79 protein-coding genes and 1 rRNA gene are annotated in these 90,646 nt (G+C 75.1%); 34 read left to right on the plus strand and 46 right to left on the minus strand.

The annotated features are described in order from the left end of the window. Positions 1–185 precede the first annotated feature (185 nt). Positions 186–302 (plus strand): 5S ribosomal RNA (gene rrf, locus G1H19_RS18510). Positions 303–628: 326 nt separating this feature from the next. Here the strand turns inward: rrf and G1H19_RS18515 are convergent. Then, on the minus strand, positions 629–940 hold the full coding sequence (locus G1H19_RS18515; RefSeq protein WP_193616503.1) for a DUF805 domain-containing protein: 312 nt from the start codon (positions 938–940) through the stop codon (positions 629–631). A gap of 238 nt (positions 941–1,178) precedes the next feature. On the opposite strand from G1H19_RS18515, the gene G1H19_RS18520 reads away from it, so the two are divergent. From G1H19_RS18520 to alc, 15 genes are all read left to right on the plus strand, one after another. Further along, positions 1,179–2,606 carry a glycosyltransferase family 2 protein gene (locus G1H19_RS18520; protein ID WP_202925885.1) on the plus strand — a complete coding sequence of 476 codons (1,428 nt, stop codon included), beginning with the start codon at positions 1,179–1,181 and terminating at the stop codon, positions 2,604–2,606. Positions 2,607–2,611: 5 nt separating this feature from the next. Beyond that, a complete protein-coding gene (locus G1H19_RS18525) occupies positions 2,612–3,766 on the plus strand; it encodes an archaeosortase/exosortase family protein (RefSeq protein ID WP_162392849.1) in 1,155 nt (384 codons plus the stop codon). Then, entirely contained in the window at positions 3,763–4,851 is a 1,089-nt protein-coding gene (locus tag G1H19_RS23555) for an ATP-grasp domain-containing protein (RefSeq protein WP_152729155.1), read from the plus strand. The genes G1H19_RS18525 and G1H19_RS23555 overlap by 4 nt, the downstream gene beginning before the upstream one ends. Further along, on the plus strand, positions 4,848–5,999 hold the full coding sequence (gene wecB / locus G1H19_RS18535; RefSeq protein WP_152729157.1) for a non-hydrolyzing UDP-N-acetylglucosamine 2-epimerase: 1,152 nt from the start codon (positions 4,848–4,850) through the stop codon (positions 5,997–5,999). Before G1H19_RS23555 ends, wecB begins: the two co-directional genes overlap by 4 nt. Beyond that, positions 5,996–6,718 carry an HAD family hydrolase gene (locus tag G1H19_RS18540; RefSeq protein WP_162392850.1) on the plus strand — a complete coding sequence of 241 codons (723 nt, stop codon included), beginning with the start codon at positions 5,996–5,998 and terminating at the stop codon, positions 6,716–6,718. The genes wecB and G1H19_RS18540 overlap by 4 nt, the downstream gene beginning before the upstream one ends. 123 nt (positions 6,719–6,841) lie before the next feature. Beyond that, entirely contained in the window at positions 6,842–7,405 is a 564-nt protein-coding gene (locus G1H19_RS18545; protein ID WP_152729159.1) for a hypothetical protein, read from the plus strand. Position 7,406: 1 nt separating this feature from the next. After that, positions 7,407–8,204, plus strand: coding sequence for a PIG-L deacetylase family protein (locus G1H19_RS18550; protein WP_235928079.1), 798 nt, complete (start codon positions 7,407–7,409; stop codon positions 8,202–8,204). An 87-nt stretch (positions 8,205–8,291) separates the two neighbouring features. Beyond that, a complete protein-coding gene (locus tag G1H19_RS18555; protein WP_152729161.1) occupies positions 8,292–8,594 on the plus strand; it encodes an urease subunit gamma in 303 nt (100 codons plus the stop codon). A 23-nt stretch (positions 8,595–8,617) separates the two neighbouring features. Then, the gene (locus G1H19_RS18560; RefSeq protein ID WP_456071370.1) at positions 8,618–8,929 is read left to right on the plus strand and encodes an urease subunit beta; all 312 of its coding nucleotides are present in this window, start codon (positions 8,618–8,620) and stop codon (positions 8,927–8,929) included. Next, positions 8,929–10,650: an urease subunit alpha gene (locus tag G1H19_RS18565; RefSeq protein ID WP_152729163.1), complete on the plus strand. Its 1,722-nt coding sequence runs from the start codon at positions 8,929–8,931 to the stop codon at positions 10,648–10,650. The genes G1H19_RS18560 and G1H19_RS18565 overlap by 1 nt, the downstream gene beginning before the upstream one ends. A 7-nt stretch (positions 10,651–10,657) precedes the next feature. Beyond that, positions 10,658–11,380, plus strand: coding sequence for an urease accessory protein UreF (locus G1H19_RS18570; RefSeq protein WP_162392851.1), 723 nt, complete (start codon positions 10,658–10,660; stop codon positions 11,378–11,380). Next, positions 11,370–12,062, plus strand: a complete 693-nt coding sequence (ureG, locus tag G1H19_RS18575) for an urease accessory protein UreG (RefSeq protein WP_152729165.1) — start codon at positions 11,370–11,372, stop codon at positions 12,060–12,062. Before G1H19_RS18570 ends, ureG begins: the two co-directional genes overlap by 11 nt. A gap of 19 nt (positions 12,063–12,081) precedes the next feature. Then, positions 12,082–12,819, plus strand: coding sequence for an urease accessory protein UreD (locus G1H19_RS18580; RefSeq protein WP_162392852.1), 738 nt, complete (start codon positions 12,082–12,084; stop codon positions 12,817–12,819). After that, entirely contained in the window at positions 12,816–14,123 is a 1,308-nt protein-coding gene (gene allB / locus G1H19_RS18585) for an allantoinase AllB (RefSeq protein ID WP_162392853.1), read from the plus strand. The genes G1H19_RS18580 and allB overlap by 4 nt, the downstream gene beginning before the upstream one ends. Before the next feature lie 41 nt (positions 14,124–14,164). Beyond that, positions 14,165–15,154: an allantoicase gene (gene alc / locus G1H19_RS18590; RefSeq protein WP_162392854.1), complete on the plus strand. Its 990-nt coding sequence runs from the start codon at positions 14,165–14,167 to the stop codon at positions 15,152–15,154. A gap of 16 nt (positions 15,155–15,170) precedes the next feature. Here alc and pucD read toward each other — a convergent pair whose 3' ends face one another. From pucD to G1H19_RS18605, 3 genes are all read right to left on the minus strand, one after another. Next, on the minus strand, positions 15,171–17,513 hold the full coding sequence (pucD, locus tag G1H19_RS18595) for a xanthine dehydrogenase subunit D (RefSeq protein WP_162393007.1): 2,343 nt from the start codon (positions 17,511–17,513) through the stop codon (positions 15,171–15,173). Positions 17,514–17,629: 116 nt separating this feature from the next. Next, the gene (locus G1H19_RS24710; protein ID WP_162392855.1) at positions 17,630–18,157 is read right to left on the minus strand and encodes a (2Fe-2S)-binding protein; all 528 of its coding nucleotides are present in this window, start codon (positions 18,155–18,157) and stop codon (positions 17,630–17,632) included. After that, positions 18,154–18,990, minus strand: a complete 837-nt coding sequence (locus G1H19_RS18605) for an FAD binding domain-containing protein (RefSeq protein WP_152729167.1) — start codon at positions 18,988–18,990, stop codon at positions 18,154–18,156. Before G1H19_RS18605 ends, G1H19_RS24710 begins: the two co-directional genes overlap by 4 nt. 118 nt (positions 18,991–19,108) lie before the next feature. Here G1H19_RS18605 and G1H19_RS18610 point away from each other — a divergent pair, with 118 nt between their 5' ends. Continuing rightward, entirely contained in the window at positions 19,109–20,482 is a 1,374-nt protein-coding gene (locus G1H19_RS18610) for an 8-oxoguanine deaminase (protein ID WP_152729169.1), read from the plus strand. A 15-nt stretch (positions 20,483–20,497) separates the two neighbouring features. On the opposite strand, the gene G1H19_RS18615 is transcribed toward G1H19_RS18610, so the two are convergent. The 12 genes from G1H19_RS18615 to G1H19_RS18670 all read right to left on the minus strand — a co-directional run bounded on the left by G1H19_RS18615 (position 20,498) and on the right by G1H19_RS18670 (position 34,560). After that, positions 20,498–22,126, minus strand: coding sequence for an AMP-binding protein (locus G1H19_RS18615; protein WP_152729171.1), 1,629 nt, complete (start codon positions 22,124–22,126; stop codon positions 20,498–20,500). A 58-nt stretch (positions 22,127–22,184) separates the two neighbouring features. Next, positions 22,185–23,978, minus strand: a complete 1,794-nt coding sequence (locus G1H19_RS18620) for a hypothetical protein (RefSeq protein WP_152729173.1) — start codon at positions 23,976–23,978, stop codon at positions 22,185–22,187. Positions 23,979–24,108: 130 nt separating this feature from the next. Next, positions 24,109–25,236: an ergothioneine biosynthesis PLP-dependent enzyme EgtE gene (gene egtE, locus G1H19_RS18625; RefSeq protein ID WP_152729175.1), complete on the minus strand. Its 1,128-nt coding sequence runs from the start codon at positions 25,234–25,236 to the stop codon at positions 24,109–24,111. Next, positions 25,236–26,204 (minus strand): L-histidine N(alpha)-methyltransferase, encoded by a 969-nt coding sequence (gene egtD / locus G1H19_RS18630; protein ID WP_152729176.1) that lies wholly within the window; start codon positions 26,202–26,204, stop codon positions 25,236–25,238. Before egtD ends, egtE begins: the two co-directional genes overlap by 1 nt. A gap of 53 nt (positions 26,205–26,257) precedes the next feature. Then, positions 26,258–26,944: an ergothioneine biosynthesis protein EgtC gene (egtC, locus tag G1H19_RS18635; RefSeq protein WP_152729178.1), complete on the minus strand. Its 687-nt coding sequence runs from the start codon at positions 26,942–26,944 to the stop codon at positions 26,258–26,260. Continuing rightward, positions 26,944–28,248 (minus strand): ergothioneine biosynthesis protein EgtB, encoded by a 1,305-nt coding sequence (egtB, locus tag G1H19_RS18640; RefSeq protein WP_152729180.1) that lies wholly within the window; start codon positions 28,246–28,248, stop codon positions 26,944–26,946. Before egtB ends, egtC begins: the two co-directional genes overlap by 1 nt. Further along, positions 28,245–29,495, minus strand: coding sequence for an ergothioneine biosynthesis glutamate--cysteine ligase EgtA (gene egtA, locus G1H19_RS18645; RefSeq protein WP_152729182.1), 1,251 nt, complete (start codon positions 29,493–29,495; stop codon positions 28,245–28,247). Before egtA ends, egtB begins: the two co-directional genes overlap by 4 nt. A gap of 130 nt (positions 29,496–29,625) precedes the next feature. Continuing rightward, positions 29,626–30,387, minus strand: a complete 762-nt coding sequence (locus tag G1H19_RS18650) for an anti-sigma factor (protein ID WP_235909570.1) — start codon at positions 30,385–30,387, stop codon at positions 29,626–29,628. Between the two features lie 10 nt (positions 30,388–30,397). Then, complete coding sequence (locus G1H19_RS18655; protein ID WP_235928082.1) at positions 30,398–31,000, minus strand: RNA polymerase sigma factor; 603 nt, start codon at positions 30,998–31,000, stop codon at positions 30,398–30,400. A gap of 52 nt (positions 31,001–31,052) precedes the next feature. Next, on the minus strand, positions 31,053–31,724 hold the full coding sequence (locus tag G1H19_RS18660) for a class F sortase (RefSeq protein ID WP_162392858.1): 672 nt from the start codon (positions 31,722–31,724) through the stop codon (positions 31,053–31,055). A gap of 22 nt (positions 31,725–31,746) precedes the next feature. Then, a complete protein-coding gene (locus G1H19_RS18665; RefSeq protein WP_152729186.1) occupies positions 31,747–32,565 on the minus strand; it encodes a DUF4397 domain-containing protein in 819 nt (272 codons plus the stop codon). Between the two features lie 96 nt (positions 32,566–32,661). Next, positions 32,662–34,560 (minus strand): GAF domain-containing SpoIIE family protein phosphatase, encoded by a 1,899-nt coding sequence (locus tag G1H19_RS18670; RefSeq protein ID WP_152729188.1) that lies wholly within the window; start codon positions 34,558–34,560, stop codon positions 32,662–32,664. 64 nt (positions 34,561–34,624) lie between these two features. Here G1H19_RS18670 and G1H19_RS18675 point away from each other — a divergent pair, with 64 nt between their 5' ends. Next, the gene (locus G1H19_RS18675) at positions 34,625–35,119 is read left to right on the plus strand and encodes a DUF309 domain-containing protein (protein ID WP_235928083.1); all 495 of its coding nucleotides are present in this window, start codon (positions 34,625–34,627) and stop codon (positions 35,117–35,119) included. A gap of 18 nt (positions 35,120–35,137) precedes the next feature. Here the strand turns inward: G1H19_RS18675 and G1H19_RS18680 are convergent, their stop codons facing one another. Next, a complete protein-coding gene (locus G1H19_RS18680) occupies positions 35,138–35,368 on the minus strand; it encodes a hypothetical protein (protein WP_152729192.1) in 231 nt (76 codons plus the stop codon). Between the two features lie 135 nt (positions 35,369–35,503). Between G1H19_RS18680 and G1H19_RS18685 the strand changes: the two genes are divergently transcribed. Continuing rightward, the gene (locus G1H19_RS18685; protein ID WP_152729194.1) at positions 35,504–37,003 is read left to right on the plus strand and encodes an NAD-dependent malic enzyme; all 1,500 of its coding nucleotides are present in this window, start codon (positions 35,504–35,506) and stop codon (positions 37,001–37,003) included. A 59-nt stretch (positions 37,004–37,062) separates the two neighbouring features. Here G1H19_RS18685 and G1H19_RS18690 read toward each other — a convergent pair whose 3' ends face one another. Beyond that, the gene (locus G1H19_RS18690) at positions 37,063–38,871 is read right to left on the minus strand and encodes a DNA glycosylase AlkZ-like family protein (protein WP_152729196.1); all 1,809 of its coding nucleotides are present in this window, start codon (positions 38,869–38,871) and stop codon (positions 37,063–37,065) included. Between the two features lie 74 nt (positions 38,872–38,945). Here G1H19_RS18690 and G1H19_RS18695 point away from each other — a divergent pair, with 74 nt between their 5' ends. Further along, positions 38,946–39,818, plus strand: a complete 873-nt coding sequence (locus G1H19_RS18695) for an Fpg/Nei family DNA glycosylase (protein ID WP_162392860.1) — start codon at positions 38,946–38,948, stop codon at positions 39,816–39,818. Positions 39,819–39,837: 19 nt separating this feature from the next. On the opposite strand, the gene G1H19_RS23560 is transcribed toward G1H19_RS18695, so the two are convergent. The 9 genes from G1H19_RS23560 to G1H19_RS18740 form a co-directional block, all read right to left on the minus strand. Continuing rightward, positions 39,838–41,418 carry a methyl-accepting chemotaxis protein gene (locus G1H19_RS23560; protein ID WP_152729199.1) on the minus strand — a complete coding sequence of 527 codons (1,581 nt, stop codon included), beginning with the start codon at positions 41,416–41,418 and terminating at the stop codon, positions 39,838–39,840. A 182-nt stretch (positions 41,419–41,600) separates the two neighbouring features. Then, a complete protein-coding gene (locus G1H19_RS18705; protein ID WP_152729201.1) occupies positions 41,601–42,236 on the minus strand; it encodes a hypothetical protein in 636 nt (211 codons plus the stop codon). A gap of 114 nt (positions 42,237–42,350) precedes the next feature. Next, complete coding sequence (locus tag G1H19_RS18710) at positions 42,351–43,523, minus strand: MBL fold metallo-hydrolase (RefSeq protein ID WP_162392861.1); 1,173 nt, start codon at positions 43,521–43,523, stop codon at positions 42,351–42,353. 49 nt (positions 43,524–43,572) lie between these two features. After that, on the minus strand, positions 43,573–44,442 hold the full coding sequence (locus G1H19_RS18715; RefSeq protein ID WP_152729204.1) for a hypothetical protein: 870 nt from the start codon (positions 44,440–44,442) through the stop codon (positions 43,573–43,575). A 173-nt stretch (positions 44,443–44,615) separates the two neighbouring features. Next, a complete protein-coding gene (locus tag G1H19_RS18720) occupies positions 44,616–47,078 on the minus strand; it encodes an ABC transporter permease (RefSeq protein WP_152729206.1) in 2,463 nt (820 codons plus the stop codon). A 6-nt stretch (positions 47,079–47,084) separates the two neighbouring features. Continuing rightward, positions 47,085–47,858 carry an ABC transporter ATP-binding protein gene (locus G1H19_RS18725; protein WP_235928084.1) on the minus strand — a complete coding sequence of 258 codons (774 nt, stop codon included), beginning with the start codon at positions 47,856–47,858 and terminating at the stop codon, positions 47,085–47,087. Between the two features lie 288 nt (positions 47,859–48,146). Further along, positions 48,147–48,857: a response regulator gene (locus tag G1H19_RS18730; protein ID WP_152729208.1), complete on the minus strand. Its 711-nt coding sequence runs from the start codon at positions 48,855–48,857 to the stop codon at positions 48,147–48,149. Further along, complete coding sequence (locus G1H19_RS18735) at positions 48,854–50,134, minus strand: sensor histidine kinase (protein WP_162392862.1); 1,281 nt, start codon at positions 50,132–50,134, stop codon at positions 48,854–48,856. Before G1H19_RS18735 ends, G1H19_RS18730 begins: the two co-directional genes overlap by 4 nt. A gap of 80 nt (positions 50,135–50,214) precedes the next feature. Further along, positions 50,215–50,907: an HAD family hydrolase gene (locus tag G1H19_RS18740; protein WP_235928085.1), complete on the minus strand. Its 693-nt coding sequence runs from the start codon at positions 50,905–50,907 to the stop codon at positions 50,215–50,217. 187 nt (positions 50,908–51,094) lie between these two features. On the opposite strand from G1H19_RS18740, the gene G1H19_RS18745 reads away from it, so the two are divergent. Continuing rightward, positions 51,095–52,726 carry a methyl-accepting chemotaxis protein gene (locus G1H19_RS18745; protein WP_152729210.1) on the plus strand — a complete coding sequence of 544 codons (1,632 nt, stop codon included), beginning with the start codon at positions 51,095–51,097 and terminating at the stop codon, positions 52,724–52,726. A gap of 48 nt (positions 52,727–52,774) precedes the next feature. Here G1H19_RS18745 and G1H19_RS18750 read toward each other — a convergent pair whose 3' ends face one another. From G1H19_RS18750 to G1H19_RS18785, 8 genes are all read right to left on the minus strand, one after another. Then, the gene (locus G1H19_RS18750) at positions 52,775–54,622 is read right to left on the minus strand and encodes a hypothetical protein (protein ID WP_174278132.1); all 1,848 of its coding nucleotides are present in this window, start codon (positions 54,620–54,622) and stop codon (positions 52,775–52,777) included. Further along, positions 54,619–55,935, minus strand: a complete 1,317-nt coding sequence (locus G1H19_RS18755; protein WP_193616489.1) for a tetratricopeptide repeat protein — start codon at positions 55,933–55,935, stop codon at positions 54,619–54,621. The genes G1H19_RS18750 and G1H19_RS18755 overlap by 4 nt, the downstream gene beginning before the upstream one ends. Positions 55,936–56,112: 177 nt before the next feature. Beyond that, positions 56,113–57,876, minus strand: coding sequence for a DUF4331 domain-containing protein (locus G1H19_RS18760; protein ID WP_152729214.1), 1,764 nt, complete (start codon positions 57,874–57,876; stop codon positions 56,113–56,115). Between the two features lie 431 nt (positions 57,877–58,307). Beyond that, entirely contained in the window at positions 58,308–59,090 is a 783-nt protein-coding gene (locus tag G1H19_RS18765) for an NUDIX hydrolase (RefSeq protein ID WP_162392863.1), read from the minus strand. Further along, positions 59,087–59,683 carry an isochorismatase family protein gene (locus tag G1H19_RS18770; protein ID WP_152729216.1) on the minus strand — a complete coding sequence of 199 codons (597 nt, stop codon included), beginning with the start codon at positions 59,681–59,683 and terminating at the stop codon, positions 59,087–59,089. Before G1H19_RS18770 ends, G1H19_RS18765 begins: the two co-directional genes overlap by 4 nt. After that, positions 59,680–60,996 (minus strand): nicotinate phosphoribosyltransferase, encoded by a 1,317-nt coding sequence (locus G1H19_RS18775; protein ID WP_152729218.1) that lies wholly within the window; start codon positions 60,994–60,996, stop codon positions 59,680–59,682. Before G1H19_RS18775 ends, G1H19_RS18770 begins: the two co-directional genes overlap by 4 nt. A gap of 82 nt (positions 60,997–61,078) precedes the next feature. Then, positions 61,079–62,419 (minus strand): Rieske 2Fe-2S domain-containing protein, encoded by a 1,341-nt coding sequence (locus G1H19_RS18780; protein WP_152729220.1) that lies wholly within the window; start codon positions 62,417–62,419, stop codon positions 61,079–61,081. A gap of 183 nt (positions 62,420–62,602) precedes the next feature. Further along, positions 62,603–63,022, minus strand: coding sequence for a MarR family winged helix-turn-helix transcriptional regulator (locus tag G1H19_RS18785; protein ID WP_235928086.1), 420 nt, complete (start codon positions 63,020–63,022; stop codon positions 62,603–62,605). Between the two features lie 70 nt (positions 63,023–63,092). Between G1H19_RS18785 and G1H19_RS18790 the strand changes: the two genes are divergently transcribed. From G1H19_RS18790 to G1H19_RS18800, 3 genes are all read left to right on the plus strand, one after another. Continuing rightward, a complete protein-coding gene (locus G1H19_RS18790; protein WP_235928087.1) occupies positions 63,093–64,982 on the plus strand; it encodes an ABC transporter ATP-binding protein in 1,890 nt (629 codons plus the stop codon). Between the two features lie 94 nt (positions 64,983–65,076). Next, a complete protein-coding gene (locus tag G1H19_RS18795; RefSeq protein WP_162392864.1) occupies positions 65,077–65,460 on the plus strand; it encodes a DUF485 domain-containing protein in 384 nt (127 codons plus the stop codon). Next, positions 65,453–67,093 carry a solute symporter family protein gene (locus G1H19_RS18800; RefSeq protein ID WP_162392865.1) on the plus strand — a complete coding sequence of 547 codons (1,641 nt, stop codon included), beginning with the start codon at positions 65,453–65,455 and terminating at the stop codon, positions 67,091–67,093. Before G1H19_RS18795 ends, G1H19_RS18800 begins: the two co-directional genes overlap by 8 nt. On the opposite strand, the gene G1H19_RS18805 is transcribed toward G1H19_RS18800, so the two are convergent. Both G1H19_RS18805 and G1H19_RS18810 read right to left on the minus strand, forming a co-directional pair. Further along, positions 67,090–67,851 carry a metalloregulator ArsR/SmtB family transcription factor gene (locus G1H19_RS18805; RefSeq protein WP_152729222.1) on the minus strand — a complete coding sequence of 254 codons (762 nt, stop codon included), beginning with the start codon at positions 67,849–67,851 and terminating at the stop codon, positions 67,090–67,092. The two genes, G1H19_RS18800 and G1H19_RS18805, sit on opposite strands and share 4 nt — an antisense overlap. A gap of 608 nt (positions 67,852–68,459) precedes the next feature. Then, on the minus strand, positions 68,460–69,713 hold the full coding sequence (locus G1H19_RS18810; RefSeq protein ID WP_162392866.1) for an MFS transporter: 1,254 nt from the start codon (positions 69,711–69,713) through the stop codon (positions 68,460–68,462). Positions 69,714–69,832: 119 nt separating this feature from the next. On the opposite strand from G1H19_RS18810, the gene G1H19_RS18815 reads away from it, so the two are divergent. The 3 genes from G1H19_RS18815 (at position 69,833) to G1H19_RS18825 (ending at position 72,240) form a co-directional block, all read left to right on the plus strand. Then, complete coding sequence (locus G1H19_RS18815) at positions 69,833–70,387, plus strand: winged helix-turn-helix domain-containing protein (RefSeq protein ID WP_202925886.1); 555 nt, start codon at positions 69,833–69,835, stop codon at positions 70,385–70,387. Positions 70,388–70,642: 255 nt separating this feature from the next. After that, entirely contained in the window at positions 70,643–70,897 is a 255-nt protein-coding gene (locus G1H19_RS18820) for a hypothetical protein (RefSeq protein ID WP_152729226.1), read from the plus strand. 80 nt (positions 70,898–70,977) lie between these two features. Next, on the plus strand, positions 70,978–72,240 hold the full coding sequence (locus tag G1H19_RS18825) for a glutamate mutase L (RefSeq protein WP_202925887.1): 1,263 nt from the start codon (positions 70,978–70,980) through the stop codon (positions 72,238–72,240). A gap of 8 nt (positions 72,241–72,248) precedes the next feature. Here G1H19_RS18825 and G1H19_RS18830 read toward each other — a convergent pair whose 3' ends face one another. From G1H19_RS18830 to G1H19_RS18840, 3 genes are read right to left on the minus strand one after another with little or no spacing between them, the layout of a single operon-like run. Next, positions 72,249–72,890 (minus strand): pentapeptide repeat-containing protein, encoded by a 642-nt coding sequence (locus tag G1H19_RS18830; RefSeq protein WP_152729229.1) that lies wholly within the window; start codon positions 72,888–72,890, stop codon positions 72,249–72,251. 33 nt (positions 72,891–72,923) lie between these two features. Beyond that, complete coding sequence (locus G1H19_RS18835) at positions 72,924–74,456, minus strand: PH domain-containing protein (protein ID WP_235928088.1); 1,533 nt, start codon at positions 74,454–74,456, stop codon at positions 72,924–72,926. Continuing rightward, positions 74,453–75,010 carry a PH domain-containing protein gene (locus G1H19_RS18840; protein ID WP_152729231.1) on the minus strand — a complete coding sequence of 186 codons (558 nt, stop codon included), beginning with the start codon at positions 75,008–75,010 and terminating at the stop codon, positions 74,453–74,455. Before G1H19_RS18840 ends, G1H19_RS18835 begins: the two co-directional genes overlap by 4 nt. Positions 75,011–75,064: 54 nt before the next feature. Between G1H19_RS18840 and G1H19_RS18845 the strand changes: the two genes are divergently transcribed. After that, positions 75,065–75,400 (plus strand): rhodanese-like domain-containing protein, encoded by a 336-nt coding sequence (locus tag G1H19_RS18845; protein WP_407647119.1) that lies wholly within the window; start codon positions 75,065–75,067, stop codon positions 75,398–75,400. 13 nt (positions 75,401–75,413) lie between these two features. Here G1H19_RS18845 and G1H19_RS18850 read toward each other — a convergent pair whose 3' ends face one another. The 5 genes from G1H19_RS18850 to G1H19_RS24715 all read right to left on the minus strand — a co-directional run bounded on the left by G1H19_RS18850 (position 75,414) and on the right by G1H19_RS24715 (position 81,129). Further along, positions 75,414–76,226 (minus strand): polyprenol monophosphomannose synthase, encoded by an 813-nt coding sequence (locus G1H19_RS18850; RefSeq protein ID WP_152729235.1) that lies wholly within the window; start codon positions 76,224–76,226, stop codon positions 75,414–75,416. A 132-nt stretch (positions 76,227–76,358) separates the two neighbouring features. Then, positions 76,359–77,186: an Fpg/Nei family DNA glycosylase gene (locus G1H19_RS18855; RefSeq protein ID WP_162392867.1), complete on the minus strand. Its 828-nt coding sequence runs from the start codon at positions 77,184–77,186 to the stop codon at positions 76,359–76,361. A gap of 50 nt (positions 77,187–77,236) precedes the next feature. Then, positions 77,237–78,091: a GAF domain-containing protein gene (locus G1H19_RS18860; RefSeq protein WP_152729237.1), complete on the minus strand. Its 855-nt coding sequence runs from the start codon at positions 78,089–78,091 to the stop codon at positions 77,237–77,239. Positions 78,092–78,242: 151 nt separating this feature from the next. Further along, on the minus strand, positions 78,243–79,859 hold the full coding sequence (locus G1H19_RS18865) for a long-chain fatty acid--CoA ligase (protein WP_152729239.1): 1,617 nt from the start codon (positions 79,857–79,859) through the stop codon (positions 78,243–78,245). Positions 79,860–79,920: 61 nt separating this feature from the next. Then, positions 79,921–81,129, minus strand: coding sequence for a cytochrome P450 (locus G1H19_RS24715; RefSeq protein ID WP_162392868.1), 1,209 nt, complete (start codon positions 81,127–81,129; stop codon positions 79,921–79,923). Between the two features lie 164 nt (positions 81,130–81,293). Between G1H19_RS24715 and G1H19_RS18875 the strand changes: the two genes are divergently transcribed. Continuing rightward, positions 81,294–82,226: a DUF5926 family protein gene (locus tag G1H19_RS18875; RefSeq protein ID WP_152729241.1), complete on the plus strand. Its 933-nt coding sequence runs from the start codon at positions 81,294–81,296 to the stop codon at positions 82,224–82,226. A gap of 272 nt (positions 82,227–82,498) precedes the next feature. Here the strand turns inward: G1H19_RS18875 and G1H19_RS18880 are convergent, their stop codons facing one another. Next, the gene (locus tag G1H19_RS18880; protein ID WP_217269557.1) at positions 82,499–84,658 is read right to left on the minus strand and encodes an MMPL family transporter; all 2,160 of its coding nucleotides are present in this window, start codon (positions 84,656–84,658) and stop codon (positions 82,499–82,501) included. A 35-nt stretch (positions 84,659–84,693) separates the two neighbouring features. Here G1H19_RS18880 and G1H19_RS18885 point away from each other — a divergent pair, with 35 nt between their 5' ends. From G1H19_RS18885 to G1H19_RS18905, 5 genes are all read left to right on the plus strand, one after another. Then, complete coding sequence (locus tag G1H19_RS18885; protein WP_235928089.1) at positions 84,694–85,170, plus strand: MarR family winged helix-turn-helix transcriptional regulator; 477 nt, start codon at positions 84,694–84,696, stop codon at positions 85,168–85,170. Positions 85,171–85,265: 95 nt separating this feature from the next. Then, the gene (locus G1H19_RS18890) at positions 85,266–86,234 is read left to right on the plus strand and encodes a serine/threonine-protein kinase (RefSeq protein WP_202925888.1); all 969 of its coding nucleotides are present in this window, start codon (positions 85,266–85,268) and stop codon (positions 86,232–86,234) included. 60 nt (positions 86,235–86,294) lie between these two features. Then, the gene (locus G1H19_RS18895) at positions 86,295–87,839 is read left to right on the plus strand and encodes an amino acid permease (protein ID WP_152729243.1); all 1,545 of its coding nucleotides are present in this window, start codon (positions 86,295–86,297) and stop codon (positions 87,837–87,839) included. Positions 87,840–88,025: 186 nt separating this feature from the next. Continuing rightward, positions 88,026–89,171 (plus strand): multiple monosaccharide ABC transporter substrate-binding protein, encoded by a 1,146-nt coding sequence (chvE, locus tag G1H19_RS18900; RefSeq protein WP_235928090.1) that lies wholly within the window; start codon positions 88,026–88,028, stop codon positions 89,169–89,171. Positions 89,172–89,335: 164 nt separating this feature from the next. Further along, positions 89,336–90,646: ATP-binding cassette domain-containing protein (locus G1H19_RS18905; RefSeq protein WP_163638853.1), on the plus strand; the 1,311-nt coding region annotated here is incomplete at its 3' end.

Raw genomic sequence — 90,646 nt, forward strand, 5'->3', positions numbered from 1 at the left:
ACACCACCGACTGTCTTGCAGGTTGTTTCGCGTCCACTGTGCGGTTCTGAAGGTGCGGACACTTTGTGTCCCACCCCTGGTGCCACACCCATGCACCACCCCACCCGTGTTCGGCCCCCTGAGGGCGCGGACCGTGGTGGGGGTGGGGGGTTGGGGTGTGGTGTGGGGGGACATCTTCACAGCGTTACGGCGGTCATGGCGAAAGGGAAACGCCCGGTCTCATTCCGAACCCGGAAGCTAAGCCTTTCAGCGCCGATGGTACTGCCCGGGGGACTGGGTGGGAGAGTAGGACGCCGCCGGACATCTATTCGACAAGGGCCGACACCCACAGGGTGTCGGCCCTTGTCGCATTCCCGCGCACGGCCAGCGACAGCCTGCCCTTCACAACCCGCCGGCGCCTGCCGGGTGCCGGCCCGCTCGGCCGTCCCGACCATGCCGATGGCTCGAGCAGCCGTCAGCCAGCTGGCCTCGGCGCGGATGCTCTCCTGACTCCTGTCGAAGGTCGATCCGCAGGGTGTCGATCTCCATGTCCGTCGGCGATCGAGCTCCGTGCCGCTCAGGAGTCCGCCGGACGACGACGCAGCGTTCTCCCGGCGTGAGCGACGGGGAGGCGTCGTGCCGCACCGCATCAGTGGCCGGGCAGTCCCGGGTTGTACGGCGGCGGCTGCTGGCCGTAGCCCGGCAGGCCTGTGGCGGCCGCATGGCCGCGCAGGTACTCCAGTTCCCGGAGCACGGGCCACTGCTTGAAGGCGAAGAAGCCCAGCATGATCAGGTTGCCGATCGGGACGAAGCCCATGAGCACCCACCAGCCCGAGTAGCCGGCCCTGCGGATGATCCGGACGGAGGCGTAGATGGAGAAGCCGATGACTGCGATGTAGACGAGGACCAGCGCGACGAGCGCGACTGCGTTCGAGGACGACGACGTGTCGACGGAGTTCACGACTCGATCATCCAACCGAGCACCTGTCCTGGCGACACCCGGTGTGATGACCGCCGGGGCGGGAGGCAACCGGCGTCGCCGGTGAGCGCGGAACCGTGCACGCAGTGCCGGGCCTCGAGGTGTCGGGGCCGGACGGAGGCCGCGAACAGGGGTTTCGGCTTCAGGGCGGGAGCCGATGTGCCGATGGAGTCCCGAGGGGACCTCCTCGTGTTCGTGTCGGCTCGAGAGGACCCAGCTCGTGGCTCACGTCGGCAACCGACCCGAGGGGAAGCCGTTCGTCCTGATCGGCTATGGCGTCGCGCTCGCCGGGTCCGTCGCCCTCTGGGGCGCCGACGCCACGTTCGGCGTGGTGGCCGGTGCGCTGAACGTGGTCTTCGCCGTCTACTTCTGCCGACACCTCGCGTTCGCGATCGCGGCCTCGCGCTGGGCGGACGGGGACCTGCACGCCGCCGACGTCGGGTTCGACACCTACACGCCGGCGGTCGCGGTCCTGGTCGGGTGCAAGAACGAGGCGCTCGTCGTCGACGGGATGGTCGCTGCGCTGCTCGAGCTGGACTACCCGGCCGAGCAGTTGACCCTCGTGGTCGTCGACGACGGCTCGGACGACGGGACCGGGGAGCGGCTCGACGTCTGGGCGGCCCGGGAGCCCCGTCTGCGCGTCCTGCACCGGCCGCCGGGCTCGGCGGGTGGCAAGTCCGGTGCGCTCAACGACGCACTGGCGCTCGTCGACGGCGAGATCGTGGTGGTCTTCGACGCCGACCACGAGCCGGAGGCGACGACCATCCGACGCCTGGTCCGGCACTTCCGTGACCCGGCCACCGGTGCGGTCATGGGTCGCTGCGTCATCCGCAACAGCAAGGACTCGCGGATGGCGAACACCGTCTTCCTCGACTACCTGTCCGGCTACCTGGTCAACGAGTACGGCCGCCAGGCGGTCTTCGAGCTGCCGGCGTACGGCGGGGCCAACTGTGCCGTGCGGATGTCGACCCTGCGGGGGCTCGGCGGCTGGAACCCCGAGACGGTCACCGAGGACACCGACCTCACCCTCCGCGTGCTGCTGAGCGGTCAGCGCGTGCGGTACGACGTCACCGCGATCGACTTCGAGGAAGCGGTGATCAGTACCCAGCGGTTCTGGAAGCAGCGCTACCGCTGGGCGCGCGGCCACCAGAAGTGCATGCGGGACTACCTGCTCCCGCTCATGCGCTGCCGGCACCTGACCCTCGTGGAGCGGGCCGAGACAGCGCTGTTCCTCTTCGTCTACCACGTCCCGCTGCTGAGTGGGCTGGGCCTGCTGCTGACCGTGCTCCGGGCATTCGGGATCGGCGACCTGCCGGCGGTGGCGGTGCTGCCGCTGTCCATGCTGCTGTTCATCGGGCCACTCGCCGAGCTGTGCGTCGGACTGCTCATCGGCCGGGTCGAGCGGCGTGCGGCCTGGCAGCTGCTGGGGTTCCTGCCGGCCTTCGCACTGTCGATCTGGATCACCAGCCGCGCCTACGTCGACGGCATGCTGGGTCGCCCGTACAGCTGGGTCAAGACCTCGCGGTCGGGGTCGGTCTCCACGGCCCGCCCGACGCCGCCGGCATCCCAGGACCGGCGAGGAGACGGGACGGGCCGCCCGCGCAGCTTCGCCCACCCCGGTCCGCTGGTCACCCGGGGGGACCGGTGAGGCGGGTGCTGCGCCCCGGTACCGGCTCGCGTCTCGCCTCGGTGGTCGTGGACCTGCTGATCGCCGCCGCGGTCTGCGTGATCGGCTTCCGGTTCCTCGCCCTGCCGCTGCAGACCCTGGAGGCGGCGGCCGTGGCCTGGGTCCTGGGGCTGCTGGCGCCCGGGAAGGCGTCCGGCGTCCTGCCGACGCACGTGCTGCTGTTCCGCGGCGACGGCGAGATCATCGACGCGTTCGTCACCCCGTCCTGCTCGTCGATCCTGTCCGTCCTGGGCCTGTCCGCGCTGACCGCGGTGATCCTCCGCCGGCGGCGCCTGCACGCGGTCGCCGGTCTGCTGACCGCGATCGCGGCGCTGCTGGTGCTCAACCACCTGCGCCTGCTGATGTCAGCGCTGGCCGGCCTGTGGTGGGGCGACGGCGCACTGATCCTCTTCCACGACTGGGTCGGCACGCTGTGGAGTCTCCTGTCCACGCTGCTGGGCTTCCTGCTCCTGGTGTGGGTGACGCTGCCGTCGCTGGAGCGAGCCGAGCAGGACGTCGACGGCCGTCACACCGCACGCCGTCCGGAGAGCTGGGCCCTGCCCGGGATGGGGTACCGGCAGGCCGAGGACGGTGCCCGGGCGCGCGCCGGACGCCGCCGTCAGACCCTCGCCGGGTTCCTGCACCGACGCGTGTACCCGCGCCGCCTGTCGGCGTGGTTGTCCGCGCGCCGCGAGGCAGCCCGCATCGACTACCGCCTGGGGCACCTGTCCGCCGGCGAACGGGCCGAGCGCATCGCGGGCCTGGTCGCCGACGGGATCGGGGCGCACGCCGCCACGCTGGTCGCCGTCGCGTCCCTCGACCGCGACCCGGTGGTGCTCGACCGGCTCGCCGACGCCATCGCCGCGCGCCAGTGGGAACCGGTGACCAACCACCGGGTGGTTGCGCTCCGGCTGTGGGCTCGTGGCTGGCTGATGGCCCGGCCGGCGGTCGAGCAGGAGCGGCGGCCGACCCGCACGAGCCTCGCCGAGACGACGATCCGGGTGCCGCGCATCGCCGTCCCACCGCGGACGCCCCCGCCCCGCAGCCCCCCGCCCCCGCAGCCGGAACGCGGATCCGGCCCCCACCCGATCAGCTTCGCGCGCCCGCCCGCCCCGTCCCCCCACCACGAGGTCCTGCAGTGAACTCCTCCCCGCCCCCGCCCCCGGCCACCGGCCACCGGACACCCTCGCACGGCCTGCACCACCGGCCCGCCGTGCTCGTCACCGGCGCCGGCGGCCCGGCCGGCATCGCCGTCATCCGCCGGCTGATGGCCCTCGGGCACCGGGTCGTCGCCGTGGACGCCGACTCCGCCGCCACCGGTGCGGCACTGGCCACCGCCGGGTTCACCGTGCCCCGGGCCGACCACGTGCGGTTCGTCGACGCGCTGATCGGCGTCGCCGTCGAGCACGACGTCGACGCGCTCATCGGCACCGTCGCCGAGGAGCTCCCCGCCCTGGCGGCCGGTGCCGACCGGCTCCGCGCCGCCGGCGTCGCCACGTGGCTCCCGGAGACGGCGAGCGTCGAGGTGTGCTGCGACAAGGCGGCCTTCGCGAGGGCGATGCGGGGGGCCGACGTGGCCCACCCGGCCACCACCGACACAGCGACCGGCCTGGTCTCGGTGCCCGGGCCGTGGGTGGTCAAGCCGAGAGCGGGCCGGGGCAGCCGCGGGGTGCAGCTGCTGGACAGCCGCGCCGCGGTGGTCGACGCACTGCACCGGGACCCGTCCCTGATCGCCCAGACCCGGCTGACCGGCCGGGAGTTCACCGCCGACACGCTGGTCGCCCGGGACGGCGAGCTGCTGACGGTGGTGCCCCGCTGGCGGGAGGAGACCAAGGCCGGCATCTCGGTCAAGGGCAGCACGTTCGACTCCGTGGCGGTCACCGACGTCGTCGCCGGTGCGCTGGCGGCCGTGCGGCTGACCGGGCCGGCCAACGTGCAGGGCTTCGTCGGCGACGACGGTCGGGCCACCGTGGTGGAGATCAACCCCCGCTTCTCCGGCGGGCTGCCGCTGACGCTCGCAGCCGGTGCGGACGTGGTCAGCGCCCACCTGGCCGGCATCCGGCACCCGGACGCGCCCCTGCCCCACCTGTGGTTCACCCCCGGCGTGCGCATGCGCCGGTACTTCGCCGAGGTCTTCACCGACGCGGACGGTGTTCCGGTGCCGGACCCGAGCGCGGTCCTCGCCGTCGGGTCGACCGACCGCGCCGGCGACGAGGTGCCGGCATGAGCCACAGCCGCCACGTCCTCGTGCCCTTCGGCACGCGACCGGAAGTGGTCAAGCTGGCCCCGGTGGTGGCCGCACTGGTGGCGGCGGGGCACCGCGTCGACGTCGTCGACACCGGTCAGCACACCGACCCCGCGCTGTCCACCCAGCTGCAGCAGTCGCTGGGCCTCGCCCCCACCTGGCGGTTCGTCATGCCCACCGGTGACCCGGCGGCCCGCACCGGCGCCCTGCACGCCGACGCGTCAGCGGCCGTTGCCCGCTTCCGGCCGGACGTCGTCCTGGCGCTGGGCGACACGAACACCGTGCCGGCCTACGCCCTGGCCGCGCGCGGCGCAGGCATCCCCTTCGCCCACCTGGAGGCCGGCCTGCGCAGCCTGAACCCGCGCAGCGTAGAGGAGGTCAACCGTCGGGTCGCGGCCGCCGTGGCCGCCCTGCACCTGGCCCCGACCCACCGTGCCGCCGCGTTCCTGGCCGCCGAGGGCGTCCCGGCCGAGCGGGTGTTCGTGGTGGGCAACCCGGTCATCGACACCCTGGTCGCGCGCGGCGTGCGCCCGGTCCCGCTCGACCGGCGCCGTGGAGTGCTCGTCACGGCGCACCGGCCGACGAACGTCGACGACCCGGTGCGGCTCGAGCGGCTGGTCGAGGTCGTGTGCACGCTCGCCGAGCAGGTCGGCCCGGTGACGTTCCCGGTGCACCCGCGCACCGCGGCGCAGCTGACCCGGACCGGGCTCGGTGCCCGGCTGGAGCACCCGTCCATCGTGCTGACCGGCCCGATCTCGTACGACGCGCTGCTCGCCGCGCTCGCCGGTTCCCGGCTGGCCGTCACCGACTCCGGCGGGATCCAGGAGGAGGCGGCCCACCTCGGCGTCCCCGTCGTCGTGCTGCGCGGCTCCACGCCCCGCTGGGAGGGCGTCGAGGCGGGGACCACCACCCTGGCCGGCCTGGCCGACGCCGGCTCGCCCGGCGCGGTGGTCGCCGCCGCCCTGGCGCACCTCACCCCCCAGGCGCAGGCACACGCAGCGGACGCGCCCTGCCCCTACGGCGACGGGACGACCGCCGCCCAGGTGGCAGCGCTGTTCTCGGCCGAGGCCACCGACGGGCTGCTGGCCATGGAGGAGCCGGACTTCACCGACGGCCGGTTGCCCTGGTGAACGCCACGGCAGCCGACTGGGACGGGCCGCCGCCCCTCGCCGTCGTCGTCGACCTGGACGACACCCTCTACCCGCACGCCGACCACCTGGCCGGCGCCGCCGCCGCCGTCGCGGCTGCCGCGGCGGCGGCCGGGCTCGACGGGGACCGGGTGCACGCCGCCCTGCGCCGCGAGCTCGCCGCGGGCTCCGACACGGGGGGGACGATCGACCGTGCGCTCCTGGCCTCCGGAGTGCCGGCGGGTCGGCTGCCGCAGCTCGTGCCGGGGCTGGTCGCCGCCTTCACGCGCCACGAGCCGGCCGTCCTGGAACCCCATGCCGGGGTGGTCGACGCGCTGGTGGCGCTCGGGCGGGTGGTCCCGGTCGGCTGCCTGACCGACGGGAACCCGGTGATCCAGGCGGCGAAGCTGGCCGCCACCGGGCTGGGTCCCCTCCTGCCGGAGGTGCTGGTCACGGACTCCCTCGGTGGACGTCCGACCCGCAAGCCCGCACCCGACGGGCTGGTCGAGCTCGCCCGACGTCTCGAGGTGCCGGCGCACCGGGTGCTGGTGATCGGGGACCGTCCGGGCAAGGACGTCGCCGTCGCCGCGGCGGTGGGGGCCCGGGCGATCCGGGTCCGGCAGGGTGAGTACGCCGCGGCCCCGGACGTCCCGCGGGCCTGGGCGACGACGGACTCGTTCCCGGCCGCGACCGTGCTGGCCCTGACCGTGATCGACGCCTGACCGTCGTCGACGCCGGACCCCCGATGGGGTGAGGTTCCCACCGCCGACTCCAGGTCGGGACCTGGCGGGCCGATGCACCCCGTGAGGGGCGGGTGGACCGCCCGACGAAGGTGGGGTCTGTCGATGGTGACCAACGTGTTCCCGGACGGTCGGCGGCGCACGCGTGCGCGCCTGGCCAGGCTGGTGGCTGTGCCCGCGGTCGCCGCGGTGGCCGTGCTGGTCACCCCCGGGACGGCCTCGGCCTACGCACCCGACCCGGTCCAGCCGCAGGTGACCTGCATCGTCCCGGTGGCGGACGGCTACTGGACGGCGGTGTTCGGGTACACGAACCGGACCCTCACCGTCCAGCAGGAGCCCATCGGTCCGGACAACGACTTCGATCCCGACAAGTACAACGGCGCACAGCCCACCACCTTCCAGCCGGGCGTCCACCAGGGCGCGATCTCGATCCGCGTGCCGGCCAACGAGCGTCTGGTCAAGTGGGAGATCTACGCCTCGTCGGCGACCGCCTCCCGGGAGACCAGCCCGGCCTGCCCCGCACCGACGCAGATGCCGGCCGAGGGCAACGGCACCGGCGCCGCGATCGGCGTGGTCGCCGCCGGGGCGGTGGGCGGGGTGGTGCTGCTGCGCACCCGGCGCCGGCTGGAGCGCGCGGCCGTGTCCGGCCCGACCCCTGCGGGAGCCTGAGGTGACCTCCCGCTGGCAGCGGACTCGCCCGGGCGACCAGGACAACCTGGCCGACCGGCGGCGTGAGCCCGGCACGGACGGCGCGGGTCGGCCGGGGATCAGCGTGCTGGCGATCGGGTCGCACCCCGACGACATCGAGCTCGGCTGTGGCGGCGCCCTGCTGGCGCACGCCGCCGCCGGTGACCGGGTGACGATGCTGGTGCTGACCGGTGGCGAGAACGGCCCGGACGGCGGTCGTGGTCACGTGCGGCGGGTGGAGCAGGAGCGCGCGGCCGCACTGATGGGTGCCGAGCTGGTGTGGGGCGGGCTGCAGGACTGCCAGGTGGTGCCCGACTCGGCCACCGTCCGCGTGGTCGAGCAGACCCTGCAGGCCGTGCAGGCCGACCTTGTCTACGTACACGCACCCGACGACAGCCACCAGGACCACCGTGCCGTGGCCTCGGCCACGCTGGGTGCCGCGCGCCGGCTGCCGCGGGTCCTGCACTACCAGAGCCCGTCGACCCTGTCGTTCAACCCGACCGTGTTCGTCGACGTGACCGCGCACGTCGGCGGCAAGGTCGCCGCGCTCGCCTGCCATGCCTCGCAGGTGGAGATGTCGGCGATGGTGGAGCCCGACGCGGTCGTGGCTTCGGCCCGGCACTGGGGTGCCCAGGCCCGCATCGGCTACGCCGAGGCGTTCCAGCCGACCCGGATGGTGCTGGACCTCTCGCCGGTGCGCCGCACCCCCGCCGAGACGCCAGCACTGGCCGACCTGCCTGCTGCCTGGGCGCTGGTGCCCGCCTCCCTCGGCGCCCGCTGACCGACGGGGCTGGCCGGGGGCGGCAACAGGACCGTCACACGGGCCGGTTACGGTCCGGGCTCCGCTGACGGTCGGAGGTCGAGGGCGTTGCACCTGTCACCACACGAGCAGGAACGCCTGCTCCTCAGCTACGCCGCCGAGCTCGCCCGGCGGCGGCAGTCGCGCGGTCTGAAGCTGAACCTGCCCGAGGCGACGGCGATCGTGACCGACCACGTGCTGGAGGGCGCGCGGGACGGCGTGCGGGTCACCGAGCTCATGCAGTCCGGGCGCACCGTGCTGAGCCGGGACGACGTGATGGACGGCGTCCCGGAGCTGCTGGAGGAGGTGCAGGTGGAGGCGACCTTCCCGGACGGGACGAAGCTGGTGACCGTCCACCACCCCATCCCGTGAGCGGCGGGCTGGACGGTCGGGACGTGCCCGTGGTGCCGGGCGAGGTGCTGCCCGCGCAGGCCGAGGGCATCGAGACGCTGCCCGGGGTGCCCCGGGTCCGGCTCGAGGTGCACAACGCCGGCGACCGGCCGGTGCAGGTCGGCTCGCACTTCCACTTCGCGCAGGTCAACGCGGCGCTGCGGTTCGACCGTTCGGCCGCGCACGGGCACCGGCTGGACATCGCGGCCGGCACCGCCGTCCGCTTCGAACCGGGCATCGGGCGTTCGGTCGACCTGGTGCCGCTGGGTGGCGCGCGCGTCGTCCCCGGGCTGACCGCCGAGGGAGGGCTGGGCTGATGGTCCGGTTGAGTCGTGAGCGCTACGCCCAGCTGTACGGGCCGACGGTGGGCGACCGGGTGCGCCTGGCCGACACCGACCTGCTGATCGAGGTCACCGAGGACCGCTGCGGCGGCCCGGGGCGGGCCGGCGAGGAGGCCGTGTTCGGCGGCGGCAAGGTGATCCGCGAGTCGATGGGGCAGGGGCGGGCCACCCGCGCCGAGGGTGCTCCCGACCTGGTGATCACCGGTGCCGTGGTGCTCGACCACTGGGGGGTGGTCAAGGCCGACGTCGGCATCCGGGACGGGCGCATCGTGGCCCTGGGCAAGGCCGGCAACCCGGACACGATGGACGGCGTGCACCCCGACCTGGTGATCGGGCCCGGCACCGAGGTGCTGGCCGGCAACGGCAAGGTCCTCACCGCCGGCGGCATCGACTGCCACGTGCACTTCATCTGCCCGCAGATCGTGCCCACCGCGCTCGGCGCCGGGATGACCACGCTGATCGGTGGCGGTACCGGGCCGGCCGAGGGGTCGAAGGCCACCACGATCACCCCGGGCGACTGGTACCTGGCCCGGATGCTCGAGGCGATGGACGGCATGCCGGTCAACGTCGCGCTGCTCGGCAAGGGCAACACCGTGTCGCAGGAGTCGATGGAGGAGCAGCTGCGGGCCGGGGCCAGCGGCTTCAAGCTGCACGAGGACTGGGGGTCCACGCCCGCGGCGATCGACGCGTGCCTCACCGTCGCCGGCCGGCACGGCGTCCCGGTGGCGCTGCACTCGGACACGCTGAACGAGGCCGGGTTCGTCGAGGACACCCTCGCCGCGATCGGTGGCCGGAGCATCCACGCGTACCACACCGAGGGAGCCGGGGGCGGGCACGCGCCCGACATCATCACCGTCGCCGGGCACCCGAACGTACTGCCCAGCAGCACGAACCCGACCCGACCGCACACCGTGAACACCCTCGACGAGCACCTCGACATGCTGATGGTCTGCCACCACCTCGACAGCTCGGTGCCCGAGGACCTCGCCTTCGCCGAGAGCCGGATCCGCCCCACCACGATCGCGGCCGAGGACCTGCTGCACGACCTGGGCGCCATCTCGATGATCGGCTCCGACGCCCAGGCCATGGGCCGGGTCGGTGAGGTGGTGATGCGCACCTGGCAGACGGCGCACGTGATGAAGCGCCGCCGCGGGTCGCTGACCGGCGACGGCGCGGCGGACAACCTGCGGGCCCGCCGGTACGTCGCCAAGTACACGATCTGCCCGGCCGTCGCGCACGGCATCGACGCCGAGGTCGGCTCGGTGGAACCGGGCAAGCTGGCCGACCTGGTGCTCTGGGACCCGGCGCTGTTCGGCGTCCGGCCGCACGTGGTGCTCAAGGGCGGGATGATCGCCTGGGGCCAGATGGGCGACGCGAACGCCTCCATCCCCACCCCGCAGCCGGTGTTCCCGCGGCCGATGTTCGGCGCGTTCGGGCGGGTGCCCGCGCAGACGTCGCTGTACTTCGTGGCGCCGGCCGCGATCGACGCGGGGCTGGCCGACCGGCTGGCGGTGGACCGGCGGCTGGTCGCGGTCACCGACACCACCCGGCTGGGCAAGGCGGACATGCCAGAGAACACGGCGCTGCCGGAGATCCGGGTCGACCCGGACACCTTCACGGTGTCCGTCGACGGCGACGTCTGGGAACCCGAGCCGGTCAGCGAGCTGCCCATGGCCCAGCGCTACTTCCTGTTCTGAGCCGGCCGTGTCGCTCACCGCGCTGCTCGCCCTCGCCGACTCCCGGCTGCCCGCGGGTGGCCACGCGCACTCCGGCGGGGTGGAGCAGGCGATCAGCGCCGGGCTGGTGACCGACCCCGTCTCGCTGGCCGGCTTCCTGCGCCGGCGGGTGGGCACGGCCGGATCGGTCGCGGCCGGGCTCGCGGCGGCTGCCTGCGCCGTGGTGGGCCGTGCCGTGGGGGGCGGGGCCGTTGCGGCGGGTGCTGCCGTGCCGCCGTCGGTGGCGGCCGCCCTGGCCGACCTGGACGCGGAGGCCGACGCCCGGACCCCGTCCCCGGCGCAGCGCGCGGCGTCCCGGCAGCAGGGGCGGGGGCTGCTGCGGGTGGGCCGGCGGGCCTGGCCGCACCCGGCCTGGGACGCGCTGCCCACGCAACCGCACCACGCCGTGGCGCTCGGGGTGGCCGCCGCGGCTGCCGGCGCCCGTCCGGCCGACGCGGCGGCCGCAGCCGCCTACCTGTCGATGAGCGGTCCGGCCACCGCCGCCCAGCGGCTGCTGGCCCTGGACCCGATCACCGTGGCCGCGGTGACCGCCCGGCTGTCGCCGCTGGTCGACGAGGTCGCCGGCGCCGCCGCCCGGGCCGCCGCGGGCCCGTTCGGCGGCCTGGACCTGCTGCCCGCGTCCGCCGACCCGCTGCTCGACCTGCTCGCCGAACTGCACGTCTCCCGGAAGGACCGGTTCTTTGCCTCCTGACCACGACCTGGACGACTACGTCGACCCCTACGACCCCGGGCAGCGCCGCGCCCCGGACGGCGGCCCGGGCGCACTCCGGGTGGGCATCGGCGGGCCGGTCGGCTCCGGCAAGACCGCGCTGGTGGCCGCGCTGTGCCGCACGCTCGGCGAGGAGCTCGACCTCGTCGTGGTCACCAACGACATCTACACCACCGAGGACGCCGACTTCCTGCGGCGCAACGCCGTGCTGCCCGACGACCGGATCGAGGCGGTGCAGACCGGCTGCTGCCCGCACACCGCGATCCGGGACGACATCACCGCCAACCTGGACGCCGTCGAGCTGCTGGAGGCCCGGCACCCCGGCGTCCAGCTGGTGCTGGTGGAGTCCGGCGGGGACAACCTGACCGCGTCGTTCAGCTACGGGCTGGTCGACGTGCAGGTGTTCGTCGTCGACGTCGCCGGTGGGGACAAGGTGCCGCGCAAGGGCGGGCCAGGGGTGACCAGCGCCGATCTGCTGGTGGTCAACAAGACCGACCTGGCGCCGTTCGTCGGCGCCGACCTCGACGTCATGCGCCGGGACTCCGACGCCGTGCGCGGAGAGAAGCCGACGCTGCTGATCTCGCTGCGCGAGGACCCGGCGGCGACCGACGTCGCGGCGTGGGTGCGGGCGCAGGTGCGCTCCCGGGCCCTGCAGTCGGCATGAGCGTGCCCGGTCGGTCACGGTGAGGAGCCTGGTCGAGGTGGTGGCGCGGGCCGGCCCGGGTGGGCGCACCGTGCTGCCGGTGGTGCGCGCCAGCGGCCAGCTGGCCGTGCGGCGCACCGGGCCGGTGACCGTGCACCTGGTGGCCACCGCCTTCGGCCCGCTGGGCGGGGACGACGCCGAGGTGCGGCTGGTGGTCGAGCCGGGCGCGGTGCTGCGGGTGCGCTCGGTGGCGGCGGCGGTCGTGCTGCCCGCGCGGGGCGACTCGCCGCCGTCGGCGCAGCGCGTGCTGGCCGACGTGGACGGCGACCTGGACCTGCAGCTGGAGCCGACCGTCGTGGCGGCGCGCGCCCACCACGTCGCCACGGTGACCGTACGGCTCGGTGCCGGCGGCGAGCTGACGCTGTCCGAGCAGGTGCTGCTGGGCCGCACCGGCGAGCAGCCCGGCCGGTGGACCGGGACCACCCGGGTGCTGCGCGACGGGCGGCCGCTGCTGCACACCACGCTGGACCTCGGCCCGGGTGCGCCCACCTGGGCGCCGCCGATGGCACCCCGGGCGTACGCCTCCACCACGCGGGTCCGGCCGGGACCCGGGGTCGGGACGGCCACCGGCGTGGACGCCGTGCGGCTGCCACTGCCCGGTGGCTGGGTGAGCACGGCCTGGGGTGACGCCCTGGACCGGGTCGCGCGCGCGGACGCCGACCTGCACCCGGGGTCGCGCCCCGCTGCGCAGCCGGTGCTCGCCGGGGTCCCGTCGTGATCGTCCGTGCCCGGCGGGTGGTGCTGCCCGGCGGCGAGCGGGCCGCGGCGGTGCACGTCGCCGACGGCCGGGTCACCGCGGTGACCGGCTTCGACGACGTCACCGGCCCGGTGCACACCCTGGCCGACGACGAGGTGCTGCTGCCCGGGCTGGTCGACAGCCACGTGCACGTCAACGAGCCGGGGCGCACCGAGTGGGAGGGGTTCGTCTCGGCCACCCGCGCCGCGGCGGCCGGCGGCGTCACCACGATCGTGGACATGCCGCTCAACTCCATCCCGCCGACCACCTCGGTCGCCGCGCTGCGGGAGAAGCAGGCCGCGGCGCGGGGCCGGGTGGCGGTCGACGTCGCGTTCTGGGGCGGCGCCGTCCCGGGGAACGTGGACCAGCTGCGCCCGCTGCACGAGGCCGGCGTCGTCGGGTTCAAGTGCTTCCTGCTCGACTCCGGGGTGCCGGAGTTCCCCCCGCTGGACGACCCGGGGCTGCGCGCGGCGCTCGGTGAGCTGGCCGGCTTCGACGGGCTGCTCATCGCGCACGCCGAGGACCCGGACGTGATCGCCGCGGCCCCGGAGCCGGTCGGGGGCAGCTACGCGAGCTTCCTGGCCTCCCGGCCGGGCGCCGCGGAGGAGACGGCGATCGGCGGCCTGGTCGCGGCGGCGCGGGACACCGGCGCCCGGGTGCACGTGGTGCACCTGGCCGACGCCGACGCCCTGCCGCTGCTGCGCGCGGCCCGCGCCGAGGGCGTGCGGGTGACCGTCGAGACCTGCCCGCACTACCTGACCTTCGACGCCGCCGAGGTGCCCGACGGGGACACCGCGTTCAAGTGCTGCCCGCCGATCCGGGAGGCCTCGCACCGGGAGGCGCTGTGGGCGGCGCTCGCCGCGGGCGACGTCGACCTGGTGGTCAGCGACCACTCGCCGTGCACGCCGGACCTCAAGCGCCTCGACGTCGGCGACTTCGGGCTGGCGTGGGGCGGCATCGCCTCGCTGCAGGTGTCGCTGCCGGCGGTGTGGTCCGGGGCGCGGGCGCGGGGACTCGGGCTGGCCCAGGTGGTCGACTGGATGTCCGCCGCGCCGGCGCGGCTGGCCGGGCTGCCGGGCAAGGGCGCCATCGCGGTGGGCCGGGACGCCGACCTCGTGGCGTTCGCGCCGGAGGAGACCTGGACGGTCGGGGAGCTGCACCACCGCAACCCGGTGACGCCCTACGCGGGCCGGCGGCTCACCGGCGTGGTGCGGCGGACCTGGCTCGCCGGCCGGGAGATCGGCGACGTCCCGCTCGGCCGGCTGCTCGGCCGGGGGTCGGTCTGAGTGGCCCGGCCCGGAACAGGGGCTCGTGCCAGAGTGACCCGGTGACCGATGCCCAGCGCCTGCCCGACCTCGCCAGCCGTGCCCTGGGGGGCGCCGTGGTGGCGGCCAACGACGAGCTGTTCGCGGCCCGGGAGAACCTGGTGCTGCCGCACCCGGCCGTGGCGCGGGCCGACTTCGGCCACAAGGGCAAGGAGTACGACGGCTGGGAGACCCGACGGCGGCGCAGCCCGGGGCACGACTGGGCGATCGTGCGGCTGGGCGCGCCCGGGACCGTGGCCGCCGTGGTCATCGACACCGCCTTCTTCACCGGCAACTACCCGCCGCGGGCGTCGGTGGACGGGGTCGCCGTCGAGGGCCACCCGTCGGTCGAGGAGCTGGTCGCGGCCGACTGGCAGCCGCTGCTGCCGCTGGTCGACCTGGCCGGGGACACCGCCAACGCCTTCGCCGTCGCCTCCGACCGCCGGGTGACGCACGTGCGGCTGTCCATCCACCCCGACGGCGGGGTGGCCCGGTTCCGGGTGCACGGCACCGTCGTGCCCGACCCGCGCCTCCTCGACGTCGGCCCGTTCGACCTGGCCGCGCTGGAGAACGGCGGGCAGGTGACCGCCGTCAGCAACGCGTTCTACGGCAGCCCCCACCAGCTGATCGGGCGGGGCGACGCCCGCTCGATGGGCGAGGGCTGGGAGAACGCCCGCCGCCGGGACGACGGCAACGACTGGGTGGAGGTCTCGCTGGCCTGCCAGGGCACCGTCGCGATGGCCGAGCTGGACACGTCGTACTTCCTGGGCAACGCACCGGGCGCCGCGTCGCTGACCGGCCGCACCGCCGACGGCACGGACGTGCAGCTCCTGCCCCGCACCCGGCTGCAGCCGGACACCCGGCACCGCTTCCTGCTCGACGAGCACCCGGGCGTCGTCGCCGTCCGGCTGGACGTCTTCCCCGACGGGGGCATGGCCCGGCTGCGGCTGTGGGGCCGGCCCACAGCGGCGGGCCGGGAGTCGCTGCAGCGCCGGTGGTCCGGCTCGGCCTGACCCGCCCGCCTGCGGCTCAGTGCCCGGCGGCGCCCTCGGACTCCCAGGTGCCGGGCCGGTCGGCCGGCTCCTCGCTGAGAGCGGTGCCACCGGTGGTGGCCGGTGGGCGCGGTGTCGTGCGGGTGACCGTCGGCGGCGTGCCGATGCCCAGCGCGATGTGCTCCGGGCGGATCGGCACCGACGGCAGCGGCAGGCCGGTCGCGTCGCGCACGGCCGCGGCCACCGCGGGCACCGCGGTGCACAGCGGGGGCTCGCCGACGCCCTTCCAGCCGTGCGGCATGCCGGGCTGCGGGTCGGTGACGTACACCGAGACGACCTCGGGGGCGTCCACGATCGTCGGGATCAGGTAGTCCTGGAACTCCGGGTTGGTGATGTGCCCGTCCACCACGACCACCTCCTCCATGACCGCCAGGCCCATGCCCTGCACGATGCCGCCCTCGATCTGGCCGAGCAGCTGGGTCGGGTTCACCACCGTGCCGACGTCCTGGCAGGAGGCGATCTGGACGACGCTGACCAGCCCCAGCTCCACGTCGACGTCGACCACCGCCCGCTGCGCGGAGAACGCGAAGCCGACGTAGACGTCGCCCTGGCCGAGGGCCGTCGTCGGGGGGTGCGCGAAGTGCTCGGTGGCCCGGACGGTGTGCCCGGGCGTGGCTGCGGCCACGTCGACCAGCGGGGTGCCGTCGCAGGTCACCGCGCCGTCCTGGATGGAGAGCAGGCCGGCGTCCAGCCCGCGCTCGCGGGCGACCCGGGCCAGCAGCCGGTCCCGGACGGCGACGCACGCCCGGTGCACCGCCGTCCCGGAGGCCATGGTCTGCCGGGAGGCCGACGTCGATCCGGCCGAGGCGATCAGCGTGTCCGGCTGGGTCACGGTGACGGTGTCGGCGCCCAGCACCGTGCGGGCCACCTGCTCGGCGACGGTGACGAAACCCTGCCCGACCTCGGCGCACGCGCAGTGCACGGTGGCGTGCCCGTCCCGCAGGGACACCGTGGCGGTGGACTCGTCCACGTGGCCCTCGCTGAAGGCCAGGTTCTTCATGGTCACCGCGTAGCCGACGCCGCGGCGCACCGAGCCCGGGCTGCTGGCCCGCCCCACGCCGCCGGGCAGCTTGCCGCCGGCCGGGGGCAGCGGCACCGCGCGCAGACCCTCGATCACCTCGCGGACCGGCGTGGGCTGGGTGAAGCGCTGGCCGAAGGTGGCCGTGTCGCCCCGGCGCAGCGCGTTGCGGAGCCGGATCTCCAGCGGGTCCAGGTCCAGGGCGGCGGCCAGGGCGTCCATCTGCGACTCGTGCGCGAATGCGGCCTGCGGCACGCCGAAGCCGCGCATCGCCCCGCAGGAGGGGTTGTTGGTGCGCACCGACCAGCCCTCGAACCGGCCGTTGTCCACCCGGTAGGGCCCCTGCAGCAGGGTGACGGTGTTGGCGATGACGACCGGGCTGGTCGAGGCGTAGGCGCCGCCGTCCAGCACGACCCGGCCCTCGACGCTGACGACCCGGCCCGACGCGTCGGCGGAGTGCCGCAGCCAGATGGTGCCGGGGTGCCGCTGCCGGTGGGCCAGGAAGGACTCCTCCCGGGTGTACTCCATCTTCACCGGGCGCCCGGTGGCCAGCGCCAGCAGGCAGGCGTGCGTGTGCAGCGTGACGTCCTCCCGGCCGCCGAACGCCCCGCCCACGCCGGCCAGCACGACCTGCACCTTCTCCGGCGGCAGCCCGGTGGCCCAGGCGATCTGCCGCTGGTCGGAGTGCAGCCACTGGGTGGCCACCTCCAGCCGCACCCCGCCGTCGGCGGTCGGCGTCGCCATGCCGGCCTCGGGTGCCAGGAAGGCGGGGTCCTGCATGCCGATCCGGTAGGTGTTCTCCACGGTGACCACGCCGCGGGCCCGTGGGTCGCCGCACTCGTAGGCCAGGTGCCGGTAGACGTTGCCCTCGGCGTGCAGCGGCTCGGCGTCCGCGGCGAGGGTCGGGTCGGTCTGCGCGGGCAGTGGCTCGTACTCGACGACGATCGCGCGGGCCGCCCGGCGGGCGGTGCGCGGGTCGATCGCGGCCACCACCGCGACCGGCTCACCCGCGTAGCGCACCACCCCGTCGGCCAGCACCGGCTCGTCGCGCAGGGTGAGCCCGAAGTGCAGGTCGCCCGGCACGTCGGCGGCGGTGAGGACGGCGTGCACGCCGGGCAGCGCCCGGGCCGCCGCCGTGTCGATGCGCAGCAGCCGCGCGTGCGGGTGCGGCGAGCGCAGCGTGACGCCGTGCAGCATGCCCTCGGCGTGCAGGTCACCGGCGTAGGAGAACTCCCCGCGCACCTTCGCCTGCCCGTCCGGCCGCCGCACGGACGCCCCGACTCCGGCCCTTTCCGCGGAAATGGCCGGACGTCCGGCGGCCGTTTCCGCGGAAGTGGCCGGTCCTGTGGCCCTTTCCGCGGAAGTGGCCGCTCGTTCGGCGGTCGTTTGCGCGGAAGTGGCTGGTTGGGGGACGGGGGTCACGGGGTGGCCTCGCGGCGGGTGCGGGCGGCGGTCTCGACGGCGGCGACGATGCGGCCGTACCCGGTGCAGCGGCACAGGTTGCCGTAGAGCGCGGCCTCGATCTGCTCACGGGTCGGGTCCGGGTCCGTGTCCAGCAGCTCGGTGGCCGCGGTGACGAAGCCGGCGGTGCAGATGCCGCACTGCACGGCGCCCTCGGCGAGGAACGCCTCCTGCACGTCGGACAGCTCGCCGTCCGGCCCGCCGATCGAGGCGATGGTGCGCACGCTGCAGCCGGCCGCGGTGGCGGCGGGCAGCAGGCAGGAGCAGAGCACGTGGCCGTCGTCGTCGGCCCGGTCGGGCTCGAAGGCGACCCGGACGGCGCAGGCGCCGCAGCGGCCGTGCGCGCACCCGGTCTTGGGCCCGCGGACGCCGAGCCGCTCGCGCAGCACCGTCAGCAGGGACTCCGACCAGGGCGCGGTGACCTCGTGCGCGGCGCCGTCGACGGTGAGGGAGAACGTGACGGACTCGTCCGCCTCGCTGCTCACGAGCCGAGCCCCGCGTCGACCTGGGCCCGCACGACCAGCCGGGTGGCCAGCACGCCGAGCGCGTGCCGGCGGTAGGCCGCTGAGGCCACCGTGTCCTCCGGGGGGTCGACGGCGTCGGCGACGGCGGCGCGCAGGTCGTCCGGGCCGGCGCGGCCGTCGAGCAGGGCGGTGGCGACGACGTCCACCGCGTCCGAGCGCAGTGGCACCGGGCCGGCGTTGCCGAAGGCGAGCCGCACCGCGCCGTTCCGGGAGACCACGGCCGCGCTGACGGTGGCCACGTACTGGGCGTTGCGCCGGCCGATCTTGACGTAGTCGCTGAAGCACGGCCGGGTGGGCAGCCGGACGGCGGTGAGCAGCTCTCCCTCGCCCAGCCGGGTCACCCCGGGGGCGGTGGTGAAGCCGTCGAAGGCCACGGTGCGCCGGCCGGTGTCGCTGGTCAGCTCCAGGCGGGCGTCCAGGGCGAGCAGGGCGGGCAGCATGTTCCGGTAGGGCAGCGCGCTGACCACGTTGCCGCCGATCGTCGCCTCGGTGCGCACCAGCGGCGTGCCCAGCGACCGGGCGGCGGCCGCGAGTGCGCCGGCCTCGGCGTCGACCAGGGCAGCGACCGGGGTGCCGGCGCCGACCACGAGCTCGTCGCCGTCCCGGGAGGTGCCGCGCAGCGCGCCCACCCGGCGCAGGGACACGAAGCCCGCCGCGGTGCGGACCCGCCACAGCAGGTCGGGCATCACCTCGGTGCCCCCGGCGACGACCACCGCGTCGGGGCGTTCGGCGAGGGCGGAGAGGGCTTCCCCGACGGTCTCGGGGAGGGCGAAGCGGGGCGCTGCCAGGAGCACACGTCACCTCGGGGTCGCGGGACAGAGCACGCCACGGTAGCCCCGCCGTGTTACGTCCGGGCGCCCCGGCGCGCCCGGCCGGGGCGCCCGCGAGCCGGCGCCGGGCAGGATGGGCGGCATGCTGACCGCTGACCTGCTCGTGCACGACGCCGAGCTCGTGGCCACCGTCGACGCCGCCCGACGGGAGATCGCCGGGGGCTGGGTCGCGGTGACCGGCGGGGTGGTGAGCGCGGTCGGCGGGCCGGGTGACCCGCAGCCGGCGGCCGGCCGGCGCATCGACGCCCGGGGCTGCCTGGTCACGCCGGGCCTGGTGAACACTCACCACCACCTGTACCAGAACCTGACCCGGGCCTACGCGCCCGCGCTGACCGGTGGCCTGTTCGACTGGCTGGTCACCCTCTACCCGCTGTGGGCGCGGCTGGACGAGGAGGCCGCGTACGTCAGCGCCTACGTCGGGCTCACCGAGCTGGCGCTGTCCGGGTGCACCACCTCCACCGACCACCTGTACGTGCACCCGCGCGGCGCCGGTGACCTGATCAGCGCCGAGGTCGCCGCCGCCCGCGAGCTGGGCGTGCGCTTCCACCCCACCCGCGGCTCGATGTCGCTGTCGGTGAAGGACGGCGGGCTGCCGCCGGACTCCGTCGTGCAGGACGACGACGAGATCCTGGCCGACTCCCAGCGCCTGGTGGAGCTGCACCACGACCGCTCGCCGACGGCGATGACCCGCATCGCGCTGGCGCCGTGCTCGCCGTTCAGCGTGTCGACGTCCCTGATGACCCGCACCGCCGAGCTCGCCGGGGCGCTGGACGTGCGGCTGCACACCCACCTGAGCGAGACGCAGGACGAGGACGCGTTCTGCCTGGCCACCTTCGGCCGCCGGCCGGTCGACTACCTGGCCGACGTCGGCTGGATGACCGACCGCACGTGGCTGGCGCACGTGGTGTGGCCGTCTCCGGAGGAGGTCACCCGGCTGGGTGCCGCGCGGGTCGGTGCGGCGCACTGCCCGTCGTCGAACATGGTGCTGGGGTCGGGGCTGTCCCCGGTCGCCGAGCTGCGGGCAGCGGGTGTGCCGGTGGGCCTGGGCGTGGACGGCTCGGCGTCGGCGGACTCGGCGTCGCTGTGGCTGGAGGCCCGCACCGCGATGCTGCAGGGCAAGCTGCGGCACGGCGCAGCGGCCATGTCGGCCCGCGACGCCCTGGAGATCGCCACCGTCGGGGGTGCCGCGTGCCTGGGCCGCAGCGGCGAGATCGGCGAGCTGTCGGTCGGCGCCTGCGGTGACCTCGCCGTGTGGTCGCTGGAGGGGGTCCGGTTCGCCGGGGCGCTGTCCGACCCGGTCGAGGCGTGGCTGCGCTGCGGCCCGGTCGCCGCCCGGGAGACCGTCGTCGGCGGGCGGTGCGTGGTCACCGGCGGTGTGCCGGTGCACCCGGGCCTGGACGAGCAGCTGACCACGCACCGGCGCGTCGCCGCCCGCCTGCAGGCGCGCGGCGACTGACCCCCGGTCGGTGGCTCAGCCCTGCCGGGCGCGCAGCTCCCGGCGCAGGATCTTGCCGCTGGGCGACTTCGGCACAGCATCGGTGAACGTCACCCGGCGCACCCGCTTGTACGGCGAGGTGCGCTCGGCGACGTGGGCCAGCACGTCCTCGGCGGTGAGGTCGCTGCCCGGTGCCCGCACGACGAACGCGTGCGGGATCTCGTCGCCCTGCTCGTCGTACGCACCGACGACGGCGACGTCGGCGACCTCCGGGTGCGCCAGCAGCAGGGCCTCCAGCTCCGCCGGCGCCACCTGGTAGCCCTTGTACTTGATCAGCTCCTTGACCCGGTCCACGACGTGCCACCAGCCGTCGGCGTCGACCGTGCCGACGTCGCCGGTGTGCAGCCAGCCGTCGGCGTCGATGAGGGTGTCGGTCTCCTCCTGCAGGCCGAAGTAGCCGAGCATCCGCTGCGGCCCGCGGATCCAGATCTCCCCGGGCTCGCCCAGGCCGACGTCCCGGCCGTCCTCGGTGGACACCAGGCGGGCCTCGGTGGAGGGGAACAGCTGGCCGATGCTGGCCGGCGGCGCCTCCGCGGCCCGGCCGTCGGGCACCAGGTGCGTGCCCGGCGACAGCTCCGTCATGCCGTACGCCTGGCCGATCTCGCAGCCCAGCCGGGCCGCGGCCGCCGCGGCCAGGGCGCCGTTCAGCGGTGCCGCGGCCGACATCAGGAAGGTGAGCGAGGACAGGTCCCGGCCGTCCACCGCGGGGTGCTTGGCCATCGCGAGCACCACCGGCGGGGCGACGTAGGCGCGGGTGATCCGGTGCTGCTCCAGCACGTCGAGGAACTGGGTGAGGTCGAAGCGGGGCAGCACCACCACGGTGGCGCCGTGCCGCAGCGGCAGGTTCATCAGCACGGTCATGCCGTAGATGTGGAAGAACGGCAGCACGGCGACGATCCGGTCGCCGGGACCGGTGCGGTGCATGGCGTGGATCTGCTCCAGGTTCACCCCGACGCTGGCGTGGGTGAGCATCACGCCCTTGGGCAGGCTCGTCGTCCCGCTGGAGTACGGCAGGACGGCGACGTCGCGGGCGGCGTCGACCGGCACGTCGGGCACCGGGCCGGTCGACTCGAGCAGCTCCTGCACGCTGCGGTGGCCCTCGACGCGGTCCATCGTCCACACCGGGACGGCGCCGGCGCCCGCGGTCGCCACCGGCAGCAGCGCGCCCACGGTGACGATCAGGGTGGACTTCGAGTCGGCGAGCTGACGCTCCACGTCCTCGGCCGTGGCCAGCGCGGACAGCGTGGTGACCGTGGCGCCGGCGCGGCTGGCCGCGTAGTAGACGACCGGGTACAGCACGGTGTTCGGGCTGTGCAGGGCCACGACGTCGCCCGGGCGCACGCCCTCCTCGGCGAAGCCGGCGGCCATCCGGTCGACCATGTGCGCCAGCTGCGCGTAGGTGATCGTCTGGCCGGTCAGGCCGTCGACCAGGGCCGGGTGGTCGCCGCGCGCGGCGGCGCCGTCGAGCACGAGGCGGTGGATCGCCTCGCTCGGCACGGTCACCGGCGGGTACTCGCTGCGGTGCACCCGTGGCGTGGCCGGTGCGCCGGTCCGGGTGGGGGCCGTGGGCGGGCGCTTCGACGTCCGGCCTGGTTCGGTCGGCATGGTGTCGTCCTCTCGGTACGGGGAACTCAGCCGAGAGTGTCCACGAGGCTCCCGGCGCTCAGCACAGCGCGGCCTCCGCCTGCTGCGGGTCGGTGGGGATGCGCAGGCTCGTCCGGGCGGGGGCGCCGAGCACGTTGTCGACGAACCGGGTCCAGGACAGCGGGGCGCTGGTGGCCTCGACCAGCTCGGCTGCGGCGCCGCAGGTCAGCGCGACCCGCGCGGCGGCGACGTCGGCTGCGTCCGGCAGGCCGGGGCCGCTGACGCGGGCGAGCTCGGGGGAGCCGTACCGGGCCAGCAGCCAGGCTGCCGGCAGGCGCTTCTCGTGCCCGGGCCGGCCCGGCGGCGGCGCCTCCAGGTGCGCGGCGACCGGGTCGGTGAGGCCGTAGACGTCGACCACCCGCACCCCGGTGCCGACAGCGACGCCGTAGAAGCCCGCGTTGCCCACCGAGAACACCAGCCCGCCGGACGACGGGGCCAGCCGGCGCAGCGGGGTGTCCACCGTGACCGGCGGCGGCGGCTGGGCGACGACGACGTCGGTGCCGGCCAGCGCCAGCACCCGGTCGGTGTAGGCCAGCACCCCGGTGCCGCCGTGGTCGGCCAGCGTCACCGGGTGCCCGGTGCCCGCCTGCCGCACGTAGTGGCCCCGCTCGTCGGCGATGCCGGTGCCGCTCACCTGCCCGCCGTCGTAGCCCGGGCGCAGCACGGCGACCGAGGCCAGCGCCCAGAGCGCCCCGACGGCCAGCAGCGCGGTGACCGCCCGCAGCCGGTCGCGGGTCAGCGGCACCACGGCCACCGGGCAGAGCAGCAGGAACAGGCTGGGCAGCAGCAGCCGGCCGTGCATGAAGTCCCCGCCGACCCGCACCACGTACAGCGCGTGCGCGACGGCGGCCAGTACCGCGGCCAGCAGCAGCGACACCTCCCGCCGGCGCAGCACGACCCCGCGCGCCAGCACCGCCACCAGCCCGGCGCCGACCAGCAGGGGCAGCCAGAGCAGGTGCGGGCCGACCAGGTCGCCCAGGTACCCGGCCCCGCGACCCCACAGCGCCCGGCCGGACTCCTTGGCCACCGCGGTGTTCGGCACCAGCAGCCCGTAGTACCCGGCCCGGAGCACCTCGACGGCGACCGGCAGCGCCCCCGCGACAGCCAGCGCGGCGACCCGCTGCCACCACCGGCCGGCCCCGCTGAGCACCAGCCACCCCAGCAGGACGACGCCGACCACGGCGAGGTCCGGCCGCACCAGCGGGCCGGTGCCGAGCAGCACGAGCAGCCACCGCTGCCCCAGCACCGACGGCGCCCCGGCCCCGGTCCTGGTCCTGGCCCCGGTCCCGGCCCAGCGCACCAGGCCCCACCAGCAGGCGCCGAGCCAGCCGAACGCCAGCCCGGTCTCCAGCCCGCTGGTGGTGAAGTCCCACACCGGGGGCAGCGCGGCGAAGACCACCATCCCGAGCGGCACGGCCAGCCGGGCCGGGGTGCGGGCCAGCAGCCGGTGCCCGGCCCGGGTGGCCAGCCCCACGCCCGCGGCGGTCAGGGCCAGCCCGAGCAGCACCGAGCTCCACGCGACGGCGTCGCCCGGCACGACGGCCTCGGCGACCGTGAGCACCGCCAGCCACAGCGGGCTGGTCGCCACCTCCACCCGCTCACCGGCGTTGAACACCGGCCCAGCGCCGCCGAGCACGTTGGCCACCACCCGGAAGGTGATGAACGCGTCGTCGGCGGTCCACCGACGAGCCCAGCCGGCGATCAGGACCGCCGCCACCAGGACGGCGGTGAGCAGCCGCTCGGTGCGCCGGCGCCGTCCGGGCCGGGCGGGCTCGGCCGGGGGCAGGGGGCGGAGCTGCACGCTGCTGGACACGGGCCTCCGGTTCGCGGACGCGCGGCACCCGGCGGGCGACGCTGGTGGGCGCCCCGGGCTCCCACGGCAAGGGGCCAGGGCGACGTGTCAGGACGGCGGGTCGGGACGGCGGGTCGGGGTGCGGGTCGGGTCAGAGGGCGGCGGCGAGCGCGTCGAGCTGGTCGAGCGTGGCGTCGACGTGCGGCGACACCCGCAGCACCGGGCCGGTCATCTCCCCGGGCGCGCGTTCCGCCCCCGCCGCGGTGGTCACGATCCCGTGGTCGCCCAGCAGCCGCAACCGGGCCGCGGCGACGTCCACGCCGTCCGGTGGGCGCAGGGTGGTGATCGACGAGGGCTCGTCGGGTGCCTCCACGACCCGCCAGCCACCCCGGCCGTCCAGCACCTCCCGCGCGGTGCGGCCGAGGGCGGCCAGCCGGGCGCGCACCCGGTCCGGGCCCGCGGCCAGGTGCTCCCCGACGGCCAGCACCAGCCCGACCCGGCCGGCCACGTGCCCCTCGTGCGACTCCAGCGCCAGCATCGGTGGCTCCGCCTTGTCCCACGCGGTCAGCGGCGGGTTCAACTGCTGGGCCACTGCGGGGCGCACCGCCAGCACCCCGACCCCGCGCGGCCCGGCCAGCCACTTGCGCGACGTCGAGTAGACGACGTCGGCGCCCACGTCGGTGTCCACGTGGCCCAGGGCCTGCGCGGCGTCGACCACCAGCGGCACCCCGGCGGCCCGGCACACCGCGGCCACCTGGGCGGCCGGCTGCACGGTGCCGCGGTGGCTGCCGACGTGCGTGAGGTGCACGAACGCCGGCGGGCGCCCGGCCAGCAGCCGCTCGACGGCGCCGACGTCGACCCGGCCCGCGCCGTCTACCGGCAGGGACACCGGGTCCAGGCCGGCGGCGCGCAGCAGCATCAGGTTGGGGCCGTACTCGCCGGGCAGGCACGCCACCGTCGACCCAGCGGGCAGCCGCCAGGCGGCGAGCAGGACGGTGAGCGCCGAGGTGGCCGACTCGACGAACGCGACGTCCGCCGCGGCCATGCCGACCAGCCCGCCGATCACCGAGCGGCCCTGCTGCAGCAGCGACCCCGCGGCGGCCTGGGCGACGTAGCCGCCGACCTCGGCCTCGTGCCGGGCGTGCGCGGCGGTGGCCTCCAGCACCCGCTCGGACTGCCGGCTGCAGGCGGCGCTGTCCAGGTGGTCACCGGCCTGCGGTGGACGGGCGGCGGCCCAGGAGTCGGCGAGGTCCTCGAACGGGAGGGGCGGGCCCGGCATCAGCCGGGCACCGACAGCGAGACCCCGAAGTCGCCGGCGGCGTCGGTCCACCAGTGCGTGGTGGTCAGGCCCGCGGCGGCCAGCTCGGCGGTGACGGTCTCCCGGCGGAACTTGGTCGACACCTCGGTGCGCAGCTCCTCCCCGGCCGCGAACGGCACCTCCAGGTCCAGCGCGGCCACGTGCACCACCTGGTCACGGGTCGAGCGCAGCCGCATCTCGATCCACTCCCGCTCGGCGTCCCAGCGGGCCACGTGCTCGAAGGCGTCCGGGTCGAAGTCGGCCTTGAGCTCGCGGTTGACCACACTGAGCACGTTGCGGTTGAACGCGGCGGTCACCCCGGCGGCGTCGTCGTAGGCGCGCACCAGCCGGCCGGGGTCCTTGACCAGGTCGGTGCCCAGCAGCACGGCATCCCCGGGCTGCAGGGTGGCGGCGAGCGCGGCGAGGAAGGCGGCCCGGGGGCCGGGCTCCAGGTTGCCGATCGTGGAGCCGAGGAACGCCACCAACCGCCGCCCGGCGCGCGGCAGCTCGCCCAGGTGCCGGGTGAAGTCACCGACCACCGCCTGCACGACCACCCCGGGGTGCTCCTCGGTGATCGCGGCACCGGCCGCGCGCAGCACCGACGGGTCGACGTCGAAGGGCACGAACCGGCGCAGCGTGCCCGCCTGCGCCAGCGCGGTGAGCAGCAGCCGGGTCTTCTCCGAGGTGCCGCTGCCCAGCTCGACCAGGGTGTCCGCGCCCGAGGCGGCGGCGATCTCGCCGGCGTGGTCGGCCAGCACCTCCCGCTCGGCTCGGGTCGGGTAGTACTCCGGCAGCCGGGTGATCTCGTCGAACAGCTCGCTGCCGCGCTCGTCGTAGAACCAGGTCGGCGGCAGGGTCTTCGGTGTGGTGGTGAGACCGGCGAGCACGTCGGCGCGCAGGGCGGCCTCGGCGTCGTCGGGTCCGAGGTACGAGGTCAGTTCCACGGTCATGCGGGCTCCTGTGCTCGGAGGGCGGGACGGATCGGGCGGCGCGGGCTGTCGGGTCAGAGGGGGGTCACGGCCGTGCCGTCGGGGGTGACCTCGACCAGGTGCCGGTCGGGGACGTCGACCCAGGCCGGGTCGTCGTCCCAGGGCTCGCTGGCCACGGCCGTGCCGGCCGGGGTGGTGAGCACCGAGAGGGTGTCACCCCAGGTGGTGGCCAGCAGCCGGGTGCCGTCGGTGGCCAGCAGGTTCAGCCGGGCCGCGGGGTCGGCCGCACCCACCTCCCGGACGACGTCGCCCAGCAGGTCGGCGCCGCGGGCGAACACGTGCGCCGCCAGCAGGGCGCTGTCGCAGGTGGACTCGGCCGTGCGGGAGGCCGGCAGCACCGCCCGGTCGACCCGGCCGTTGTGCGACAGCAGCCAGCGGCCGTCGGTGAACGGCGCGGCCGCGCTCTCGTCGGCCGGCATGCCGACGGTGGCCGAGCGCACCGCGGCCAGCACGCAGCCGGAGCTGACCGCCGGCGCGACCGAGGCGAAGGACGCCGAGCTCCACAGCGGCCGGTCCGAGCGCCAGCGGGCGGGCTCGGTGCGGCCCTCGGCGTAGAAGCCGACGCCCCAGCCGTCGGCGTTGACCGTGCCGTGCCGCTGCCGCCGCGGCGCCCAGCTCTGCACCAGCAGCGACGACGGCGGGTCGAGCACCACCGACGCCAGCGTGCGCGGCTGCCCGAGCCAGGCCACGTGCCGGCACATCAGGCGGACCAGGCCAGGCGCAGGCCGCTGAAGACCTGGCGGCGCATCGGGCGGTCCCAGTTGCGGAAGCTGGGCCGGGCCAGCGCCGACCCCACGGCCCAGGACGGGCCACGGAGCACCCGGTGGTCGCCGCCGAAGAACGGGGCCGAGTAGTCGGCGTAGAGCATCGGGGTGAAGCCCGGCCAGGCGGTGAACTCCGAGCTGGTCCACTCCCAGACGTCGCCGATCAGCTGCTCCACGCCGTAGGCGGAGGCGCCGGCGGGGTAGGCGCCCACCGGCGCGGGACGCAGCGCGGCGCCGTCGAGGTTGGCCAGGGCCGGGGTCGGCTCGGTGGAGCCCCAGGGCCAGCGGCGGCGCCGGCCGGTCCCCGGGTCCCAGGCGGCGGCCTTCTCCCACTCCACCTCGGTGGGCAGCCGGGCCCCGGGCTGCTGCTGGCCGTACCAGGCGGCGTAGGCCTCGGCCTCGAAGAACGTGACGTGCTGGACCGGCTCGTCCCCAGGCACGTCCTCCCGGACGCCGAAGCGCACCCGGCTGCCGTCGGGCAGCCAGCTCATCGGGCGCTCCAGGCCCGCGTCGCAGCGGTGCTGCCAGCCGCGGGTGGACCACCAGCGGGGCTGGTCGTAGCCGCCGTCGGCCAGGAACGCCGCGTACTCGGCGTTGGTCACCGGCACCCGGCCGATACGGAACGCGTCGACGTGGACGACGTGCGCCGGCCGCTCGTTGTCCAGGGAGAACGGCTCGTCCGCGGCGTCCACACCGAGCACGAACCCGCCGGCCGGGACCAGCACCGACGTGCCCGCGACGCCGGGGCGGCCGGGCGGCAGCGGCGCGCCGGTGCCCAGCACGGGTGGGCCGCTGCGCAGCTGCACCGCCTGCAGCATCGTCTCGTCGTGCTGCTGCTCGTGGCCGGCCACCATGGCGAAGTCGAACGGGTCGTCCCCGGCGGCCGGGTCGAGGGTGTCCAGCCGGTCGAGCACCCGGCCGCGCACGTCGGCGCAGAACGCGCGCGCCTCGACCGGTGGCAGCAGCGGCAGCCGGGCGCGCACCGCGCGCGGGTGGGTGAAGGCGTCGTAGAGCTGCTCGACGTCCGGGGGCAGCAGCCCGGGCCGGGCCGGCTCGCCGCGGCGCAGCAGCCAGAGGTCCTCCTGCTGGCCGATGTGCGCCAGGTCCCAGACCAGCGGGCTCATCAGCGGGTCGTGCTGGCGCAGCAGCTCCGGCTCGTCCAGGTCGGTGAGCCGCAGGGTGCGCTCCCGGGCCTCGGTCAGCTGGCGGGCGAGCAGCTCACGGGTGTCCGGCTCGGTCATCGCTCCTCCTCGGGCAGGCGGGTGGCGCCGACGAGGGCGGCCTCGGCGCCGCGGGTACGGGCGGTGTGCAGCAGGTCGTCGCCGGGGCAGCGGCCCTGGTCGACCAGGCCGGCCAGGGCGCTGACCTCCGGGCGCAGCGCGGCGGGGGCGTGCCGCTCGGCGAGCTCCAGGCAGCTGCCGGCGGCGGCGGCCAGCCGCGGGTCGGCCAGGCCGCGGGCGGCGGCGACGTCCCACAGCCCGGACACCGGCTCGCAGGCGTCCGCGGCGGCGTCCGCGGCCCGCGAGTCGTCCAGCAGCGTCGCCACGACGGCGGCCAGCGCCGGCCACCACGGCTCCGGTGCGGCGTCGAGGTAGCGGATCTCCAGGAACCCGCGCAGCCGCACGGGCGGGAACAGCGTGGTCAGGTGCCGGTCCAGGTCGGCGACGGTGGGCCGGCGCCCGGCCAGGGGCACCTCGCCGCGCACCCAGGCGGCGAACGGCGTGCGGTCGGTGACCGGCAGCGTCCCGTCGTCGCCGGCCACCAGCATCACCGGCGCGGCCAGCGCGTACTCCGCCCACTCGGTGGCCGGGTCGCGGCGGCCCAGCAGCGGGCCGCAGCGGGCCTGGTCCAGGTCGCCCCACACCTGCTGGCGGCTGGACCGCCACCCGGTCTCCGCGCCGGCCAGCAGCGGCGAGCAGGCCGAGACGGCCACCAGCACCGGGCCCAGCCGGTGCGTCCGCTGCACCCGCTCGGTCCAGCCGGCTTCCGGGCCCGCCTCCAGGTTGACCTGCAGCGACGCGGTCGAGGTCATCATCGCCGCGCCCGCGGCCGGGCAGTGCACGGCAGCGAAGTGCGCCTCCATCGCCACGTACCGCCCGCCGGGGCTGACCCGGCGGGCGGGCCGGAGCGGGTCGGTGCCGACCGGGGCCAGGCCGAGCCGGGCGGCGGCGAGCGCGGTGCGCACCACCGCGGTGTCCGCCCGCAGCGCGGCGACCGCGGCGGGCGCGTCGGCCAGCGGCGGGCCGGAGAGCTCGACCTGGCCGCCGGGCTCCAGCGTCACCCGGCTGCCCCCGGGCAGCGCCGGCAGCGCGTCGACGACGCCGGTGAGCCGGTCCCAGCCCACCCGCTCGGCCGGGGCGGTCAGGTCGACGAGGTGCGCCTCCAGCTCCAGGCCCACCGGGCCCGGGACGGTGTCGCGCAGCGCGCCGGTCGCGACGTGCTCGAGCGCGCCGTCGAGGTCGAGCGTTCGGGACGGGCTGGACAGCATGGCCGTGCCCCCTCCAGGTCCGGACCGGTCAGGATCGACCGCGGGTCGGTGCGGGGGCGGCTGAGCTCGTGGAGCGGGCCGTCCTCGGGCTCCATCCTCCACGCCGGAGCGGATCTGACAAGCCCGGGCGTCAGAGCTCGCCGCGGGCGATGGAGAACGCGGAGTGCGCGGGGTCGCCGTCCACCGCCTCCCGGGACACGTCCACGGTGCGGAACACCGAGGTGTCCACGCCGTCCGGCACGGGCAGCGCCGTCTGCCCGCCGTCGAGCACGCCGAGGGCGATCATCCGCTGGCTGGCCGGGTCCAGCAGCCACACCTCGAAGTAGTCGCCGCCGGTCGGTCGGACCGTCAGCCGGACGTCGAGCACCCTCGACTCGTCGTCCCGCACCCGCAGCACGGCCTCGCCGGAGGCGTCCGAGCCGCCGTAGGGCGACAGCCCCGCCGCGGCGACGGTCACCGCGTCGTCCGAGCGGCCGACGAGTGCCGCCCCGGAGGCACCCACCACGATCCCGACGGCCAGCGACGCCGCGACCGCGGCCAGCCACCGGCGGCGGGCGCGACGGCGCAGGGCCAGCTCGTCCACCGGGGGGTCGGCGGGCGGGCGGGGCGCTGCGGCGGTGGGGGCCGGCGGCGGGGGGGCTCCCGGGGCGCCACCGGCGGCGGCCGACGCGGCCAGCACCTCCGGCCGGGGGGTCGCCGAGACGCCGGTGGCGGCGGCGATCGCCGACCAGACGGCCGGCGGCGGCAGCACCGCCGGCGCGGTCGCGGGCCGGGGCAGCGCCGTCAGGGTGTCCACGCCGCGGCGCAGCGAGCCCACCTCGGCCGAGCAGGCACCGCAGGAGGCCAGGTGCGCGTCCTGGTCGGGCGTCAGCGGCTCCGACAGGGCCGCCAACGCCAGCTCCTCACGAGTGCAGTGCTGCACCGTCGACCTCCAATCGGCTCCGCAGGCGTTCGAGGGAACGGCGGATGTGGGACTTGACCGTGCCGAGCGGGATCCCGGTGCGCTCGGCGATCTGCGCATGGGTCAGGTCCTCGAAGAACGCCAGCTCCAGGATGCCCCGCTGCGGTTGGCCCAGCCGTTCCAGCTCGGCGATCACCAGCACGCGGTCGGTCACCGCGGTGTCCAGCCCGGCGTCGACGTCGCCGGTGGGTTGCAGGCGGGCCGAGCTGAGGGCGGCGTCGGACTCCCGGCGCTGCCGCTCCCGGCGCACCCAGGCGTCGGCGATCCGGTGCCGGCAGATGCCCACCAGCCAGGCGGGCAGCGGGCCGGCGTCGGGCCGGTAGCCGGCCCGCCCGTTCCACGCCGACACGAAGCTCTGCTGGAGCACGTCCTCGGCGTCCGGCCCGGCGCCCAGCGCCCGCACCGCCAGCCCGTACAGCTGCGGGCCCCACCGCTCGTAGGCCCAGGCCAGGGCGCGCTCGTCGCCGGCGGCGAACCTGCGGGCGACCTCCCCGTCGTCCGGCTCGGGCGGGTGCGGCAGCCCGGTCACCGCGTTGCCCGCCACGAGGGGCACGCTATGCGCCACGGCCACGGCCGCACACCCCCTGCCCCACGGCTCACGCCGGTTCTGCGACGACGACGACGTTGTCCCGGTAGCTGCCCGTGTCGGGCTGGAACGGCCCGCCGCAGGTGATCAGCACCAGGCGCGGGGGCCCGTCCCGGGCGAAGAGCTGGTCGCGGGGCAGCTCCTGCTTCACGAACTCCTGGCGGGCCACCACCCGCCACCGGGTGGTGGCGCCGTCGGCGGCGGTGACGGTCACCTCGTCGCCGACCTCGGTCGACCGCACCGGGGCCATCGCGCCCAGGCCGTCGGTCGCGCTGTCGACGTGCCCGGCGAGCACCGCCGACCCGGGCTGGCCGGGGGCGGGCCCGAACCGGTACCAGCCGACCCGGTCGACATCGCGCGGGACGCTCATCGAGCCGTCGGGCTCGACGCCCACCGGGTCCACGGCGGCGTCCACGCCCACCCCGGGGACCGACAGGCCCACCGGGGCGGGCACCTCCACCGGCGGGGTCGGGGACGCGTCCCGCACCGGCACCGGCGGCGGTGCTTGCCCCGCCGGGCCGGACGGGGGCGCCGGGTCCAGGACGGGTGCCGGGGCGGGGCTGTCGAGCACCTGCTCGACCGGGGGGCCCGCCGCCGCCGGCGGCCTGCTCAGCGCCCAGACGGCCGGTGTCCCGACGGCCAGGGCGAGACCGACCACGAGCGTGGCGGCGGCGGACCTCACGGGCGTCCCTCCGGTGACCGGGTCAGCCGCGCGCGGCCACGAGCCGGCGGCCGGCGAGCCCGGCGACGGCGACGCCGCCCAGGGTCAGCGCCACCAGCGGCACCGGGAGACCGCCGTCGTCGGCAGCGCCGCCCAGGCCGCTGTCCACGCCGGACGGCGAGGAGTGCCCACCGGAGATCGTCTGCACGGCCAGCTGGTAGCCGGCGTCAGCCGAGCCCCAGGCGTAGACGATCGTCGAGGTGCCCTCCCGCAGGGTCAGGTCGGCCGGGCCGATCGCCACGGTGCCGGTGCCGGCCAGCACCACGTCGGCGGAGACGGTGCCGGCCCCGGTGACCAGGCTGGCCTCCTCCGGGTTCACCAGCCCGGGCACGATGACCGCCCCGTTCGCCCGGACGTCGACGGCCGGTGCCGCCGCGGTGTGCCGGACGGTCACCCGGGCCTGGCCGGCCGGGACGGCCGAGGTGTCGTTGACGAACGGCGTCAGCACCGGTGCCCCGGCCTCGGTGAGGTGGGCGACGACGGTCGCGTTCGCGCCGGCCGGGACGGCGACGTCCTGGGCGGCGGCGGCCGGCTGGGTGGTCGCCGGGTCGGAACCGGCGGGGTAGATCGCCAGGTCGTAGGAGCCGGCCGGCAGCGTGAGCGGGTCGGTCAGGGTGCCCGGCTGGAAGTCCGGGATCAGCTCGTCGCCGTTCACGTACACGTCCACCGGTACCCCGGGGACGGCGTGCAGGACCGAGACGGTCGCGTCGCCCTCGGCGGCCAGGGCGGGGGTGGTGCCCAGGCCCAGCACGAGGGCGCCTGCGGTGCCGGCGGTGAGGGCGAGAGCGCGGGTGGTGCGCATGGGGCGGTCCTTCCTCGGAGGGGGTGCTTCACCCCTCCTTCCGCCGGAGGGCGCCGGCTGGATGCACCCCGGTCCGACCTCCACCCGCGGCGCCGGTCACCGGCCCGGTCGGGGCACCGACGTCAGCGGGATCGTCGCCGGCCCCGACGGCGCCGGCGGGGGCCGGGTCTGGTCGTAGGGCCGCACGGCGATCAGCGCGACGTCGTCCTCGCCGGCCTCGGGTCGCATGCGTTGCAGCAGCCGGTCGGCCAGCACGTCCAGCGGCAGCTGGGCCGCACCGGCCAGCGCGGCGCGCAGCAGGTCCAGGCTGTCCTCCCAGGACACGTGCCGGCGCTCGACCAGCCCGTCGGTGTACAGCAGCAGGGTCTCCCCGTCGGTCAGCTGCAGCTCGTGGTCGGTGCGCGCGGCGCCCGGAGCGACGCCCAGCATCGGGCTGGGCCGCCGCTCCAGCACGGTCATCTCCCCGGCGGTGTCCAGCAGGACCGGCGGTGGGTGCCCGGCGTTGGACCAGAGCAGCCGGCGGGTGGTGAGGTCGCCGGGCACCTGCTCGATCCGGGCGACCAGCACGGTGGCATAGGCGTCGACCCGCAGCCCGGTTGCGGCGACGTCGCTGCGGGCCAGCACCTCGGCGGGTCCGGCGTCCGAGTCGTAGCCGATGGCCCGGATCAGCCCGCGCAGCTGGCCCATGACCACCGCGGCACTGGAGTCGTGGCCGGCCACGTCGCCGATCACCAGCATCGTCGAGCCGTCGGGCTGGACGAACGCGTCGTACCAGTCCCCGCCGATCTGCGCCTCCTGCTCGGCCGGGGCGTACCGCACCACCACGTTGAGGTGGTCCGGGGCCGGCGGCGGCGTCAGCAGAGCCTCCTGCAGGCGGGCGGCGAAGTCGCGCTGGGTGGCGAACTGCCGGGCATTGTCCAGTGCGGGGGAGACGCTGGCGGCGATGGCCTCGACCAGCCGTACGTCGTCCTCGGTGTAGGGGTCGCCGCCCGCGGTGCGGACGACGGTCAGCACGCCCAGCGGCGGCTCGCCGCGCACCGACAGCGGCACCGACAGGTGGCTGACCGCACCCAGGGCGACCATGGCGTCACGCAGTCCCTCACCGCCGTGCCCGGTCGTGCCGGGCCGTGGCGCGTCGGCGCTGCGCCGGCCGTCGTCCGCCGTCGCCACCAGCTCGCTGAGGCCGGTGGCGGCGACCCGTCCGGGGCCGCTGGGGTCCTCGGTGCTCAGCACGGCCGCGGTCTCGGAGGCGGCGAACAGCGCCTGCCGGGACGGGTGCCGGTGCCGCACCGACACCGGGACGACGCGACCGTCGCGGCGGGCCTGGTACACGACCGACACGTCGCCCAGGGCGGGCACGGCCAGCCGGCCGACCGCGGTGAGCACCGCCGACTGCTCCAGGCCGGCGCTGAGCAGCTCGCCGGCCCGGGCGACGACCTCCGCCCGGGCACGCTGCACCTCCGCAGCGCGCAGCGACTCCCGCAGCGCCACCTCGGTGCTCACCACGCCGGCCAGCGTGCCGAGCACCCGCAGGTCGGCCGCGGACCACGCGCGCGGTGCGGTGTCCAGGGCGGCGAAGCTGCCCAGCACCTGTCCGTCCGGGGTGCGCACCGGGAAGCCCGCGTAGCCCCGCACGCCGAGCTGCCCGGTCAGCGGGCTGTCCCGGGTGCGTTCGTCGGCGCTGCTGTCGTCGAGGACCAGCGCGTCGTCCAGGGCGATGACGTGGCGGCAGAAGGAGTCCTCCACCGACGTCTCGGGCGGTGTCCCGGGCAGCGGCGGCAGCCCGGGGTGGCTCTTCCACCAGGAGCGCTCGCCGTCGACGACGGTGATCATGCAGGCGGTGACACCGAGCAGCTCACGGGTCAGCTCGGTGAGCCGGTCGAAGGACTCCTCCGGCGCCGAGTCCAGCAGGCCCGAGCGCCGCACGGCGGCCAGCCGGCCGGCGGACCGCACGGGGTCGACGACGACCGGCAGCTCCTGCACGGTGCAGATCATGCCCGCAGCCGTCCCGGATCCGCCGGTGTGGCCGCCGGCGCGGTGCCGGAGGAGGATCGCGCCGGTGGAGGACGTCGTCGCAGGCCGGGACCGGGACGCCGAGGGCCGGGCCCGCAACGCGCGACCGCGGGACGCGCTGGGCCGGGTGCTGCCGCGTGGCGCGGCCGGGGTCGAGCGCGCGCCGGAGGGCGTGCTGCGCACCCCGGCACGGACGGTCGCCGAGGCCCAGGAGCTGCTGGACGCCGGCCGGCCCTTCCACGCGCACGAGGTGTTCGAGGACGCCTGGAAGTCCGGTGCCGAGGCCGACCGCGGGCTCTGGCGGGGCCTGGCCCAGGTCGCCGTCGGTCTGACCCATGCCGCGCGCGGGAACCACACGGGGGCGGCGACGCTGCTGGAGCGGGGGGCCGGGCACCTGGAGGCGGTCGGCGGCCACCCGCACGGGATCGACGTCGCGGGGGTGGCGGCGTGGGCCCGCCGCCTCGCGGCCGCCGCGGCCCGGGGCGGCGCGGTGCCGCTGGACCCGCCCCGGCTCACCGGCGGTGCCCGGGCTGACCGCTGACCCCGGGGATGCGTCGGGTCACGTCGTCCCGGTCGTGGGCGGGTCGTCGGGAGGAGACAGCGTGCGGAGCGTCGAGGCAGCCGGCCGGGTCGATGCCGCGCCCGAGCAGGCGTGGCGCGAGCTGGTCGCCACGCTGAGCGGCCGGGCTCGGCCTCCCGGGTCGGCCAGCAGCACGACGGAGACGGCGGCCGGCACGCTCGTCGGCAGCACCGCCCGCAGCCACTCGGCGGGCGGGCCCTCGTCGGTCACGACCGGACGCCAGCGGCCACTGGTCAGCGATCCCGTCCGGTTCGCGGCGTGTCGTCCGGACGGGTGGCTTCCGTTCACATCGGTCGCGTCGCCGCGGTGCCGGAGGGCCGGGCGCGGTGGGAGGATGACCCGGCCATGAGCACCGACACGCACCTCTCCAGCGCCCCTGCCGCCGCCACCGACTCCGCCGCCGTCCCGGCCCGTGGTCCGGTCACGTCGGCCTCCTACTCGATCACCGTGCGGCTCAACGCGAACGGCGACCCGGCGAGCATCGGCCGCATCGCGACCGCCGTCGGCAGCGCCGGGGGAGCGGTGACCGCGATCGACGTCGTGGAGTCGCGCTCGGACGGGCTGACCGTGGACGTCACCTGCTCGGCCGCGGACGCCGGGCACTCGGAGGAGGTGGTCGAGGCGCTGCGGGCGGTGGAGGGCGTCACCGTGCGCAAGGTCAGCGACCGCACCTTCCTGCTGCACCTCGGCGGGAAGATCGAGGTGGCCTCCAAGGTCCCGCTGCGCACCCGCGACGACCTGTCCATGGCCTACACCCCCGGCGTCGCGCGGGTCTGCCTGGCGCTGGCCGACCACCCGGAGGACGTGCGGCGGCTGACCATCAAGGGCAACACCGTCGCCGTGGTCACCGACGGCTCGGCGGTGCTGGGCCTGGGCGACATCGGCCCCGGGGCGGCCATGCCGGTGATGGAGGGCAAGGCCGCGCTGTTCAAGCGGTTCGCCGACATCGACGCCTGGCCGATCTGCCTGGACACCCAGGACGTCGACGAGATCGTGCGCACCGTGGAGCTGATCGCGCCGGGCTTCGGCGGGATCAACCTGGAGGACATCTCCGCGCCGCGCTGCTTCGAGATCGAGGCCCGGCTGCGCGAGAAGCTGGACATCCCGGTGTTCCACGACGACCAGCACGGCACCGCGATCGTGGCGCTCGCGGCGCTGAAGAACGCGCTGCGCGTGGTGGACAAGAAGCTCGCCGAGGTGCGCATCGTGGTGGCCGGCGGGGGCGCGGCCGGCACGGCGATCGTCTCGCTGCTGGTCGAGGCCGGCGCGGGACAGGTGCTGGTGTGGGACCGCGAGGGCATCCTCTCCCCGGACGACGACCGGCTGTCCGGCGCGAAGCTGGAGCTGGCGCAGCGCACCAACCCGGCCTGCAGGCGCGGCGACCTGACCGAGGCGCTGGTGGGTGCCGACGTGTTCATCGGGGTCAGTGCGGGCAACGTGCTGCCGATCGAGGCGGTGGCCGGCATGGCCGAGGGCGCGATCGTGTTCCCGATGGCCAACCCGACGCCGGAGATCGACCCGACCCGCGCCGCGCAGTACGCCGCGGTGGTCGCCTCCGGCCGGTCGGACCTGCCGAACCAGATCAACAACGTGCTCGCGTTCCCCGGCGTCTTCCGGGGGCTGCTGGACGCGCGCGCCAAGGAGATCCGCCCCGGCATGCTGCTGGCCGCGGCCGATGCGCTGGCCGCGGTCGTGCGCGACGACCAGCTCAACGCGAACTACATCATCCCGAGCGTCTTCGACTCCGCCGCGACCGAGGCGGTCGCGCACGCGGTCGCCGAGTCCGCCCGGGCCATCCCGGAGGCCACCGCCGACGTCAGCGAGGACGGCACCCTCCCGCTCTGACCAGCTCCGTCGTCACGTGTGAGCTGCCGTGGTCGAGGCCGGAACCCGGGGTCGACCGCTCAGAACAGGCGGTCGGGGTCATCGGGGTCGGTCGTGGCGCCGCCTGGCGCTGCACCGGTGCTGATCCCCGATGTGAGGACGTAGACCACGTGGGACCCGCGTCGAGGACCGACCGGCGCGAAGTCGATGAGGCCCCGTTTGCGCAGGCGGGTGAGACGGTTGCGGGCCGTCGCGACATCACAGTCCAGGTAGGCCCGCACGTCCTCGTTGGTGATGCGTCCGTGCCGCCGCAGGTGTCTGAGGATCTTGTCGTCGTCCTCGTCGATGGACCTGCTGGCATAGCTGACCGCGGTTCGCATGCCGGCTATCGAGGACGCGGTCAGCGCGTACCTCGGCTGGCTGCGGCGGGCCGAGGCGCGTGTGGCCTCCACCAGGCCCGCATCGGCCATCCGGCTCAGCACTCGTTGCACGTCTGCCGAGCTGCGCTGGAGCCTCGAGGAGAGCTGGCCTGCGTCCAGCGTCTTCGTCCGGCGCAGGGCGGTCAGGGCCATGAGGACGTCGACGTCCCCCGTCAGGGCTGGCGGCATCAGGTCCCCCCGGATGAAGCGGGCGAATGCGGCATCGCCGCGTCCGCCCGGCAAGGACACCCGGAATCGGACGCCGTCCTCCAGCGCCGGTGGCTCCTTGCCCAACCGTGCCACCTCACGGAACGCGCGGTCGAACCCGAGTCCTGACATCTCGGCCAGCTTCAGGCGGGCGAGGTTGACGGTCAGCAGCTCGTTGCGCGGCGAGGCAGCGTCGTGCAGGAGCCGGTCGACGCGAAGGGTGGGCAGGAGCCCTCCGGGACTGGTGACGACGAGTTCGTCAGGTGAGTGGACGATCTCCACGAGTCCCGGTTGTTCCCAGTCGCGGTGGGCGAACGCATTGGCCAGGATCTCCCGCAGGGCGTCCGGGGGGTAGTCGATCAGCTCGACCTGCTCGGCGCCCACCCTGATGGTCAGCACCGTCGCCAGGGTCGCCAGTACGGTGTTCAGCCGGTCCAGCAACGTCACGAGCGCGGGAGCCTCGTCGGTGCCCCGGAGCAGCACGCGCGCCTCGGAGCCAGGACTCTCGCGGGTCTGGACGTTCACCCCCCACTCCGGGGTGCACGAGCGGATGGCGTCCGGTGTCCCGAACAGGATCACGGCTGCCCGGGTCAGCTCGTCGCCGACCAGCAACGAGGTGTTGCGGCAGTACTCGACCGGGTCGGTCTCCGCGAGGTGCGCCAGGTCGGTGTGCCCGTTCAGCCGCAGGAGCGTCGCAGCGCGCTCCATCGCGGCGCGGGAGAGCGCCTCGATCCCGCACCCTGAGCTGCCGGCCGACCAGTCGTACCTCTCCCGGACGGTCCGGAGTCCCCGGAGCTGCTCCCCTCGCAGCGGCAGGCACTGGTCGCCGAACCGGTACTTGTACACTCCTTGGGTCGTCCCGTGCACTCCGTGGCCGCGGGGGACCACGAGCACGTAGACCGTCTTCCCGTCGGGCTCGCGCGCCAGGGGGCGGACGGTGACCGCCGGCGACGTCCGCTGGTGGATGTTCCGCACCATCTCCTCGAGCGGGAAGCGCCGCGTGTCGACGCCCGTGATGGCTTCGGCGCGCGTCGGTGCGTGGTCCTTCACGCCGATGACGATGGCCCCGCCCTCGCCGTTCGCGAAGCAGACCGCGGTCTCGGCCAGCAGCCTGTAGAAGTTCTCCTTGACCCGTCCGATGCTCGCCTGGTCGGCCGGTGGCGTGTCCTTGAAGTCCAGCACCTGCTGCTCGATGCTGCTGGCGGACCAGCCGTCCCCGATCGCGATGAGCGCAGAGTCGGCAACTGCGAGCGCTTCCGGCATGGCCCGAATGATAAGTCATTGATAAGGTCGAACTCGTTCCTGCCTATCAATCAGCCCGTCCATGGGAGCTGCCGGTGCCCGAGCTGCCCGAAGTCGAGGCGCTGGCCGCCTTCCTCCGCGAGACCGCCGTCGGCCGTGTCGTCACCCGGGTCGACCTGGCCGGGGTGCAGGCGATCAAGACCTTCGACCCGCCGCTGTCGGCGCTGGGCGGGCTGGAGTTGACCGGGGCGTCCCGGCGCGGCAAGTTCCTGGACCTCGACGTGTCCGGGCTGCACCTGGTGGTGCACCTGGCCCGGGCCGGGTGGCTGCACTGGCGCCCGAACCTGCCGACGGCGCCGCCGAAGCCGGGCAAGGGGCCGCTGGCGCTGCGCGTGCACCTCGCCCCGGTCGACGACGGCACCCCGCCGGAGGGCTTCGACCTCACCGAGGCCGGCACCCGCAAGGGCCTGGCGGTCTACGTCGTGCGCTCACCGGACGACGTCCCGGGGATCTCGAAGCTGGGCCCGGACGCGCTGGCGGTGGACGCCGAGCACCTCGGCAGGCTGATGCGCAGCCGCAAGGGCCAGCTCAAGGGGGCGATCACCGACCAGACGCTGATCGCCGGCATCGGCAACGCCTACTCCGATGAGATCCTGCACGTGGCCCGGTTGTCGCCGTTCAAGAGCGCCGACCGGCTCACCGACGAGGAGCTGCTGCGGCTGCACACCGCCGTGCAGACCACGCTGCGCGACGCGCTGGCCCGCCAGGTCGGGCAGAAGGCGGCGACGCTGAAGGGCGAGAAGCGCTCCGGGCTCCAGGTGCACGCCCGCACCGGCCTGCCCTGCCCGGTGTGCGGCGACACGGTGCGTGAGGTGAGCTTCGCCGACACGTCCCTGCAGTACTGCCCCACCTGCCAGACCGGCGGCAAGCCGCTGGCCGACCGGCGGATGTCCAAGCTGCTGCGCTGACGGCCTCGGCTCCGGGCGGTCAGCAGGAGAAGCGGGACACGCTGCCGCGCAGTTCGCCGGCCATCCGGGACAGCTCGTCGACGGCGACCCGGGTCTGGGTGAGTGCCTGCGTGGTGGCGGTGGCGGCAGCCGACACCCCGGTGGTGTTCCGGGCGATCTCCCCGGTCCCGGCGGAGGCCTCGGCCACCGAGCGGCTCATCTCCGTGGTCGTCGCGGTCTGCTCCTCCACGGCCGAGGCGATGGTCAGCTGGTAGTCGTTGATGGCCCCGATGACCTCGGAGATCCGGCCGATGGCCCGGGCCGCGCCGCCGGTGTCGGTCTGGATCGTCTCGACCCGGCGGGAGATCTCCTCGGTGGCCCGGGCGGTCTCCTGGGCGAGTTCCTTGACCTCGTTGGCGACGACGGCGAAGCCCTTGCCGGCCTCCCCGGCACGGGCGGCCTCGATGGTGGCGTTCAGGGCCAGCAGGTTGGTCTGCTCGGCGATCGAGGTGATCAGCTTGACCACGTCGCCGATCTCCCGGGAGCTCTCGCCCAGGGCGAGCACGGTGGCGTTGGTGGTCTCTGCCTCGGTGACGGCGGTCGCGGCGACGCGGGCGGCCTCGGTGGCGTTCTGGCTGATCTCGCGGATGCTGGCGCCCATCTGCTCGGCGCCGGCGGCGACGGTGCCGACGTTGCGGGACACCTCCTCGGCCGCGCTGGAGACCACGCCGGACTGGGCGGCCGTCTCCTCCGCCGAGGCGGAGATCTGCGCGGCCGACGCACTGAGCTGCTCCGCGGACGCCGCGACCGCGTCGGCGGAGGTGGCGACGGTGGAGATGACCGAGGCCAGCTGGCCGACGAAGCGGTTGAAGCTGGTGGCGATGCCGCTCAGCTCGTCGGAGCCCGACTCGTCCAGCCGCTGGGTCAGGTCGCCGTCGCCCTCGGCGATCTCGTCCAGGTGCCGGTGCAGGTCGCCCAGCGGGCGCCGGATCGACACGGTGATGAACGCGGCGAGCAGCCCGGCCAGGAGCAGTCCGGTGCCCGTCGCCAGCCACATCAGCCGCTCGGCGTGCTCGGCACCGGCCTGGGCGGCCTCGGAGGTGGCCGCGGCCTGGGCGGTCGCGTTCTCGGCGAGGGCCGCCACGGCCGTGGCCATCGCGTCGAACTCGACCAGCGCCTGCCCCAGGACCAGCTCGTTCGCGCCCGCCACGGCCGCCGGTGAACCGACGCGGTAGGCGGCGATGACCTGGGCGTCGATGGCCATGAACCGGTCGAAGGCCGCGCCCGCCTCGGTGAGCAGCCGGCGCTGGTCGGTGGTGAGCTCGAGCGCGTCCAGGGCTGCGAGGTCGGTGGCGAAGACCTCGGTGGACTCGAGGAAGAGCGCCCGCGTGCCCGTGCTGTCCGAGGCGGCGTCGACCACACCGCCGCGGGCGTTGTCGAAGGCGTAGGCGGTCTGCCAGCCGTTGAGGTCGGCGGAGCGGAACTTCGCCTCGGCAGCCCAGGCGGCCAGCTCCTCGGCCTCGCGCGCGTCCCCGGCCAGCCGGTGCTGCTCGGAGAACCCGGAGATCCCGAGCCCGCCCAGCACCACGGTGATCACCGCCAGCAGCAGGAAGCCCGTCACCAGTCGGGTCCCGATCCGGACCCTGCGTGCAACGCCGCCCATGTCGACCCCTTCGTCCGCGCCGTCCGGTGGCCGTCGTCGGCCGACCACGGGCGCACCTCTCTCATCGCCCGGGTCGGGGCCGATGTGAACTCGAATGTCCCGAGCCGAAGCGGAGCCGTATGTCCGGGAGCGGCCCGGTCTCAGCCGTCGACGTCGGTGCGGTCGACCCGCCGGTGGAACCGGGTGCCCAGGCGCCCGCCCAGCATCGCCCCGACCAGCGAGGTCGCCACCACCGCCACCAGCGCGACCACCGCGGCGGTGGACACGGTGCCCTCGTCCACGGGGATGCGCGGCAGGTCGAGCCGCTGCAGCAGGTTGTACCGGGAACCGCCCACCAGGGCCGCGACCCCCAGCACCAGGACGGCGAGCAGCCCCACCAGCCAGACGGCGATGCCCTGCCGGGTGCCGTGGAAGCGGGCCATCCGACCGGCCACGTACCCGCCGGCGAGGTACGCGAGGAACACCACGACCAGCAGTGCGACGGTCCCGGCCGTGCCGATGGCGGTCGCCTCCTCGGCGGTCTCGACGGCCGCGGGCTCGGCCTCGGTCAGACCGACCGACACCCCGGCGGCGACCAGCGCGCCGATCAGCAGCACCGCCAGCCCGGTCGCCGAGAGCCAGCCGAAGAAGGCCGAGCCCCACTTCACCCCGCCGTACCGGGCACGCTGGGCGGCGACCACCTGGTTCGTCGTGGGGCTCGCTGTGGTGGCGGGGCCGACGCTCGCGGGGGTGCCGCCGTGCTCCGTCGTGCCGGGGGCCGGGTCGGTGCTGCTCATGCCGTGATCGTGCCGGGTCCCGGCGCGGGCGGCAGGCCGGACCGGCGCTGCGCGGGGACCCGCACCGGTCCGGGGCAGGTCAGGGCGCGGGGCTGCCGGGTGGCCGGCCCACGTTCAGGACGTCGCGGGGGCGTGGTCGCCGGTGACCGGCTCGTCGTCGGCAGAGCCCACGGCCGACCACCAGTCGGTGAGCGGCGGGGGCGCCAGGACGTCGACCCGCTCGCCGGGCCGGGGCACGACCAACTGCACACCCCGGTGGGCGGCGGCTGCGCACAGCCGCTGCACCGGCTCGGCCCAGCGGTGGAACGCCAGGTTGAACGTGGCCCAGTGCACCGGCAGCAGCACGGCCCCGCCGAGGTCGTCGTGCGCCCGCACGGCCTCCTCCGGGGTCATGTGCACTGCCTTCCAGGCGTCGTTGTACGCCCCCACCGGCAGCAGCGTCAGGTCGAAGGGCCCGAAGCGCGCCCCGATCCCGGCGAAGGCCGGGGTGTACCCGGTGTCCCCGCCGAAGAAGACCCGGTGCCGCGGCCCGGCCACCACCCAGGACGACCACAGGGTGGTGTCCCGGGGGAAGAAGCGGCCGGAGAAGTGCCGCGCTTCGGTGCAGGTGAGCGTCAGCCCACCGATCGTGGTGCTGCCGTCCCAGTCCAGCTCGACGATCCGGTGCTCCGGCACGCCCCAGCCGCGCAGGTGCACCCCGATGCCCAGCGGGACGACGAACGGGGCGTCCTGCTCCCGCACCAGCGCCCGCACCGTCGGCAGGTCGAGGTGGTCGTAGTGGTCGTGCGAGATGAGCACGGCGTCGACCCGGGGCAGGGTCTCCACCGGCACCGGAGCCGGGTGCAGCCGCCGCGGCCCGAACACCGGCGACGGGGACACCCGCTCGCCCCACACCGGGTCGACCAGCAGCCGCTGGCCGTCCACCTCCAGCAGCGCGCTGGAGTGGCCCAGCCAGGTGACGGCCAGCTCGGCGGCCTCGGTCGGCAGCTGCGGCCGGGCGAGTGGCACCGGGCGTGCGGGCAGCCCCACGTGCCGGTCCTCGTGCATCTGCCGCAGCAGGCCCTTGCGTGCGCTGGTCGGCGGGATCGCCGGCGTGGGCAGGGTGTTGCGGAACTTCCCCTCGGAGAACTGCGGGGACCCGGCGACCGTGGGGCGCAGCTTGCGGCGGCTGGCGCCCAGGGCCGGGGGCAGGCCCCACGCGGCGCGGGTCAGCCAGCCGACCGGTGCGGCGATGCCGGCCAGGACGGTGGCGCGGCGGACGGCGGTGCGGAGACGTGGGGACGGCACGGCTCCAGCATCCCAGCCCGGTGCCCGGACGTCCGCCGCCCGGGGGGGCTCAGCCCGGCCTGTCGTACCTGCCCCCGTCCCGCGGCGCCGGGTCCCAGGGGCTCGGTGGCTCCAGCGCGGGGGCCGGTGCAGCCGGCTGCGGGTCCTGGTGCGGTTCCGGGTGCGGCGGCCCGGGCGGCTGCCAGCCGGCGGGGACGACGGCCGGGCCGGCCGGCGGCCCCCACGCCCCCGGGACCGGTGGAGCCCAGCCGGCCGGTGCCGGGGCGGTGCCCGCGGCCGCGGTGAGCAGCCAGGCGGTGAGCAGCAGCGCCAGCACCGCGACGGCCACCCCCAGGGCGCCGGCGAACAGCAGCAGCCACCCGCCGGCGCCCAGCGCCACGGCGACGGGGTAGCTGGCGTCGCCGAACGCGGTGCTGTCCGCCCGGACGGCGAGCAGCTGGACCGCCCACACCAGCGACACTCCCGCGACGGTCCCGCCGCCGGTGGCCGCGAGCGCCGGGCCCCAGACCCGGCTGCAGGGGAGCAGGGCGGCCACCGTGCCGGCGACCAGCACCGCCAGCGGCACCAGCAGGACCAGGCCGTAGCGCACGGGCGTGCCGAAGTCGAGGTCGGAGTCGAAGGCGGGGTCGTCCAGCCCGCTGAGGTCCAACAGCCGGATGTGCCAGCCGGTGACCACCTGCCGGCTGGACCCGATGTCGCCCGGGGTGCCGTAGGTGGTCGTGTAGAGCTGGAGCAGCGGGGCCAGCAGGCACAGCACCGCGGTGACCCCGGCCGTGCCCGCCATGGCCGACAGCAGGGTCTGGCCGGTGCGGTCCGGCAGGGTCGCCTCCCCCGCGGTGGGCGCCGGACCCGCATCGGGCCCGGGCGGCGGGGGCAGCTCGCCCGGCGCGGCCCCCATCCAGCCGGTGCTGCTGCTCATCGGTGCCGTGCTCCCGTCGTCGTCCCTGGTCGGTCGGCGGTGCAGCGGACCGGCCTGCGGCGGCGGACCCGCGCGCAGCCTCAGTGTGCGGGGTGCCAGCTGGCGCCGGGCGTCCTCGCGGGGTGGGCGCGGTCCGTCGCCGCCCGGCTGCGGACGCTCCCGGGTGGGCCGGGTCAGCCGGCGATCGCGGCGACCGGTGCGGTGCGCGCCGCCCGCCGGCCCGGCAGGACCGAGGCGAGGAGGCCGGCCAGGGTGGCCACCCCGACGATCGCGGCGACCTGCAGCCAGGGCACCGACAGCACCACGTCGCCCAGCCCGCCCAGCACCGACGCCGCACCGACCAGCCCGTACGCGCCGCCGATCAGCACCCCGAGCACCGCGGCGACGCCGGCGACCAGCACCGCCTCCCAGGCGAGCACCCCCCGCAGCTGGCGCCGGGTGAGCCCCAGCGCCCGCAGCAGGCCGCTCTCCTGGCGTCGCTCGACCACCGAGAGCGCCAGGGTGTTGCCCACGCCGATCAGCGCGATCAGCACCGCCACCCCGAGCAGCGCCGTGACCAGCAGCAGCAGGACGTCGAGGACGCCGTCGATCGCCGCCCGCTCGGTGGCGATGCCGGCCACCTGCGCGGCGGGCAGGGCGGCGCTCGCCAGGTCCGACACCTCGTCGACGACCGCGCCCTCGTCGACACCGTCGGCCAGCCGCAGCCACAGCTCGGACACCGTGGCGTCCGGGGCGAGCGCGGTGAGCTCCACCGGGGTGAGCCGCGGCGTGCCCACCCGGTCGTCGCCGACCACCGCGGTGAACGTGAGGGACCGGTCCTGCTCGGTGAACGTGACGGGCTCGCCGGACTCCACCGACCAGGCCGACGCCAGCGACGGCGGAAGCACCACCTCGCCCAGGACCGGGAGGTCGGTGCCCGCGGTCGAGCGCAGCACCCGCCCGGCCTGGGTGGCGTCGACGGCCTCCACCGGCAAGCTCGACCCGTCCGGCCCGACCAGCGGCGCGGACTGCACGGCCAGCCCGGCAGCGACGCCGTCCACGCCCTCGAGCCGGCCCAGCAGCGACGCGGGCACCGGCGTCCCGCCGCCCTGGACGACGACGTCGGTGGGCAGCACGGCGGCGAGCTCCGCGGTGACGGTCGCCCGGGTCGAGGCGGCACCGACGACCATGGCCGTGGTGAGCGAGACCCCGATCAGCAGCGCGGTGGCGGTGGCCGCGGTGCGCCGGGGGTTGCGGGTGGCGTTGCCGGCGGCGAGCCGCCCGGGCACCCCGCCGAGCCGGCCGGCGAGCCGGCCCGCGGCGGCCACGACCGGCGGCAGCGCGCGCTGAGCCAGCACCAGGACGCCCAGCGAGCTGAGCACGCCGCCGGGCAGGGCCACCAGCACCTGCGAGGACAGCACACCGACAGCCAGCAGCGCGACGCCGCTCAGCAGCAGGGCCGTGCCCAGGGCCAGGCGCAGCACCCCCGACCGGGACCGCAGCGGCGCCGGGTCCTGTGGGCGCAGCGCGGCCAGCGGCGCCACCCGGGTGGCCGCGTGCGCGGGGGCGAGCGCCGCGACGACGGTGACCACCGTGCCGACCAGCAACCCGGCGAGGACCGCGACCAGCGGCACCGACACCCCGGACAGCGGGATCGGCGAGTCGGTGCCCACGGCGGCGGAGATGCCGGCGGCGAGCCCCACCCCGGCGAGCACACCCACCACGGAGGCGGCCAGTCCGGTCACCAGCGCCTCGCCGAGCACGCTGCGGCGCACCTGCCCGGCCGTCGCGCCGACGCAGCGCAGCAGCGCCAGCTCGCGGGTGCGCTGGGCCAGCAGCACCGCGAACGTGTTGGCGATGACGAGACCGGCCACCAGGACGGCGACGGTGGCGAACACCAGCAGCACGGCGGCGAGCGCGGCGGCGTTGCCGGTCAGCTCCGCGACCCGGGCGTCGGCCGCCTGGGTGCCGGTCTGCACCTCGGCCGTCGGTGGCAGTGCGGCCCGCACCTGAGCGGCCAGGGCATCGGGCACCACCCGGTTCCAGCCGGCGACGCGCAACTCGGTCGGCTGCGTGGCCCCCCAGGCGCGCACCTGGTCGGTGCTGGCCCAGGCGCGGGCGTAGAGCCCGGCCGTCGGGTCGCCGCGCAGGTCGACGATGCCGACGACGGTGACCTCCGACGTCGTCGCCACGCCCTCGGCGTCGAAGCTGGTCACCGGGACGACGTCGCCGAGGGCGGCGTCCGAGCCCTGGCTGACCGCGATCTCCCCGGGCGCCTGCGGCAGCGCGCCCGCGGCCAGCCGCTGCCAGCGCAGCGCCGGGGCGTCGGCGACCGAGTCGACCAGGACGTACTGCGCTCCCGAGCGGTCCGGCAGCACCGCCTGCACCGACGTCTCCCACGTCGGCGCGACGTCGGCCACCAGGGGCAGGGCGGTGAGGGTGGCGACGTCGTCGGCGAGCGAGGAGCCGTCGGAGGAGGTGACGACGGCGCCGGTGCCGACGTACTGGGCGCCGAGGGCGTCCAGCAGCGTGGCCCGGGAGGTCGCGTTGAGCACCAGCGTGGCGACGACGAAGGCGACCGCGATCACGATCGCCAGCATCGAGGCGACCAGGCGCGCGGCGTTGGCCCGCACCTGGGCGAACAGCACCTGTCCCATGGCCGGTCAGGCCCCGAGCCCGCGCAGCGCGTCGATGACCGAGTCGGCGGTCGGGTCCTCCAGCTCGCCGGCCAGCAGGCCGTCGGCGAGCAGCACCACGCGGTCGGCGTAGGCGGCGGCCACCGGGTCGTGGGTGACCATGACGACGGTCTGCCCGGTCTCCCGCACGCTGCTGCGCAGCAGGCCGAGCACCTCGGCGCCGCTGCGCGAGTCCAGGTTGCCGGTCGGCTCGTCGGCGAACACGACGTCCGGGCGGGGCAGCAGGGCCCGGGCCACCGCCACCCGCTGCTGCTGGCCCCCGGACAGCTCGTGCGGGCGGTGCCGCAGCCGGTCGCGCAGGCCGAGCCGGCCCACCACGGAGTCCAACCACGCCGGGTCGGGACGGCGCCCGGCCAGCTGCATGGGCAGCACCATGTTCTCCCGGGCGTCGAGCACGGGCAGCAGGTTGAAGGACTGGAACACGAAGCCGATCCGGTCGCGGCGCAGCGTCGTCAGCTGCTCGTCGCGCAGCGCGGTCAGCTCGGTCTCGCCCAGCCACACCTGGCCGGCCGAGGCGCTGTCCAGCCCGGCGAGGCAGTGCATCAGCGTGGACTTGCCCGAGCCGGAGGGCCCCATGATGGCGGTGAACGCGCCGCGGGCGAACGTGACGTCGACGCCGGCCAGCGCGTGCACCGCCGTCTCACCCCGGCCGTAGGTCTTCTGGAGACCGCTGGCTCGGACGGCGCTGTCGAACCGGGCAGCAGGCTGCTCGCCGGGGACGGTCATGACGGGGACGGACACGGGACCTCCGCAGGGTGGGGCGACCTGGACGGTGCCCACGGTCCCGCCGCGGGCCGTCATCCCGCGTCGCCGCTGAGGGCGATCCCTGCGCCAGCCGTGCTGCGGCTGTGGGCCGACCCGGCGTCGTCCCGGGGGATGACTCCCCCTTCCTCGACGTGAGCCCGAAAAGGTCAGGGGGAGGGGGACGACCGTGCACCTTCACCTGACTTTCTCCCGAAAGAGTCAGGGGGGAGGGGGACGACCGTGCACCTTCACCTGACTTTCTCCCGAAAGAGTCAGGGGGGAGGGTCAGGGCGCGTCGCGCAGCAGGTCGGCGGGCTGGACCAGGCCGGTCCGGTACGCCAGGACGACGGCCTGCACCCGGTCCCGGGAGCCGGTCTTGGCCAGCACCCGGCCGACGTGGGTCTTGACGGTGGCCTCGCTGACGAACAGCCGGCCGGCGATCTCGGTGTTGGTGGCGCCGTAGGCCATCTGCACCAGCACCTCGCGCTCGCGCGGGGTGAGGTCGGGCAGCGTGGGGCCGGCCGGGGTCGCCGACGGCTCGGCGCGCAGCATCGGCGCGACGTGCTGCAGCAGCCGCCGGGTGGAGCTGGCGGCGATCACCGAGTCCCCCGCGTGCACGGTGCGCACCGCGGCCAGCATGTCCTCCGGGGCGGCGTCCTTGAGCAGGAAGCCGCTGGCCCCGGCCCCGATCGCGGCCAGCACGTACTCGTCGAGGTCGAAGGTGGTGAGCACCAGCACCCGCGGCGGCTCGGGCAGCGCGGTGACCCGGCGGGTGGCCTCGATGCCGTCGGTGCCGGGCATGCGCACGTCCATCAGCACCACGTCGGCGACGGTGGAGCGCAGCAGGCTGAGCGCGGAGTCGCCGTCGCCGGCCTCGCCGACGACGGTGAGGTCGGGCTGGGAGTCGATGACCATGCGGAAGCCGGCACGGACCATCTGCTGGTCGTCGACGAGCACGACCCGGATCGGCCGGCTCGTGCCCGGGGCGGCGGTCATCGACGCGGACGGTAGGGCAGGGCGGCGTGCACGCCGAAGCCGCCGCCCGGCCGCGGGCCCGCCTCCAGCCGCCCGCCGTGCAGCTCGGCCCGCTCCCGCATGCCGAGCAGGCCGTGGCCGGTGCCCTCGGGGCCGTCCAGCGCGGCCGCGGCGCCGCGGCCGTCGTCGAGCACCGACAGCTCCAGTGCCTCCTCCCGCCAGTGCAGCCGCACCCACGCGCGAGTGGCCGGCCCGGCGTGCTTGAGCACGTTGGTCAGCGACTCCTGCACGATCCGGTAGACGGCCAGCTGCGGGCCGGCGGCCAGCTCGTGCGGGGCCCCCTCGACGATCAGGTCGACGTCGACCCCGCTGGCGCGCACGTCCTCGACCAGCCCGTCGACGGCGGCGACGTCCGGCTGCGGGGAGTAGTCGGTCGCACCGCCCTGCCCGTGGACCCCACCTGCCGCGGTGCCGTCGCGGAGCACGCCGAGCAGCGAGCGCATGTCGGCCAGCGCCTGCCGGCCGGTGTCGGCGATCGTCTCCAGCGCGGCCGTCGCCGCCGCCGCGTCGGTGCGTCCGGCGTAGCGGCCGCCGTCGGCCTGGGCGATGACCACCGACAGGGAGTGCGCGACGACGTCGTGCATCTCCCGGGCGATCCGGGCACGCTCGGCGATGGCCGCCAGCCGGATCTCCTGGTCGTGCTCCAGCTCCAGCAGCCGGGCGCGGTCCTGCAGGTCGGTCAGGTGGCGCAACCGGGACCGGCGGACGCTGCCCAGCGCCCAGCTGGCCAGCACCAGCACCGAGATGGCGACGGCGCTGACGAAGGCGCCCTGCAGGTCGTAGATGCTGCTGGGCAGCCCGTTGGCGTACGTGTCGCCGTCGAAGCTCTGGGTGGTCCCGTAGTAGATGCCGGTGAAGTACCGCAGCGCCGCCAGGCCCGCGCCGGCGATCCCGGCCGCCAGCCCGGCTCGGCGGGCCCAGGTCGGCGCGTAGGCCGCCAGCGCGTACACCATCGCCAGCACGGCGACGTTCGAGACCAGGAACTGCTCGCTCACCACCAGCTCGAGCAGGCCCCCGGCGAGGACGACGAACCCGGCGGCGACCGGTGCCCGCCGTCGCCAGGCCAGCGGGACGACGAGCAGGCAGGTGACCGCGAAGCCGGCGAACGGGTCGGCGCCGACCGCGGTCGCCGAGCCCACGGTGAGCAGGAACAGCAGGCCGGCGAGCAGGGAGTCGACCAGGAACGGGTGCTGCCGCAGCGAGGTCGCGGCCCGCTCCAGCACCGACTCCTCCGCCACCCCGCCGACCTTAGGCAGCGGCGGTGCGGCTGTCGTCGTCCCCCGGGGTGACGTGGTCTGCGACCCGGGGAGGAGGCCGGTCAGCGCGGCCCGATCGAGATGCCGTCCGGTCGGACGTGGAACACCACGTGCGAGAGGTCGGGGGCGTGGCCGTCGGCGTCCAGCTCGTGCCGGGGGTGGGTGGCGCCGACGGCGAGGGTGGCGCACCCGGCGGCCCGGCCCGCGGCGAGCCCCGCGGGTGCGTCCTCCACGACCAGGCAGCGGCGCGGGTCGGCGCCGAGCCGCTCGGCGGCCAGCAGGAACGGGTCCGGGTGCGGCTTGCCGCGGGCGACGTCGTCCACGGTGACGATCTCGGCCGGCGCGGCCAGGCCCGAACCCGCGAGCCGGGAGGCCAGCAGCTCGCGGGTGCAGGAGGTGACGATCGCGACCCGGTCGCCGGGCAGCGTGGCCAGCGTCTCGGCGGTGCCGGGCAGCAGCTCGATGCCCGCGGCCGCCATCGCGGTCTCCAGCTCGGCGATGCGCCGCACCCCGGCGTCGACCTGGTCGGCCGGCAGCAGCTCGCTGATGATCCGCACCGCCGGCAGCCCGCCCAGGCCGGTCATCCGGGCCGGGTCGACGTGGTGCTCGGCCGCCCAGTCGGCCCACGCCCGCAGCGCGCCGGGCATGGAGTCGATCAGCGTGCCGTCCATGTCGAACAGCACCGCGTCGAAGGTGCGCACCGTCAACGAGCCGAGGTCGGCGCCTGCCGGGCGGGTGTCGTCGTCCGAGGTCACCGGCCCATGGTGACAACCGGGCAGGTGCGGCGGCGAGCCGGTACGGGTGGGGCCGGTGGTACGCGGGCCCCTGGTGTCACCGCGCTCGGAGCAAGAGCCACCTCTGCGTGCCGATAGGTGCACACGCCCTCGGTTGCCCGAGACCAGGTCGCCCCCGACGTGCACCCCTCATCTGGAGCTGATCCCCATGACCGCCGCCCACCGCCGTCCTCCCGTCGGACCGGTCGTCGCCGACCGTCCGGCGGGTCGCTCGGGCTGGTTCGCCGACCGCTCCCTGTCGGCCAAGATCGGGGTGCTGGCGGCCGGCATCGGGCTGGCGGTCGGGGGCGTGCTCGCCTCCCAGATCGTGAGCAACGGCCGGGTCGTCGACGCCGGGGCCTCGCTGTCGAGCACGCACGCCTCCAACGAGCTCGTGCTGCAGGCCGACACCCGCTCCGCGGAGATGCTCATCGACGCCTACGGCGTCCTGGTCCGCCCCGACACCGCCGCCGTGGTCGCCGAGGCGACCGAGGACGCGGCCAGCCTGGAGGCGTTCCTGACCCAGCTGGACGCGCTGCCGCTGACCGGCGAGGGCGCCGCGGACCGGGACGAGCTGACCTCGACCCTGCGGCAGTTCTCGACCACCATCACCGACTACGTGGCCCTGGCCGCCCGCGACCGCCCGGCCGCGGTGGCGACCTGGACCGACATCCAGGCCGCGGACGAGCGCACCGACGGCGTGGTCGACGCGGCGAAGGAGACGCTGCAGGTGGCGGTCGCGGCCGCCCAGGCGGTCCAGGACGAGGCGGTGAGCACCGGGGAGCGGGTCAGCTGGCTGACCGTGCTGGTGTGCCTGCTCGTGCTGGGGCCCCTGCTGCTCGCGACGTGGCGGTCGCTGGTCCCGCCGATGCGGCGGCTGCAGGACTCCCTGCACGCGATGTCGGCCGGCGACCTCACCGTGGCCGCGGGCATCTCCTCCCGGGACGAGGTGGGGCGCACGGCCGGCGCCCTGGACGAGGCCCAGCAGGCACTGCGGGCGCTGATGACCTCCGTGGTCCGCTCGGCCGAGCAGGTGGCCACGGCGTCGGAGGGGCTGTCCGCGGCGTCCGCGCAGATCTCCACGTCGGCCGAGGAGACCTCCGCCCAGTCGGCGGTGGTGGCCGCCGCGGCGGACGAGGTGTCCCGCAACGTGGGCACCGTGGCGGCCGGCGCCGACCAGATGGGCGCCTCCATCCGGGAGATCTCGCACAACGCCAACGAGGCGGCCCGGGTGGCCTCGACCGCGGTGTCCGAGGCGTCGACGACGAACACCACCGTGCTGAAGCTGGGGGAGTCGAGCCGGGAGATCGGGGACGTGGTCAAGCTGATCACCTCGATCGCGGAGCAGACGAACCTGCTGGCGTTGAACGCGACGATCGAGGCGGCGCGGGCGGGGGAGATGGGCAAGGGGTTCGCGGTGGTGGCCAACGAGGTGAAGGAGTTGGCGCAGGAGACGGCGCGGGCGACGGAGGAGATCTCGCGTCGGGTGGTGGCGATCCAGGGGGACACGACGGGTGCGGCGGAGGCGATCGGCCGGATCTCGGAGATCATCGGGTCGATCAACGACTACCAGTTGACCATCGCCAGCGCCGTGGAGGAGCAGACGGCGACCACGCAGGAGATGAGCCGCTCGGTGGCCGAGGCCGCCTCGGGCGCGGGGGAGATCGCGCTGAACATCACCGGTGTCAGCGCCGCCGCGACGTCGACCACCCAGGCGCTCACCCACACCCGGGAGGCCGTCGACGAGCTGAGCCGGATGGCCGGCGAGCTGCGCGGGTCGGTCGCCGCCTTCACCTACTGACGGCTCGCCGGGTGCGTGGCCGGCCGTGGGCTGCGGCAGGCCACGCGCTCAGCCGAGCAGGACCCCGCGGACGGCGAGGGTGAGACCGACCAGCAGCACCAGGGACGCGGTGAGCACCGGCAGGGCGCGGGCCAGCCGGGGCAGCAGGCCGCGGCGGCCCCAGGCCTCGGCACGCTGCTGCAGCCGCCCCCGCAGGCGCACCAGCAACAGGCCGACGGCGGTCAGCGTGCCGGCCATGCCCAGGCCGTAGGCGAGCACCAGCAGCACGCCGAAGACGGTGCGGCCCAGGCCGATCGAGCCGAGCAGCACGATCAGCGCCGAGGGGCTGGGCACCAGCCCGCCCGCGATGCCCATGCCGACCAGCCCGCCGCGGCCGAGGGTGGCGGTACCCGGCCCGTGCGTGTGCCCGCCCGGCCCGTGGCTGTGACCGCCGGACCACCAGCCCCCGTGCCCGTGCCCGTGGTCGTGGTGCGCGTGGTCGTGGTGCGCGTGGTCGTGGTGCCCGTGGTCGTGTGAGTGGTGCTCGTGGTCGCCGTGGTCGTGCCCGCGGTCGCCATGCGGGTGGTCGTGGTCGTGGTCGTGGTCGTGCGGGTGCGGGTGCGGGTGCGGGTGCGGGTGGTCGTGGTCCCATGGCCCTTTTCGCGAAAGTGGCCGTTCGTGTGGGTGGTCGTGGTCGTGGTCGTGGTCGTGGTCCCGTGGCCCTTTTCGCGGGAATGGCCGTTCGTGCGGGTGGTCGACGACTGGGGCGGTGGCGACACCACCACCCGCGCTCCCGTGCACGACGGCCGGGTGCGCCGTGGCGGCGGCGAGGGCGGGCTCCTGCACGGCGGGCGGGGAGGCGGCAGAGCCGTGGCCGGCCAGCCACCGCGGGACGGCGCCGCGGAGCATGGCGACGCCGATGCCGGCCACGAGCAGCCCGCTCACCACGCCGAGCCAGCGGATCACCTGGTCGCCGGCCAGCGAGCTCGACGCGGAGATGGCCAGCCCGAGGGCCAGCACGCCGGCGGTGTGCGTGGCGGTGACGGTCGCCCCGACGGTCACCGCGTCGCGCGGTCGACCGTCCCGGCCGGCGAGGTAGGCGGCCATGACCGTCTTGCCGTGGCCGGGCAGCAGGGCGTGCCCGCAGCCCAGCAGCACGGCCAGCAGCACCGCGAGGGTGCCCACCAGCGGGGTCAGCTCGCGGTCGCCGATCAGGTCCTCGAGCCGGCGGTCCAGCGCGGCGACGGCGTTGCTGAACGGGTCGCCGGAGGCGGTGGACACTGAGGCCGCGCCGCCGGTGTTGGTGCCCGGCTCGGTCGCCACGCTGAACGAGCGCACGTCCAGCGGGGAGGCCAGCAGGTCGACCGGGTAGCTGCGCAGCTGGTCGGTGCTGCTCTCGACCGGCACGGGGGAGTCGACGAGCCGGACGCCGTCGCCGTCGGCGGTCATCTCCCGCCAGCCCACCCGGTCGGCCAGGTAGTCGTCACTGACGCTGACCGAGGCCGGGCCGTCGAGCGCCGCGTCGCCGTGGGCGGTGCAGGTGAGCCGCAGCGTCGGCAGCCCGGCGGCGCCGGGGATGCTCTCCAGCTGGGCGCCGTCGGACTCCCAGCGCACGTCGGCGCCGTCCACCTGCACCCGCACGGCCGCGGTGAGGGCCGCGCACTCGGTGGTGGCGGCGGCGTCCAGCTGCTCCGCCGTCGGGGTGCCGTCGGGTGCGATGGACTGCAGTGCCTGCGCGGTGGGGATCTCCGCCCGGTCGAGGACGGCGGTCAGGTCGACCCGGTCGGGGGAGAACTGCAGGTGGTCGGCGTGGTTGACGGTGAAGTTGCCCAGCGGGTGGGCCTGCGCGGTGCCGGGCGCGGCCAGCGCGAGGACGCCGGCCCCCAGGGCGACGGCGACGACCCGGCAGCCCCTCACGGCCGGCCGCCGAGGGAGTCGAGCAGCGCCTGGGCGCGCGGTGCGTGCAGCGGGGAGAAGTACGGGTTCACGTCCAGTGCCCGGCCCAGCGAGGCGCGCGCCTCGGCGGTCATGCCGAGCGCGGCCTCGATGGTCCCGCGGTGGTAGAGGAACAGGGCGCTCTCCCGGCCGGTCGAGGTCGACTGCTGGGCCAGCGGCAGCGCCTCGGCGTCCCGGCCGGCGGCGTGCAGCGCCCAGGCGAGCGCGTTCTGCGAGTCGGTGTTCTGCCGGCGCCCGTACTCCGTGGTCGCCGCGGCCACCGCGGCCGCCGGGTCGCCGTGGTCGGCGGCGAACAGCGCGGTGGACAGGTCGTCGGTGACGCCGTTGCCGGCGAACAGCTGCTGCACGGTGGTGACCAGGGCGTATTGCTGGCGCGCCTCGTCCAGGCGGCCCAGGCTCTCCAGGTACTCCCCGTACTCGACCAGGTGCTCGGGCAGCGGGCGGGCGTCGACGACCGACCGGAAGCCGGCGAGCGCGGCGTCGGTGTCACCGCGGGCGGCGTCCACCCGGGCCTGGACCAGCAACAGCTCCGGTGAGGTGGGCGCGGTGCGCAGCCCGGCGGTGACCTGCTCGGCGGCGCCGTCGAGGTCGCCGGTGGAGAACGCCAGCGCTGCGAGGTACGTGCGGCAGTAGGCCTCGTCGCCGCCGTCCTGGGCGATCGCGAGGGCCTGTTCCAGGGCGGCGCGGGCGCCGGGCAGGTCGCCGCGGAGCTCGGCGTCGTAGGAGACGCGGGTGAACGAGGCGACGCCGGGACGCAGCTCGACCATCCGCTGCACGGCCTCGCCGGCGCCGGTCAGGTCACCGAGCTGGGTACGGGCGTCGGTCAGGACGCCCCAGGCGGTCGCGCTGTAGGAGTTGATCTCCAGGGCCCGGGTGGCCAGGTCGGCTGCGGCGCCGAAGTCGTGCCGGGCGTTGGCCAGGGCGCCCTGCCCGGTCAGCGCGGCGTCGTTGCCGTCCGGGCGCAGGGTGAGCGACTGGGCGAGCGCACCGTCGGCGAGCTCGTAGTACGACGGGTCGGCGCTGATCCGGGCCTGCTCGACGTAGGCCGACCCGAGCTGGGCCCAGGTGACCCAGTCGCCGGGCACCTCGTCCAGGCGCTGCTGGGCGGCGGTGATGGCGGCGGTGAGCGGGTCGACGGCGTCGGCCGCGGGGGCGACCGGGGCGTCGGCGGTGGTGGCCTGCCCGTCGTGGACCACGGTGTACCAGCCACCGACCGAGACGACCAGGAGCAGTGCGCCGGCCAGCACGGCGGCGATCGCGGTCCGGCGGCGCATGGTCACGGGTCTCCAGGGGCTGGGTCCGGGGTGGCTGGGTCCGGGGGCGGGGCGGGTTCCGTGCGGCGGGCTCGGTGGCCGAGGGCGGGCACGGTCATGGGGTGCGGCGTGACGCCGCACCCCATGACCGGTGTGCTCACCCGGCGGGTCGAACCGCCAGGACCACGCTGTCGTGGATCAGACCACGGACCCGTCGTCGGTGGAGCGGCGACGCACCAGCGACATGACGCCGGCCCCGACGAGCAGGACGGCGGCCGAGCCGGTCACGGCCGGGACGAGGGTCTCCCGGCTCACCAGCCACGAGCCGGCTGACGTGCCGTCGCTGCCCGGGCCACCGGCGGCGACGGTGGAGCTGCCGCTGTCGGAGGCCGCCTCACTGGGGTCACCGGCGTTGTCGACGTTCACCTGGTTGACGGCCTCGGTGGCGGGGGCCGCCACGTAGGGGAACGTGTCGCCGAAGTCGGCGTCGTTGGTGTCCACGCCGTCCCCGCCCTTGAGGGCGTCGAAGGCGCCCTGCCGGTCGGCCGGGACGTTCGAGACGTCGTAGATGCCCTCGAGTGCGAGCAGCTCGATGTCCAGCACGTCGTCGCCCAGGCGGCGGCCGTTCGGGAAGCCCTGGATGTCACCGCCGACGACGCCGAGGCGGCTGGCCTCGTGCAGCGGCGTGCCGTCGAGCCCGGTCGGGCCGGTGATCGACATGTTGAGCCGCAGCATCTCCGAGGGCATGAACGTCGTCATGTCGGCGCCGGCGTTCAGCGCCTGCGAGTTCAGGTCCACGTCGATCGGGTTCTTCGTGGCCGGGTCGCCGTCGACGTCGAGCACCTCGGTGCTGACCACGCCGGTGAGGAACACCTCGAGCAGGTCGTAGCGCGGGCCGGCCGGGGCCGGGACGCCGTAGATGCCCTCGATCAGCGCGGGCACCTCAGGCTGCAGCACGCGGTCGACGACGGCCGGGATGGTCGCGTCCACCGACGGGTCGATCGAGTTGAACGCGTCCTTCAGGCCGGTCGGGACGACGACCTCGTTGACCAGCGGCTGGCCCAGGCGGGACACCTGCGTGTAGCCGGAGCCCTCGGCGGCGGTGCCGTCGGCGTTGCGCAGCGTCGGGCGGGTGGTGGTGCTCCAGATGCCGATGACCGGGTTGGCCGTCGGGTCGTCGTCGACGGCGACGTCGGCCTTCGGCACCTCGAGGGCGATGGTGTTCACGTTGTAGCCGGCGAGGGTGTCCTGACCGGTCTCGGACAGGTCGCCGCCGTACAGCAGGTCGAAGACGCGCAGGTCCAGGAAGAACGAGTCCTCGGCCTGGGTGGCGATGGTCTTGCCCTCCGCGCCGTCCTTGCCGATGCCGGTGATGGCCGGCGTGCGCAGGTTGTCCACGTAGTCCTGCGCGGAGCCCATGCTGGCCGGGCCGGTGTAGGACGGGGCGACGGGGCCCTGGCTGAGCGGGCTGCCGTAGGTGGCGCCGCCGTCGTAGCTGACGTCGAGCACGAAGGTCTGCCGGAACAGCAGGTTCTCGTCGTCCAGCGAGGTGACCGGGCCGTTGTTGTACAGGAACGTGTCGGTGCCGCGCAGGTCCTCGGTGGTGAAGCGCCAGCGGTAGACGATGTTCGCCTTGGCGTCGCCGTCGTTGTCGATGTTGATCAGGTACTCGGCGTCGTCGGACCAGGGGTAGAAGTTCGGGCCACCGTTGGGCTCCTCGAACGGCTGCCAGTTGGCGACGAAGGTGACGTTGTCCGGGTTCTCCGGGCTGGAGAACGCGTAGACGTCGGTGTTGTCCACGGCCGGGTCGGCGGCGATGAGCGGTGCCTCGCGGTGGCTGGAGGCGTTGGCCGCCGTGGGCATGAGCCCGAGGACGGCGGAGCCGGCGAGCAGGCCACCTGCGGCGATGAGGGCAGTCGGGCGACTGACCCCGGGCCTCGTGATCCGGTTGGTGCTGTGCATGGACGTTCCTTCCCTGGTCCGCCCCCGTGGGCGGGAGGACGACCGACGTGGTCACGGACGCGCCGACGACGCGACACCGAGCTGTTGGTCGTGCACAACAGGCTGCCGTGCTCCGTGATGCGTGGAAGGTATGCAGGTGAGACCCCGAGAGTGGGCATCTCACCGGCGACAACGTGCAGGTGAGCGGCCAGTCGGCTCCGAGGAGTCACTGGGCGGGAACACAGGAAGCATGTGGAGAGGGTGATCCGCGGCTCACCCGGACGGCGGACAGTGCGTTCAGTCCATCGGGTGAACGCCCAGGTCGGCGACGTCCTGGTGGACGGGACATGGCGGGCAGGTGTCCGGCAGGTCGTCCGCCGGGCTCCCGCCGACGCGGCGTGGTGGCCGCCGTGACGCAAGCTCTTCGGGGTGGTGACGGGACGCCCGTAGCGTCACTCCTCGTCGGTCCCGGTGGGTCGCAGCAGGGCCGGGTGCAGCTGGGTGGCGGTGCCCCGGCGGAACAGCAGCGGGGGCCGGCCGCCGTGGTCGCTGGCGGGGGAGCTGCTCACCTGGTGGGTCTCCACCACGAAGCCCGGCGTGGACAGCACCTTGCGTCGGAAGTGCCCCAGCGCCGGCGCCCGGCCCCAGACCGCCCGGTAGATGCGCCGCACGTCGCCGAGGCTGAACGGCTCGCGCAGGAACTCCAGCGCCAGGCTGGTGTACTCCAGCTTGGCGCGCACCCGCTCGACGGCGTCGGTCAGCACCGTCGCGTGGTCGAAGGCCAATGGTGGTGCGTCCGGGTCCCCGCCGTCCAGGCCGAGGTCCTCGACCGGCCACCACCGGGCCGCTGCGGCGTCCGAGCCCGCCCGCGGGTCGGGCAGGTCCGGGGCGATGGCGACGTGGGCGACGGACACGACCCGCATCCGCGGGTCGCGGCCGGGGGCGCCGTAGGTGCGCAGCTGCTCCAGGTGCCCGTCGAACCGGGCGACGCCGGTCTCCTCCGCGAGCTCCCGCCAGGCCGCGGCCTCGATGTCCTCCTCGATGCCGACGAAGCCGCCGGGCAGCGCCCAGTGGCCGCGGTAGGGGTGCTCGCCCCGTTCCACCAGCAGCACCGAGAAGGCGCCGTCGCGGATGGTGAACACGGCGAGGTCGACGGTCAGCGACGGCCGGTCGTGGTCGCCGGGCCGGTAGCCGGCCAGCCACTCGGCCTCGCCGGGCCGGTCGGCGGTGCTCACGCGCTCCTCGCCACGTCGACGCCGGCAGCCGCCATCTCGGTGAGCGCCCGGGCGGTGCTGTCGGGGGCCACCCCGGCGGTGAGGTCGACGAGCACCCGGGTGTCCAGGCCCGCCGCGCGGGCGTCGAGGGCGGTGGCGCGCACGCAGTGGTCGGTGGCGATCCCGACCACGTCGACCGCACCGGCACCCAGCGAGCGCACCAGGTCGGCGACGGTGCCGCCGTCGTCGGTGCTGCCCTCGAACAGCGAGTACGCGGGCCGGCCCTGCCCCTTGCGCACGTGGTGGGTCAGCAGCGAGGTGTCCAGGCCGGGGGCGTAGTCGGACCCGGCGTCCTCGGCGAGGCAGTGCACCGGCCAGGTCGCCGCGTAGTCGGGGTCGGTCCCGGGCTCGGCGAAGTGGCCGCCGTTGGTGCCGTGCGCCTCGTGCCAGTCGCGGGAGGCGACCACCGCGGCGTAGCGGTCCGGGTGGCTGCGCAGGTGCCCGGTGATCGCGGCGGCGACGGCCAGGCCACCGTCGACGGCCAGGCTGCCGCCCTCGACGAAGTCGTTCTGGACGTCGACGACGAGCAGGACGCGGGGCTGGGGAGCGGTCATGTCAGTTCTCCGTCTCGGGCTTCGGTGGCGGTCAGGGCGGGTCCGCCGTCGGTGAGCAGGCGCGCCTCGGCGGGCAGTGCGGCGACCGCCGCGGCGTGGTGCTCGCGCACCTGCCGCAGCGTCGGGTTGTGCAGGGTGCGCCCCGCCTCGGCCACCACGAGCTGCAGCGGTCGGCCGGGCAGTTCCCCGGCGTCGCCGAGGACGAACCCCTCCGTCACGGCGGTGCCGTGCTCGTCGTGGACCCGGTAGGCGGTCTTCCGGCCGCCGGCGCTGACCTTGCCCGCGGCCTTCTTGGCCACCGGCCGCAGCGGGCCGTCCGGGCTGTCGGCGATGGCGACCAGCTTGTAGACCATCCCGGCCGTCGGGTGGCCCGAGCCGGTGGCCACCCGGGTGCCGACGCCGTACCCGTCGATCGGGGCCTGGGCCAGGGCGGCCAGCACGTACTCGTCCAGGTCGCTGGTGACGGTGATCCGGGTGCGTGTGGCGCCCAGCTCGTCGAGCAGCACCCGGGCCCGGCGCGCCTCGACGTCGAGGTCGCCGCTGTCGATGCGGATCGCGCCGAGCTCGGGCCCGGCCACCTCGACGGCGGTGCGGATGCCCCGGGCGATGTCGTAGGTGTCCACCAGCAGCGTGGTGCCGGGGCCGTGCGCGGCGACCTGGCTGCTGAAGGCCTCCTTCTCGTCGTGGTGGGCGAGGGTGAAGGCGTGCGCCGCGGTGCCGACGGTCGGGATGCCGTACAGGTACCCGGCGGCCAGGTTGCTCGTGGAGTCGAACCCGGCGACGTACGCGGCCCGGGCGACGGAGATCGCGGCGTCCTCGTGCGTGCGCCGGCTGCCCATCTCGATCAGCGGGCGCCCGGCCGCCGCCGTGGTCATCCTGGACGCGGCCGAGGCGATCGCGCTGTCGTGGTTGAGCACCGACAGCACCAGCGTCTCCAGGACGACGCCCTCACCGAGCGTGCCCTCGACGGTGAGCACGGGGGAGCCCGGGAACCAGGTCTCGCCCTCCCGGTAGGCGCTGATCCGGCCGGTGAACCGGAAGTCGCGCAGGTAGTCGGCGGTAGCCGGGGTGATCGCGCCGACCTCGAGCAGCCAGGCGGTCTCCTCCGCGTCGAACCGGAAGTCCTCGATCAGCGGCAGCAGCCGGCCGAGCCCGCCGAGCACCCCGTAGCGGCGACCGGACGGCAGTCGGCGGGCGAAGGCCTCGAACACCGCCCGGTTGCCGACCGACCCGTCCTCGACGAACGACGACAGCATGGTCAGCTCGTAGCGGTCGATCCTCATCGCCGGTCCGGCGGTGCGTGGCCTGCTCATCGGAGCCCCCTCTGGTTCGACTCATTGTGAGCATAACCAGGGGGCGGCGGTGCCACCACCTCGGGGGTCGGCTGCCCGTCGGTCAGCCGCGGCCGGCGGCGAAGTCGCCCAGGGTGCGGCGCAGGGCGACGCCGAGCCGGTCGGCCCGCACGTGCAGCTCGTCGCGCAGGGTCAGCGGCAGGCCGATGCTGTCCATCTTCTGCTGCAGGGCGAGGTCCTCGGCCAGCACCGTCTCCTCGAAGGCGAGCTCGGCGGCCAGCACGTCGGGTTCGACCACGTCCGCGCCGCCGATGCCGTGCAGCAGCATGCAGGTGTAGACCCGGGTGGAGTCGGCGTCCTCGGGCTGGAGCAGGAACAGGATCGTCTTCACCGCCCCGGCGTCCAGCTCCTCCAGGCGCAGGAGCAGCTGGAACGGCGCCCGGACGACGTAGGTGGCCCGGCGGCGCTGGCGCAGCGGGCGGGTGCCGTCCAGCACGCCGGGGTCGGCCGGGTTGTCGAACCACTGCTCCTGCACGCTGGTGAAGCCGCCCGGCTCGGGGGTCACGTCGTAGGCCGGCACCTCGCGCTCGTCGGCGGCCCCGAAGGTCGCGGCGTGCACGAACGGGAAGTGCGCGACGTCGAGGAAGTTGTCGGCCAGCAGGCCCGCCGGTGCCGCGGTGCGCGCCGGCGGCAGCCAGCCCGCGGTGAACCGCGGGTCGCCGTCCTCGGGCACCTCGAGTCGGTGCCCGTGCGGCTCGGCGGGAGCGAGCCAGATGACTCCGAGGCGCTCCTCCACGCTCCAGGCCGGCGGGTCGGTGGTCAGGCCCTCGGGCCCGCGGTGGACCGTCCAGGACCGGCCGAGCAGTCGGACCGCCAGCCAGCCGCCCTCGACCAGCTCGCTCGACAGCGCCACCGGGTGCCAGGCGTGGTCCAGCGAGCGGTGCAGGTTGTGGAACACCGGGCCCTCGGGTGCCGGCGCGGGCGGCACCGGCTCCACCAGGGGGGTGGACGCGGGCTTCGGGGGCAGCTGCACGGTGGTGCGCTCGGGGGCCAGCCACACCCAGCCGTGCCGCTCCTCCACGGCCCAGGGCGCCGACAGGTCGGCACGGGGCGGGGGCGTGCCCTCCGCCCCGAGCGACGGGATGTCGACGCAGCGGCCCTCGGCGTTGAAGCGCCAGCCGTGGTAGGGGCACTGCAGCGTGCCGTCCACCACCGACGCCGCGGCCAGCGGCACCAGCCGGTGCGGGCAGCGCGCGGACAGGGCCGTGACCTCACCGCCGGGCCGCAGGCGCACCACGACGTAGGCGCGGCCGCCGGCGCCGACCGGCACGGGGCGCGTCGTCACGTCCGCCGACCGGGCCACCGGGAACCAGCCGGTGGCGGCCGCGGCGTCCTCACCGGTGCCGCGGGACCGGAGGGCGGAGACAGTCCTGGAGAGGGCCATGACCCAGTCCACCGCGCCTGGGTTCCCCCGGCGTTGCCTGCAGGTGACGAGTTCTGTGACCGGGGGCGTCCAGGTGACCACAGGTGAGCACCCGCTCACCTCCACCCCGCTGCGCCGGCCACCTCCCCCCTGCTCTCTGTACAGAAAGTCCCGCGCTTTCTGTACAGAAAGTCGAGGGGGGCGTCAGTCCTCGGTCAGGGAGCGCAGGATCCGGGCGAGGGTGGCCCGGTCGGTGGGGTCCAGCCGGGCGAACACCGTCTCCGAGTCGGCCTCGCGCGCGGCGTCGACCTGCTCGCGCACCGCACGGCCGGCGGCCGTCGGCCGGATGAGCACCGCCCGCCGGTCGGCCTCGTCCGGCACCCGCTCGACCAGCCCGCGGGCCTGCAGCGCGTCGACGACCTCGGTGGCCGAACGGGGCGCGATCCGCAGCCTCTCGGCCAGCTCGGCCAGCCGGGGCGCGTCGTGCCGGCAGACCACACCCAGGGCGCGGGCCTGGTGGGGGGACAGGTCCCACGGCTCCAGCAGCTCGCTGGACCGCCGGCGCAGCGTGCGCGCCGCCCGCATGAGCAGGTCGCCGAGCGGGGTCGTCTCGTCGGTGGCCACGCCGGAATGCTAGCGGATCTCGTGTGGTTGCCTCATCGTGAGGTAACCTCAACACAACGGACGAGAGACGGTGGGACCCATCGCAGACAGCACGGTGACGACGAACGAGCGGGGCGGCGACCGGCCCCGGGGTGGCCGGCCGGGTGGCGGCGGCCCGATGGGCGGCAGGCGGACGGTGGACCCGGCCGACCGAGCCCAGCTGGACCGGTCCCCGGTCTCGCTGCGCCGGGTCGGGCGGCTGTTCGCCCCGCACCGGTGGGCGATCGCGACGGTGGTCGCCCTGATCGTCGCCTCCTCGGCGGTGGCCCTCGCCGCGCCGTTCCTGCTCCGCGCGGTCATCGACGACGCGCTGCCCCGGCAGGACGTGCCGCTGCTGGCCTGGCTGGTGGCCGGCATGGTCGCGGTCGCCGCCGTCACCGCGGTGCTCGGCGTGCTGCAGACCTGGATCTCCACCACGGTCGGGCAGCAGATCATGCACGGCCTGCGCACCTCGCTGTTCACCCACCTGCAGCGCCAGTCGCTGGGCTTCTTCACCCGCACCCGGGGCGGTGAGGTGCAGTCCCGGCTCACCAACGACATCGGCGGCATGCAGTCGGTGGTCACGTCCACGGCGACGTCGCTGGCGTCCAACGCCACGACCGTCGTCGGCACCGTGATCGCGATGGCGGCGCTCAGCTGGCGGCTCTCGCTGCTCTCGCTCGTGGTGCTGCCGCCGTCCATCTGGCTGACCCGGCGGGTCGCGCTGCTGCGCCGCGCGGTCACCGCCCGCCAGCAGCGGCACCTGGCCGACATGCAGACCCAGATCGAGGAGGGCCTGTCGATCAGCGGCGTCCAGCTGGGCAAGACGCTGGGTGCCGGGCCGCTGCAGTCCGAGCGCTTCGCCGCGACGTCGGCGGAGCTGGTCGCCCTCGAGGTGCGCTCGCAGCTGGCCGGCCGGTGGCGGATGGCCACGATGAGCATCGTGTTCGCCGCGATCCCGGCGGTCGTCTACCTGTTCGCCGGGCTGCCGGCGACCTCGGGCGGCATGACCATCGGCACGCTGGTCGCGTTCACCACGCTGCAGGGCACGCTGTTCCGGCCGCTCACCGGGCTGCTCGACGTCGGGGTCGCGCTGACGGCCTCGATGGCCCTGTTCAGCCGGGTCTTCGAGTACCAGGACCTCCCCGTCGAGATCGACGACCCGGCCCACCCGGTGCCCGTCGACCCGGACGCCGTGCGCGGCGAGGTGCGCTGGCAGCACGTCGGCTTCAGCTACCCCGGCGGCGCCCGGCCCGCGCTGGACGACGTCGACTTGACCGTGCCGGCCGGGCACACGCTGGCGCTGGTGGGGGAGACCGGGTCGGGCAAGACCACGCTGGCCTCGCTGGTGTCCCGGCTCGCCGACCCGAGCACCGGCCGGGTGACGATCGACGGGATCGACCTGCGGGACATGGCACTGGCCGACGTCGCCCGGGTGGTCGGCGTGGTCTCCCAGGAGACCTACCTGCTGCACACCACCATCCGGGAGAACCTGCGTTACGCGCGGCCCGAGGCCACCGACGCCGAGATCGAGGACGCCGCCCGGCGGGCCCAGGTGCACGACGTGGTGATGCGGCTGCCGCTGGGCTACGACACCGTCGTCGGTGCCCGCGGGCACCGGTTCTCCGGCGGGGAGAAGCAGCGGCTGGCGATCGCCCGCACCCTGCTGCGCGACCCGCGGGTGCTCGTGCTGGACGAGGCGACCAGCGCGCTGGACAACGAGACCGAGCGCGCCGTGCAGGCCGCCCTCGACGAGGCCCGCACCGGCCGGACGACGATCACGATCGCACACCGGCTGTCCACCGTGCGGTACGCCGACGTCATCGCCGTGCTGGACGCCGGGCGCGTCGTCGAGCGGGGCACGCACGACGAGCTGCTCGCGGCCGGTGGCCGGTACGCCGCCCTGGCCGGGGCGGCCGACGGGGTGCTCGTCCCGGTCTGACCCGCGCCTGCCCGTCCGTGCACCGTGACGCGTATGTGACCGGTACCACTTACTGTGAGGTCGTCATGTAGGACCACTCACAGTGAGGTGAGGCGTGACCCGACCGGAGGAACGCCGGCTGCTGACGCCGGAGGAGTACCAGCAGGCCCAGGACAGCCCGGAGTTCGCCGAGCTGCGCCGCAGGTTCCGCAGTTTCGCCGTGCCGATGACCATCGCCTTCCTGGTCTGGTACCTGACCTTCGTGCTGCTCTCGACGTACGCGTCGGACTTCATGAGCACGCGGGTCTTCGGCAACGTGACCATCGGACTTCTCTTCGGCCTCGGCCAGTTCGCGTCGACCTTCCTCATCACCCAGCTCTACGTGCGGCACTCGGCGAGGAACACCGACCCGATCGCCGACGAGATGCGCGGGCGCCTCGAGGCCCACGAGTACGCGGCCGACGGCACGGCGACGCGTGGCGGTGCGACCCGTGGCTGACCAGGTGACCGCCGCCGAGGCGGAGACGATCGGCGAGCCGGCCGTCAACATCGCGATCTTCGGCGTCTTCGTGGTGATCACCCTGTTCATCACCTTCCGCGCCAGCCGCAACAACAAGAGTGCGGCCGACTACTACGCGGCCGGGCGCAACATCCCCGGCACCCAGAACGGTCTGGCGATCGCCGGTGACTACCTCTCGGCCGCCTCGTTCCTCGGCATCGCCGGGGCCATCGCGATCTACGGCTACGACGGCTTCCTGTACTCGATCGGCTTCCTGGTGGCGTGGCTGGTGGCGCTGCTGCTGGTCGCCGAGCTGCTGCGCAACACCGCCCGGTTCACCATGGCGGACGTGCTGGCCTTCCGGATGCGGCAAGGTCCGGTCCGCACCGCGGCGGCCATCTCCACCCTGGCCGTCAGCCTCTTCTACCTGCTCGCGCAGATGGCGGGCGCCGGCGGTCTGGTGACCCTGCTGCTGGGCGTCACCGGTGAGGGCGTGCAGGCGCTGATCGTCGTCCTGGTCGGGGCGCTGATGATCGTGTACGTGCTGGTCGGCGGCATGCGCGGCACCACCTACGTGCAGATCATCAAGGCCACGCTGCTCATCGCCGGCGCGTTCGTGATGACGGTGTGGGTGCTGGCGGAGTACGGGTTCAACCTGTCCGCGCTGATCGGCGGGGCGGCTGACAACGCCGGCGCCCAGGTGGTCGACCCGGGTGCGCAGTACGGCGCGACCAGCATCACCAAGCTGGACTTCGTGTCGCTCTCGCTGGCCCTGGTGTTCGGCACGGCCGGGCTGCCGCACGTGCTGATGCGCTTCTACACCGTGCCCACCGCCAAGGACGCGCGGAAGTCCGTCGTCTGGGCCATCTGGCTGATCGGCGGCTTCTACCTGCTCAGCCTGGTGATCGGCTACGGCGCGGGCGCGCTCGTCGGCCCGGAGGCGATCACGGCGGCCCCCGGCGGGGTGAACTCCGCGGCGCCACTGCTGGCCTTCGAGCTCGGCGGCACGATCCTGCTGGGCATCATCGCCGGCATCGCCTTCGCCACCATCCTGGCCGTGGTGGCCGGCCTGACCATCACCGCGTCGGCGTCCTTCGCGCACGACGTCTACGCGTCGGTGCTCAAGAAGGGCCAGGTCAACCCGGATGCCGAGGTGAGGGTGGCCCGGCTGACCACGGTGGTGATCGGCGCGGTCGCCATCGGGCTGGGCATCCTGGCGCTGCAGGCGGGGCTGAACATCGCGTTCCTGGTGGCGCTGGCCTTCGCCGTCGCCGCGTCGGCGAACCTGCCGACGATCCTCTACACGCTGTTCTGGAAGCGGTTCACCACCCGCGGGGCACTGTGGTCGATCTACGGCGGGCTGATCTCCTGCCTGGTGCTGATCCTGTTCTCGCCCGTGGTGTCCGGGGCCCCGGTGAACGCCGCGACCGGCAAGAGCCCGTCCCTGCTCCAGGACGTCGACTTCAGCTGGTTCCCGCTGAACAACCCCGGCCTGGTGTCCATCCCGCTGTCGTTCTTCCTCGGCTGGCTGGGCACCGTGCTGAGCAAGGAGAAGCCGGACCGCGGCAAGTACGCCGAGCTCGAGGTCCGGTCGCTGACCGGCATCGGCGCGGAGCAGGCCGTCCAGCACTAGTCCCGACCGGGCCCGGCCCGCAGCTCACCGTCGGTGGGGTGCCGGCCGGGCCCGGTCGTCTCCAGGAGGGCGGCGAGGCGTGGCAGCCGCGCCCGCTGCCAGTACTGGGCCAGCCCGATGTAGGTGGTGCGGTCCTCCGGGCGGTGGAGGTCGAAGCCGCCGTGCGCCAGGAGCAGCCGGGTGCCGGCCCCCGACGGCTGCAGGCGCCAGTCCACCGTCCACCCCGGCTCCATCCGGAAGGCGAACCGCGACGGCGGCTCGCACACGATCACCTCGCACGGCGTCCGTCCCGGTTCGGCGCCGAGGTGGAAGCGGTGCCCCACCCGGTCGGCGACGTCGTTGGTGATCCACCACCGGGCCAGCTCGACGGGGTCGGTGAGCGCCCGCCACACCGCGGCAGGTGCGGCTGCCAGGGTCAGCTCGGCCGTGACGCCGGCCCGGTCGGCGTCGCCGTGCGCATCACCGGGCGGCCGTGTGGGCGCGGTGCGTCCCACGTCGATCCCGGCCAGCTGACCTGCCCAGCGCGCCACCTCGCCGAGCTGTCCGGGGCGCAACTGGTAGAGCCGTTTGCGGCCGACCGGGTCGTCGTCGACGAGCCCGGCGCAGCGCAGCACCCGCAGGTGCTCCACCACGGCCGTCCGGCTGCAGGGGAACCGTCCGGCCAGGTCGCCGGCCGTGTGCGGTCGGGTGGCGAGCAGCTCGAGCAAGCCTCGCCGCACGGGATGCGCGAGCGCGGCGTAGACGTCGACCTCGGGCATCCACGGCACGCTACGGCCGACGGGCCCGGCCCGTTCGATGCCTGTGGACGACGGCGGGTGCGCAGCCGGTCGGCGTGGAGGAGCCCCCGTAGATCTGTCACCTCTGCCTGACACTTCCCCGACACCCCCCCCGGGGTGTCCTCCTGGGTTCGTTCGTCTGCACGGTCCGGGCACTGACCGTGCTCTGCGCCAGCCTGTGCGTCGTGATCGTCGGCGCAGCAGCTCGGGCAGTCCCAACACCCACGGCCGTCGAGCCCACCGTCCCCCACGGGGTGGCCGCCGAATCGGGCGCGCTCGGTCGAGGCGGGGCACCACACCGAGCGCGGGCTCGGTGCGCCCGCGTCCCTGTGGACGGCGGACAGGTTCCCGGTCGATCTGCGGGGAGGGGCACCGCTCCCCGCAGATCCGTCACCTCTGCCTGACACGTCCCCGACACCCCCTGCCGGGGTCGGGTGTCCGGAGCGTGCAGGCGGGACCGATGACGTCGAGACGGTCCGGCTGGCTGAGCCCCGTGGCCGAGGCGCGGCACCCGCGCGCAGGTGGAGCTGTCCGCCTGGAGTGCCGACACCTGACGAGCCGACCACCGGCTGCTGTCGCCGTGCGGACGGTCAGCTGGCGTGGGCGGGGGTGTCTGCGGTGACCCACTCTGCCGGGCGGGGCACCGAGCGCACTGACCTGCTCAGGGTGGTCATCAGGGCGACGATCGCCGTGGCCCCCGCCAGCACGGCGGTGGCGCCGCCGCCGCCCAGTCCGGTCAGCAGCAGCCCGCCGACCAGGGGTGCGAGGGGGATGGCGACCATCCCGGCCACCTGGGATGCGGACTCGACCCGGCCCTGCAGGTCGGCCGGCGTCACGGCGATCCGGTAGGCGCCGATCCCGGCGTTGCCGGCCGGGTTGAGCAGCAGCAGCGTGAACAGCGCTGCCCCGGCCGCAGCCGGTGTGGCCCACCAGATCAGCGGCACCACAGGCAGGGTCAGGCTCCAGCCGATGAGCACGGTCAGTCGACCCGTCGGGACCCGGGCGACGAGGCAGGGCGCGACCAGGGCGCCGAGCACCCCGCCGACTCCGGCTGCGGTGCTGACCAGACCGATCTCGACGGGGTGCGCCCCGGCCTGGACCATGCGCAGCAGCACCACGAAGAACAGCGCGTTGACCACCAGGTTGAACGCCGCTGACGTCGCGATGAGCACCCGGAACAGGGGCCGGGCCACGACGAAGCGAAGTCCCTCGGCGACCTCCGCCCGCAGCCGTCGACGCGGTCGGGTGCCGGCCGGTGCGGGGGACAGGTCGGTGCGGAGCCGGCTCAGCATCAGGCACGACACCGCGTAGGTCAGCGTGTCGACGGCGAAGGGCAGCCAGCGCACCGCGCCGTACAGCGCCCCACCCAGGGGTCCGCCGAGCAGCCCGGCCACGTGCTCGCGTGCCTCGTTCTGGCTGAGCGCCGCGGGCAGCTGCTCGGTGGTCACCACCGACCGGATGGCCGACATCTGGGCCGGTCCGAACACCCCGGCCGCGACACCGGCCAGCAGCCCGACGACGGCCAGGTGCACCACGGTCAGCCGCCCGAGAGCGCCCGCCAGGGCCAGTGAGCCGTAGAGCACCATGCCCGCGGCGCTCGCTCCGATCATCAGCCGCCGTCGATCGACCCGGTCGGCCAGCGCACCGGCGGGCAGCAGGGCAGCCACCAGCCCCAGCAGGTGACTGCCCTCGACCAGTGCGGCGGTGATCGCGGACCCGGAGAGCGAGTAGGCCAGCAGCGGGAACACGAACATGCTCATCCGGCTGCCCAGCGCACTGACCGTCTCGCCCACCCAGAGCGTCGTGAAGTCACGGTTGGCAGCGAGAGCTCGCAGACTGGACACGGTCAGCACGTTAAAGTGCGCACGTGTTCTTGCGCAACTTCTGTTGCGCATCCGATCGCTATCGTCGACGTGTGACGTCCGAGGACCCGGCAGGCACCCAACGGGTGCATGACCCGCGCGTGCTCCGGGCCATCGCCCACCCGGTGCGCAACCGGATCCTGGGGGAGCTGCACGCCGCCGGCGCCCTCCGCGCCGCCGACATCGCGCGTGAGCTGGGCATCCCGGCCAACCAGGCCAGCTTCCACCTGCGTCAGCTCGCCAAGTACGGCGTCATCGAGGAGGCGGTGGCGGAAGGCCGCGACCGTAGGGACCGGGTGTGGCGGCCGGTGGCCGAGCGTGGCCTGCGCATCGACCTCCGGGATCTCGCCGAGGTGCCGGGCGGGCCGGCCGCGGTCGGGGTCTGGCGCCGGCAGGCGGCCGACTGGGCGCACCAGGTGGTGGACGCGGCCTACTCCGATCGCGTCGACGGCCGTGACCAGGTGTCCATCACCGAGTCGGCGCTGCGGCTGACCGACGAGGAGGCCCGGGAGTTCGCCACCGAGCTGACCGAGGTGCTGGACCGCTGGTCACAGCGCACCCGCGACCAGGAGGGGACCCGCCGCACGTTCCTGCTCCTCCAACTGCTGCAGCCCTACCCGGAGCCACCCCCGGCCCCGGACGACGCCACCGGCTGACGCGGGGCACCGGCTGGCTCAGGCCGAGCTCGAGGCCCGGTCGCTGACCGGCATCGGCGCGGAGCAGGCCGTCCAGCGCTGACCCCAGCCGCCTGGATGCGCCGGCGGTCCCCCGACCGCACCGGCGTGGCGCTCGTGCGGCGTCGTTCGGGCTCCTGCGGTCGTGCAGCACCGCAGGAGTGAGGGAAACACCGCAACAGCCGGGACGGCCCGGTCCCGGCGGCTTGACACTGCAACCCGTGAGACGGTGCTCCGGTGAGCTGGCCGTCCTCCGTGCGGCGGGTCCGGGACCGTCGCCGTCCGATGGCCCAGCGCGTCGTTGCGCTGCGTTCGCTGGTCTCCCGGCACCACGCCCCCGTGGGGTACACCCGGACACTGGCGGAGCTGGGCGCGTTCGTGGGCGTCACGGACGGCCCGTGGACCGAGGACCAGTTGCTGACTGCCCTCGGCCTGCTCCAGCTCTCGCGCGCCGACTCCATGGCCTTCGATGGATGTGTCAACTCTTCCTGACGCTTCTCGGGGACACCCTCCCCGCCGCCGTCGGTGGATCCGACGTCCCGGGCGGTGCCCGCGGTCCGTACGGTGCCGTGGTGACTGCCACATCCTCACCGGACGCCCGTCGGCTCGCCTGCGTCGACATCGGCTCCACCTGGACGAAGGCGGCCCTGGTCGACGCCGGCAGCGGGGAACTGCTGGCCACGCGCCAGGCCCCCACCAGCAGCGACGTCGTCCCCGGGGTGCTGGCCGCCACCGAGGGCTGGGACGCCGAGGTGCGGGCGTGCTCCAGCGCCGGGGGTGGGCTGCGGCTGGCGGTGGTCGGCTACGAGCAACTGATCAGCGCCGAGGCCGGGCACCGGGCCGCGCTCTCGGCCGGCGCGCGGGTGGTGCACGTGGCCGCCGGCCGGCTGGACGGCGACGGGCTGGCCGCGCTCGCCGCCGCCGCACCCGACGTCGTCCTGCTGGTGGGCGGCACCGACGGCGGCGACGCGACCGTGCTCCGGCACAACGCCGGGGCGCTGGCCTCCGCGGCCGGCCGGGTGCCGGTGGTGCTGGCCGGGAACGTCCAGGTGCGCGAGGAGGTGGCCGCGGTGCTGGCCGCAGGCGGCTGCCCGGTGACGGCGTGCGACAACGTGCTGCCCGACATCGGCGAGCTCGCCCCGGAGTCGGCCCGGGCCGGCATCCGCGCGGTCTTCCTGGAGCACGTCATTGGCGGGGAGCGGCTGTCGGCCGACCCGCGGCTGCAGCGGTGGGTGCGCGCGGTGACCCCCGACGCGGTGCTCGACGGGGTGGTCGCGCTGGCCGCGCTGCGCTCCGGCGCCGACGTGCCCGGCGTCCTGGTGCTCGACGTCGGCGGCGCCACCACCGACGTCTACTGCGTTCCCGACCTCGACCCCGAGCAGGCCGCGCTGCGCCGGGAGGCGGTGGGCGTGCCCGCGCACCGGCGCACCGTCGAGGGCGACCTGGGCGTGCACCACAGCGTGGGCGACCTGCTCGCCGCCGCCCGCGCCGAGGGCCTGCCCCCGACCGGCGAGGACGCGCTCGCGCTGGGCGAGGCCGCGGCCACCGTCGCGCTGCGCCGGCACCTGCGCGCCGAGGCCGCCTACGGCGCCGGCGGCGCGAGCGCCCGCGGCGTCGGGCTCGTCGTGCTCTCCGGCGGCGTCTTCCGGCACGCCGACGCCGGTGCGCTGGACGCCGTGGTCAGCCGGCTGGCCGCCGACCGGGGCGGCGCGGCCGGCGTGCTGGCCGGCACCCGGGTCGTCGTCGACCGACGGTACGTGCTCGCCGCCGCCGGACTGCTCGCAGGCACGCACCCGGTGGCCACCGCGGAACTGCTGCAGAGCCTGCTCACCTGAGGACGACGTCAGGCGACGGTGATGCCCAGCTGCGCCGCGATCGCCGGCGCCCAGCCCTGCAGCTGCTCGCTGCTGATCGTGCAGCCGCGCAGCTGGTCCACGCCGTCCAGCCGGCCGATCTCGGCGCCGCTGAGGTCCACCGACCGGCTGCGCGACCCGGACAGCTCCAGCGAGCCCACCCGGCAGTCGACCAGCTGCACCCGGCGCAGGTCCGCGGAGCCGGCGTCCAGCGCCCCGATGTCGCAGCCCCGCAGCGTGACGTCGGTGAGCCGCGCGCCGCGCACGTCGACGAAGTCGACCTTCACGTCCTGCAGCAGCACCCGGGTGAGCTCGGCGCCCTGCAGCACCAGCGCCCCGAACCGCCCCCGCTCCAGGACGACGTCCAGCAGGTCGGCCTCACCCAGCGACAGCGTGGCCGCCCGCACGTCGGCCAGCAGCGTGCTGGACAGCCGCGCCCGGTCGAAACGCACCTCACCCAGGTCGCAGTCCTGCACCACGCACTCCAGCAGGTGCGCCCCGGTCGCGTCCCCGGTGAGCGTCAGCCCGGCGAAGCGCAGCCCGTCGGCCGACCCGCCGCCGTGCAGCTCGGGGCCGGGGGCCGGGTCGGGCTCGGGCACCAGGGCCAGCAGTTGCGCGGCGTCCATCGGCATCGCTCGTCCTCCAGGGGGTGTGGGGGCGCAGGGTCAGGGGTGCGGGGTGAGCGTGCCGGCCCACCGGCCGGAGGAGGCCAGGGCGAAGGCGGCCGCCTCGTCGGCGGCCATGTCGGTGCAGGCGTAGCCGCCGCTGCCCGCGCCGACGCACGCGGTCACCGTGGCCAGCGACGCCCGGCGCTGGGAGAAGCTCTGCCGCACCTGCCAGCCCACCACGGCGCGCTGCTGCAGCACCACCTGCTCGCGCACCAGCCAGCCCGACCGCACCGAGAACGACCGCTCGCCGGTCACGTGACCCAGCGAGGCGTACCGGCCCAGGCCCAGCGGCACGCCCAGCACGGTCAGCACGCCCCCGAGGACGGCGACCCACCACCAGCCCTGCGTGGCGGTGAGCACCAGCCCGGCGGCCAGCACCACGACGCCGGAGCCGATCGCCCGCACCAGCCGCCGGCGTCGTGCCGCCGGGGGGTGCCGCCGCAGCGCTCCGGGGTCCTCGACCAGCCGGGTGAGCAGCGCCCAGGCCTCGCGCCGGGGCCCCATGGGCAGCAGCTGGCCGCGGCGGGTGGCGTCCCCCAGCCCGGTGACCAGCGCGCTGGACCGGGCGGCGCGCACCAGCCGCATGCCGACCCCCTCGGACAGGGTGCCGCCACGGATCCGGTCGATCTCCAGCTCGGTCTGCCGCCGGGTGAGCAGCCCGCGCGCGGCCACCAGCGACCCGCCGCGGCGCACCAGCCGGAAGCCCCAGTTGACCACCGCGCTGCCGATCACCGAGCCCAGCAGCACCACCAGCAGTGCCGCGACGACGGCCAGCAGCAGCACCGGCAGCCGGCTGAGGTCCGGCTGCCCCAGGTCCGGGGTGAACCGGTCGGGCAGCTCGTCGGTCAGCCGGGACAGCGCGCCCAGCGCGGCGAACGGGATCGCCAGGTAGCTGCCGACCAGCGGGGAGTACAGCAGCCAGCGGTTGTCGAACCGGGCGAACTCCTCCTCCGGCTCCCCGGCCGCGGGCGCCGGCCCCGGGGCACCCGGCACGGGCTCCTGGCCGGGCACCGGTGCCGGCGCGGCCCGCCGGGTGAGCAGCCGGGCGCGCAGCCGGTCGGCCTCGGCCGGGCGCAGCCCGTCGACGACCAGCTCCTCCTCCGAGCCTTGCACCGCGCCGGCCGCGGCGTCGATGCGCAGCCGCACCAGCCCGAACAGCCGGTACAGCGGCGGTGCCTCCACCTCGACGCCGCGCACCCGGTCGATCGGCACGGTGCGCACCGAGCGGGCCAGCAGCCCCCGGGTCACCACGACGGCGCTGTCGGTGTCGGCGTAGCTGAAACGCCACCAGCCCAGCGCGGCGAACCCGAGGGACAGCACGGTGACCAGCAGGACCAGCCCGGCGATGCCCAGGGGCGAGGGGTCGATGTTGCTGCCGATGGCCGCGGCCAGGCCCAGCATCGCGGGGACGAACGAGCGCGCCTGCCGGAACGTGACGGTGTGCACCAGCATCACCCGCGGTGAGGTGCGCCGTCCCGGGGCGGGGTGGGCGGGGTCCCAGCCCGGGGCGCCCGGCACGGGACCGGTCACGTGGCCTCGTCCCGCACCAGCTCCGCCCGCCGGGCCAGGTCGTCGGCGACCCGCGCGGCCACGGCCGCCTCCAGGTGCGGGATGCGCACCGTGCCCTGGGACGACGCCGTCAGCACCGCCACGCTGGCCAGCCCGAACAGCTGCTGCACCACACCGCGGGTGACGTCGACGGTCTGGATGCGCGAGATCGGCACCAGCGTCCAGGTGCGGGACAGCCAGCCGGTGAGCGTGTAGACCGCCTCGTCGGTGACCTCCCACCGGTGCACCCGGTACCGCAGCCGGGGCTGCACCCCGATGCTCAGCACCGCCTCCAGCAGCACCAGCGGCGGCAGCACCCAGCGCAGCACGTCGACGGCGCCGTCCGGGAGCACCAGCAGAGCGACGGCGGCCAGCGCCACGAGCACCACGGTGCCCAGCACGCCCTGCACGGTCCACAGCGAGACGGCCTCCCGGGACAGCGACCAGGCCGGCGTCCGGGCCGGTCCCGGCGGGACCGGTGGCCGCGCACCGGCGGGGGGTGGCTGCTGGCCGGGGGGCGGCGGGCTCGGGGACATCACGGCCATCCTCCCAGCGGCGCCGCCGGGTGCCCGCGTGCCACGATGGGGAGCGTGACGTCTCCTGCGCAGGTCCCGACCGTGCCGGCCGCCGAGCTGCCCGACGACGCCGTCGTGCTCGACGTCCGGGAGGACGACGAGTGGGTCGCCGGCCACATCGAGGGCGCCACCCACATCGCCATGGGCGACGTGCCCTCCCGCCTGGACGACCTGCCCGAGGGCGACCCGCTGTACGTGACCTGCCGGGGTGGCGGCCGCTCGGCGCGGGTCGCGGCCTGGCTGAACCAGAACGGCTTCGACGCGGTCAACGTCGGCGGCGGCATGGGCGCCTGGCTGGACGCCGGGCGCCCGATGGTCAGCGAGACCGGCGCCCCGCCGACCGTCGTCTGAGCCGAGCGCCCGCTCAGGCCGCGCGGTCCAGCAGCACCGGTGCGGCGTGGCTGTCGGGGGCGGAGCCGGCGCGGGGTCGCCGGGCCTGGCCGCGGGCGACCCGGCCCAGCTGCCCGCTGCGTTCGGCGATCGCCCACCAGGTGATCCGCAGCAGCGACTCCCGCACGATGTCCCCGCTCATCTTGCTCGCCCCGTGCACCCGCTCCACGAACGTGATCGGCACCTCGATCACCTGGTAGCCCGCCCGCAGCGCCCGCCACACCAGGTCCACCTGGAAGCAGTACCCGTGACTGGCCACCCGGGTCAGGTCCAGCGTGGCCAGCACCTCCCGCCGGTACGCGCGGTACCCACCCGTGGCATCCCGCACCCGCAGCCCCAGCGCACGCCGGGTGTAGGCGTTGCCCACCCGGGACAGCACCTGCCGGTGCAACGGCCAGTTCACCACCTCACCCCCGGCCACCCACCGCGACCCCAGCACCACATCGGCATCGGCCAGCGCCCGCAGGATCCGCGGCAACTGCTCCGGGGCGTGCGACCCGTCGGCGTCCATCTCCACCAGCACGTCGAAACCCCGACCCAGCCCCCACGCGAACCCCGCCAGGTAGGCAGCCCCCAGACCCTCCTTCCCGGCCCGGTGCAGCACGTGCACACACCCATCGGCCGCCGCCAGCCCGTCGGCCACCTCACCGGTGCCGTCCGGGGACGCGTCGTCGACCACCAGCACGTGCGCCCACGGCACCGCCGCCCGCACCCGCGCCACGATCAACGGCAGGTTCACCCGCTCCTCGTACGTCGGCACGATCACGAGCACACGGTCGGCGGTCATGCGGGGGACCTCCTCAGGCTGGTGGTGGACCAGGGCGGGCGGGCCGCGTGCGGCCTGCGCCACAGTGGCGCCGGCCACGAACCGTAGACGACCCGCGCTGTCCCGGCCTCCCCGGGAGGGGTGAGACCGGGCTCACGGACGGAGCAGCACCCGCGCCTCGGGGCCCGGGCCCGGCTGGCAGTGCGGGCACCACCAGGTGCGCCGGTTGTCCCGGTCGCCGGGCACCTCGTCGACGACGCGCACCGTGGTGCCGCAGCGCAGGCAGGGACGCCGCGCGCGACCGGCCACCCAGTGGCTCTCGCCGCGCCGGCTGTTCCCGGTGGTGACCTGGTAGGCGTTCGGCACGTGGGCGGAGTGCCGCAGGGCGCGCACCGCCAGCCGCACCAGCGCGGGTACGTCGACCTCGCCGATCAGCGTCCAGGGGCTGTGGCCGGTGAGGAAGCACAGCTCGTTGGCCCAGAGGTTGCCGAAGCCGGCCATCAGCCGCTGGTCGAGCAGGGCGGGGGCGAGCTGCCGGGTGGGGTCCGCGACGAGCCGGCGCACCGCCTCCTCGGCGTCCCAGTCGGCGCGCAGCGGGTCGGGCCCCAGGTGCCCGACCACGGTGTCCTCGTGCACGGTCTCGACCAGCTCGACCACCGGGAGCTTGATGCCGTAGGCCGTGGAACCGGTGTCGGTCTCCAGCACCACCCGGACGTCGGGCATCAGCCGTCCGGGCAGCCGCCTGCCCGGGCCGGTGACGGTCCACGAGCCGTCCATCCGCAGGTGCGTGTGCAGGGTGAGGCCGCCGGACAGCCGGGTCAGCAGGTGCTTGCCGTGGGTGGCGTGCTCCAGCACGGTGCGGCCGGCCACGTCGGCGGTGGCCAGCCGCGGGACCCGCAGGTCCGAGCGGGTCAGCGTGCGGCCCAGCAGGGCACGGTCCAGTCGGCGGGCGAGCAGGTGGACGCTGTCTCCTTCGGGCACGACACCGAGTGTCGGCGCCCTGCCGCGGACGCGCCTGCAGCGCCGCGGTCTCAGGCCGCGGGTGCGGCCCGCTCCTCGAGCTCGGCGACCGCCTCGTCCGCCAGTGCCCGCAGCGCGGCGACGTCGCCGGCGGCGAACCGCCGGGGTTCGAGGTCGATGACGCACACCGTGCCGAGCACCTCACCGCTGCGGGTCAGCAGCGGGACGCCGGCATAGCTGCGCGCGCCCTCGTGGACGACCAGCGGGTTGGTCCGCTGCAGCACGTCGGCGGCGAGGTCGTGGACGAGGTGCGGCTGCCGGGTGCGCACGGTCGTGGCACAGAACGACCACTCGATCGGCAGACCGTGGGCGGGCTCGAACCAGGGCGGCAGCCCGTGCGTGCCCAGGTGCTCCTGTGCCTGGTCGAGCACGGCGGTGACCAGCCCGATCGGGGTGCCCAGCTGGGCGGCAGCCGCGCGGGCGGTGCGCGCGGCCCGGGCGGCGGTGGCCGGGCCGAACAGGTCCAGCCGCGACAGCTCCGCGGTCCGGGACGGCGACTGCAGCCGGCTCTGCAGCAGCAGGTCCAGCGAGCTGCGGGCCCAGTCCGCCGGTGGCGCCTGCACCCCGACGTAGCGCGCGGCGAGCAGGTCGAAGACGGTGACCCGGGTGTGCAGTGCGCGGCCGACCAGCCCGACCGCGCCGCGCCGGGTGGCCAGGGCCGCGGTCAGCCGGGTCATGTCGACCGAGGAGGCCAGCTCGGCCTCCCGGTTCACCCCGGCCTCCGCGCAGGCCTCGGCCCAGACCGCCGGCGCCTCGTGCCCGGCGACGTTGCGCAGCACGGCCCGGACGTCGGCGGGCAGCAAGCGGGCGAGGCGGTGGCTGCGCAGGTACCTCAGGTCCGGGTCGGTCGCACCCACGGTGGTCATGCCTGGTTGTCGGCATGCGGAGTGGGTTCTCCATCCCAGCCCGGCCGCAGGAGTGCCCATCCGACCACCGTTCCCGGGCGCGATGTGACAGCGGGCACCTGCACGCGCAGGTCACCGGCTGCCGGGACGCACCCCGGCACCCGGTCCCCGGTCAGCGAGGCGCGGGGTACTCCGCGAACCGCGTGCGCAGGTCCTTCTTGGAGAACTTGCCGACGCTGGTCTTGGGCACCTCGTCGATGAACTCGACCGCCGAGGGCAGCCACCACTTGGCCACCATCGGCCTGATGTGCTCGATGACCTGCTCCGCGGTGAGCGTCTGACCGCGCTCGAGCACCACGCAGGCCAGCGGCCGCTCATCCCACCGGGGGTCCGGGATGCCGATCACCGCGGCCTCGGCGACGGCCGGGTGGCTCATGATCGCGTTCTCCAGCTCCACGGAGGAGATCCACTCCCCGCCGCTCTTGATCAGGTCCTTGGTGCGGTCGGCGATCCGCACCGAGCCGTAGCCGTCGATCGCGGCGACGTCGCCGGTCTTCATCCAGCCGTCCGGGGTGGAGAGCTCCGTGCCGGCGTCCGGGCGGTAGTAGTCCTGCGCCGTGGTGGAGCCGCGCACCTGCAGCTCGCCGGTGGCGACGTCGTCCCAGGGCAGCTCGTCGGTGGTGCCGGCCTCGACGATGCGCACCTCGACGCCCATGAACGGCACGCCGGCCCGGGCCCGCCAGGCGACCTTGTCCTCGTCGTCGGCGTCGAACAGGTGCCGGGGCAGCCGGGCGGCGGTCGCCACCGGGTGCGTCTCGGTCATGCCCCACGCCTGCAGGATCGGCAGCCCGACCCGCTCGCGGTAGGCCTCGCTCAGTGCCGCCGGGACGGCGGAGCCGCCGCAGCCGATGTCGCGCAGCCGGTGCTCGCGGCCGGCCAGCTCGGGCAGTACGCCCTGCCAGATGGTGGGCACCCCGGCGGTGAAGGTGACGCCCTCGGCGACGATCAGGTCGGCCAGCGCCTTGGGCTGCATCATCGGGCCGGGGAACACCATCGCGGCGCCCACCGACGGGCCGGCCTGGGCCAGGCCCCAGGCGTTGGCGTGGAACATCGGCACGACCGGCATGACGACGTCGGTCTCTCCCAGGGAGAAGACGTTGGGCTGCACCACGGCCATGGTGTGCAGCACGGTCGAGCGGTGGCTGTAGAGCACGCCCTTGGGGTTGCCGGTGGTCCCGGACGTGTAGCACATCGACGCGGCGAGGTTCTCGTCCTCGACCCGGAAGTCGATCGGCTCCGCGGCGGCGACGAGGTCCTCGTACAGGGAGACCCGCGGGTCGTCCGGGATCGCGTTGTCCCCGCCGTCGTCCATGACGACGACGTGCCGCACGGTGGTCATCGAGTCGACCAGCGGCCAGAACAGCGGCAGCACGGTGCGGTCGACGAAGACCGCCTCGTCCTCGGCGTGGTTGGCGATGTAGGTCAGCTGCTCGGGGAACAGCCGGATGTTCAGCGTGTGCAGCACCCGGCCGGTGCTGGGCACCGCGAAGTACAGCTCCAGGTGCCGGGCCGAGTTCCAGGCGAACGTGCCCACCCGGGCGTCGGCAGTGAGCCCGAGGGTGTCGAGCACCCCGCCCAGCTTGCGGGTGCGCACCGCCCACTCGCCGTACGTGGTGCGCACCGGGCCGGTGGGGGAGTTGGTGACGATCGGCTTGTGCCCGTGGTGGCGCTCGACGTACCGGAAGATCGAGTCGATCGTCAACGGCGTCTGCTGCATGTGGCCGCGCATGGGCGCATCGTGCCAGTGGCCCCGGTCACGTTCCACCTCCGGGTCGGGCGGCGCCCGGGGATCAGGGCGTGAACACGACCGGCAGCTCGGCGAGACCGCGGATGACGAACTCCGGGCGGCGGCGGGCCGGCCGGCCCAGCGCCAGGGCCGACGGCCGTTCCAGCAGCGCCCGGAACGAGGCCTGCAGCTCCAGCCGGGCCAGCGGGGCACCGATGCAGAAGTGCACCCCGACGCCGAAGGCCAGGTGCGGGTTCTCGGTGCGCCCGACGTCGAGCCGCCCGGGGTCGGTGAACACCGCAGGGTCGTGGTTGGCCGCGCCCAGCAGTGCCGCGATCTTCTGGCCCCGGGCGACGGTGACGCCGCCGATCTCGACGTCGGAGGTGGCGGTGCGCTCGAACAGCTGCAGCGGGGAGTCGAACCGCATGAGCTCCTCGACGGCGGTGGGCAGCAGACCGGGGTCGGCGCGCAGCCGGGCCAGCTGGTCGGGGTGCTCCAGCAGGGCCAGCAGGCCGTTGCCGGTGACGTTGACGGTGGCCTCGTGCCCGGCGTTGAGCAGCAGGATGCAGGTGCTGACCAGCTCGTCCTCGGTGAGCCGGTCGCCGTCGGCGTCACGCACGCCGACCAGGTGGGAGAGCAGGTCGTCGCCGGGGGAGCGGCGGCGGTCGTCGGCCAGCGCGCGCAGGTACGCGACGAACTCGTCGGCCGCGCGCTCGGCGCCGTCCTCGGTGTCCGGGGTGCGGCCGTACTCGTACATCTTCACGATCGCGTTGGACCAGGGCCGCAGCAGCGAGCGGTCGGCGTGCGGCACGCCCAGCAGCTCGGCGATCACTGCGACCGGCAGCTCCTCGGCCATCCCGCCGAGCACGTCCACCGGCTGCTCACCGCCCGAGCGCTCGACCATGTCGTCGACGAGGTCGCGGGCCAGCTGGTCCACCCACGGCCGGAGCCGCTCGACGTGCCCGCGGGCGAACGCAGAGCTGATCAGCCGGCGCACCCGGGTGTGGTGCGGAGGCTCCATCTCCAGGATGGCGTTGCGGTGGATCAGGTTGAAGCTCGCGAAGCGGTCGACCGGCTGCTCGTCCACCCAGATCCGGCCCAGCCGCCGGTCACGCAGCACGGCGTTGCTCTCGGCGTGGGTGAACGCCAGCCACAGCCCCAGGCCCTCGTGCCACTGCACCGGGGCCCGGTGCCGGGCGGCGGCGAAGTGCGGGTACGGGTCGGCGACGACGCCGGGGTCGTCGAGTCGGAGCGGTACTCCTGCGGCTGTCACCGGGGTGATCCTAGAGCCGACCGGCTGAGCTGCGCCTTTCCCCGTGACACGCCGACGCACGTCGCACCCCCGCGCGGACGCGTCGCGAGCCCGCGCAGCAGGGGGCGACGCCACGGGCACGCTCGCGGCGAGAGGCGGTCAGCGGGCCACATACGCTGAGGGGCATGGCCAGAACTGCGACCCGTCGTCCCGCCACCGCCCGTGCAGCCGGCGACGTCAACCCCAAGGCGCCGTGCGCGTGCGGCTCCGGCCGCCGGTACAAGCACTGCCACGGATCCGGCTACACCCCCGCCGTCGGCCGCCCCTTCGAGGGCCTGCCGGGCGAGGCCGACTGGGTCGCGCTGCGCGAGCTGGTCTCCGCGGCCACGGCGCCGCTGACCACGGTGGACGGCCGCAGCGTCACCCTGGCCAGCGTGCTGCCGGGCGCCAGCCCGGCCCTGGTGCGGGCCAACGGCGAGATCCTGCTCGGCGTGCAGCTGCAGACCTCCTCCGAGGACGTCAGCCGTGACCTGGGCACCGCGCTCGCGGCGGCCCTCGAGGCGCCGGTCGGCGCCCCGGTCGACCCGGGCCCGATCGGTGGCGCCGGCTCCGCCGGGCCCCGGCTGCAGGACCTGCTGGACACGTCCGTGCCGCTGGAGGTGACCGTGCACGAGGACTTCGGCTTCTGGCTGGAGGGCACCGGTGCCGGGCCGGAGGCGCAGGCCGGGCTGCAGGGCGCCAACGACGCGATCATCCCGACGGTGCGTCTGGAGGGCCTGGACGCGGCCTACTGGTGCCGGCCCGCCGCCGACCGGGCACACGTGCGCTGGGTCCGCCCGGAGCCGGAGGAGGCCCTGCTCGACGCGCTGGCCCGGCTGGGCGCGGCCGAGCAGCTGTCCCTGGGCGAGGGCACCAAGTACGCCGGCGCCTTCCGGGCCCACGGCCTGATGGTGCCGGTCTGGGACGTGCCGGCCGAGACGCCCGCCGCGGACTGGGCGGCGCCGTCGGCTGCGTTCCACGACCGGCTCGCCGCTGCGCTGCAGGTCAGCGACCCGCTCAGCTCCGACGAGCGGCGCTCCCGCGCCGGGCTGCTCTCCCGCCAGGTCACGCTCCGCTGACGTCCCGGGCCGGCCGACCGGTCCACCTCCGCACGCTTGTGCTCTGCATCGTGGACACGCTTGTGCTCTGCATCGGGGAGCCGTGCAGAGCACAAGCGTCGAGGGGGGACAGGCCTGGCCGCCCCTCGGACCCGGCCGCCCTTCGGACCCGCCTGCCCCTCGCCCCGGCCGCCCCTCGACCCGGCGCCTTTCGGACCAGGCCGCCCCTCGCCCCCGGCCGCCCCCGCCCACGGCTGCCCTCGCCCCCGGCTGCCCCCGGCCCCGGCCGCCCCTCAGCTCCGCGCCGTCTCCAGCGGTGCGGGCTGGCGAGTCGGCTCCGGCTCGCTCCGGGACAGCGCCGAGGGCCACCAGAAGCGGCGGTCGAGCATGCTCACCAGCGCGGGCACGAGCACGCTGCGCACCAGCAGCGTGTCCAGCAGCACGCCGAGGCCCACGATCACACCGAGCTGGGTCAGCGTGATCAGCGGCAGCACGCCCAGCACGGCGAAGACCGCGGCCAGCAGCACCCCGGCACTGGTGATCACCCCGCCGGTGACCGCCACCGCGGTCACCATCCCGGCCCGGGTGCCGGCGTGCGCTGCCTCCTCCCGGGCCCGGGTGACCAGGAAGATGTTGTAGTCCACCCCCAGGGCCACCAGGAACAGGAACGCCAGCAGCGGGACGCCGGCGTCGAGCGCCGGGAAGTCGAACAGGGTGCGGAACAGCAGCCAGCCGGCCCCCATCGCCGCCGCGTAGCTGGCGATGACGGTGAGGATGAGCAGCACCGAGGCCACCACCGCGCGCAGCAGCGTGAGCAGCACGACGAGCACCACCGCGAGCACCAGCGGGATGACCACCAGCCGGTCACGGGCGGCGGCGTCCCGGGCGTCGAGCTCGGTGGCCTCCGTGCCGCCGACGAGCGCGTCCGAGCCGGGCACCGCGGCGACGGCCTCGCGCAGGGCCCGCACCGTGTCGAAGCTCTGCTCGCTGCCCGGCCGGGCGTCGAGCACCACGTCGACCTGGGTGAGGTCGCCGTCGGTCTCGCCGACGGTCGCGGCGTCCACCCCGGGGACGGCGCGGGCGGCCGAGGCCACCTGCTCGGCGGTGGCCGCACTGGTGATCACCGCCGCCGGGTCGGCGGTGCCGGCGGCGAACCCCGCCGCCAGGGTCTCCAGCCCCTCGGCGGACTCCACCGGCTCGCGGAACTGCTCGGTGAGCGACAGCCCGGCCGAGATGGCGGTGGTGCCGGTGGCGAGCACGCCCAGCACGATCACGCTGGCCACCGCGACCCGCCGCGGGTACCGCACGACGGCGGCGCCGATCCGGGACCACGGGCCGCTGCGGGTGGGGTCGGGCTGACCCAGGCGCGGGGTGAACGGCCAGAAGAGCCCCCGGCCGAACAGCACCAGCGCCGCCGGCAGCACGACCAGCGCGTACACCACGGCGACGGCGATCCCGGCGGCCCCGGCCAGGCCGATGCTGCGGCTGCCCGGGGTCACCGCGGCGGCCAGGGTGAGCAGGGCGAGGAACACGGTGCCGGAGCTGGCCAGCACCGCGGGCCCGGCCGAGCGGAGCGCGCGCTGCATGGCGGTGTGCCGGTCCTCGGTGCGGCGCAGCTCCTCGCGGTACCGGGCGATGAGCAGCAGCGCGTAGTTGGTGCCGGCGCCGAAGACGAGCACGGACGTGATGCCCACGGTCGAGTCGTCCACGGTCAGCCCGGTGGTGCGGGTGAGCACGGCCACCACCTTCGCGGCGACCTGGTCACCGACCGCGATGACCGTCAGCGGAACCAGCCACAGCCACGGACTGCGGTAGGTGAGCAGCAGCAGCAGCGCCACGACCAGCGCGGTGGCCGCGAGCAGCGTGATGTCGGCGCCCTCGAACACCGCGCCGAGGTCGGCGGTGAAGGCGGCGTTGCCGGTGACCTGGGCGCGCAGCCCGTCCGGCAGGTCGGTGGCGGCCTCGGCCCGCAGCCGCTCGACGGTCGTGCCCAGCTCCGCGGTCGGCAGGTCGGCCGGCAGGGAGACGCTGACCAGCGCGGCGGCCCGGTCGTCGGCGACGACGGGCGGGGACACCGGGGAGTCGGGGAACGCCGCGGTGACGGCGTCCGCACGCTCGCCGAGCGCGGCGACGTCGGCGTCGGTCAGCGTCCCGCCGGGCCGGCTGTAGACGATCAGCGCCGGGTCGACCGAGGCGGACGGCAGCCGCTGCTGCAGGGCCGCGACCTCGGTGGAGTCGGCCCCGGACGGCAGCGCGGCGGTGACCTCCTGGGAGACCCTCGGCGAGCCGCCGAGGGCCAGCGCGGCAGCGGAGACCAGCAGGGCGAGCAGCACCACCACCCACTTGGACCGCCGTCCGGCGACCAGTCCGGCCAGCCGGTCGCCCACACCACTGCTTCGACCACCGAGAAGTTCCACGATGGAGAAGATAGGATGGCGAGCGGCGACGGTCAACCGGACCGCCACCGGCCGGAGGACGGGAGTGCGACGTGACGGAGTCGACCGCCCCGGACGCCGACGAGGTCATGACGCTGCTCCGGCGTTTCGCGGTGGAGACCGACCGCTACGTCGAGTCCTCCGGGACGCAGCACGACCTGCACCGGACCGACCTGAACGCCCTCGCGGTGATCCTGGACGCGAACCGGGCCGGTGAGCCGCTCACCCCGTCCCGACTGGGCGCGGCCCTGCACCTCAGCTCACCGGCCACCACCGCCCTGCTGGACCGGCTGGAGCGGGCCGGGCACGTGCGGCGCACCCGCAGCACCGTCGACCGCCGCCGGGTGGACCTGGAGATGACCCGCGCCGCCGGCCTCGTGGCCGGGGAGCTGTTCGGCCCGCTGGGCCGGTCGGTCGGGGCGGCCGTCGAGCGGTACGGGCCCGAGGAGCGCGCGCTCGTCGCCCGGTTCCTGCGCGACGTCATCGCAGCCACCGTCGCCGCGCGGCAGACCCCCACGCCGCCGTCCTGACCGGCCCGCCGGGTCGCCTCCCGCCGTCCTGACCGGCCCGCCGGGTCGCCTCCCGCCGTCCTGCGGCGGCCCCGGGCCCGTCCTAGGCTCGGGCGGTGGACCTCCGCCCCGGCGACGAGGTCGGCGGCCGCGTCGTCCAGGCCATGATCGGCCGGGGCGGGACCAGCACGGTCTACCGGGTCACCGACCCCGACGGGCGGGTGGTGGCGCTCAAGCTGCTCGACGTCGAGCAGGTCCGCTCGGACGTCGCCCGGGCCCGGTTCCACCGCGAGTTCGAGATCGCCCGGGAACTGCGGCACCCGCACGTGATCGAGGTGCTCGACCACGGCGAGGCGCCGGCCCGCGTCCCCGGCGCGCGACCCCTGCTCTGGACGACGATGGAGCACGTCGACGGCGTCACCGGCAGCTCGCTGGTGCCCGGCCCGCACGCCGAGCCCGACCTGCCCCGGGTGCTGGCGGTCGCCGGTCAGGTCGCGGGCGCGCTGGACCACGCGCACGCCCGCGACGTCGTCCACCGGGACGTGAAGCCGTCCAACGTGCTGGTCCGGGCGGTCGACGGCGCCCCGTGGGCGGTGCTCACCGACTTCGGCATCGCCCGGTTCCTCGACGACGCCCGCCCGCTGGCCCGCAACGGGCGGGTGCTCGGCTCGCTGCCCTACGCCGCCCCGGAGGTGCTGCAGGCCCAGCAGCTGAGCGGCGCGACCGACGTCTACGGGCTGGCCTGCACGCTCGTGGAGTGGCTCACCGGCCGGCCGCCGTTCCCGCTGCCCAGCCCGTTCGCGATCGTGCACGCGCACCTGACCCGACCACCGCCGGAGCTCCACCGGCGGCGCGGCTGGCTGCCGCGGGCGCTGGGGCCGGTCGTGGCCCGGGCCCTCGCGAAGGACCCGGCCGACCGGTACGTCCGCTGCACGGAGTTCACCGACCTCGTGGCCGGGCTGCTGTCCGGCGTCGAACCGGTCCGGCCGGCCGCGGAGCAGCAGGGCCGGCTGTCGGGCTGGCTCGGACGCCGCGCGGTCGCCTGGAACCCGAACGTCGCACGGAGTTCACGCCGGGACGGTTGATGGTGGCAACGACCGGGGTACGGGTCGCCGACCCCGTCGGCACGATCAGATCGGCCCGCCATGAGCGCAGCACCCAGGCAGGACGCCACGTACGACAACTCCGTGCACAGTCAGGAGGACGAGGGCTACCACAAGGGCCTCAAGCCGCGTCAGCTGCAGATGATCGCCATCGGTGGGGCGATCGGGACGGGCCTGTTCCTCGGCGCCGGCGGCCGGCTGGCGAGCGCCGGCCCGGGGCTGTTCCTGGTCTACGCCGTCTGCGGCGTCTTCGTGTTCCTGATCCTGCGGGCCCTGGGCGAGCTGGTCCTGCACCGCCCGTCGTCCGGGTCGTTCGTGTCCTACGCGCGGGAGTTCTACGGCGAGAAGGCCGCCTTCGTCGCGGGCTGGATGTACTTCGTCAACTGGGCGCTGACCGCGATGGTCGACGTCACCGCGATCGCCACCTACATGCACTTCTGGGGCGCCTTCGAGGTGGTGCCGCAGTGGGTCATCGCGCTGATCGCGCTCGGGATCGTGCTGTCGATGAACCTGATCTCGGTGAAGCTCTTCGGCGAGCTCGAGTTCTGGGCCGCGATGGTCAAGGTGATCGCGCTGGTGGCGTTCCTGGTGATCGGCACGGTGTTCCTGGCCGGCCGCTTCGACATCCAGGGCCAGCCCACCGGCTTCAGCGTCATCTCGGACTCCGGCGGCCTCTTCCCGACCGGCGTGTTCCCGGTGGTCATCGTGACCTCGGGGGTGATCTTCGCCTACGCGGCCGTCGAGCTGGTGGGCACCGCGGCGGGGGAGACGGAGAACCCGGAGAAGATCATGCCCCGGGCGATCAACTCGGTGATCTTCCGGATCGCCGTGTTCTACGTCGGCTCGCTGGTGCTGCTGGCCCTGCTGCTGCCCTACACCGCCTACGAGGCCGGGACGAGCCCGTTCGTCACGTTCTTCGACTCGATCGGCGTCGACGGTGCCGGCACGATCATGAACATCGTCGTGCTCACCGCGGCGCTGTCCAGCCTGAACGCCGGGCTCTACTCGACCGGGCGCATCCTGCGCTCGATGTCGATGAACGGCAGCGCCCCGGCCTTCACGGGCCGGATGAGCGCGAACGGCGTGCCCTACGGCGGCATCCTGCTCACCGGGTTCCTGACCCTGTTCGGCGTGGCGCTCAACGCCGTCGCGCCGGGGCAGGCGTTCGAGATCGTGCTCAACATGTCGGCCCTGGGGATCATCTCCTCCTGGGGCACGATCGTGCTGTGCCAGCTGCGGCTGTACGCCTGGTCGAAGAAGGGCATCATCGAGCGCCCGCACTTCCGGATGATCGGCGCACCCTGGACCGGGTACGCGACGCTCGCGTTCCTCGCCGTCGTGCTGGTGCTCATGGCCCTCGACGCACCGATCGGCAGCTGGACCGTCGCCACCCTGGTGGTCATCGTGCCGGCGCTGGTCGGCGGGTGGTACCTGGTGCGCGGCCGGGTGCTCGCGGTCGCCCAGGAGCGGATGGGCTACACCGGCGAGCACCCGGTCGTGGCCAACCGCCCGGTCGAGGCCGACCCGACCCCGCGCGAGCGCCGCGGCGGGACGGGCAGCAGCTCCGGCCGGGGCGGCGCGGACTGACCCGGGTCCGGCGGTCGGACCGGAGGACCTCCTCCAGAGATGACGGCACCGTTACGACAACGTGACCACCCAGGTTCACCGCGAGTATTGACGCCCCCCCTCTGTGAGCGCTCACACTGACTCGCCCGCACAGCTGCGGGTCTGCTGCCGCACAGGTGGCAGGAGTGCTCGCAGAGGAGATGGCACGTGGCAGCACAGACGCTGAGGATGACGGCCCTGGGTGCGGTGCTGGCCCTCGGGCTGGCCGGCTGCGGCGGCGACGGCGCCGGCGGCAGCTCGAACTCGGCCGACGCTGCACCCGAGGACCTCACGATCGGCGTCTCGATGCCGACCGAGACCTCGGAGCGGTGGATCGCCGACGGCGCCGCCGTCGAGTCGCAGCTCGAGGACGCCGGCTACCAGGTGGACCTGCAGTACGCCGGGGACGACATCCCGACGCAGTCCCAGCAGGTCGACCAGATGATCACCCAGGGCGCCGACCTGCTGATCATCGCCGCGATCGACGGCACCGCGCTGAGCAGCCAGCTCGACGCGGCCGCCGCGGAGGGCATCAAGGTGATCTCCTACGACCGGCTGATCCGCGACAACGAGAACGTGGACTTCTACGTCAGCTTCGACAACTACAAGGTCGGCGTGGCCCAGGGCACGGCCCTGCTCACCGGTCTCGGCTTGCTGAACGAGGACGGCTCGCCGGGCACCGCCACCGGCCCCTTCAACATCGAGCTGTTCGCCGGCTCGCTGGACGACAACAACGCCGGGTTCTTCTTCAACGGCGCCATCGACACGCTCCAGCCGTTCATCGACGACGGCACGCTGGTGGTGAAGTCCGGCCAGACCGAGATCGACCAGGCCGCCACCCTGCGGTGGGACCAGGCGACCGCCCAGCGCCGGATGGACGACCTGCTGACCCGCTCGTACAACGACGGGTCCGTCGTCAACGGCGTGCTCTCGCCCTACGACGGCATCTCCCGCGGCATCATCACGTCGCTGCAGAACGCCGGCTACGGCGCCGCCGACAAGCCGATCCCGGTCGTCACCGGCCAGGACGCCGAGATCGCCTCGGTCAAGCTGATCGCCGACGGCGTGCAGAACTCGACGATCTTCAAGGACACCCGCCTGCTCGCCGAGCAGGCCGTCATCGCCGCCGAGGCGTTCCTCGAGGGCGACACGCCCGAGGCGAACGACACCACGACCTACGACAACGGCAAGAAGGTCGTCCCGTCCTACCTGCTGCCGATCCAGACGGTTTACAAGGACGACATCCAGTCGGTCCTCGTCGACTCCGGCTACTGGTCCGCCGACGAGGTCGCCAAGGGTCAGGCCGACGACTGACCCGGGTCCACCGACCCGCCGCACGACACGGCCGGGCCGGGCAGCGCGTGCTGCCCGGCCCGGCCGGCACCACCCCCGGCGCGGCCATCCCCGGGGAGGGGCTCGACCGGGCCCCGCGGGCGGAGCAGACTCCACCCGCACCCACGACGAGGACGACGGAGTCCATGACCGAGAACATCCTGGAGATGCGCGGCATCACCAAGACCTTCCCCGGGGTCAAGGCGCTGGAGGACGTGTCGCTGGCCGTCCGCCGCGGTGAGGTCCACGCGATCTGCGGGGAGAACGGCGCCGGCAAGTCCACGCTGATGAAGGTGCTGTCCGGGGTGTACCCCGCGGGCACCTACGACGGCGACATCGTCTTCGACGGCCAGACCTGCCGCTTCTCCGGCATCCGGGACAGCGAGGCGGTGGGGATCGTGATCATCCACCAGGAGCTCGCCCTGGTGCCCTACCTCTCCATCGCGGAGAACATCTTCCTGGCCAACGAGCGCACGGGCCGCTCCGGGCTGATCGACTGGAACCGCGCCAACGCCGAGGCCGGCGAGCTGCTGGAGTCCGTCGGGCTGCGCGAGAACCCGGTGACGCCGGTCGGCCAGCTCGGCGTCGGCAAGCAGCAGCTGGTCGAGATCGCCAAGGCGCTGTCCAAGAACGTCAAGCTGCTGATCCTGGACGAGCCCACCGCGGCACTGAACGACACCGACTCGGCCCACCTGCTGGGCCTGCTCCGCTCGTTGCAGGAGCGCGGCATCACCTCGATCATGATCTCGCACAAGCTGAACGAGATCACCGCCGTGGCGCAGAGCACCACGGTCATCCGCGACGGCCGCACGGTCGAGACGCTGGACATGTCCGACCCGGGCATCGGCGCCGACCGGATCATCCGCGGCATGGTCGGGCGCAACCTGGACTCCTACTACCCCGAGCGGGTCTCCCACCCTGGGGACGTCGTGCTGCGGGTCGAGGACTGGAGCGTCAAGCACCCCACCCAGGACCGGCTCGTCGTCGACGGCGCGTCCTTCGACGTGCGGGCCGGCGAGGTCGTCGGCATCGCCGGGCTGATGGGGGCCGGGCGCACCGAGCTGGCGATGAGCGTCTTCGGGCGCAGCTACGGCCGCGACGTGACCGGCCGGCTCTACCTGCACGGCAAGGAGATCCAGGCGCGCACGGTGTCCGAGGCGATCGACCACGGCATCGCCTACGCCACCGAGGACCGCAAGAAGTACGGGCTGAACCTCATCGAGGACATCACCCGCAACGTCTCGGCCGCCGCGCTGGGCAAGCTCTCCCGCAACGGCTTCGTCAACGGCAACGAGGAGATCCGCGTCGCCGAGGAGAGCCGGTCGAGCATGAACATCAAGGCGCCCAGCGTGCTGTCCGTCGTCGGGAAGCTGTCCGGGGGCAACCAGCAGAAGGTCGTGCTGTCCAAGTGGTTGTACACCGACCCCGAGGTGCTGATCCTCGACGAGCCCACCCGC

Origin of the sequence: Goekera deserti (assembly GCF_010685995.1) — a bacterium.
Classification (GTDB): Bacteria; Actinomycetota; Actinomycetes; order Mycobacteriales; family Geodermatophilaceae; genus Goekera; species Goekera deserti.

Excerpts from the sequence above, each read along its gene's own strand:
- G1H19_RS18775 (WP_152729218.1), bottom strand. The coding sequence starts at position 60,996 with ATGAGCAGGCCACGCACCGCCGGACCGGCGATGAGGATCGACCGCTAC.
- egtE (WP_152729175.1), bottom strand. The coding sequence starts at position 25,236 with ATGCCGGGCCCGCCCCTCCCGTTCGAGGACCTCGCCGACTCCTGGGCC.
- G1H19_RS18745 (WP_152729210.1), top strand. The coding sequence starts at position 51,095 with ATGACCGCCGCCCACCGCCGTCCTCCCGTCGGACCGGTCGTCGCCGAC.
- G1H19_RS18565 (WP_152729163.1), top strand. The coding sequence starts at position 8,929 with ATGGTCCGGTTGAGTCGTGAGCGCTACGCCCAGCTGTACGGGCCGACG.
- G1H19_RS18830 (WP_152729229.1), bottom strand. The coding sequence starts at position 72,890 with ATGCCGATGGACGCCGCGCAACTGCTGGCCCTGGTGCCCGAGCCCGAC.
- G1H19_RS18690 (WP_152729196.1), bottom strand. The coding sequence starts at position 38,871 with ATGCCGGAAGCGCTCGCAGTTGCCGACTCTGCGCTCATCGCGATCGGG.
- G1H19_RS18865 (WP_152729239.1), bottom strand. The coding sequence starts at position 79,859 with ATGCGCGGCCACATGCAGCAGACGCCGTTGACGATCGACTCGATCTTC.
- egtD (WP_152729176.1), bottom strand. The coding sequence starts at position 26,204 with ATGACCGTGGAACTGACCTCGTACCTCGGACCCGACGACGCCGAGGCC.
- G1H19_RS18715 (WP_152729204.1), bottom strand. The coding sequence starts at position 44,442 with ATGAGCAGCAGCACCGGCTGGATGGGGGCCGCGCCGGGCGAGCTGCCC.
- G1H19_RS18760 (WP_152729214.1), bottom strand. The coding sequence starts at position 57,876 with ATGCACAGCACCAACCGGATCACGAGGCCCGGGGTCAGTCGCCCGACT.
- G1H19_RS18780 (WP_152729220.1), bottom strand. The coding sequence starts at position 62,419 with ATGGCCCTCTCCAGGACTGTCTCCGCCCTCCGGTCCCGCGGCACCGGT.
- G1H19_RS18805 (WP_152729222.1), bottom strand. The coding sequence starts at position 67,851 with ATGCCCGAGGTCGACGTCTACGCCGCGCTCGCGCATCCCGTGCGGCGA.
- G1H19_RS18895 (WP_152729243.1), top strand. The coding sequence starts at position 86,295 with ATGAGCGCAGCACCCAGGCAGGACGCCACGTACGACAACTCCGTGCAC.
- G1H19_RS18755 (WP_193616489.1), bottom strand. The coding sequence starts at position 55,935 with ATGCGCCGCCGGACCGCGATCGCCGCCGTGCTGGCCGGCGCACTGCTC.
- G1H19_RS18860 (WP_152729237.1), bottom strand. The coding sequence starts at position 78,091 with ATGACCACCGTGGGTGCGACCGACCCGGACCTGAGGTACCTGCGCAGC.
- egtC (WP_152729178.1), bottom strand. The coding sequence starts at position 26,944 with ATGTGCCGGCACGTGGCCTGGCTCGGGCAGCCGCGCACGCTGGCGTCG.
- G1H19_RS18665 (WP_152729186.1), bottom strand. The coding sequence starts at position 32,565 with ATGCGCACCACCCGCGCTCTCGCCCTCACCGCCGGCACCGCAGGCGCC.
- G1H19_RS18705 (WP_152729201.1), bottom strand. The coding sequence starts at position 42,236 with ATGAGCAGCACCGACCCGGCCCCCGGCACGACGGAGCACGGCGGCACC.
- G1H19_RS18770 (WP_152729216.1), bottom strand. The coding sequence starts at position 59,683 with ATGACCGCTCCCCAGCCCCGCGTCCTGCTCGTCGTCGACGTCCAGAAC.
- egtB (WP_152729180.1), bottom strand. The coding sequence starts at position 28,248 with ATGACCGAGCCGGACACCCGTGAGCTGCTCGCCCGCCAGCTGACCGAG.
- G1H19_RS18840 (WP_152729231.1), bottom strand. The coding sequence starts at position 75,010 with ATGTCCCCGAGCCCGCCGCCCCCCGGCCAGCAGCCACCCCCCGCCGGT.
- G1H19_RS18615 (WP_152729171.1), bottom strand. The coding sequence starts at position 22,126 with ATGCCGACCGAACCAGGCCGGACGTCGAAGCGCCCGCCCACGGCCCCC.
- G1H19_RS18610 (WP_152729169.1), top strand. The coding sequence starts at position 19,109 with ATGCTGACCGCTGACCTGCTCGTGCACGACGCCGAGCTCGTGGCCACC.
- G1H19_RS18730 (WP_152729208.1), bottom strand. The coding sequence starts at position 48,857 with ATGACCGCCGCCCCGGGCACGAGCCGGCCGATCCGGGTCGTGCTCGTC.
- G1H19_RS18850 (WP_152729235.1), bottom strand. The coding sequence starts at position 76,226 with ATGACCGCCGACCGTGTGCTCGTGATCGTGCCGACGTACGAGGAGCGG.
- G1H19_RS18685 (WP_152729194.1), top strand. The coding sequence starts at position 35,504 with ATGAGCACCGACACGCACCTCTCCAGCGCCCCTGCCGCCGCCACCGAC.
- wecB (WP_152729157.1), top strand. The coding sequence starts at position 4,848 with ATGAGCCACAGCCGCCACGTCCTCGTGCCCTTCGGCACGCGACCGGAA.
- G1H19_RS18720 (WP_152729206.1), bottom strand. The coding sequence starts at position 47,078 with ATGGGACAGGTGCTGTTCGCCCAGGTGCGGGCCAACGCCGCGCGCCTG.
- G1H19_RS18545 (WP_152729159.1), top strand. The coding sequence starts at position 6,842 with ATGGTGACCAACGTGTTCCCGGACGGTCGGCGGCGCACGCGTGCGCGC.
- G1H19_RS18875 (WP_152729241.1), top strand. The coding sequence starts at position 81,294 with ATGGCCAGAACTGCGACCCGTCGTCCCGCCACCGCCCGTGCAGCCGGC.
- egtA (WP_152729182.1), bottom strand. The coding sequence starts at position 29,495 with ATGCTGTCCAGCCCGTCCCGAACGCTCGACCTCGACGGCGCGCTCGAG.
- G1H19_RS18670 (WP_152729188.1), bottom strand. The coding sequence starts at position 34,560 with ATGATCTGCACCGTGCAGGAGCTGCCGGTCGTCGTCGACCCCGTGCGG.